This is a genomic window from Kitasatospora sp. NPDC001660 (assembly GCF_053596725.1).
This window is the reverse complement of record NZ_JBSFGU010000025.1, coordinates 1-108118: the sequence shown is the minus strand read 5'-3', so window position 1 is coordinate 108118 and position 108118 is coordinate 1. Positions and strand designations below refer to the sequence as shown.

89 protein-coding genes, 4 pseudogenes and 1 riboswitch are annotated in these 108118 nt (G+C 73.1%); of the genes and pseudogenes, 51 read left to right on the top strand and 42 right to left on the bottom strand.

Annotated features, from left to right (window positions below):
• Nucleotides 1-83: 83 nt before the first annotated feature.
• The 4 genes from ACWCXH_RS25120 to ACWCXH_RS25105 all read right to left on the bottom strand — a co-directional run bounded on the left by ACWCXH_RS25120 (nucleotide 84) and on the right by ACWCXH_RS25105 (nucleotide 8604).
• On the bottom strand, nucleotides 84-932 hold the full coding sequence (locus ACWCXH_RS25120; protein ID WP_449803730.1) for a helix-turn-helix domain-containing protein: 849 nt from the start codon (nucleotides 930-932) through the stop codon (nucleotides 84-86).
• Between the two features lie 65 nt (nucleotides 933-997).
• Nucleotides 998-2428: an MFS transporter gene (locus ACWCXH_RS25115; RefSeq protein WP_449803729.1), complete on the bottom strand. Its 1431-nt coding sequence runs from the start codon at nucleotides 2426-2428 to the stop codon at nucleotides 998-1000.
• 193 nt (nucleotides 2429-2621) lie between these two features.
• A complete protein-coding gene (locus ACWCXH_RS25110; protein ID WP_449803728.1) occupies nucleotides 2622-4412 on the bottom strand; it encodes a Mur ligase domain-containing protein in 1791 nt (596 codons plus the stop codon).
• 163 nt (nucleotides 4413-4575) lie between these two features.
• Complete coding sequence (locus tag ACWCXH_RS25105) at nucleotides 4576-8604, bottom strand: Pls/PosA family non-ribosomal peptide synthetase (RefSeq protein ID WP_449803727.1); 4029 nt, start codon at nucleotides 8602-8604, stop codon at nucleotides 4576-4578.
• Nucleotides 8605-9749: 1145 nt separating this feature from the next.
• Here ACWCXH_RS25105 and ACWCXH_RS25100 point away from each other — a divergent pair.
• From ACWCXH_RS25100 to ACWCXH_RS25090, 3 genes are all read left to right on the top strand, one after another.
• Entirely contained in the window at nucleotides 9750-10748 is a 999-nt protein-coding gene (locus ACWCXH_RS25100) for a ricin-type beta-trefoil lectin domain protein (protein ID WP_449803726.1), read from the top strand.
• Nucleotides 10749-11085: 337 nt separating this feature from the next.
• On the top strand, nucleotides 11086-11448 hold the full coding sequence (locus ACWCXH_RS25095; RefSeq protein ID WP_449803725.1) for a hypothetical protein: 363 nt from the start codon (nucleotides 11086-11088) through the stop codon (nucleotides 11446-11448).
• Between the two features lie 243 nt (nucleotides 11449-11691).
• Entirely contained in the window at nucleotides 11692-13068 is a 1377-nt protein-coding gene (locus tag ACWCXH_RS25090; protein ID WP_449803724.1) for a hypothetical protein, read from the top strand.
• A gap of 238 nt (nucleotides 13069-13306) precedes the next feature.
• Here ACWCXH_RS25090 and ACWCXH_RS25085 read toward each other — a convergent pair whose 3' ends face one another.
• The 5 genes from ACWCXH_RS25085 to lepB all read right to left on the bottom strand — a co-directional run bounded on the left by ACWCXH_RS25085 (nucleotide 13307) and on the right by lepB (nucleotide 20934).
• On the bottom strand, nucleotides 13307-15022 hold the full coding sequence (locus ACWCXH_RS25085) for an RICIN domain-containing protein (RefSeq protein ID WP_449803723.1): 1716 nt from the start codon (nucleotides 15020-15022) through the stop codon (nucleotides 13307-13309).
• A 369-nt stretch (nucleotides 15023-15391) separates the two neighbouring features.
• The gene (locus ACWCXH_RS25080) at nucleotides 15392-16774 is read right to left on the bottom strand and encodes a sensor histidine kinase (RefSeq protein WP_449803722.1); all 1383 of its coding nucleotides are present in this window, start codon (nucleotides 16772-16774) and stop codon (nucleotides 15392-15394) included.
• Between the two features lie 29 nt (nucleotides 16775-16803).
• The gene (locus ACWCXH_RS25075; protein ID WP_449803721.1) at nucleotides 16804-17517 is read right to left on the bottom strand and encodes a response regulator transcription factor; all 714 of its coding nucleotides are present in this window, start codon (nucleotides 17515-17517) and stop codon (nucleotides 16804-16806) included.
• A 431-nt stretch (nucleotides 17518-17948) separates the two neighbouring features.
• The gene (locus tag ACWCXH_RS25070) at nucleotides 17949-19748 is read right to left on the bottom strand and encodes a hypothetical protein (protein WP_449803720.1); all 1800 of its coding nucleotides are present in this window, start codon (nucleotides 19746-19748) and stop codon (nucleotides 17949-17951) included.
• Nucleotides 19749-20016: 268 nt separating this feature from the next.
• The gene (lepB, locus tag ACWCXH_RS25065) at nucleotides 20017-20934 is read right to left on the bottom strand and encodes a signal peptidase I (protein WP_449803719.1); all 918 of its coding nucleotides are present in this window, start codon (nucleotides 20932-20934) and stop codon (nucleotides 20017-20019) included.
• Nucleotides 20935-21145: 211 nt separating this feature from the next.
• On the opposite strand from lepB, the gene ACWCXH_RS25060 reads away from it, so the two are divergent.
• The 5 genes from ACWCXH_RS25060 (at nucleotide 21146) to ACWCXH_RS25040 (ending at nucleotide 27416) form a co-directional block, all read left to right on the top strand.
• On the top strand, nucleotides 21146-22837 hold the full coding sequence (locus tag ACWCXH_RS25060) for a S53 family peptidase (protein WP_449803718.1): 1692 nt from the start codon (nucleotides 21146-21148) through the stop codon (nucleotides 22835-22837).
• A gap of 425 nt (nucleotides 22838-23262) precedes the next feature.
• A complete protein-coding gene (locus tag ACWCXH_RS25055) occupies nucleotides 23263-23718 on the top strand; it encodes a hypothetical protein (RefSeq protein ID WP_449803717.1) in 456 nt (151 codons plus the stop codon).
• 179 nt (nucleotides 23719-23897) lie between these two features.
• Complete coding sequence (locus ACWCXH_RS25050; RefSeq protein ID WP_449803716.1) at nucleotides 23898-24365, top strand: hypothetical protein; 468 nt, start codon at nucleotides 23898-23900, stop codon at nucleotides 24363-24365.
• 169 nt (nucleotides 24366-24534) lie between these two features.
• Nucleotides 24535-25908 carry a hypothetical protein gene (locus ACWCXH_RS25045; RefSeq protein WP_449803715.1) on the top strand — a complete coding sequence of 458 codons (1374 nt, stop codon included), beginning with the start codon at nucleotides 24535-24537 and terminating at the stop codon, nucleotides 25906-25908.
• Nucleotides 25905-27416 (top strand): NADH-ubiquinone oxidoreductase-F iron-sulfur binding region domain-containing protein, encoded by a 1512-nt coding sequence (locus tag ACWCXH_RS25040; RefSeq protein WP_449803714.1) that lies wholly within the window; start codon nucleotides 25905-25907, stop codon nucleotides 27414-27416. The genes ACWCXH_RS25045 and ACWCXH_RS25040 overlap by 4 nt, the downstream gene beginning before the upstream one ends.
• 57 nt (nucleotides 27417-27473) lie before the next feature.
• On the opposite strand, the gene xdhC is transcribed toward ACWCXH_RS25040, so the two are convergent.
• The 5 genes from xdhC to ACWCXH_RS25015 all read right to left on the bottom strand — a co-directional run bounded on the left by xdhC (nucleotide 27474) and on the right by ACWCXH_RS25015 (nucleotide 33505).
• Nucleotides 27474-28283: a xanthine dehydrogenase accessory protein XdhC gene (xdhC, locus tag ACWCXH_RS25035; RefSeq protein ID WP_449803713.1), complete on the bottom strand. Its 810-nt coding sequence runs from the start codon at nucleotides 28281-28283 to the stop codon at nucleotides 27474-27476.
• 1 nt (nucleotide 28284) lies between these two features.
• Nucleotides 28285-30726, bottom strand: a complete 2442-nt coding sequence (gene xdhB, locus ACWCXH_RS25030) for a xanthine dehydrogenase molybdopterin binding subunit (RefSeq protein ID WP_449803712.1) — start codon at nucleotides 30724-30726, stop codon at nucleotides 28285-28287.
• Nucleotides 30723-32186: a xanthine dehydrogenase small subunit gene (locus ACWCXH_RS25025; RefSeq protein WP_449803711.1), complete on the bottom strand. Its 1464-nt coding sequence runs from the start codon at nucleotides 32184-32186 to the stop codon at nucleotides 30723-30725. Before ACWCXH_RS25025 ends, xdhB begins: the two co-directional genes overlap by 4 nt.
• A gap of 535 nt (nucleotides 32187-32721) precedes the next feature.
• A complete protein-coding gene (locus ACWCXH_RS25020; protein WP_449803710.1) occupies nucleotides 32722-32922 on the bottom strand; it encodes a hypothetical protein in 201 nt (66 codons plus the stop codon).
• Between the two features lie 133 nt (nucleotides 32923-33055).
• Complete coding sequence (locus tag ACWCXH_RS25015) at nucleotides 33056-33505, bottom strand: hypothetical protein (protein WP_449803709.1); 450 nt, start codon at nucleotides 33503-33505, stop codon at nucleotides 33056-33058.
• A 285-nt stretch (nucleotides 33506-33790) separates the two neighbouring features.
• Here ACWCXH_RS25015 and ACWCXH_RS25010 point away from each other — a divergent pair, with 285 nt between their 5' ends.
• Nucleotides 33791-34432: a hypothetical protein gene (locus ACWCXH_RS25010; RefSeq protein ID WP_449803708.1), complete on the top strand. Its 642-nt coding sequence runs from the start codon at nucleotides 33791-33793 to the stop codon at nucleotides 34430-34432.
• A 19-nt stretch (nucleotides 34433-34451) separates the two neighbouring features.
• Here ACWCXH_RS25010 and ACWCXH_RS25005 read toward each other — a convergent pair whose 3' ends face one another.
• Entirely contained in the window at nucleotides 34452-34733 is a 282-nt protein-coding gene (locus tag ACWCXH_RS25005) for a metal-sensitive transcriptional regulator (RefSeq protein ID WP_449803707.1), read from the bottom strand.
• A gap of 346 nt (nucleotides 34734-35079) precedes the next feature.
• Here ACWCXH_RS25005 and ACWCXH_RS25000 point away from each other — a divergent pair, with 346 nt between their 5' ends.
• The 4 genes from ACWCXH_RS25000 to ACWCXH_RS24985 all read left to right on the top strand — a co-directional run bounded on the left by ACWCXH_RS25000 (nucleotide 35080) and on the right by ACWCXH_RS24985 (nucleotide 41485).
• Nucleotides 35080-37437: a heavy metal translocating P-type ATPase gene (locus ACWCXH_RS25000; protein WP_449803706.1), complete on the top strand. Its 2358-nt coding sequence runs from the start codon at nucleotides 35080-35082 to the stop codon at nucleotides 37435-37437.
• Nucleotides 37438-37824: 387 nt separating this feature from the next.
• Nucleotides 37825-38889: an iron ABC transporter substrate-binding protein gene (locus ACWCXH_RS24995; protein ID WP_449803705.1), complete on the top strand. Its 1065-nt coding sequence runs from the start codon at nucleotides 37825-37827 to the stop codon at nucleotides 38887-38889.
• Nucleotides 38886-40451, top strand: a complete 1566-nt coding sequence (locus ACWCXH_RS24990; RefSeq protein ID WP_449803704.1) for an ABC transporter permease — start codon at nucleotides 38886-38888, stop codon at nucleotides 40449-40451. Before ACWCXH_RS24995 ends, ACWCXH_RS24990 begins: the two co-directional genes overlap by 4 nt.
• A complete protein-coding gene (locus tag ACWCXH_RS24985) occupies nucleotides 40448-41485 on the top strand; it encodes an ABC transporter ATP-binding protein (protein WP_449803703.1) in 1038 nt (345 codons plus the stop codon). Before ACWCXH_RS24990 ends, ACWCXH_RS24985 begins: the two co-directional genes overlap by 4 nt.
• A gap of 124 nt (nucleotides 41486-41609) precedes the next feature.
• Here ACWCXH_RS24985 and cyaB read toward each other — a convergent pair whose 3' ends face one another.
• Both cyaB and ACWCXH_RS24975 read right to left on the bottom strand, forming a co-directional pair.
• Complete coding sequence (cyaB, locus tag ACWCXH_RS24980) at nucleotides 41610-42176, bottom strand: class IV adenylate cyclase (protein ID WP_449803702.1); 567 nt, start codon at nucleotides 42174-42176, stop codon at nucleotides 41610-41612.
• Nucleotides 42177-42281: 105 nt separating this feature from the next.
• Entirely contained in the window at nucleotides 42282-42833 is a 552-nt protein-coding gene (locus tag ACWCXH_RS24975; protein ID WP_449803701.1) for an NUDIX hydrolase, read from the bottom strand.
• A gap of 174 nt (nucleotides 42834-43007) precedes the next feature.
• Here ACWCXH_RS24975 and ACWCXH_RS24970 point away from each other — a divergent pair, with 174 nt between their 5' ends.
• Complete coding sequence (locus ACWCXH_RS24970; RefSeq protein WP_449803700.1) at nucleotides 43008-43400, top strand: HAD family hydrolase; 393 nt, start codon at nucleotides 43008-43010, stop codon at nucleotides 43398-43400.
• Nucleotides 43401-43475: 75 nt separating this feature from the next.
• Nucleotides 43476-44006, top strand: a complete 531-nt coding sequence (locus ACWCXH_RS24965; RefSeq protein ID WP_449803699.1) for an HAD family hydrolase — start codon at nucleotides 43476-43478, stop codon at nucleotides 44004-44006.
• A gap of 85 nt (nucleotides 44007-44091) precedes the next feature.
• On the opposite strand, the gene ACWCXH_RS24960 is transcribed toward ACWCXH_RS24965, so the two are convergent.
• Entirely contained in the window at nucleotides 44092-45861 is a 1770-nt protein-coding gene (locus ACWCXH_RS24960; protein ID WP_449803698.1) for a protein kinase domain-containing protein, read from the bottom strand.
• Nucleotides 45862-46069: 208 nt separating this feature from the next.
• Here ACWCXH_RS24960 and ACWCXH_RS24955 point away from each other — a divergent pair, with 208 nt between their 5' ends.
• The 8 genes from ACWCXH_RS24955 to ACWCXH_RS24920 all read left to right on the top strand — a co-directional run bounded on the left by ACWCXH_RS24955 (nucleotide 46070) and on the right by ACWCXH_RS24920 (nucleotide 57545).
• Nucleotides 46070-50608, top strand: a complete 4539-nt coding sequence (locus tag ACWCXH_RS24955; protein ID WP_449803697.1) for a hypothetical protein — start codon at nucleotides 46070-46072, stop codon at nucleotides 50606-50608.
• 69 nt (nucleotides 50609-50677) lie between these two features.
• Entirely contained in the window at nucleotides 50678-51103 is a 426-nt protein-coding gene (locus ACWCXH_RS24950; RefSeq protein ID WP_449803696.1) for a hypothetical protein, read from the top strand.
• Nucleotides 51100-51855, top strand: coding sequence for a nucleotide exchange factor GrpE (locus tag ACWCXH_RS24945; protein ID WP_449803695.1), 756 nt, complete (start codon nucleotides 51100-51102; stop codon nucleotides 51853-51855). Before ACWCXH_RS24950 ends, ACWCXH_RS24945 begins: the two co-directional genes overlap by 4 nt.
• Before the next feature lie 27 nt (nucleotides 51856-51882).
• Nucleotides 51883-54441, top strand: a complete 2559-nt coding sequence (locus ACWCXH_RS24940) for an Hsp70 family protein (protein WP_449803694.1) — start codon at nucleotides 51883-51885, stop codon at nucleotides 54439-54441.
• Complete coding sequence (locus tag ACWCXH_RS24935) at nucleotides 54438-54785, top strand: hypothetical protein (protein ID WP_449803693.1); 348 nt, start codon at nucleotides 54438-54440, stop codon at nucleotides 54783-54785. The genes ACWCXH_RS24940 and ACWCXH_RS24935 overlap by 4 nt, the downstream gene beginning before the upstream one ends.
• A 9-nt stretch (nucleotides 54786-54794) precedes the next feature.
• A complete protein-coding gene (locus ACWCXH_RS24930) occupies nucleotides 54795-55430 on the top strand; it encodes a 2'-5' RNA ligase family protein (RefSeq protein WP_449803692.1) in 636 nt (211 codons plus the stop codon).
• A 94-nt stretch (nucleotides 55431-55524) separates the two neighbouring features.
• Nucleotides 55525-55758, top strand: a complete 234-nt coding sequence (locus tag ACWCXH_RS24925) for a chaplin family protein (protein ID WP_449803691.1) — start codon at nucleotides 55525-55527, stop codon at nucleotides 55756-55758.
• A gap of 155 nt (nucleotides 55759-55913) precedes the next feature.
• Nucleotides 55914-57545: an AMP-binding protein gene (locus ACWCXH_RS24920; protein WP_449803690.1), complete on the top strand. Its 1632-nt coding sequence runs from the start codon at nucleotides 55914-55916 to the stop codon at nucleotides 57543-57545.
• Nucleotides 57546-57612: 67 nt separating this feature from the next.
• Here ACWCXH_RS24920 and ACWCXH_RS24915 read toward each other — a convergent pair whose 3' ends face one another.
• The gene (locus tag ACWCXH_RS24915) at nucleotides 57613-58014 is read right to left on the bottom strand and encodes a YccF domain-containing protein (RefSeq protein ID WP_449803689.1); all 402 of its coding nucleotides are present in this window, start codon (nucleotides 58012-58014) and stop codon (nucleotides 57613-57615) included.
• Between the two features lie 207 nt (nucleotides 58015-58221).
• On the bottom strand, nucleotides 58222-58656 hold the full coding sequence (locus ACWCXH_RS24910) for a DUF7144 family membrane protein (protein WP_449803688.1): 435 nt from the start codon (nucleotides 58654-58656) through the stop codon (nucleotides 58222-58224).
• A 176-nt stretch (nucleotides 58657-58832) separates the two neighbouring features.
• Here ACWCXH_RS24910 and ACWCXH_RS24905 point away from each other — a divergent pair, with 176 nt between their 5' ends.
• The 4 genes from ACWCXH_RS24905 to ACWCXH_RS24890 all read left to right on the top strand — a co-directional run bounded on the left by ACWCXH_RS24905 (nucleotide 58833) and on the right by ACWCXH_RS24890 (nucleotide 63965).
• Nucleotides 58833-59219 (top strand): DUF6153 family protein, encoded by a 387-nt coding sequence (locus ACWCXH_RS24905; protein WP_449803687.1) that lies wholly within the window; start codon nucleotides 58833-58835, stop codon nucleotides 59217-59219.
• A gap of 62 nt (nucleotides 59220-59281) precedes the next feature.
• A complete protein-coding gene (locus tag ACWCXH_RS24900; protein ID WP_449803686.1) occupies nucleotides 59282-60871 on the top strand; it encodes a multicopper oxidase family protein in 1590 nt (529 codons plus the stop codon).
• Between the two features lie 301 nt (nucleotides 60872-61172).
• Entirely contained in the window at nucleotides 61173-63065 is a 1893-nt protein-coding gene (locus ACWCXH_RS24895) for an amino acid transporter (protein WP_449803685.1), read from the top strand.
• A gap of 138 nt (nucleotides 63066-63203) precedes the next feature.
• Nucleotides 63204-63965, top strand: coding sequence for a class I SAM-dependent methyltransferase (locus ACWCXH_RS24890; protein WP_449803684.1), 762 nt, complete (start codon nucleotides 63204-63206; stop codon nucleotides 63963-63965).
• A gap of 59 nt (nucleotides 63966-64024) precedes the next feature.
• Here the strand turns inward: ACWCXH_RS24890 and ACWCXH_RS24885 are convergent, their stop codons facing one another.
• Entirely contained in the window at nucleotides 64025-64657 is a 633-nt protein-coding gene (locus tag ACWCXH_RS24885; RefSeq protein ID WP_449803683.1) for a transglycosylase family protein, read from the bottom strand.
• Nucleotides 64658-64911: 254 nt separating this feature from the next.
• Between ACWCXH_RS24885 and ACWCXH_RS24880 the strand changes: the two genes are divergently transcribed.
• Nucleotides 64912-65769, top strand: coding sequence for an S-methyl-5'-thioadenosine phosphorylase (locus ACWCXH_RS24880; protein WP_449803682.1), 858 nt, complete (start codon nucleotides 64912-64914; stop codon nucleotides 65767-65769).
• On the opposite strand, the gene ACWCXH_RS24875 is transcribed toward ACWCXH_RS24880, so the two are convergent.
• Both ACWCXH_RS24875 and ACWCXH_RS24870 read right to left on the bottom strand, forming a co-directional pair.
• Nucleotides 65732-66163 (bottom strand): hypothetical protein, encoded by a 432-nt coding sequence (locus ACWCXH_RS24875; protein WP_449803681.1) that lies wholly within the window; start codon nucleotides 66161-66163, stop codon nucleotides 65732-65734. The two genes, ACWCXH_RS24880 and ACWCXH_RS24875, sit on opposite strands and share 38 nt — an antisense overlap.
• Nucleotides 66163-67353 carry a molybdopterin-dependent oxidoreductase gene (locus tag ACWCXH_RS24870; RefSeq protein ID WP_449803680.1) on the bottom strand — a complete coding sequence of 397 codons (1191 nt, stop codon included), beginning with the start codon at nucleotides 67351-67353 and terminating at the stop codon, nucleotides 66163-66165. The genes ACWCXH_RS24875 and ACWCXH_RS24870 overlap by 1 nt, the downstream gene beginning before the upstream one ends.
• A gap of 118 nt (nucleotides 67354-67471) precedes the next feature.
• Between ACWCXH_RS24870 and ACWCXH_RS24865 the strand changes: the two genes are divergently transcribed.
• Nucleotides 67472-68797 carry a glycosyltransferase 87 family protein gene (locus ACWCXH_RS24865; protein ID WP_449803679.1) on the top strand — a complete coding sequence of 442 codons (1326 nt, stop codon included), beginning with the start codon at nucleotides 67472-67474 and terminating at the stop codon, nucleotides 68795-68797.
• A gap of 322 nt (nucleotides 68798-69119) precedes the next feature.
• Here the strand turns inward: ACWCXH_RS24865 and ACWCXH_RS24860 are convergent, their stop codons facing one another.
• The 3 genes and pseudogenes from ACWCXH_RS24860 to ACWCXH_RS24850 form a co-directional block, all read right to left on the bottom strand.
• The gene (locus ACWCXH_RS24860) at nucleotides 69120-69779 is read right to left on the bottom strand and encodes an SAM-dependent methyltransferase (protein WP_449803678.1); all 660 of its coding nucleotides are present in this window, start codon (nucleotides 69777-69779) and stop codon (nucleotides 69120-69122) included.
• Entirely contained in the window at nucleotides 69776-70396 is a 621-nt protein-coding gene (locus ACWCXH_RS24855; RefSeq protein ID WP_449803732.1) for a TIGR04282 family arsenosugar biosynthesis glycosyltransferase, read from the bottom strand. Before ACWCXH_RS24855 ends, ACWCXH_RS24860 begins: the two co-directional genes overlap by 4 nt.
• A 9-nt stretch (nucleotides 70397-70405) precedes the next feature.
• A pseudogene (locus ACWCXH_RS24850) lies at nucleotides 70406-71086 on the bottom strand (glycosyltransferase family 2 protein); the annotation flags it as partial.
• A 240-nt stretch (nucleotides 71087-71326) separates the two neighbouring features.
• Between ACWCXH_RS24850 and ACWCXH_RS24845 the strand changes: the two are divergent.
• Nucleotides 71327-72046, top strand: a complete 720-nt coding sequence (locus ACWCXH_RS24845; protein WP_449803677.1) for a response regulator transcription factor — start codon at nucleotides 71327-71329, stop codon at nucleotides 72044-72046.
• Nucleotides 72043-73200, top strand: a complete 1158-nt coding sequence (locus tag ACWCXH_RS24840; protein ID WP_449803676.1) for a sensor histidine kinase — start codon at nucleotides 72043-72045, stop codon at nucleotides 73198-73200. Before ACWCXH_RS24845 ends, ACWCXH_RS24840 begins: the two co-directional genes overlap by 4 nt.
• 61 nt (nucleotides 73201-73261) lie before the next feature.
• Here the strand turns inward: ACWCXH_RS24840 and ACWCXH_RS24835 are convergent, their stop codons facing one another.
• Complete coding sequence (locus ACWCXH_RS24835) at nucleotides 73262-74317, bottom strand: NAD-dependent epimerase/dehydratase family protein (protein ID WP_449803675.1); 1056 nt, start codon at nucleotides 74315-74317, stop codon at nucleotides 73262-73264.
• Nucleotides 74318-74683: 366 nt separating this feature from the next.
• On the opposite strand from ACWCXH_RS24835, the gene ACWCXH_RS24830 reads away from it, so the two are divergent.
• The 6 genes and pseudogenes from ACWCXH_RS24830 to ACWCXH_RS24805 all read left to right on the top strand — a co-directional run bounded on the left by ACWCXH_RS24830 (nucleotide 74684) and on the right by ACWCXH_RS24805 (nucleotide 78758).
• Nucleotides 74684-76282, top strand: coding sequence for a purple acid phosphatase family protein (locus tag ACWCXH_RS24830; RefSeq protein ID WP_449803674.1), 1599 nt, complete (start codon nucleotides 74684-74686; stop codon nucleotides 76280-76282).
• A 30-nt stretch (nucleotides 76283-76312) separates the two neighbouring features.
• Nucleotides 76313-76534, top strand: coding sequence for a DUF397 domain-containing protein (locus ACWCXH_RS24825; protein WP_449803731.1), 222 nt, complete (start codon nucleotides 76313-76315; stop codon nucleotides 76532-76534).
• A gap of 186 nt (nucleotides 76535-76720) precedes the next feature.
• A pseudogene (locus ACWCXH_RS24820) lies at nucleotides 76721-76855 on the top strand (MFS transporter); the annotation flags it as partial.
• Nucleotides 76856-77031: 176 nt separating this feature from the next.
• Complete coding sequence (locus tag ACWCXH_RS24815) at nucleotides 77032-77475, top strand: hypothetical protein (RefSeq protein ID WP_449803673.1); 444 nt, start codon at nucleotides 77032-77034, stop codon at nucleotides 77473-77475.
• A complete protein-coding gene (locus ACWCXH_RS24810; protein WP_449803672.1) occupies nucleotides 77475-77891 on the top strand; it encodes a cupredoxin domain-containing protein in 417 nt (138 codons plus the stop codon). Before ACWCXH_RS24815 ends, ACWCXH_RS24810 begins: the two co-directional genes overlap by 1 nt.
• 222 nt (nucleotides 77892-78113) lie before the next feature.
• On the top strand, nucleotides 78114-78758 hold the full coding sequence (locus ACWCXH_RS24805; RefSeq protein WP_449803671.1) for a hypothetical protein: 645 nt from the start codon (nucleotides 78114-78116) through the stop codon (nucleotides 78756-78758).
• Between the two features lie 4 nt (nucleotides 78759-78762).
• Here the strand turns inward: ACWCXH_RS24805 and ACWCXH_RS24800 are convergent, their stop codons facing one another.
• The 3 genes from ACWCXH_RS24800 to ACWCXH_RS24790 all read right to left on the bottom strand — a co-directional run bounded on the left by ACWCXH_RS24800 (nucleotide 78763) and on the right by ACWCXH_RS24790 (nucleotide 80241).
• Nucleotides 78763-79182 (bottom strand): glyoxalase, encoded by a 420-nt coding sequence (locus tag ACWCXH_RS24800; RefSeq protein WP_449803670.1) that lies wholly within the window; start codon nucleotides 79180-79182, stop codon nucleotides 78763-78765.
• Between the two features lie 64 nt (nucleotides 79183-79246).
• Nucleotides 79247-79723, bottom strand: coding sequence for a hypothetical protein (locus tag ACWCXH_RS24795; RefSeq protein WP_449803669.1), 477 nt, complete (start codon nucleotides 79721-79723; stop codon nucleotides 79247-79249).
• A gap of 59 nt (nucleotides 79724-79782) precedes the next feature.
• Nucleotides 79783-80241, bottom strand: a complete 459-nt coding sequence (locus ACWCXH_RS24790) for a winged helix-turn-helix domain-containing protein (protein ID WP_449803668.1) — start codon at nucleotides 80239-80241, stop codon at nucleotides 79783-79785.
• 549 nt (nucleotides 80242-80790) lie between these two features.
• Nucleotides 80791-80966, bottom strand: a riboswitch (M-box (ykoK) riboswitch).
• 254 nt (nucleotides 80967-81220) lie between these two features.
• Between ACWCXH_RS24790 and ACWCXH_RS24785 the strand changes: the two genes are divergently transcribed.
• Nucleotides 81221-81550, top strand: coding sequence for a hypothetical protein (locus ACWCXH_RS24785; protein ID WP_449803667.1), 330 nt, complete (start codon nucleotides 81221-81223; stop codon nucleotides 81548-81550).
• An 85-nt stretch (nucleotides 81551-81635) separates the two neighbouring features.
• A complete protein-coding gene (locus ACWCXH_RS24780; protein WP_449803666.1) occupies nucleotides 81636-82817 on the top strand; it encodes an alpha/beta hydrolase in 1182 nt (393 codons plus the stop codon).
• Between the two features lie 109 nt (nucleotides 82818-82926).
• On the opposite strand, the gene ACWCXH_RS24775 is transcribed toward ACWCXH_RS24780, so the two are convergent.
• Nucleotides 82927-83412: a universal stress protein gene (locus tag ACWCXH_RS24775; RefSeq protein ID WP_449803665.1), complete on the bottom strand. Its 486-nt coding sequence runs from the start codon at nucleotides 83410-83412 to the stop codon at nucleotides 82927-82929.
• A 138-nt stretch (nucleotides 83413-83550) separates the two neighbouring features.
• A complete protein-coding gene (gene kdpB, locus ACWCXH_RS24770) occupies nucleotides 83551-85734 on the bottom strand; it encodes a potassium-transporting ATPase subunit KdpB (protein ID WP_449803664.1) in 2184 nt (727 codons plus the stop codon).
• Nucleotides 85735-86089: 355 nt separating this feature from the next.
• Between kdpB and ACWCXH_RS24765 the strand changes: the two genes are divergently transcribed.
• Nucleotides 86090-86275, top strand: a complete 186-nt coding sequence (locus ACWCXH_RS24765) for a hypothetical protein (protein ID WP_449803663.1) — start codon at nucleotides 86090-86092, stop codon at nucleotides 86273-86275.
• Between the two features lie 36 nt (nucleotides 86276-86311).
• A complete protein-coding gene (lysA, locus tag ACWCXH_RS24760; protein ID WP_449803662.1) occupies nucleotides 86312-87673 on the top strand; it encodes a diaminopimelate decarboxylase in 1362 nt (453 codons plus the stop codon).
• A gap of 49 nt (nucleotides 87674-87722) precedes the next feature.
• On the opposite strand, the pseudogene ACWCXH_RS24755 reads toward lysA, so the two are convergent.
• Together ACWCXH_RS24755 and ACWCXH_RS24750 are read right to left on the bottom strand one after the other, a co-directional pair.
• A pseudogene (locus tag ACWCXH_RS24755) lies at nucleotides 87723-87887 on the bottom strand (DUF397 domain-containing protein); the annotation flags it as partial.
• An 89-nt stretch (nucleotides 87888-87976) separates the two neighbouring features.
• The gene (locus ACWCXH_RS24750) at nucleotides 87977-88087 is read right to left on the bottom strand and encodes a DUF397 domain-containing protein (protein WP_449803661.1); all 111 of its coding nucleotides are present in this window, start codon (nucleotides 88085-88087) and stop codon (nucleotides 87977-87979) included.
• Nucleotides 88088-88572: 485 nt separating this feature from the next.
• Between ACWCXH_RS24750 and ACWCXH_RS24745 the strand changes: the two genes are divergently transcribed.
• The 5 genes from ACWCXH_RS24745 to ACWCXH_RS24725 all read left to right on the top strand — a co-directional run bounded on the left by ACWCXH_RS24745 (nucleotide 88573) and on the right by ACWCXH_RS24725 (nucleotide 94518).
• Entirely contained in the window at nucleotides 88573-89916 is a 1344-nt protein-coding gene (locus ACWCXH_RS24745) for an extracellular solute-binding protein (RefSeq protein ID WP_449803660.1), read from the top strand.
• Nucleotides 89913-90842 (top strand): carbohydrate ABC transporter permease, encoded by a 930-nt coding sequence (locus tag ACWCXH_RS24740; protein WP_449803659.1) that lies wholly within the window; start codon nucleotides 89913-89915, stop codon nucleotides 90840-90842. The genes ACWCXH_RS24745 and ACWCXH_RS24740 overlap by 4 nt, the downstream gene beginning before the upstream one ends.
• Before the next feature lie 2 nt (nucleotides 90843-90844).
• Nucleotides 90845-91666 carry a carbohydrate ABC transporter permease gene (locus tag ACWCXH_RS24735; protein ID WP_449803658.1) on the top strand — a complete coding sequence of 274 codons (822 nt, stop codon included), beginning with the start codon at nucleotides 90845-90847 and terminating at the stop codon, nucleotides 91664-91666.
• A 3-nt stretch (nucleotides 91667-91669) separates the two neighbouring features.
• On the top strand, nucleotides 91670-93403 hold the full coding sequence (locus ACWCXH_RS24730; protein WP_449803657.1) for a glycoside hydrolase family 36 protein: 1734 nt from the start codon (nucleotides 91670-91672) through the stop codon (nucleotides 93401-93403).
• Between the two features lie 95 nt (nucleotides 93404-93498).
• Nucleotides 93499-94518, top strand: coding sequence for a LacI family DNA-binding transcriptional regulator (locus tag ACWCXH_RS24725; RefSeq protein WP_449803656.1), 1020 nt, complete (start codon nucleotides 93499-93501; stop codon nucleotides 94516-94518).
• A gap of 39 nt (nucleotides 94519-94557) precedes the next feature.
• Here ACWCXH_RS24725 and ACWCXH_RS24720 read toward each other — a convergent pair whose 3' ends face one another.
• Nucleotides 94558-95361, bottom strand: a complete 804-nt coding sequence (locus ACWCXH_RS24720; RefSeq protein WP_449803655.1) for a DeoR/GlpR family DNA-binding transcription regulator — start codon at nucleotides 95359-95361, stop codon at nucleotides 94558-94560.
• A 106-nt stretch (nucleotides 95362-95467) separates the two neighbouring features.
• On the opposite strand from ACWCXH_RS24720, the pseudogene ACWCXH_RS24715 reads away from it, so the two are divergent.
• Nucleotides 95468-95952, top strand: a pseudogene (locus ACWCXH_RS24715) (hypothetical protein); the annotation flags it as partial.
• 80 nt (nucleotides 95953-96032) lie between these two features.
• On the opposite strand, the gene ACWCXH_RS24710 reads toward ACWCXH_RS24715, so the two are convergent.
• The 3 genes from ACWCXH_RS24710 to ACWCXH_RS24700 all read right to left on the bottom strand — a co-directional run bounded on the left by ACWCXH_RS24710 (nucleotide 96033) and on the right by ACWCXH_RS24700 (nucleotide 99882).
• A complete protein-coding gene (locus tag ACWCXH_RS24710) occupies nucleotides 96033-96692 on the bottom strand; it encodes an NADPH-dependent F420 reductase (RefSeq protein WP_449803654.1) in 660 nt (219 codons plus the stop codon).
• A 330-nt stretch (nucleotides 96693-97022) separates the two neighbouring features.
• On the bottom strand, nucleotides 97023-99128 hold the full coding sequence (locus ACWCXH_RS24705) for a SpoIIE family protein phosphatase (protein WP_449803653.1): 2106 nt from the start codon (nucleotides 99126-99128) through the stop codon (nucleotides 97023-97025).
• Between the two features lie 544 nt (nucleotides 99129-99672).
• Complete coding sequence (locus tag ACWCXH_RS24700; RefSeq protein ID WP_449803652.1) at nucleotides 99673-99882, bottom strand: hypothetical protein; 210 nt, start codon at nucleotides 99880-99882, stop codon at nucleotides 99673-99675.
• Nucleotides 99883-100632: 750 nt separating this feature from the next.
• On the opposite strand from ACWCXH_RS24700, the gene ACWCXH_RS24695 reads away from it, so the two are divergent.
• Nucleotides 100633-100827, top strand: coding sequence for a hypothetical protein (locus ACWCXH_RS24695; RefSeq protein WP_449803651.1), 195 nt, complete (start codon nucleotides 100633-100635; stop codon nucleotides 100825-100827).
• A gap of 692 nt (nucleotides 100828-101519) precedes the next feature.
• Here the strand turns inward: ACWCXH_RS24695 and ACWCXH_RS24690 are convergent.
• Both ACWCXH_RS24690 and ACWCXH_RS24685 read right to left on the bottom strand, forming a co-directional pair.
• Nucleotides 101520-101930, bottom strand: a complete 411-nt coding sequence (locus ACWCXH_RS24690; protein ID WP_449803650.1) for an HIT family protein — start codon at nucleotides 101928-101930, stop codon at nucleotides 101520-101522.
• 100 nt (nucleotides 101931-102030) lie between these two features.
• A complete protein-coding gene (locus ACWCXH_RS24685; protein WP_449803649.1) occupies nucleotides 102031-102444 on the bottom strand; it encodes a Fur family transcriptional regulator in 414 nt (137 codons plus the stop codon).
• A gap of 218 nt (nucleotides 102445-102662) precedes the next feature.
• On the opposite strand from ACWCXH_RS24685, the gene katG reads away from it, so the two are divergent.
• Both katG and ACWCXH_RS24675 read left to right on the top strand, forming a co-directional pair.
• A complete protein-coding gene (gene katG, locus ACWCXH_RS24680) occupies nucleotides 102663-104894 on the top strand; it encodes a catalase/peroxidase HPI (protein ID WP_449803648.1) in 2232 nt (743 codons plus the stop codon).
• Nucleotides 104846-105238, top strand: a complete 393-nt coding sequence (locus tag ACWCXH_RS24675) for a penicillin acylase family protein (protein WP_449803647.1) — start codon at nucleotides 104846-104848, stop codon at nucleotides 105236-105238. The genes katG and ACWCXH_RS24675 overlap by 49 nt, the downstream gene beginning before the upstream one ends.
• Nucleotides 105239-105257: 19 nt before the next feature.
• Here the strand turns inward: ACWCXH_RS24675 and ACWCXH_RS24670 are convergent, their stop codons facing one another.
• Together ACWCXH_RS24670 and ACWCXH_RS24665 are read right to left on the bottom strand one after the other, a co-directional pair.
• Entirely contained in the window at nucleotides 105258-105941 is a 684-nt protein-coding gene (locus ACWCXH_RS24670) for a response regulator (RefSeq protein ID WP_449803646.1), read from the bottom strand.
• Nucleotides 105938-107170, bottom strand: a complete 1233-nt coding sequence (locus tag ACWCXH_RS24665) for a sensor histidine kinase (protein WP_449803645.1) — start codon at nucleotides 107168-107170, stop codon at nucleotides 105938-105940. Before ACWCXH_RS24665 ends, ACWCXH_RS24670 begins: the two co-directional genes overlap by 4 nt.
• A 676-nt stretch (nucleotides 107171-107846) precedes the next feature.
• Between ACWCXH_RS24665 and ACWCXH_RS24660 the strand changes: the two genes are divergently transcribed.
• Nucleotides 107847-108026 (top strand): hypothetical protein, encoded by a 180-nt coding sequence (locus ACWCXH_RS24660; RefSeq protein WP_449803644.1) that lies wholly within the window; start codon nucleotides 107847-107849, stop codon nucleotides 108024-108026.
• Nucleotides 108027-108118: the final 92 nt, after the last annotated feature.

Genomic DNA, 108118 nt, shown 5'->3' with positions numbered 1-108118 from the left:
GCCGTTCCGGCCGCCTCCGGGAGGCGTCGTGCGGCGAGACTGCAGCGGGGAGTTCGCTGCCGAGCGGCTTCTTCGTCGGCCTGTCAGAACCTGCGGGCCGGATTGAGGTCCACCGCGAGCAGGCGCAGCGCGGCGTCGTGCGGGCTGTCCGGCTCGGCGTGGTAGAACTTCAGGATGTTCCCGTCGCCCAGGTCGGCCGACTGGTACATCAACTCGAACTCCCCGACGCTCGGGTGGTCGAAGGTCTTCGTTCCGACCGTGCAGTTCGCGACCCGGTGGCTGACCCAGAGCTTGGAGAACTCCTCGCTGCCGATGCTCAGTTCACCGATCAGCTCAGCCAACTGCGGGTCGTGCCGGTGGTTCCCGGCGATGAACCGGAGGTACGAGACGTTCGACCTGGCCTCCAGGGGCCAGTCCACGTACAGCCCGCGGACGTTGTCGTCCAGGAAGTTCAGCCGGATGACGTTCGGCCGCACCGTCGCGTTCTTCGGCGCGTCGTAATCCAGGTGCGGCGCGAACAGCCGATGGTAGAGCGAGTTCCAGCCGAGGATGTCACAGCGGTAGTTGAGCACCGCCACGGCCGCGTTCCCGAGGGAGTTGACCAGCATCCGGGTGTACGGGCTGATCTGGTCGATCTGGCGGGCCGGCAGCTCCCGCTCGGTCACCGGAGTGCCCACCTTCAGCAGGTACTCCTCCTCGTCCGGGCTGAGGTCCAGGGCGCGCGCGATCGCGACCAGGATGGCCGGTGAGGCGTGCGCGGTCTGCGACTGCTCCAGCCGCGTGTAGTACGTGGGGCTCACCCCAGCGAGCGCCGCCACCTCCTCGCGCCGCAGGCCGGGCACCCGGCGCGCACCGCGCACCGCCAGCCCGATCTCCTCCGGCCGGACCCGCTCACGCATCCGCTTGAGGTAGCTACCCAGGTCGGTGTTCACCGGTTTTTCCACGCTCCTAGTGTCACACGGGGGCCGAACGCGGGTCGGACGGTCGTCGGGCCACATCAGCCGGCGGTCGACGCGGCGCGACGGCGCAGCGCCGCCCACAGGAGCAGACCGGCCACGATGAGCAGCCCGGCGTCGACGGTCAGCGCGAGGTGGATGCCCGACAGCTCGTCGGCCGGGCCGCCCCCGTCGCCGATGCTTGCGGCGAACACGGCGCTCAGCAGCGGGATGCCGATGGCGATGCCGACCTGCTGCGCCTGGGTGGCCATGCCGGTGGCCATGCCCTGCATCGAGGAGTCGACGGCCGAGGTGGCGATCACCATGAAGGAGAGCATCGCCAGCATCGAGAAGATGCCGTTGACGAACTGCGCGACGACGACGGGGACGAGCCAGATCGGCTCGTTCGTCATCCACACCATGGGCAGCATGAACAGGCCCTGGCCCGCGAGCGCGGTGCCCAGCAGGATGCGCGGGGAGACCTTGCCGACGATCTTCGGGCCGATGGTGCCGCCGAGGATCTGGCCGGCGCCGACCCCGAGCAGGACCAATCCGGCGGCCAGCGAGGAGAAGTCCAGCACGTTCTGCACGTACAGGCCGGTGAAGAAGATCATCGCGGTCTCGCCGCCGAAGATGAACAGCGCGCCGAGGTTGCTCAGAGCGATGTCCGGCAGGCGCAGGATGCGCACCGGCACCAGGGCACCCTCGGTGCGGCCCTCGACCACCCAGAACACGGCGAGCAGCACGGCGGCGGCCACCAGGGTACCGATAGCCGGAGCGTCCAGGCCGGATTCGGCGGCCCGGGTGATGCCGTAGATGCCGGAGAACAGTCCGGCGGTGATCAGTAGGGCGCCCGGCAGGTCAAGCCGGTCACGGGTCTCGGCGCGGCTCTCCTCGACCACGATCGGCACCACGATCACGGCGGCCACGGCGACCGGGATGTTGATGAAGAACGCCCAACGCCATGAGAGCAACGCGGTGAGGACACCGCCGAGGATCGAGCCGACGGTGAAGCCCGAGCTCATCATGACGCCGTTGAGCCCGAGCGCCTTGGTGCGCATCGCGGGCTCGGTGAAGGAGGTGGTCAGCAGCGCCATCGCGGCCGGGGTGATCGCCGCGGTGGCCAGACCCTGCAGCGTCCGGGCCACCAACAGCAGCGTCGGGGACGTGGCGATGCCGCCGATCAGGGAGGCGACCGCGAGCACCACCATGCCGGCGACGAAGATCCGCCGACGGCCCAGGTAGTCGCCGACCCGGCCGAAGACCAGGGTGCAGCCGGCCGCGCAGAGCGCGAACATCGTGGTGATCCACTGCAGGTTGCCGGCCGTGAACCCGAGGTCCACACCGACCCGGGGCAGCGTCACGTTCAGGATTGAGAAGTCCGCCGCCATCATGAACTGGGAGGCGAGAAGGACCACCAGGACGGTGAGCTGGCGGCCGGTCATGCGGACGGAGGCGGACGGGGCCGGGGCAACGGCCGTATCGGTTGTCATGGTCCCAGCCTGGTGCGACCGGTGTTGATCAGCCAGAACCCGGCTGTGCCTATCCCCGGTCTGCCTACCACTGGCAATGACAGGCTCCGCACCGTGGCCCCGGGCACACTGGTCTTGTCACGATCTCGTAGCGCAGCCACCAGGACGATCGGCCTGCGCTCGGTGCCGGTGAGGTCGGGCGGAGTGCCGAAGGTCACGGTGTCTTCTCCGGCGGGGTGGTCGGGGCGGGTCGCGGCTGCTGCGGGATCGGTGCGCCCGGGGCGGCGAGGTGCAACAGCAGCCTCGGTCCGAGCCGTGCCGCCTGGTCGGTCCCGACGACCAGCACGAGGTCGCCCTCGGCGGTCGTCTCGAAGATCCGCTGCTCCGGGCCGGGTTCGCACGGTCCGGAGCGGACGCGGTGGACGGCTCCTGCTCCGAGTGCCCGGAGGGCGGCCTGCTCGACGGCGTCCAGCGGATCAGGTGCGAGGTGGGCGGCGAGCGGGGTGCTGACCGGCAGCAGCACCGCGTGGTCGGCATCGCCCAGAGCGGCGCCGAGTTCGGCGGCGTGCGCGCTGGTGCGGGCGATGCCGTCCGGCTCCAGGACCACGACCAGCGAGCCCTCGGTGAGCAACCGGGCGGCCGTGACGTCCTGGGCGATCTCGCGCGGGTGGCGGGCACGGGAGTCCACCACGGTGATGCCGGACTGCGTGCCGACCGTGGCCAGCGAACGCTCGACGCCGCGGAAGGCGCCGGCTCGCTCGGCGAGGGCCTGCGGGTCCTCGCCGAGGATCAGGGCGGTGGCGATGGCGGCGCACACGGCCAGGGCGTGGTGGCGGCCGGTGACCGGGAGGACGAAGGCGTGGTCCGTCCCCTCGTGTCGCAGGGTGACGCGGAAGTCCTCGCCGGTCCAGCGGGGCCTCATGATCCACACGGTGTCGGCCGGGTCGGTGCCGACGGTGACCACATGCGGTCCGGGCCGGTCGCCCAGGCGCTCGCGCAGGATCTTCGCGCCGTTGTCCCAGGTGGGCAGGACGACGGTGCCGGCGCGGCGGGCGAGGTGCTCGGCGGCGTCGAGGCCGGCGATGTTGTCCTCGTAGTGCGGGGCGTTCGCGCCGGTGGACAGGATGAGCGCGGCGGCGAAGCGGGGCTCGTGGTGGAGGAAGTGCGGTGCGGGGCGGTGCTGCCAGGCGCCGGGCGGAGCGGCTTCGTGGGTGGCGGTGTCCGGGCAGAAGTCCGCGACGATGCGGCCGTCCCCGGCGTGGCCGGCGCTGCCGCCGCCGGCCGGGGCGTTCAGGACCCAGCCCGTCCGGCCGTCATCCAGCACGGCGGCCAGGGCGGCTGCCGCGCTCGCGGTGCTGTGACTGCCCGCCACCGCCACCGCCTCGGACCCCGTCCGGGCACAGATGGCCATGAGCGCGACGGCCCGGCCGAGAATCGGCAGCCGCAGCACCTGGGCGTGGTCGAGCTCGGGATGCGCCCCGGCGAAGACACCCGACCACACCACGGCCGTCCGGTCGGTGCGCACGTGCTCAGGCTTGAAGCCCACCCGCACCTGGACGCCGACAGCTCCCAGCGCGGCCACCGCCGGGCTGTCCCGGTCGGCCTCGGGGACGCTGCCGGTGACGTCGGCGCCACTGCCGGCCAGCCACAGGGCGAGGCCCTCCATGCCGGGGGCGGCGACATCGACCAGGTGTACGGCCCTCAGCAGATCGGGCACGGCGGACGTGGCCGGGCCCGCGACGGGGCGGTGGCTGTCGGGGTGGGTGGTGGTGTCCATCGTGGTCTCCAACGGGAAGTCAGTGGAAGGAAGTTGGGCGGGCGGGGAGGGGGTCGACCCGCCGCCGACCCGGGGCTCATGCCTGGGGGAGACCGCGCTCCGGCTCGGCTCGCTGACGTGGGCGGCGTGGTGCTCCAGGTCCAGGTGGGCGACACCGGCCAGGTGCGCGACGACCTGCTCGCCGAGCAGATCGGAGGCGAGCCGGCCGGTCTCGAACGCGGTGAGCACCTCGGCCGGCGAGCGCGGCAGCCGGCGGTGGGCGTCGGCGCCTTTCGTCTCCGGGGCTCCGCCCGCGCCAGGGACGCATGGTCGGCGGCGGGCCCGTGCCGGACCGGAGCGCGTCCGATCGGTGGACCGTGCTGTGTCGCCCTGGTCTTCTGCCGACCGCCGTTCAGCGTTGCGCGGTACTCGGCCCCGAGCTCATGGCCTCCGAACGGTGAGGCATCGTCGGGGCTGTCCGTCCGGCCTTGGGCGCGCGGTGTCTTCCGCGGCTGCGGTGCCCGGGGGTTTCGGGGAGCGCCTGCGACCAGGCGGCTACCGGGTTGCCGAGCCAGCGAGTGGCCGGCGGCACCTCCTCGCCGCGCATCACCAGCGAGGCCGCGCCGACCGACGAGCCCGGCCCGAGGGTGGCCCCCGGCAGGATGATCGAGTGCGGTCCGATCGACGAGCCCTCGGCCAGGTGCACCTCGTCCAGCCGCATCACCCGGTCGTGGAACAGGTGCGTCTGCAGCACCACCCCGCGGTTGACGCTGGCGCCGTCGTCCACCCGCACCAGGTCGGTCTCCGGCAGCCAGTGCGTCTCGCACCACACACCCCGGCCGATCCTGGCGCCCAGGCTGCGCAGCCAGATGTTCAGGAACGGCGTGCCGATCAGGGCCGAGCCCAGCCACGGCATGGCGAGCTCCTCGACGAAGGTGTCGTACAGCTCGTTGCGCCAGACGAAGGTCGACCAGAGCGGGTGCTCGGCGGCCCGGAACCGGCCCAGCAGCAGCCACTTCACCAGGGTGGTGGTCACGCAGGCGAGGATGCCGGCGCCGAGCAGCACCGGACCGCCGCAGGCGATGGCGGCCGCCAGGCCGTCGGTGTCCAGCACGTCCTGCAGGGCGGCGAAGGCCAGGTCGCCCAGCAGCGCGGTGCACACCACCGGCAGGAACCGGCACAGCTCCACCGCGGCCCGCGCCGGCACCAGCCGCCGGGGCGGGTCGTAGGTGCGGCTCGGGTCGCCGGTGTCCGCGACCCGGGGCAGCGCGATGCCCGGCCGGCCGAGCCAGGACGAGCCCGGCGTGGCGTGCGGCGGCGCGTCGGCGAGCACGCCGACCAACGCGTCGTCCGGCAGCTCGCGGCCGGCCGCGACGATGCCGGAGTTGCCCACGAAGGCCCGTCGGCCCACCCGGGCCGCCCCGAGCCGCAGCCAGCCGCCGCGCACCTCGAACGGTGCGATCAGGGTGTCGTCGGCGAGGAACGCGCCGTCGTCCACCCGCATCAGCCCGGGCAGTGTGAGCACCGTCGAGGCCTCCACCCGGCTCCCGACCTTCGCGCCCAGCAGCCGTAGCCAGACCGGCGTGAACAGGCTGGCGTAGAACGGGAAGAGCGAGCTGCGCGCGGTGTCCATCAGCCGTGCGACCACCCAGACGCACCAGCCGACCCGGCCGTGCACCGGGTGGTACCCCGGCCTGATCGGCCGGCTGAACAGCCGGACCAGCAGCACCAGCAGCAGCGCGTAGCAGCTGACCCAGACCGCCACCAGCACCGGCGTCACCAGCATCAGCTGCAGCAGCGCGGAGCCCAGCGTCCGGTCGGTGTCCAGCAGCGGGCAGGCGAGCGCCAGGGTCGGCACCGCGGAGGCCAGCGGCAGCAGCCCGAAGCCGAACAGGCCGAGGCTGTAGGCGAGTTCCCAGCGACGGGACCGGTGATGCTCGGGGCGAGGCCAGCCGGAACCCGCAGGGGCGGCGTCCGGCACCGGGCGGGCCGGCGAGCCGTGCACGTGCGCGTCGGCCGGCACGGGGTCGAGTACGCAGCTGCCCGGGGCGATGTCGGCCCGGGCACCGACCCGGGCGCCCGGCATCAGGGTGGACCGGGTGCCGACCCGCGCGCCCTCGCCGACCTCGACCGCGCCCAGGTGCAGCAGGTCGCCGTCCAGCCACCAGCCGGCCAGGTCGACCTCGGGCTCGATCGAGCAGCCCGCGCCGAACCGGCCGAGGCCGCTCACCGGCGGCATCGCGTGCATATGGACGTCTTCACCGACCTCACAGCCAAGTGCTCGGGCGTAGTGGCGGGCCAATGGGGTACCGGCCACTGCTGCGACGTTGAACATCGCGACCGTCCGCTCGGCGGCCCACAGCCGCAGGTGCACCGAGCCGCCGCGCGGATAGCTGCCGGGCTTCACCCCGGTGGTCAGCAGCCGGGCCGTGCCGGCCCCGATCACCAGCCGCCCGGGGGCGCTGGACAGCACCGCCCAGCCGATGAGGATCAGCCACCACGGGGTGTACGGCGCCCGCAACAGGGTGCCGCCGGACAGGTTGTCCAGCGCGGCGAGGCCGAGCACCCAGCGCAGGCTGCTGACGGTGTACAGCACGGCGAGTACCAGGAACTGCACCAGACCGGCCCGGCGCGGGGTCGGCCGGACGGTCCGCCGCTCGCGCGGCGGGCCGCCCAACTCGTCCAGCCTGGCGGCCATGTCGAGCAGGCCGGGGCGGGCGTAGAGGTCCGCGACCGAGACGGCGGGGTACCGCTCGCGCAGCACCGAGACCAGCTTGGCGGCGGACAGGCTGGTCCCGCCGAGCGCGAAGAAGTCGCCGTCGGTGCCGACCGGGGCGCCCAGCAGCGCCTCCCACTGCCCGGCCAGCCAGCCGGCCGTACCGGCCGGGCGCGGGCCGTCGGGGGCGGCCGAGCCGGTGGTGGCCAGCGGCCAGGGCAGGGCGCTCCGGTCGACCTTGCCGGAGGTCTTGGTGGGCAGCTGGTCCACCACGCCGAGCACGGGCACCAGCGACTGCGGCAGTCGCTCCAGCAGCAGCGAACGGGCGGCGGCCGGGTCGAACGGGGCGCCGTCGTGCAGCACCAGGTAGCCGGCCAGCACCTCGCCGCCGGCCGGGGTCCTGCGCACGGCCGCCGCGGCGGCCCGTACCCCCGGCAGTGCCTGCAGCGCGGCGTCCACCTCGCCCAGCTCGATCCGCCGGCCGGCCAGCTTGACCTGCTCGTCGGCGCGGCCGACGAAGACCAGGCCCTCCGGCTCGGCCCGCACCAGGTCACCGGAGCGGTAGACCCGCGGGCTGCGCAGGTAGGGGCTGTGGCCGTACTTCTGGGCGTCCTTCTCCGGGTCCAGGTAGCGGGCGGTGCCGACGCCGCCGATCACCAGTTCACCGGTCTCGTACCAGGCGACCGGCTTGCCCTCGCCGTCCACCACGGCGATCTCCCAGCCGTCCAGCGGGGCGCCGATCCGCACCGGCTGCCCGGGAGACATCTGCGCGGCGGTGGCGACCACGGTGGTCTCGGTCGGGCCGTAGGTGTTCCAGAACTCCCGGCCGGGCACCGCGATCCGCTCGACCAGCTCGGGCGGGCAAGCCTCGCCGCCGACGATCACCAGGCGGACCTGGGCCAGGCACTCCGCCGGCCAGAGCGCGAGCAGCGTCGGCACGGTGGAGACCACGGTGATGCCGCGCTCGACCAGCCAGGGCCCGAGGTCGGTGCCCGCCTTGACCAGCGAGCGTGGCGCGGGCACCAGACAGGCGCCGTGCCGCCAGGCCAGCCACATCTCCTCGCAGGAGGCGTCGAAGGCGACGGACAGGCCGGCCAGCACCCGGTCGCCCGGGCCGAGCGGCCGGCGCTGCAGGAACAGCCGGGCCTCGGCGTCCACGAAGGCCGCCGCCGAGCGGTGGGTGACGGCGACGCCCTTGGGGCGGCCGGTGGTGCCGGAGGTGAAGATGATCCAGGCGTCGTCGGCCGGCGACGGCCAGGCCGGCTGCCCGCCGGGGCGGACGTGCGGGCTGGGCGCGATGGTGCGGCCGGCCCCGAGCACCGCGCAGACCTGGGCGTCCTGCCAGATCATCTCGGCTCGCTCGTCCGGGTCGTCGGCGTCCACCGGGACGTACGCGGCGCCGACCCGCAGCACGGCGAGGATGGCGAGGTAGAGGTCGGCGGTGCCGGACGGCACCCGCACACCGACCCGGTCGCCCCGGCCGATCCCCGCGGCGGCGAGCCGGCCGGCGAACTCGGCGACCCGGTGCAGCAGCGTGCGGTAGTCGAGCACCTCGCCGCCGGCGTCCAGCGCGGGGGCGTGCGGGCAGGCCTCGGCGGCCGCCACGAGGGCGTCGAGCAGCGTGCGGGCCGGCGCGGCCGGGGCGAGCGGCCAGAGTGCCCCGGCAGTGACGTCCGGAGTGACCTCGCCGGGACTTTCCGCCCCGAAATACTCGCATGTCTCCATCGAATGTCTCCATCGGCAGGGCTTCTCGACTCTCTGCCGACGGGACTCCTCATCCGCCGGCAGTCGAACGGGCGTGCAGACACCACGGCAACCACTCCGAAGCACACGGATGAACAGAGCATCAAATGCCATTCCATGCCGGGTCTGATCCGGGGTTCGATCTCACGAGGGTCGGATGCCGAACTGAGCGTCGTACCGCGGGCTGAGGTAGGAGTCCGGCGGGTGAGAGGTGTTCTCGTACCCGTTGAAGGGCAGTGGCTGGGGCTGGGGAAGGCCTGTCCTCGTGATCTTCGTACCTCCTGACGGCATCGACTGCGGAGGGTCGGCGTCGTGATCGCGGGTGCCGGCCGTGGCCGTTGCACCGCGATGGGTTGAAACCGGGTCGGTGTCCGGCCCGGCGGATCCAGTGCCGGTCGTCACCTCGGGAACGGCGGTGGGAGACCGCGACCTGGATGGCAACTGCGGGACGGGAGGTTTCCGGCCTGCGGTACGCCAATGAGCGTATAGGCATAACGACGTCAAGATCCGATGGCGGTATATGCCTTAAGAGGTTGCTAAGGATTCGCTCAGTCTCGTCCGGCCCGCAACGGCGCTCGCCGGGTCAGGACACTGCAGGTCAGGGCCGATGTGGCGGCGGCTGCGACGCCCTTGTCGCCATGAAGTGGATCACCGGGAGTGTGTCGGAAATGTCGGCCTTGCCCGTCGGGTCGGGTGAGCGCTCTCCTGAATGAGCAAAACCTTAGGTGTCGTTTAGGAACGGCCGCTGAACGGAGCATCGATCGCGTGGAGCTCCTAGCATCCATGTCACCAGCGGCCGATCTGCCGGGCCGTCAGCCCGTAAGCGTCCTGGCCGGCCATCGCCGGAGCACGACCGCGATTGCGACCCCCTGTCCCGCCAAACACGAGCGCCACACCCACCGCCATTACCCATCAGCCAGTTCCCGTCCTGCTGCAACGCAGGGCCGTAGGACCGGTGCCGCCGGGCTCCTTCCCCCCGCCCGGCGGCACCCCTGCTCGTCACCCCGGACGAGCTACCGGGGTGACGAGCAGCCCGGGCGATCGCGTCGGCGCCCGGCGTGGCCGGCGCGCGACCGGCCGCCAGCACCGCACCTGCCGACGGCATAACAGCAAAGAGAGTCGTGCCAATGCACTCCAGACCACGGTGCCAGCGCTGCCCTTTCGACGGGCCCGGCACCAGCCACATCTGCAATCCACGATCCGACGCCCCGTTCCCGCCGGACTCCCGCTTCGACCTACGCATCCCGCCGTACGTCCAGGACCTCGATGTGCAGGAGGCGGGAGCCGAGGCGGAGACGGTCGTGCTCCCGGTCATCGCCGAACCGGATCCGTTCGCCGAGCACCTCGCCGGTGCCGGTGATCCCGGTCCCGGAGGCCGCCGAGATCCACAGTCGTCCGGGGCTGCCGCCCGCCGGCTCACCCGAGGGACGGTGCTGGTCGTCGCGCTGGCCTTGGCGGTGGGGGTGGTCCTCTATGCGCAGATATCGGGACTGACCGCGCCGGCCGGCTCCGGGGACGGGACGGCGGTGACCATCCCCGGCGGCCCGGTCGGACAGGGCGATTTCTCGCTCTCGCCGTTCGCGTCGCCTTCCCCGAGCGGGGCGCCGTCCCCGCGGCCGGTCGATAGCACACCGGGCTCCATCGCGTCGGCGCCGGCGGACACCTCGCCGAGCCCCGCCGCACCGGCGCCGGCGGGCACCGCACCGGGCTCCGTCGCGTCGGCGCCGGCCGACACCATGCGCTCGGCCCCGGCCGAAGCCCCTGCCGCCCAGGTGCTGGTGGACGCCGCGTCCGGCAACTGCCTGACGGCCGGCCCGGACGGCAGCCTGCAGATCTGGACCTGCGACGGGCGCGCGACGCAGCAGTGGACCCGTACCGCCGCCGACGAACTGCGCACGGCCAACAGCACGCTCTGCCTTGCTCCCGCACAGGACTTCGGGCAGGACGGCACCCGGGTGGTGGCCACCCGCTGCACCGGATCGGACAGCCAGAAGTGGACCGTGCGCCCGGACGGCAATCTGGCCAACGCCAGATCCGGGCTGTGCCTGGACGTACTTGATGGATACCGGGCCAACGGGACCCCGCTCCAACTGTGGACCTGCCTCGGCCCGGCCGGCCGCGCCTGACAACGCCGTTGCGGCACAACGCCGTTGGCAATCGGTTCCGGCGCGTCCCGAGGCACGGCGAAGCCAGGGGTGAGCGATCCCTTAGCGGAACCGAAAGTTCCACGGAGGCGGTGTTCCGGAGAGTGGACGGGCCTTAGTGTCGGTCTCAGTCGGCCCGGCTCCGAGGGCTTTCCGTACCGGGCTCGCGGTTTCCCCGACCGCTCCGCCCGCACGGTGCGTCCGGCAGCCGGACTCCGGGCTTCACGCCCCTGGCACTCGCCGCGCCGCCGGCCCCCGACTTCCTGCCCGTTCCACTGCGGCTCCTCGCGTCCCCGACCTGCACAGTGAGGATCACTCCATGAACGACATGACCGACCCCACCGGGGCAGCCGCCCCGGAACGAGCCGCCGAGCCGCGTTGCAGGGTCCGCCCGCTCTGGGAACACGTCGCCGAGGCCGGTGCCCCCACGGCGGTGGCGGCCGCCGAAGCGCCGCGGCGAGTCGCCACCGACGAAGCGGTGAGCCGCCGGCCGGGGTCCCGCTGCCCGGTGGCTCCGGCCCACGACACTCCTGGCGCGGTGGCCGGCGCCCATGACGGCACACCGGCGTCGCCGGCCTCTGCGGAGAGCGGAATCCCGGCCCGGTCCGCGGCCGTTGTGGCGCTCCCGCACCCGGTCGGGCAGGCAGCCGTGCCGACGTCGACCGGCGGCGAGAACGCGTAGCAGTACCCGGCCGAACGGACGGCGCTCCCAGCAGCAGGACCAGGCCCCGGCCCTGCGCTCCACCGCGACCGACAACTCGTCTCGCTCCGCACGGTCGGGTCGACCAAGCGGCGTGTTCCGGCTGTCGGGCCGACGCCCGCTCCTTCGCGATCGGCGGGCCCCGCCCAGGATTCGGGTCGATGCGCTGTCGATCGTGTCCGTACCGCCACCTCCTTCGATGTCCGACGACAAAAGGATCAACGTATGCCCAGAACACTGAACAGGCACCAGTCCCGGGCCGACAGAAGCCGGGTGGCCACGCTCAGCCTGACTCTCGGTGGGCTGCTCGCCGTCGGCGCGTCCTTGCTGAGCGTCTCCTTCGCCGACACCGTCCCCGTCGCCGTCCCGCCCGCCCCCTCCGACCCGGACTGCACGCTCACCGTGCCCGACGCACCACTCACCGCCCGCGGGCTGGCCACCCCCTATGTCCTGACAGCCACCGACCCCGCCAAGGGCCCTTGCCACGAGAGCAACTCGCACCAGGCGGTCTTCGTGCAGGCCACCGTGCTCGACCCGGACACCGGGACGGTCTTCGTCTACAACCCGCTGGTGACCGACAAGGGCAGTGCGCCCGCCGTCGCCCCGGTGCTGCCCAAGCTGCCCGAACACGCTGTCGTCGGCGTCTGGTTCAGCTTCGACGGCAACACCCTCACCCTGGCCGGCCACGCCGCCGCCGGCAAGTGCGCAGGCCGATCGCCGATGCAGCCGTTCGGCCAGTTCGCCTCCTGCAATGCCGCCGAGTTCTTCAGTTCCGCCTGGTCCGCGCAGAGCGCCGGGCGGCTCGTCGTGCCGCCGCTGGGCATGGCCCGTGACGGCCGCCCCTGCCCGACCACCCGGGACCTGGGCATCGTCGGGCAGGACCACGACGGCAACGTGACCACCGAGTACCTGATCACCGCACGCGGTGCGACAGCACAGCGGACCGCCGCCACCACCGGCCGGCTGTCCGGCTCGACCGTGGCACGCAGCGCCGTCGCACCGCCCACCGGCAGCGACAACCTGCTGCTCACGAACTTCGTCGACCCGGCGCTCGGCTGCACCCCGTGGACGGCTCCCGACCTGGCAGACCCGGGCAGTAGGGTCACCTCGCTCGCCCTGAACGAGCTCCAGGTAGCCAACTTCAAGGCATCCCCTGTGGGTCTGGCCCCGCTCACCGGAAGTCCCACCAACCCGCCGCCCGGGGGAGGCAAGGACCGGTCCCGGCAGTTCCCCGCTGACGGCAACCCGCCGCCGGCCGATCACGCCACAACCGCCGATCTTCGCACCTACTGCCAGGCCCTCGCCACCGTGGACGCCCAACGGTTCCTACGGGACAAGGAGTTCACTGCCAAGGCCGCCTCGCCGCAGCCCGGACGCACGCTGTTCGACTTCCTGAACCAGCGGCTGGCCGACTCCTTCACCGGCCTCGGCTGCCGCCAGGTCCTCGCGCCGGCACCCAGCCCGACGGCGGGCGGAACGCCGACCGGTATGCCCAGCCCGACGGCCGGCGAGACGCCGACCGGCATGCCCAGCCCGACGGCCGGCGGAACGCCGACCGTCACGCCCAGCCAGCTCCCGTCGGCCTTCGGTACCCACTTCTGAGCTTGCCGTTCCAACCTTGCCGGTCACTCGACCTGCTGAGATCCCCCGGAACCGGGGACACACCCGCGGCCGTTCTCCACGCTTTGAGACCCAGTAGCGAAGCGCGAGGGAACGGCCGCTGCTCATGAGCATCCCAGCCGCACATCTGACTGCCAGCCAACTATGCGGTGTCATTGCAGGGTTGATCGCGGTCGGGCGCCGGGACCCGAGGCTCCGGTGCCGGCGTCCGGGTCCCTGGTCAGCCCATGGTGAAGAGGAAGCTGTCGGAGTTGTAGTAGTTCGGCAGGTGCATCAGAAATGATCCCGGGTGCGGTGGATTCGCCTTCGTCCAGTTCTGGGGGCCCAGGAGGTGGGCGGGATAGTCGCTGGAGGGCACCGGTGGAACGAACAGGAGACGGAATGCGGCTGCCTGGGCGTCCGGAGCGAATCGCCAGAGCTGCTCGGTGCGCCCTGCATCGGATCGGCAGGCCTGGAGGGTGACGGTGACGCTGCTTCCGCCCGCCGTGGTGCCGTCGAGACATGTCCCGGTACCGGTGTTGCGTAGCTGGTAGGTGTCCTGTCCGGCCGGTAGCCGCTGCCAGCGCTGGGTGGCCTGGCCGTTGCACTGCTGGAGCTGCAGTGAGCCGGCGGTCTGTGCGGCGGCCTGTGCGGTGGTCGTGGGGCCGACGCAGAGCTCCGAGGCGTGGTTGACGAGCGGAAGCCCTGCGGCGGCCGGTTGCGTGGGTGACGGGGTGGTGTCGGTGGGCGTGGCGGTCGCCGGTTGCGTGGGTGACGGGGTGGTGTCGGTGGGCGCGGCGGTCGGGGTCGGCGCGGCGGTCGGGGCGGCGGGGGTGGGCGGAAGGGAGGACATCGCGGCCGAGCCGATCTCCGGGGACGCACTGTCGAAGCTGTTGGTCGGCAGCGGTGTGGGGGGAGCGGGCAGGGTCGGGGCGTCGGCCGGCAGCGGATGTTCTCCGGCCCTCTCCACGGCGGTGAGGAGCAGGCCCGCGACGGCGAGTGCGGCCAGGGCCCCGGCGCCTGCCGCGGCGAGGGGCACGAGCAGGCGCCGGCCGGTCCGACCGTCGGTGCGGGCCGGTCGGGGCAGGCGCCGACTCCTTTGGTGGGGAGCGGGGTTGGGATCGCCGGATCCCGAATCGACGGGCACGGGGGCTTGGGGCTCCTGCTCGGGTGCGAGGGCCGTGGCCGATGGTGACGGTCCCGCGTCCCACAGCACCAGTGCCCTGAGCAGAGCGGGCCGCCGCCAGGTGCGGATGGCCTCCAGGTCCGCCCGGACGCTTCGGCAGCTCACGCACCTGGCGAGGTGGCGTTCGAGGTCGTCGGGTTCGCCGCTGGTGGTATGTCGGACGTGCTCGCCGAGCCGTGCGGCCAGGTGCCGGCAGGAGCGCTGGGGCGCGCGGGAGGCGTACGCCTGGAGACAGGCGTCCTGAAGGCGACGCCCGGCAGGGCTGTCGGCCTGCTGCGTACGGGTGGGCGATCCGGCCGCGTCGTCGAGGCGCTGCCACAGATCCTCCTGCCGTGCCGCGGGCAGGCTCTCGAACGCGCTCAGGATGAGCGAGTCCGCTTCGGCTGCGGTGAGCGCCGCGTCTGCCGACGCAGCTCCGTCGCCGGGCCGGGGAAGGTCGGCGAGCCAGGCGGTGAAGGCCGGGTTCAGAACCGATCCACGTCCCGTGTCGGCCCACTCGGCCGCCGTCCTGGTCACTGCGGCCAGCAGGTGCAGACGGCTCGGGGCCGGGTCGCCGCCGGGGCCGTCGGCTTCCCCTGCCCGCTTCCGCGCCTCGTTCGCGAGCTCCTGTGCGACGCGGGTGTCGGGGCAGCACGCGTCGGCGTACGCCGACACGGCGTCCAGGTGACGGTGCGTCGACTGGGTGGCGGTGCGTTCGTCCGGCTGTCGGGCGCCCGGGAGCCGGTGGGCTGAATCGGCTTCCGGGATCGTCGCGGTTCCCGAATGTGGCATCTTCACTCCTGACCATGCCGGTGGGAAGGCACGTGGTCGAACAGTCACTGCCCGGCCCCGGGTGCGAGGGTGGGGCCGGGGGCCGCGGGCAGGTCGGAGGATGCCGTGGGTGAGGCACCTCGCCCGGCGCCGTGACCAGCGGAATCCATGGCGGGCTTTCCCTGGGGGATCCATGGACCGGCGCCGCCAAGGCCTACTGGTGACGGGACCTCGGCGGAGGCGGAATTTACCAGCTGGTAGCTGTCGGCGAAAGATGATGAATGGTCAGTGTGCGAATGCGTTCGTGAGACGTTCCGTCAGTAAAGGATTCTTTCGATTGCGTTCGGACCGCGTTCGGAAGGGAGTCGATGCTTGCCGCGCATCGGTCCGTCAGCCGTGCCGGCCGCGCGGCTTCTGCGCTCCCCGCCGGCGGTTGCGCCAAGGGCGGCCGAGGGGCCGTCGGTCCTGGGCCGCCAGTGCGAGGTCCACCTCCACCCGTGCTCCGCCCAGCGGGCCGGGCCCGATGCGAAGGCGGCCGCGGGTGGACTCGGCCGCGCTGCGCGCGATGTCCAGGCCGAGGCCGGTCGATCCGGCGCCGCTGGTTCCTCGCGAGAGCGCGACCGCCGGGTCCGCGATGCCGGGCCCGTCGTCCTCGACCACCAGGACGACGCTCTGGGCCGTCCGCCGTACGCTCACGGCGAAACGGGTGCCGTCCGGGGTGTGCCGGAACACGTTGCCCACCAGGGCGTCGACCACGGCCGCGACGTGATCGCCCGGCAGCTGAACGGGGGTTGGCTCGTCCGTCGCCTCGAAGGTGCAGACCCGACCCTGTTGCTCGGCGAGGACGGCCCAGAAGCCGACGCGGTGGGCGGCGACCTCGGACACCTGGCACGACTCGCCCGGGGCCGGGCCGGCCAGTCCGGTGCCCGCGGCGCGTGGCGCGACGCCGGACTCGGCCCTGGGGGACCTGGTGGACAGGGGCGTGCGGGCGGCGACGATGATCGCATCCAGTTCGTCCTCGAGTTGTTCGACCGCCTTCGCCAGCTGTGGCGCGGCCGGTGTGGGGCCGATCCGTTCGGCTGCGAGGCGCAGTGCGGTCATCGGGGTGCGCAGTCGGTGCGACAGGTCGGCCACCAGCTCGCGTTCGGTCGCCAGCAGTTGCCTGACCCGGTCGGCCATGGTGTTGAAGGCGTCGCCGACCGCCCTGAGGTCGGGCGGGCCGGTGGGTTCGACGCGGACGTCGAGGTCACCCGCGCCAAGGGCTGCTGCGGCCTGGGACAGCTTGCGGGAGGCGCGTACCACGCGGGCGCCGAGGCGGTCGGCGACCAGCACCGATCCGAGGACCAGGCTCGTGGCGAGCAGGGCCATGACGGTCCAGGCCCGGGCCAGTCCGCGGTTCAGCTCCGAATCGGGCACGAACTCCTCGACCACGGCGATCTGGTCGTGCCCGAGCAGGACGGGTTGGAGGTAGTCCCGGCCTCCGGGAACGTCGCCGATCAGAGCGGTCCTGCCCTGCACCGCCCGGTTCAGCAATGGGGTGCCGGAATGGGTGGTGCCCAGCCGGCTGCCGTCGGGCAGATGGATGCAGAGCCGGCCCGTCGTGTTCGCGCGGGCCACCGCCACGGCGAGATCGGCCTGGTCCGGGACCAGCGTCAGCAGCGGCATCGTGGCGGCCACGCGCTGCTCGGCGGCGAGCATCGCCTGGGTCTGGACGTGGGTGCGCAGGAGCAGGGCCAGCGGGACGAGGAAGGACACGGTGACCAAGACCGTCACGGCGAGTGCGACCGTGGCAAGGGCGGATCTCACCGGGGCGACACCAGTTTCACCCCGACGCCCCGGACGGTGTGCAGGAAGCGCGGCCGGGCGGCGCGCTCGCCCAACTTCCGGCGTAGGCAGGACAGGTGCACGTCCACGGTCTGCTCGTCCACGTACGTCTGCCGCCACACCTCGGCGAGCAACTGTCGTTTGGAGACCACCCGGTCGGCGTTCAGCGCCAGGAACGACAGCAGGTCGAACTCGCGTCGGGTCAGACCGATCTCCCGGCCGGCGAGGTGGACCGTCCGGGCGAGCGGGTCGATCCGCAGCTCGCCCAGCACCAGCGGCCCGGGGCTCGCCCCGGGGACGCCGCCCCCAGGGGCGAACGTGCGAGCGGGGCCGGCGCAGCGACGCAGGACGGCGGTCAGCCGGGCGAGCAACTGCCCGCCGGAGAAAGGCTTGACCAGGTAGTCGTCCGCACCCGCGTTGAGCAGTTTGATGATCTCGGCGTCGTCGTCCCGCGCGGTTGCCACCAGTACGGGGACCTGGGACAGTCCGCGGATCATCTTCAACGCGTCGGCGCCGTCGAGGTCCGGCAGGCCGAGGTCCAGCACCACCGCGTCCGGCTGCCACTGGGCGACCTCGCGCAGTGCGCCGAACCCGTCGGGGGAACTGCGCACCACCAGTTGATGGCCGGCCAGCAGCTCTATCAGCGAGGCACGGATGGCGGGGTCGTCTTCGACGACGAGGACGGACGTCATGGCGCACACCGTAGCCGACGGGCCGATCCGGCTGACAGTGTCTTCGAACCGGTGGGCGGACAGGGGCGGGTACACCGGGCCATGCGGTCGGCCACGGCCCCGGTCGTCATGGATTTCCGCTGGTCAGCGAGGTGATGCAGACGGGATTCGGGGAAGTTTAGCGGAGGCTTAGGGCTTCCTTAGCAGAGGTGCGGCGAGTGGTCTCGGTTGGGTGGCCGCGGTTGCCGGAGTACCATGGCCCGCCCTCGGGAACCGCCGGCACACCATCGGCGGCGGCATCGGGTGGCACCGTTCGTGGACGGTTCCGGCGGGCGCGGTGGGATGCCGCGCCCGCCGGGGCGGGTTTCGGACGGGGTTGCGGGCAGCACGGCGGCCGGCTGATGCGCCGGTGCGTCCGCGGGCCGGTCTTCCCTGATCGCCCGCCGCAGTGGTCAGGAGACGTTGAGGGCGGTGTCGTCGATCACGAAGCTGGTCTGCTCGGCGCCCGTGGCCTCGACTCCGGTGAAGGTGATCGTCACCTTCTGGCCCGCGAAGGCCGAGAGGTCGAGGGTCTTGTGCACGTAGCCGTCGGCGGCGTCCCGGTTGGTGTAGGTGGCCAGGGTGGTCGAGTTGGCCTTGACGGTCAGGGTGTCGGCGCCGGTGGACGGGTTGCAGCTGGCGACGTGCAGCCAGAAGTCGAGGTTGGCCTTGCAGCCGGTCGGAACGGTCACCTGCTGGGACAGGGTGTCGGTGGCGGCGTAGGGGTAACCGCCCAGCCAGGCATCCCAGTTGCCCGAGCGGGGCTGCATTCCCGTGGAGTCGTAGATCACGGCGTCGGTGGCCGTCCAGGGCGCGGCCGCACCGGTCTCGAAGCCGGGATTGCCGAGCAACTGGGCCGGGGAGCAGGTGGCGGAGGCCCGGGTGGGGGTCGGCTTGCGGGTCGGGGTGGCGGTGGGCTTGGCGGTCGGGGTGGCCCTGTTCGACGGGGAAGGGCCGGTGGTGGTCGGTGTCGCGGTCGCCGTGGCCCTGTTCGACGGCGAAGGACCGGTGGTGGCCGGTGTCGCGGTCGGCGTCGGCTGCTGGCAGCCGAGGCCGGTGAGGGAGGCGGCGAGGCGCTGGGTGAGGAAGTCGAAGAGGTTCTGGCCGTCCTGGGGTGAGGGGACGGCGGCGGTGAACTGCTTGTCGAGGTTGACGCGCTGGGTGCCGAGGGTGGCGAGGTTGGTGCAGTAGGCCTTCGGATCGCCGTTGGCCGTGGCGCCGAGTGCGGGCTGATTCACGCCCGCGCGGTAGAGATTGGTCTTGTTCCGGTTCTGCTGGTTGTTCTCGTTGACCATCGGGTCGCTGAGCGGGACGAGCGCGACGGGCGCCGCCTGGAACTTGGCGGCCTGGAGTTCGTTGAGTGCGAGCGAGGTGACCTTGCTGCCCGGGTCGGCGAGATCGGGGGCCGTCCACGGGGTGCACCCCAGTGCGGGGTCCAGGAAGTTGTCGAGCAGCAGGTTGTCGCTGCCGTTGAGCAATGCGGCGGGTCGCGTCGCTCCCCCGCCGCTCATGGCGGAGAGATTCCTCGCGGTCTTCTGGGCGGTCGCGCCCTGGGCGGTGGACAGGTACTCGGTGGTGACGTTGTCGCTCTGGTCCTGGTCGACCACGCTGAAGTCACGCGTGGTCGGGCAGGGCCTGCCGTCGCGGGCCGTGCCCAGCGGCGGGACAGCCAGCTTGCCCGCCGCCTCCGCAGTGTTGGCGGCGATGAAGAAGGCCGGCGCGTTGCAGTAGGCGAACTGGCCGAAGGGCTGCCCACCCGGCGTGCCGCCCGTGCACTTTCCGGCGGTGGTCTGGCCGGCCAGGGTGAGGACGCTGCCGTTGTAGCCGAACCAGATCCCCACCACGGCGTTCGCCGGCAAGGTCGGGACGACCGGCGCCACGGCGGGCGCGGATCCCTTGTCGATGACCAGGGGACTGTAGACGGATATCGCGCCGGTGGCCGGGTCGAGGACGGTGGCCTGGACGAACGCCGACTGGTTGGCGTTGGACTCGTGGCAGGCTCCCTGCGCCGGAGCGGTCGCCTCCAACGTGTAGGGCGTGGCCAGGCCTTGGGCGGTGAGCGGGTTGGCCGGAACCTTGATGGTGCAGTTCGGGTTGGGCTGGGCCGGCGCGTCGGCGTGCGGCGCGGCCGGCGTCGTGGCGGCGAAGGACACGCCCAGGACGGCGGCGCCCGCGCTGAGTACGGCGGCGAGGCCGAGGGCGGGCCTGGTCACCCGGCGGCTTCGGCCGGGGGAGCGGTGATGAGCTGATCGTGAGGTCATGTGGGTCCTTCGGCAAGGGTGCCGTCACGGCGCGATGAGGGGCTGGGGGAGCAGCCGCCCGCGGACCGGTACTCGGGTCCACGCGGAAGTCCGCTTCGGGGGCCGACAGCCGGGAAGCGGGTCTCAACCTGCTTCGAACAGCGGCGTGTTCGATCGTAGGAGGCGGATGGGCTCGATGGCGTCGGCAGCGAGATCCCCTAAAAGTCGCCTAAGGACCAGCTCATCTGACGGACCGCCGCCGATGCCTCCGCCGCCCCCGCCACCACCCGACCGGGAGCACGAGCGCGCCCAGCGCGGGCGGCGCGGACGGGGGTTGCGCCGGGAAGTGATCGGGATCGGGAGACGGTCGAGCGTGCCCCCGGCCTTCGGGCGCGGCCGGCAGCGAGGAGAGCGAGACGGGTTCGTCCAGGTGCCGGACCCGCGGGACCGGCCAGACGATCGCCACCGCCCGACCCACCACGCTCGTCAGCGGAATGGTTCCCTGGCCCGGACTCCCCATGTGGAAGCGGGAGTCGGCGGACACATCGCGGTGGTCACCCATCACCCAGATCCGTCCCATGGGTACGGTGACGTCGAAGGTCTGTTGAGAAGGCGCGTTGCCCGGCGCGAGATAGGGCTCGTCCACCGCGACGCCGTTGACGGTGATCCTGCCGTGGGCGTCGCAGCAGGCCACGGTGTCGCCGCCGACCCCGATCACCCGCTTGATCAGGTTCCGCTTGTCGTCCGCGGGGAACAGGCCGACGAAGGAGAAAGCGGTCTTCACCGTGCGCAACACCGGCCCGTCCGAGGCGTTCTGTCGATCTGCCTCCAACCAGCCGCCGGGGTCCTGGAACACCACCACGTCACCGCGGTGCGGCTGGCCGCCGAACCACGGGCTGAGCTTGTCGACCACGACCCGGTCGCCGATGCCGAGCGTGTTCTGCATCGAACCTGACGGAATCACGAACACCTGCGTCAGGAAGGTTTTCAGCAACAGGGCCAGCACCAGTGCCACCAGCGTGATCAGTGGCAGCTCGAACAGGCGGGAACGTCTCCTCCGGCGCACCGCGCGCCGGGCGACCCTGCGCCGCTCGGCCCGCCCCCGAGCGGCACGGCGGCGCATCCGCCGCCGCGAACCGCGAAAGACTCGAGTTCTCATCGGCCAGAGCTTAGCGACTGCTTTCGGGGTAAAGCCGGTGGCCGTTCCCTCATTCGAATTCGCTGACCAGCTCGCAGCCCATCCGTCTGCGGCGAAGTCGAATTCACATCACTTGCCGATAAAGCTGCGCTAAGTCTTCTCTAACGGGTTTTCGGCAATGCTCGTCCGCATGTTCCCGAACCCGGAACGTTCCCATTCTCCGGAGGAGTCCGTGCGATCTCGATCGTTCGCCCTGTCCGCCGCCCTCGCCGTGCTGTCGCTGGCCGCCGTCTCGTTGAGCGCCAATGCCTCGCTGACGCCGCAGACTGCGGCCGCCCGAACGGCACTGCCGGACACCATGTCCCCGGCCGTGTCCCATTCCCAGCGGCAGGACACTGTCGCCGCCGGCCGGCCGATGGCGGTCTCCGTCAACCTCAAGCTGCGCAACACCGCCGCCCTCGACCGGTTCCTCACCGCGGTCTCCACCCCGGGTGACCCGCTGTACGGGAAGTACCTGACGCCCGACCAGTTCGCAGCCGAATACGGCCCGACCCAGGGCGACGTGGACAGGGTCACCCGGTTCCTCACCTCCCAGGGCCTGACCGTGACCGGGGTGAGTGCCAACCGGCAGGTGGTCAACACCGGCGGCACGGCCGACCGGATCGCCGCGGCCTTCGGGACCCACGAGAGCATGTACGTCGACGGCGAGCAGCACCGAACCTTCCACGCCAACGACACCCCCGCGTCGGTGCCGTCCGACCTGGCCGACGTCGTCGCGGGGATCGTCGGCCTCGACGACCACACCAGCCGCACTACCCGCACCACCCGCATGGCCGAACCGGACGCCTCGACCCCGGCCGCCACCCCGGGCGGATACGGCCCGGCCCAGTACGACGGCGCCTACAACCTGGACAAACTCGGCACGAACGGAGCCGGCACCACGGTCGCTCTCTGGGAGTTCGACGGCTACCGCTCCTCCAACCTGTCCACCTACGACCGCAGGTTCGGACTGTCCGGCCCGGCCGTGCGAACCGTCCCGGTGGACGGCGCCGACTACGACGCCCACCCCGGCCAGGGCCAGGGCGAGGTCGAGCTGGACAGCGAGATCGTGCGCGGCGTCGCCCCCAACGCCCAGCAACTGGTCTACGAGGCACCCAACAGCGACCAGGGCGAGGTCGACATGGCCGCCAGGATCGTCGCGGACAACAAGGCCTCGGTCATCTCGATCTCCTGGGGCTCCTGCGAGCCGGACACCACCGTCTCGATCATGACCGCGGTCAACAACTCCTTCAAGCAGGCCGCCGCCCAGGGCATCTCGATCTTCTCGGCCTCCGGCGACGACGGCTCGCGCGACTGCAGCCGCTCCGCCAGCGGCCCCGGCGTGGCCGCGGTCGACTTCCCGGCCTCCAGCCCGCACAACACCGGCGTCGGTGGCACCAACCTGAGGCTGAGCGGCAACACCTACTCCGCCGAGAGCGCCTGGATTACCTCCGGCGGCGGCACCTCGAAGGTCTTCGCCAAACCGACCTACCAGAACGGCACCGGCGTCAACGCCGCCGGGCGCACCGTACCGGACGTCTCCTCCGACGCCGATCCCGCCACCGGCTTCGCGATCTTCACCCAGGGTCAGGCCGGCCCCGGCTGGCAGATCGTCGGCGGCACCTCGGCGGCCGCCCCACTGTGGGCCGGCTTCACCGCGCTGTACGACCAGAAGGCCAAGGCAGCGGGCCGGGCAGTGCTGGGCGAGGTGAACCCGAAGCTCTACGCGCTGGCCGGTTCCGGCGGCGGCCAGTCGGCGTTCCACGACGTGACCACCGGCGGCAACCAGGACTTCCGTGCCAGGACCGGCTACGACCAGGTCACCGGCCTGGGCACCCCGGTGTCCGACCAGCTGGCCGACCGACTGCTCGCCGCCCACCGCTGAACGGGACGGCCCGAACGGGACAGCCCCGCCCGACCCTCGAAACCGCGTACGGCGAAGGCCGCTGACGACCGCACGAGGTTCCGCTCGCCCGTGGCTCGGTGGTTCCCGACGGCCTCCCGCTCAGCATCGTCGAAGCGATGCTGAACGGGGCCGCGGCGGTACCGGTTGAGCCCGGAGTGAGCGCTCCCTTAGGGAAGTCGAAAGTTCCGCGCTGACGGTGTTTTCGACAGGCCGACAGGCCGTACGGTCTGTCTCACCGAGCCCGGTACGGGCAGCACGGCAGCGGGCCCACCTGACCCATCCGCGCCGCCACGCCGCTGTCGGGCGGCCGGCGTGCGGGCCCACGCCGACGCACGCCGGGCCGGTGGCCAAGGCCATCTGCCGAAGCGCATCCCCCGCCACAATCCGCACCGTAAGGACCGTCCGTGAACGACATGGCCATCCCGGCTGTCACAGCCGCCCCTGAAGGAGGCGCCGAGCTGCGTCTCGTGGTCCGTCTCGACTGGCAACGCGTCGCCGAACTCGGGCTTCTCGCCTCCGAGTTGGCCAGTGAGCTGAAGCGACCGGTCACTCTCGACGAAGCGGTGAGCCACCAGCTGGCCTTCCGCACCCGCCCGGTGGCTCCGGCTCACGGCGCCGTCGGCACCCTCGCCGGCACCACGCCGACGACGACGGTGATGCCACTGTCCGGCGCGGCGGCCGTCGAAGCCCCTGGCCAGGCGCCGGTCACGGCGGGCAAGCAGGCCGGACCCGCGTCGCTGGAGAGCGGCCCCTCGGGCAGGTCCGCAGCCGTTGCGTCCGGCCAGTCTCCGGCACAGCAAGCCACCGCGTCGGCACAGGTCAGCGACAAGAACGCCCATCCGCTGGTCGCCGCAGGGTGACCGCCGAGGCCGGACAGGTGCCGCCTTCCCGGTCCGGTCCGTCCGGCTCCGGCCAGTACCCCACTCACAGCACTCATCGGAATCGCTCATCCCGGAGGGACCGCAGCATGGAACTCTCGTCCCGGACCACCTCTCTCCGCCTCCGCGCCGGAGGTGGCAGAGTTCCCAGCGGCCGGCGGATGTCGTACCTCCTCCTCGCCGTCGGGACCTCGCTGCTGGCCGTGGCGTGCACTCCCGCCGCCCCGACCGCCGCCCCGACCGCCGCTCCTTCCGTCGCCGCGCCGCCGTCGGATGCCGGGACGAACGGCACGCCGACCGGCAGTGCGGACGGTGCACCGACCGCACTGCCGGTCGGTGCACCGTCCGGCAGGCCGACATCCGAACCCGTGGGCACGCCGACCGGAACGCCCGCCACCACACCGGTCGGAACGCCGACGCTGAAGACGGGCGGAAAGCCCACCACCAGGCCGCCCGGAATGCCCACCGGTATGCCGACCGGGCCGAGCGGTATGCCGACCGCCATACCGACGTCCGGCCAGACCGATCCGTCCACCGGCACGCCGGCGTTCGGCGCAACCTACCCGCCCACCGGCACGCCGACCGCGGCCGGCAGTGCCCCCACGCCGGTCTACGGCAGCCACTGGTAGAGCGCCACCCGCCGGGAGCGGCGGCGCGCCGTCACCCAGGCGGTGGGTCTCCCGCCGCTTTCCCCGGCGCCACACGGCTGACGTCGTCTGTCACCGGGGAACCCACGCTCATGTGCACCGGGTCCGCGCCGACCGCCGGGCCGCCATCACTATCGGACAAGGACAGAGCTTGAGGAATTCGACAAGGCCACGTCGCAAGTCCCCGCGGGACACCGTGGTGCGGCTTCGCGCGGCCGCCGCCGGCACGGCACAGGAGCTGCCGAGGCCCCCGATCCCTGTCCTGGTCGCCGCCGCCGTGGTGGTGCTCGCCGTGGTCGCCACGGTGTTGCAGGCTCTCCAGCTCCCCGCGACGGCGCACAACCGCAGCGGCACGGAGGCGGTGCACCGGTTCGTCGACTTCTTCTTCGGCGTGCTGACGCTGATGGCCCTCAGCGGCAGTGTCACGCTCGGACTCCTGGCGGCCGAGCGACGGATGCTGACGCCGCGCCACAGGGTCGTGGTGCAGGCCCTGCACCGCGCCGTCTCCGTGGCCGCGGTGGTGACGCTGGTGATCCACATCGCCAACAAGGTCGCCGAGGGGCATGCCGCTCCCGCGGCGGCGGTCGTGCCGTTCGCTTCCGGTACCCGCTTCGTGGTCGGCGTCGGCACCATCGCCGCGGAGCTCCTGGTCCTGGCCGCGGTCACCGGCGCGCTCCGCGGCCGCTTCGCCGACAACCCCCGTCTCACCCGGCTGTGGCGACCGATGCACTGGGTCGCCTACGCCTCGTGGCCGCTCGCCCTGGCGCACGGGCTGGAGGCCGGGCGACCGGCCAGGGGCTGGGTCGTGTGGTCGTACGGCGTCAACATGGCCGCGGTGGCGCTCGTCCTCCTCATCAAGTTCCTGCACGGAGCCGGACGCAATACCACCGGCGTCAACGCCAACCGCCGCCTGATCGCCGTGGACCTGATCGGCCCCGGCGAGGAGGCGGACTACCCGCCACTCGGCGACCAGTTGCCCGTCTTCGGGGAGTCCTCGGCGATGCTGGCCCTGGACGTGGAGCTTCCGGACACCCGGCCGGCAGCGACCCCGGAACCCGCCTCGGCTGCGGCCGTGCCCGCCCCGGTGCCGATGGACACAGCCGCCATGCAGTGGGACACCGGTGAGCTGAACGCCCTGCTCGACGTCGGCCGTCAGCAGTACCTGGCCGAGCAGGCGGCGTTCCAGCAGCAACAGCAACAGATGCAACAGCAGGCCCAGTTCACGATGGATGCCTGGGACACCGGCGAACTCAACGCGATGTTCTACGGAGGGGGTCAGCAGTACCTCGTGGAGCAGGCGGCGTTCCAGCAGCAGCAACAACAGCAGGTCGAGTACCCCCAGCAGCCGTATGCCCAGGAGTACCCGCCCCAGGCGTACGCCGGCCAGCCCGGGTACCCACAGGCCCCCGACACCGGCCCGCAGTTCCCACCTGCGGAGGGGTCCTGGGCCGGTCCCGGCTACGGGTACCAGCCCACGTGGACACAGCCCTTCGGCTACGGCGTCGACTCCTGGCCGAACCGATGACGGCCGGCACCGCGGACGTCCCGGAGGTCATCCGGATGGGACCGCCCCGGCTCACCGCCGGGCTCGACCAGTACATCCGGATGGGCTACGAGGCCCATCTCGCCGTGCACGGGCCACTGCCCAGGTACGGCGCGCCGGAGCTGGTCGACCTCGCCCAGCGGATCGGGCTGGCCGGAAAGGGCGGCGCCGCCTTCCCCTTCGCCCGCAAGCTCAAAGCGGTGATCGACTCCGCGCGGCGCCGACGTCTGCCCGCAGCCGTCGTGGTCAACGCCACCGAGGGTGAGCCGGGCAGCGCCAAGGACCGGATGCTGCTCGCCCGCGCCCCGCACCTCGTCCTGGACGGGGCGCTGCTGGTGGGCGAGGCGCTGCGCGCCGACAGCGTTGCCGTCGGCGTGGACGAGGGCAGCCCGGGCGTCACCTCGATGCCCGCGGCGGTCGCGGAACGCCGCTCCCGGTTGCCGATCCGGGTCGTCCAGCAGCCGGCCCGCTTCGTCTCCGGCGAGTCCGGTTCGCTGATCCGCGGCATCAACGGCCTGGTCGCCCTGCCGCCGAGCCGCAAGGTCCGCTCCTCCGACGGCGGACCCGGCGGCGTGGACGGGCTGCCGACGCTGCTCTCCAACGCCGAGACGTACGCCCAACTGGCCGTCGCCGCCCGGCTGGGAGCGGAGGCGTACTGCACCGTCGGCCCCGACGCCGAGCCCGGAACGGTGCTGCTCACGGTCAACCGGCCGGGCGCCCGGCGGCCCGTGGTGGTGGAGGCCCCCGCCGGGACCCCGCTCGGTGCGGTGCTGGACGCCTGCGGGACCGGGCCGGGCCAAGGAGTGCTGGTCGGCGGCTACCACGGAATGTTCCTGGACGCGGCGTCGGCGGTGTCCGCCCCCTGCTCCCGGGCCGGCATGCGGCAGTCCGGTGGCACGTTCGGCGCCGGGATCGTCATCCCGCTGCCCGAGGACACCTGTCCGCTGGGCGAGGCGTACCGGATCGTCCAGTGGCTGGCCGCGGAGTCGGCGGGCCAGTGCGGTCCCTGCCGGCGCGGACTGCCGGAGCTGGCGCGGGCCTTCGGCGCGATGGTCGCCGGCGGCGGTGCCCGCGCGGTGGAGGAGGTCCGCCGGCTCGCTGCCGCGGTGGTGGGACAGGGAGCCTGTTCCCACCCCGACGGTTCCGCCGGGTTCGTCCGGTCCGCGCTCAGCGCCTTCACCGAGGACGTCCGCGCGCACGCCGAGGGCGCCGGCTGCGGACGGCGGGTGCGCGCAGTGCTGCCAACCGTGCCCTGGAGCCCGGACCGGGACGCTGCCGAGGCCGGCCGGGTGAACCTGAAGGTGGACTGGGCCCTGTGCGACGGGCACGGACTGTGCGCGGACATCGCCCCGGAGCTGTTCACGCTCGACCAGCACGGCTTCCCGGTGGTCAGCGAGGGCCCCGTGCCGGTCTGGCTGACGCTGTCCGCCAAACGGGCGGTCAACCAGTGCCCGGCGCTGGCCCTGCGCTTCGCCGCGTCCGGCCGCTGAACCGGGTGGCCAGGTGATCGACGTGGCTGTCGGCCCGTGACTACTCTGGTCGGGGAGTCAGTTCCCCTCGGTTTCGAAGGTGCGCAGCAGATCGGCGGCGACGCTCACGGCAATTGTCGCGGGTGCCTTGCCGGTGATGTCGGCCAGCCCGATCGGGGTCTTGATCCGACCAATGGTGGCCTCGTCGTGACCGCCCTCGGTGGCGAGGCGTTTGCGGAACCGCACCCACTTGGCCGCCGACCCGATCAGCCCGATGGAGCCGAGGTGGGGTGTGCGCAAGGCGGCGTCGCACAGGGCGGCGTCCTCGGCGTGATCATGGGTCATGATCAGGATGTGGGTGCCGCGCGGCAACCCCTCCAGCACCTCCTCGGGCAGCAGCGGCGTGTGATGCACGTGCACCTGTGCCACCGCGTCCGCCAGCACGTCGAGCCGCTCCTCGGTGAGGATGCCGGCGCGGGTGTCGATCAGATGGAGGTCGAGGTCCTGACGTGCCAGGATGCGCGCCAGTTCCAGCCCGACGTGCCCGACGCCGAAGATCGCCACCGCTCGTACCACCGGCAGCGGTTCGAGCAGCACCGAGACCGTGCCGCCGCAGCACTGCACGCCATGCCGGTTGGTCACCTTGTCGTTGAGGGCGAAATCGATCAGTTCCGGCTCCGGCGTGGACGCGGCGATCATCTCCCGGGCCCGATCGATCGCGACGGCCTCGACATTGCCGCCACCGATCGAGCCCCATGTGTTGATCTGCCCCACAACGAGTTTCGCGCCGGCCTCGCGCGGGGCATGGCCGCGCACGGTCGCGACGGTCACGAGCACGCCGGGCTCCCGGCGTGCTCGCAACCGTGCGACCGCGGCGACCCACGTCATGTCAGGCACCGCTCAACGACCTTGTGTCGGTTCGGATCTCGCCGTTTCCGGCGTGCCCGTTTCCGGCGTGGCCGTTGGTGGCAGACCCGTTGCGGACGCAACCGCTCCGGGAGACACCGCCCTGGCGGGCCGCCTGGATCGCCCAGTACACCGCCTCCGGTGTCGCGGGCGAGGCCAACTCGACGCTGACCCCGCTCGGCCCGAACGCGGCCGCGGCCTGCCGCAACGCTTCTCGCACCGAGAACGCCAGCATCAGCGGAGGCTCACCCACCGCCTTGGAGCCGTACACCGCGCCCTCTTCGCCGGCGTTCTCCAGAAGCGTGACGTTGAACTCCTCCGGCATCTCCGAAAAGCTCGGCAGCTTGTAGGTGCTCGCGGCCTGGGTCAGCAGCCGGCCGCGGTTCGGACCGTCACCGGCGTCCCAGCGCAGGTCCTCGAGTGTCAGCCAACCCGCGCCCTGCACGAAACCACCCTCGACCTGACCGATGTCGATCATCGGGGACAGGCTGTCGCCGACATCGTGCACGATGTCCACCCGCCGGATGCGGTACGTGCCGGTGAAGCCGTCCACCTCCACCTCGGCCGCGGCGGCGCCATGGGCGAAGTACTTGAACGGTGAGCCCTTGAACGTCTTCGCATCCCAGTGCAGCCCCTCGGTCCGGTAGAAACCGGCCGCCGACAGCTGAACTCGCTGGAAGTACGCGGTGCGCACCAGGTCGTCCCAGGCCAGCTCCTTGTCGCTGCCCAGGCCACGCGCGACGCCCTCGACGATGCGCACATCCGCGGCGTTCGTACCCAGCTGGGTGGCAGCCACCCGCAGCAGCCGCTCGCGCAACTGCTCGCAGGCGTTCTTCACCGCCGCTCCGTTGAGGTCCGCCCCGGCGCTGGCGGCGGTGGCGGAGGTGTTGGGCACCTTGTCGGTCCGGGTCGGGGCCAGCCGCACCTTGTGCAGCGGGATACCCAGCGTGGTCGCGGCCACTTGCAGCATCTTGGTGTGCAGGCCCTGGCCCATCTCGGTGCCGCCGTGGTTGATCAGGACCGAGCCGTCCTTGTAGATCAGCACCAGCGCACCGCCCTGGTTGAAGGCGGTGAGGTTGAACGAGATTCCGAACTTGAGGCCGGTCATCGCAAGTGCCCGCTTGGTGTTCGGGTGCGCGGCGTTGAAGGCGGCGATCTCGCGCTTGCGATCGGCGATGCCGGCGTCGTCCTGAACCCGGTGCCAGACGGCGGAGATCCGTTCGGGCTGGACGACCTGCTGTCCGTACGGCGTCGACTGACCCCGCCGGTAGAAGTTGCGCTCCCGCAACTCCATCGGATCCAGGCCGAGCAGCGGCGCGCAGCGGCCCATGATGTCCTCGATCACCAGCATGCCCTGCGGTCCGCCGAAGCCGCGGAAGGCGGTGTTGGAGACCTTGTTGGTCTTGGCGATCCGACCGGCGATGCGTGCGTTGGGAATCCAGTAGGTGTTGTCGATGTGGCACAGCGCGCGGGCCACCACCGGCTCGGACAGGTCCAGGCTCCAGCCACCGTCTGCGGTCAGGGTGGCGTCCAGGGCCTGGATGCGGCCATCGGCGTCGAAGCCGATCTTCCACTCGGCGTGGAACCCGTGCCGCTTGCCGGACATGGTCAGGTCCTGGGTCCGGTTGAGCCGCACCCGAACCGGCCGACCGGTCAGCTTGGCGCCGAGCGCGGCGATGGCCGCGAACCCGTGCGGCTGCATCTCCTTGCCGCCGAAGCCGCCACCCATCCGCAGGCACTGCACGGTCACCTCGTGGCTGTGCAGACCGAGCACGTGCGCGACGATCTCCTGGGTCTCCGAAGGATGCTGGGTGCTGCTCTGGACGAACACCTGCTCGGCCTCGTCGACATAGGCCAGTGCCGCGTGCGTCTCGAGGTAGAAGTGCTCCTGATCGGAGAACTGGAGCTCGCCGGTGAACACGTGCGCGGAGCCGGCGAAGCCGGCGTCGACGTCGCCGGTCAGCATCACGGGCCGAGCGCCGTGAAGACTGTCGGCCGCGATCGCTTCCTGAAGCGTGATCAGGGAGGGCTGTTCGTCGAGGTCCACCTCGACGGCCGCCGCGCCGAGCCGGGCTGCCTCCAGGGTCTCGGCGAGCACCCAGGCGACCGCGTGGCCGTGGAACATGACCTCGTCGGGGAACAGCGGTTCGTCGTGCTTCATCCCGGCATCGTTGACGCCGGGCACGTCGGCGCCGGTCAGCACGCGGACCACACCGGGCACGGCGAGCGCGGGCTCGGTGCGCAGCGCGGTGATCCTGGCGTGGGCCTTCATGACCTGCACCGGGTAGGCGTGCAGCACGTCCTTGGTACGATGGACCAGGTCGTCGGTGTAGAGCGCGGTGCCGGTGACGTGCAGGACGGCACTCTCGTGCGGCATCGGGAGGCCGACGACGGCCTTTTCGGGGCGCTCGGACAGATGGCTCATGACGACACCGCCTCGGTGGTCTGCGCGTACAGCTTCAGCAGGCTCTGGCCGAGCATCGCGGAGCGGTAGCCGGCGCTGGCGCGATGATCGTTCATCGGCGTGCCCTCGGCCTGCAGCACCCGGGCCGCGGCCTCGGCCGTCTTTGCCGCCCACGGCTCGCCCTCCAGGGCCGCCTCGGTGGCGAGGGCGCGGATCGGGGTGGCGGCCACGCCGCCCAGGCCGATGCGGGCCTTGCGGACGGTCCCGTCCGCGATGTCGAGCGCGAAAGCGACTGCCACGCTGGAGATGTCGTCGAAGCGCCGCTTGGCGATCTTGTGGAAGGCCGTGACCGGCGAGAGCGGCAGCGGGATGCGCACCGTGCGGATCAGCTCGCCGGGACGGCGCACGCTCTGGCGGTAGCCGGTGAAGTAGTCCGCCAGCGGGACCTCGCGCTCACCGTCGGCGTCGGCGAGCACCACCGATGCCTCCAGCGCGAGCAGCGCCGGCGGGCTGTCACTGATGGGGGAGCCGGTACCCAGGTTGCCGCCGAGGGTCGCACCGTTGCGGATGAGCCGGGATGCGAACTGCGGGAACAGCTGTGCCAGCAGCGGGACAGCGCCGTCGAGGCGGCGTTCGATCTCGGTGAGCGTCAGCGCCGCCCCGATCTCGACGTGGTCGGATTCGACTCGCAGCTCCCGCAGTTCGGAAAGCCGGTCGACGGAGACCACGCAATCCGCCCGGCGGGAACGGATGTTCACCTCCACGCCCCAGTCGGTGGAGCCGGCGACCACCACCGCGTCGGGCCGCTCCCGCAGCAACCGCAGCGTTTCGGCCAGGGTGCTCCTCCGTAGGAACGCGCTGTCGTCCTGGGTGTATTCGGTGGCAACCGGCGCGGGCGGAGACTGCTCGCGACGCTGCGCCAGCGGGTCCTCATCGGCGGGCGTGCCGACGGCGAACGCGGCATCGCGAATCGGGCGGTAACCGGTGCAGCGGCACAGGTTGCCGCTCAGCGCGTGCAGATCGAAACCGTTCGGACCGTGCTCGGCGTCGGTGCTGTCGGCGGAGTCCGCGTGCGCGCAGCGGTCGGGTCGGTAGTACTCGGCGGCCATGCTGCAGATGAACCCCGGCGTGCAGTAACCGCATTGGGAGCCGCCGCGGACCGCCATCTCCTCCTGCACCGGGTGCAGGGCGGGCGGCGTGCCGGGTTCGCCGGGGGTGGCGAGACCTTCGGAGGTGATGATCTCCTGACCGTCGAGCGCCGCGACCGGGACCAGGCAGGCATTGACCGCTACCCAGTCGGTGGGCTTGTGTACCCCGGGACGGGCCACCAGGATCGAACAGGCGCCGCATTCACCCTCGGCGCAGCCCTCCTTGGTGCCGGTGAGGCCACGCTCGCGCAGAAAATCCAGCATTGTGGTGTGGGGCGCAGCCGGTGAAATCGGTGTTTCTTTCCCGTTGACCGTGATCCGCGCCGCTACCATGACAGGCCTTCGTTCCGGTGCGCGATCGGTTGATTCATCATGTTCGCCAATTTCAGGCAGCTTTCTGTGTTCAGGCGCGCCAGGTGAGAGGAGCGGGCGCAAGACGACAGGCGACAGTGACTGCCGGGAGCTGGTGACGGGAAACGACAGGCAACGGTGACTGTCGGGAGGTCGTGACGGGAAACCCGGAATGTGCCACGGACGGGCACATCAGAACGGCGTGCTCAGCAGCCGTGCGCGATCCGGCCCGGAACCCAGACCGTGCGGCGGGCGAGGCGACCCAGATCGGAGTTGGTGTTCATCCGCTGGTCGCCTCCTTCCGGTACTCATGGGTCGGTGTCCACCGCAAGGTAGTGGCTGGGGCCACAGCGGTCAAGACGTTGCCCCCGGTACGACGCGGGTTGGGCACGCCTGCGCTGGCCAGCTGCTGCCGGTCGAACTGCCCGCTGCGGTTGAGGCCGGCGGTGATTGGGTCGGCCGGCGAAGCGTGCGGGGCCCGGCGCGGTCCGCGTCCGCGCCGGGCAGGCAGCACGCGTCAGTTGTCGTTGTCGACCTCGGTGTGGGCGGCGCTGTGGCCGGTGGGGCAGTACAGGGCGAACTGGCCTAGGTGGGTGCGGAGTTGCGCCGTTTCGATCGTGCCCGCGGTCAGCGCGACGTATCCGTCCGGGCGGACCAGGACGACGGGGTCGCCGGTGAGGCCGTAGGCGCGGCGCGCGTGCCCGTCGGGGCCGCGCACGGTCTCGCTCCCGCTCGACCTCCTGCGGGACGCGTTCCTGGTCGGCGGCGTCGTGCCGTCGGACCAGGTTGTGGGTGAGATCCTCGACGACGTCGTGCTCCCCCTACTCAAGGCGCCGTAGCGCGGGGGCGGCTCAACTCGCCCGCAGGGCGGCGAGTTCGACGGCGTGGTCCTGCCACGCGTACAGCCGGTCGCCGATCAGGGCCGCGTCGTAGTTGCCGCACCGGGCCGTCGCCTTGGCGCGCGTGTCGCCGGGGAACCAGGCCGCCGTCAGGTTGACGTTGCCGCGCGGTTCGCCCGGCGTGCAGCCCGCGGGCAGCCGGCCGTCGGGAACGGTGGCGGCCAGCAGGCGGTCGTAACCCGTGGTGGACATGCGGTAGTCGACGGTCGTCGCGCCGTCCGGCAGCCAGGACGGCATCGACTGGCGGTCGGCCTTCGCCTTCGCGCCGGTGGCGTAGGCGGACTCCTCGACGTGCCGGTCCTCCCGCAGGCCGTTCAGGGTCGGGACGGCGAAGGCGGCGAGCGCGCCGAGTCCGATCAGGGCCGCCGCGCCGCCGATCACCGGGTTTCGTCGGATGGCCATGGTTCACGCTCCTGGGGTGTGGGGGCCGGTGTTCGCCCCTCCATCCTGGGCGGTGCGCGGGGCGGCGTCCGTGCACCTCAGGTGCCGGATCCGCTCCGACCATGGTCGTACGCAGCGGAACGGCACCCCTGGGGGTGCCGGTGGGGGATGTCGGGGTTTTCGGCCCCGGGGCGCCCATTGTTTGGCATCATCCCGACGGGGCTCCGCAGGGGGAGCGGGTGTCGGCAGCACTGGGCGGGGGCGGTGGAGGGCGTGAGGGATGCACGGCCGCGGCGCGGATGGCGGATGGTCCTCGTGGTGCTGCTGCGCGGGGTGCTCCTCGTGATCGGCCTGTGCGCGGTCGGGGTCGGCATCGCGCGGTCCGTCGCCTTGAACCAGGAGGTGGACGCGTTCGCCGACGCGCCCGTCTGCAGCACCGGCAACCCGCGTCCGGGGGAGGGCTGCGTGCGGCTGGAGAGCGGCCGGGTGACGAACCGGTCCGTGGACCGCAACGGCGACTCGACCACCTACAACCTCACGGTGGCACGGGAGTCGGACCCCGAGGGCGACGACTACGGCGTCGGCGAGGCGTTCTACGACGACGCGGACGTCGGCACGTACGTGCTGCTGAAGGTCTGGAAGGGTGACGTGGCCGAAGTCGGCTTCCAGGGGCACGAGTCCGTGATCCCCCATTTCCAACGGGGTCGCGTGGCGTTGCTGTCGCTGCTGATCGCCGTGGGCACCAGCGTGCTGATGCTCGGCCTGCCGGGGCAGGACGAGGACGTCCGGTGGCTCGCCCTCGTGGGCTTGGTGCCGTTCTTCGTCGTGGCGTGGATGGGCGGCTTCCTCTTCGGCGCCGTCCACCTGCCGCTCGCCGTGGCGATCGCGCTGATCGTCGGCGGCTGGCTGGCCATGACGGCGGGCGCGGTGAAGCTGGCGCGGGGTTAGCCGGGCTCCGCCGGTGCGGTCAGGAGCGGACCAGGCGCGCGATGGCCTGGTTGGCCTCCCTGATCTTGGTGTCGGCGCCCTGGCCGCCCCCGGCGACGGCGTCGCGCACGCAGCATTCGATGTGCTCGTCGAGGAGTTGGAGCGCGAAGGACTGCAGGGCGCGGCTGGCGGCGGAGACCTGGGTGAGGACGTCGATGCAGTAGGTGTCCTGCTCGACCATGCGCTGCAGGCCGCGGATCTGGCCTTCGACGCGGCGCAGCCGCTTGAGGAAGTCGTCCTTGTGGGGGTGGTAGCCGGTCATGGCGGCCTCCGGTTCCTGTGCGGGGGGAGACCCGGAGCTCCCCACTGTACCGAGGGGTACCGGGGGGTGGTATCGCTCGCGCGGGTGTCGGCCCGGACGGACGGGTGACGGGTTGCCGTCCGTCCGGGCCGTAGGGCTCGTGACGCGGATCTGCCGTCAGCCGTCGAGGCGTCGTTGATACCCCCGTGGGGTATTGATCAAGACGTTCCGCTCGATCCAAAGATACCTGTGGGGGGTATCGTCGAGCCCTTGCCCCAGGTACCCCCCATGGGTATAAAGGAACCCGGCGCCAGTAGATACCCCACCCGGGTACCAAGCGGCAGCGCCGCAGTCGCGAGGAGCAATGATGACCACGCAGGCACCCGCCTCCACGGAGGTGGAACTCTCGATCGGCGGCATGACGTGCGCATCGTGCGCCGCGCGGATCGAGAAGAAGCTCAACCGGATGGACGGGGTCTCGGCGAGCGTCAACTACGCCACCGAGAAGGCGAAGGTCACCTTCGGGGGCATGGTCGAGGTCGCCGACCTGATCGCCACCGTCGAGGCGACCGGCTACACCGCCGCCCTCCCGAAGCCCCCGGCCGCCGCCGGCCCCGCCGCCGGCCCCGCCGCCGGCCCCGCCGCCGGTCCCGCCGGCGAGCAGGCCGAGCCGGCCGGCGAGCCGGCGCCGCTGCGGCAGCGGCTGATCGCGGCCGTGGCGCTGGCCGTCCCGGTGATCGCGATGGCGATGGTGCCGGCCCTGCAGTTCGACAACTGGCAGTGGCTGTCGCTGACCCTCGCCGCCCCGGTGGTGACGTACGCCGCCTGGCCGTTCCACCGCGCCGCGTTCACCAACGCCCGGCACGGCGCCGCGACGATGGACACCCTGGTCTCGCTCGGCACCGGCGCCGCGTTCCTGTGGTCGCTGTGGGCGCTGTTCTTCGGCACGGCCGGCATGCCGGGCATGCGGCACGGCTTCGAGCTGACCATCGGCCGCAGCGACGGCGCGGGCAACATCTACCTGGAGGCGGCGGCCGGCGTCACCGCCTTCATCCTGGCCGGCCGCTACTTCGAGGCCCGCTCGAAGCGGACGGCCGGGGCTGCGCTGAAGGCGCTGCTGGAGCTCGGGGCGAAGGACGTCACGGTGCTGCGCGACAAGGGGGCGGACGCGCAGCGCCCTCGGACAAGGGCGGTGGTGGGCCGGGGGTACCCCCGGCCGAAGGCCGGGGGAGGGTGGGAGGAGGTGCGGGTCCCGATCGCCGAACTCGCCGTCGGCGAGCGGTTCGTGGTCCGTCCAGGGGAGAAGATCGCCACCGACGGCGTGGTGGTCGAGGGCGCGTCGGCCGTGGACGCGTCGATGCTCACCGGCGAGTCCGTCCCGGTCGAGGTCTCCGTCGGCGACGCCGTCACCGGTGCCACCGTCAACGCGGGCGGCCGGCTCGTGGTCGAGGCGACCCGGGTCGGCGCGGACACCCAGCTCTCCCGGATGGCCAAGCTGGTGGAGGAGGCGCAGAACGGCAAGGCCGCCGCGCAGCGCCTCGCCGACCGGATCTCCGCCGTCTTCGTGCCGGTCGTGATCACCCTCGCGATCGCGACCCTCGGCTACTGGCTGGGCACCGGCGAGGGCTGGACCGCCGCCTTCACCGCCGCCGTCGCCGTGCTGATCATCGCCTGCCCGTGCGCCCTCGGCCTGGCCACCCCGACCGCGCTGCTGGTCGGTACGGGCCGCGGCGCCCAGCTCGGCGTGCTGATCAAGGGCCCGGAGGTGCTGGAGTCCACCCGCAAGGTCGACACCATCGTCCTGGACAAGACCGGCACCGTCACCACCGGTCGGATGACCCTGCTCGCGGTGCACACCGCCGACGGCGTCACCGAGGCCGAGGCGCTGCGCCTCGCGGGCGCCCTGGAGCACGCCTCCGAGCACCCGATCGCCCGGGCGATCGCCACCGCCGCCGCGCAGGCGGGCGAACTGCCGCCGGTCGAGGGCTTCGAGAACGTCCCGGGCCTCGGCGTCCAGGGCGTCGTGGCCGGCCGCACCGTGGTCGCCGGCCGCGAGGCGCTCCTCGCGGACCGCTCCCAGCCCCTGCCCGAGCGCCTCGCCGAGGCCAAGCGGACCGCCGAGGCCGCCGGCCGGACCGCGATCGCGGTCGGCTGGGACGGCGAGGCGCGGGCCGTCCTGGAGGTCGCCGACGCGGTCAAGCCGACCAGTGCGGACGCCATCGCCGAGCTGCGCCGCCTGGGCCTGACCCCGGTCCTGCTGACCGGTGACAACCGGCCGGTGGCCGAGGCCGTCGCGGCCGAGGTCGGGATCGCGCCCGAGCACGTGATCGCCGAGGTCCTGCCGCAGGACAAGGTGGACACCGTCAAGCGGCTCCAGGCCGGGGGCAAGGTCGTCGCGATGGTCGGCGACGGCGTCAACGACGCGGCCGCGCTGGCCCAGGCCGACCTGGGCCTGGCGATGGGCACCGGCACCGACGCCGCCATCGAGGCCGGTGACCTGACCCTGGTCCGCGGGGACCTGATGGCCGCCGCCGACGCCATCCGGCTCTCCCGCCGGACCCTCGCGACCATCAGGAGCAACCTGTTCTGGGCCTTCGGCTACAACGTCGCCGCCCTGCCGCTCGCGGCCGCCGGGATGCTCAACCCGATGATCGCGGGCGCCGCGATGGCCTTCTCGTCGGTCTTCGTGGTCGGCAACAGCCTCCGGCTCCGCCGTTTCCGCTGATCCCCGCGGCGGCAAGGAGCACCACGGCCCCGGAACCCAAGCGCCGGTTCCGGGGCCGTGGTGTTGCCCGGTCGTCCCGGTACGACCGGCCGGTGGTTACGCAGTGTGTCCGAGCCCGGAAGCCGCCCTGCTGCCGATCAGTCGTACACCCCCGCTCTGACCTGCGCTTGAAGGCTGGTTTGCCCGGCCTTGGCGGTTTGTCCATCGAAGCGCGACCCGTGCGAGACCGGGCCGAGATGTGACGCTCCGAAACTTGTTAGGCAAGCCTTCCCTGCCCTAGGTTTTCGTACCGTCAGGCCGCCGACACCCGCGTCCCGACGGCCCGAACCGGGGCCGTGGAGGTTGTGCGTCCGGCCGAACCCCTCGCCACCTCGGAGGATCCTCACCATGCCCGGAACCGTCCGGCCCCTCGCGGCCCTGTCCCTCGTCGCCGCCTGCGCCCTCGCCCTCACCGCGTGCGGCAGCTCCGGCTCCAGTGGCACCGACGGCTCTCCCGCACCCTCCGGTACCGCCCTCGCCGGCCAGACCATCACCCTCTACAGCGGCCAGCACGAGCAGACCGTCAAGGCGCTCACCGAGGACTTCACCAAGCGCACCGGCATCAAGGTCGAACTGCGCTCCGGCGACGAGGCCGAGCTCGCCAACCAGATCCTCCAGGAGGGCGCCGCCTCCCCGGCCGACGTCTTCTACGCCGAGAACCCGCCCGCCCTCACCGTCCTCGACGACAAGGGGCTGCTCGCCCCGGTCGCCGGCGACACCCTCAAGTCCGTTCCCGCCGCGGACAGTTCGCCGAAGGGCGACTGGGTCGGCGTCTCCGCCCGGACGTCCGCCTTCCTCGCCGCCACCGGCAAGGGCGCCGACACCGCGCCGCCCGCCTCCGTCCTGGACCTCGCCAAGCCCGAGTGGAAGGGCCGGCTCGGCATCGCCCCCAGCGAGACCGACTTCGCCCCGGTCGTCACCCAGGTCCTCAAGGCCAAGGGCGAGGACGCGGCCAAGCAGTGGCTCAAGGGCCTCAAGGACAACGCCAAGGTCTACGACAGCAACGAGACCCTCTCCGCCGCGATCAACAGCGGCGAGGTCGAGGGTGGCGTCATCGACCACTACTACTTCTACCGGATGCGCGACGAGAAGGGCGCCGGCAGCACCCACAGCACCCTCCACTACTTCGCCAAGGGCGACCCGGGCTCCCTCGTCGACGTCTCCGGCGCCGCCGTCCTCAAGAGCGGCAAGCACCAGGCCGCCGCCCAGGCCTTCCTCGCGTACCTCGCGAGCGCCCCGGCACAGACCGTCATCGCGGGCTCCGAGAGCTACGAGTACCCGCTCGTCACCGGCGTGCAGGGCAAGCCCGAACTGCCCGCCCTGGACGGCATCGGCACCGTCGCCGATCCCGCCCAGCTGGGCGACGGCAAGCAGGCGCTGTCGCTGCTCCAGGACGCCGGTCTGCTCCAGTGACCGCCGCCACCCCTCCCGCAGGCCCGTCCCCGCTCCGGCGGTGGCGGGCCGCCGGCCTGCTCGCACCCGTCGCGATGGCCGTCGTCGCCGTCGTCGCCTCGCCGCTCGGCTTCGTCATCGCCCAGGCGGTGCAGGCGGGGTGGGACCAGGCGCAGCGCCTCCTCGGCCGCCCGCTGATCACCACCCTGCTCTGGCACACCGTCACCCTGGCCGCCGCCGTCACCCTGCTCACCGCCGTCCTCGGCTTCGGCGCCGCCTACCTGGTCGAACGCACCACCCTGCCCGGGCGCCGCGCCTGGACCGTCGCGCTCGCCCTGCCACTCGCCGTACCGGAGTTCGTCCGCGGCTACTCCTGGGTCTCGCTGTTCCGCTCCGTCCACGGCTACTGGGGCGCGGTGCTGGTCATGACCTGCTCGCTCTACCCGCTCGTGTTCCTGCCCGTCGCGGCCGCCCTGCGGCACGGCGACGCCGCCGCCGAGGAGGTCTCCCGCTCGCTCGGCCGGGGCCGCCTCGCCACCCTGTGGCGCGTCACCCTCCCGCTCACCAGGCCCGCGCTCGCCGGCGGCGTCCTGCTCGTGTCGCTCTACCTGCTCGGCGAGTACGGCGCGTTCGCGATGCTGCGCTACACCACCTTCGCCACCGCCGTGTTCACCCAGTACAAGCTCGGCTTCGACGCCGCCTCCGCCTCCCTGCTCACCCTCGTGCTGGTGGCGCTCGCGCTGCTGCTCGTCGGCCTGGAGGCCTGGGCCGGACGCCACGCCCGCGTCACCCGCCACGGCGCCGTCGCCCGCACCGCGCGGCCCGTCCGCCTCGGCCGGTGGACGGCACCGGCACTCGCCGGCCTCGCGGCGCTCGTCGGGGTCTCGCTCGGCGTTCCGCTGTACGCGCTCGGGTACTGGCTGGTCAAGGGCAGCTCGACGACCCTGCCCTCCGCCTCCGTCCTCGGCGCCACCCTCGCCACCTTCGGGTACGCGCTCGGCGCCGCCCTCGCCGCCACCGCGGCAGCCGTGCCGGTCGCCCTGTACGCGTGGCGGCGCGGCAGCCGGGCCGCGCTGCTCGTGGAGCGCCTCGCCTACCTCACCCGGGCGCTGCCCGGCATCGCGGTCGCGCTGTCGGTCGTGTACTTCGCCGTCCGCTACGCCCAACCCCTGTACCAGCAGCCGCCGATGCTCATCGCCGGGTACGTCGTGCTGTTCTTCCCGCTCGCCCTCACCGCCGTCCGCGCCGCCCTCGCCCAGGTGCCGCCCGGCGTCGAGGAGGCCGCCCGCTCGCTCGGCACCCGGCCGCTCGCCGTACTCGGCCGCGTCACCCTGCCGCTCGTCCTGCCCGGGCTCGGCGCGGCCGTCGCGATGGTCGGCCTCACCGCCTCCACCGAGCTGACGGCGACGCTGCTGCTGCGCCCCACCGGCACGCAGACGCTGGCCACCCAGTTCTGGGTGTACACCAGCGGCCTCGCGTACGGGGCCGCGGCGCCGTACGCGGCCCTCATGGTCGCGCTGTCCGTCCCGTCCGTCCTCCTGCTGACCCACCGCACCCTCGGCCGCCCAGGGAAGAACTCATGACCGGACTCTCCGTCGTCGATCTGCACGCCACCCACGGACGCAGCCCGGTCCTCTCCGGCATCGACCTGAGCGTGGAGGAAGGCGCCCTGGCCTGCATCCTCGGGCCGTCCGGCTGCGGCAAGTCCACGCTGCTGCGGGTCGTGGCCGGCTTCCACCCGGCCGCCGCGGGCAGCGTCGTGCTGCACGGGCGGACGCTGGACGACGGGCGGAGCCGGCTCGCCGCCGAGCGCCGCAACATCGGCCTCGTGCCGCAGGACGGCGCGCTGTTCCCGCACCTCACGGTGGCGGGCAACATCGGCTTCGGGCTTCCGCGCGCCGAACGGCGTTCGCGGGTGGACGAGTTGCTCGAACTCGTAGGCCTGGCCGGGCTCGGCGACCGCCGCCCGCACCAGCTGTCGGGCGGGCAGCAGCAGCGCGTCGCGCTGGCCAGGGCGTTGGCCCCTCGTCCTCAACTCCTGCTTCTGGACGAGCCGTTCGCCGCCCTGGACGCCGCGCTGCGGGCCGAACTGCGACGCGAGGTCGCGGCGACCCTGCGGAAGGCCGGGACGACGGCGATCCTGGTCACCCACGACCAGGACGAGGCACTCGCGTTCGCCGACACCATCGCGGTGCTGCGCGACGGCCGCATCGCCCAGGCCGGCCCGCCGGATGACCTCTACCACCGCCCGGCGGACGCCGCCGTGGCCCGCGTCCTCGGCGAGGCCAACCTCGTGCCCGCCACGCTCACCGACGGCCGCGCCCACACGCCGTTCGGCGCACTCCCGCTGGCCGGCGAGGCCCCTTCCGGCAGCCGCGCCCTCGCCCTCGTGCGCCCCCACCAGCTGCGCCTGAGTGCCACGTCGACCCCCGACGCCGTCCGCGCTCACGTGGTGGCCACCGATTTCCGAGGCCACGACCACCGCGTGGAGCTCCGCCCCGAATCCGAGACCCTCCCACCCACCCTGATCGCCTACACCCCCCGCCCCTGGCCCCAGGGCGAGGCCTACGTGACCACGTCGGGCCCGGTCCACGTGGTTCCGGACGGGCCGAGGTAGCAAGGGCCAAGCCGTCCGTGCGGTGGCCACAGCGCCCACGGCACGGACGGCCCACTGAGAGCTGAGCTCGTCGGGCGTTGCCGAGCGCGCTGTACGTGCCGCGTTCGCCGTGCCGGGGATGCAGTCAGACCGGCCGGACTGCCGCGACGGCGTCGGTGTACGACTCGGTCGTCAGGTCGTCCTCACCGATCCCGAGGTCCGTCAGCACCGCACGGACGACGGCGAGCGCTGGCCCGAGGTCGCTCTCCGTGGCTGCTGCAGTCTCGACCTCGATGAACGTGGCGTCCAGTTCGGGCACCCGGACGAGCGTGGCGAGCAGCCGCCGGCCGTTCCGCCCGAACCCGTAGTTTCTGCAACGCTTCTCGAACGCGATCCGGGGGACGTATCCGAGGCCCCGGAGGATCTCGTGCGCCGCGTCGGCATCCTCGACGCGAGTCTCGGCCTCCGGCTTTGATCCGGACGCCTCGTCGATCCGGGCGCCCTTGTAGGTGAGTACGGTACGGGTGTCGTCCGGACTGTGGACGGTGCGGATCCGCACCTCGCGGTCGCCGCCCATCAGGCTGCCGTCCGGCGCGTCGTAGTAGGTGTCGAGGTAGACCTCGGCGCGCCCGGCACCGTGCTGGTCCTCCAACTGCTTGAGCACGCCCTCGGGGTCGCGTACGACCGCTTTGAGTTCCGCTTCGATCGCCATCCTGCTCCCTGCGTCGGATCACGCGCTCAGCGCTGTCCACTGCTGTACCCGCGTGCCCCGATGTCCTCCGGGGGGCGGGGCGTCGTCAGACCTCACCCGACACTGTCAGGAGGAGCCTTTGGCGAGCCGGTAGGGGCCGAGGTAGTAGGAAAGCGAGGCCAACGACGGACCATCCGCAACCTGGCCCGAGACGAGGAGCCGCACGACCTCGGCTTCCGGCAGCCACTCAACCCGGGTGGCCTCGCTGGCGTCCTCCGGCGCGCCAACGCGGGTGCATCCAGTGACGTGGTACGACCTGAAATGCATGTCCGAGATACCCGCGAGAGCGTCGTACTCAGTCATCGACTCAACACGGCCTGGCCGCCAACCAGTCTCCTCCTCGACCTCACGAGCGATCGCGGCGCCCGGATCCTCGCCCGGATCCGCCCAACCGGCCGGGACCTCCCAGCCCCAGCGGCCGGTGATGAACCGGTGCCGGTAGATCAGGAGGAACTCGCCCCGATCGTTGGTGACGACGGCGGTGGTGGAGGCCCGGGGCATGCGGAGGACGTGGTGGTCGATCCGGCCGACCCCGGGCACCTCGACGTCGTCGAGCCATACCTCAACCCACGGGCTCCCGTAGACCTGGCGCCGCCCGTAGGTCTGCCACTCCACCATGAGCCTCCTGCGCGTGCGTGAGCTGGTGCTCCGACTCTCTCACGCGCGCAAGCAGTTCCCGTACGGGCTTCGCCGCTTTCCAAGGGCCAAGCTGTCCGGTGGTGGCCTCAACGGCCACCGGGTCAGCGAACCGTCGGAATGGCCCCGGACCGCCAGTCGGCCAGTCGCTTGCGGATGCTGGGCAACGCGAGCAAGCCGGTCCCCCAGTTCTTCGAGCGGGTCGCCGAGGTGGTCCCGGCCGCCGTGGACGAGATCCTGTACGTCGGCGACCGCCTGGACAACGATGTGCTTCCCGCTCGTGCAGCGGGGATGCAGACGGCGCTGATCCGGCGTGGCCCGTGGGGCTGGATCCGGCAGCACGACCCGGCTGCCGAGACAGCGACGTTCCGAATCGACTCCCTCGCGGAGTTGCCCGAGCTGATTGCCAAGTCCAACACTGCAGGGAACCGAGAGTCGCCGGCCAGGAGTAGCGGCGTGACGATCAGTCGCGTCGGCCATGCAGTCATCGCCCGAGAGAACGATCAGCGCACTCCCGTAGGCTCGGTCCATGCGCGCTGTGGTGTTTGACATCGGGGAGACCCTGACCAGCGACACCCGTTACTGGGCGACTGGGCTCGGTGGCTCGGTGTGCCCGCGCATACCATGTCGGCGCTGGTCGGCGCAGTGCTGGCCGAGGGCCGGGACAACGCGGACGCGATCCGCATCGCTCGCCCCGGAGTGGATGTGGCCGCCGAGTGGCGGGCCCGACAGGCGGCAGGCAAGGGCGACTATCTCGATGAGACGGACCTGTACCCGGACGTCCGCCCAGCTCTGACGCGGCTCCGGGAGGCAGGGTTGTGGGTGGGGATCGCAGGCAACCAGAACGCCGGGGTGGGCGACCTGCTGCGAGAGCTCGACCTGCCGGCCGACGCCATCGCCACGTCCGGTGAGTGGCAAGTCTCCAAACCGGCGCCCGACTTCTTCAAGCGGCTGATCCAGTGGGCGCCGGGCGAGCCTCACGAGATCGTGTACGTGGGCGACCACCCCGCCAACGACATCACACCGGCGCGCGCTGCCGGCTTGCGGACCGCCCACCTCCGCCGCGGACCGATCGGGTTGACAAATCCAGCGCCCGACGCGGACTGGATCGTGAACTCGCTGACCGAGCTGGCCGGGCTGCTGGTCGGTCGATAACAGTCGGGCTCACCCTCACTCCGGACGTGCAGCGTGCGTGGTGGAACAGCGAGGACGGACCCGGTTGGGATCTTCCGTCGGCATCTCACGTCGCGTCCGGCAGGGCCACCGGCTGCCAGCGGTAGGCCGTGTCCTCCTGCCAGCACTGCAGCTCGCCCTCCACCACCGCCGCCAGGCACAGCCGCCAGTCGTCGCCGACGGCCAGCGCGACCCGGGTCGCCGGGCGGAGGGTGGGGCGCCACCAGCGGGGGTGGCGGGCCGGGGTGGCCGTGCGGAGGCGGACGCCGCCCTCGCCGGCCAGGGCGAGCGTGGGGCCGCCGCGGTGGCCGGCCAGGGCGAGGCCGTGGGCGGGTTCGCCGTCGCCGACCTCGGGTGCGGGGCCGGCCGTGCCGAGGGTGTGCAGCTGGACGGAGCCGTCGGCGCGCAGCGTGGCGGCCTGTGGGCCCGCCGAGGTGCGGGCGAGGGCGGCGGCCCGCAGCGGCCCGGGCGGGCCGAGCGGGGTGGGGGCGGTGCCGGCCCGCCACCACAGGACGCGGTCCCGGTGCTGGACGAGGACGAGCCAGGCGCCGGGCCGCTCCTCGATGGCGGCGAGGACCCGGTCGGCGGGGCAGCCGGGCAGTTCGCGGCCGGTGAGGGTGCGGCCGGGGGCCCAGCGGAAGGAGTGCAGGGCGCCTCCGGTGGCTGTCCAGACCGTCAGTTCGCCAGTGGCGTCGACGCCTCCCGCGAGCCCGGTGACGCCGCGCGCGGCTTCCCACCAGCCGGTCGTGGTGCCGACCCACAGGGTGCCGGTGCCGTCCTCGGCGCACAGCACGAGTTCACCGCGGAGGCCGGCCCTCCCGCACACCAACTCCCGTACGGTGCCCGGCCCCTGGCCGGGTGGAAGCCCCTGTGCACCCGCCAGCAGGACACCCCCGTCCGCCCGCGCCGTGGCGACGAGCGGTCTGCCGTCGGTGTCCGGCAGGACGGCGAGGCCGGTGGTGCGGGGCAACGGGCGGTGCGCACGCAGGAGTTCGCGTCCACGGGCGGCCCAGGGGCCGAGCGGGGCGGGCCGCCGGTCGGGGTCGCGGGAGAGCGGTTCGCAGGCCCACTGGGCGAGTTCATCGCCGTACCCGGCGGAGAGGAGTTCGGCGCGGGCCTGTTCGACGGCCAGCCGGTGGTCGAGGCGGCCGTGTTCGGGCAGCAGCAGGGCGCGGGCCAGGGTGCCGACGGCGAACAGGTCCTTGGCGGCGGTCGGGAAGCCGCCGATCTGCTCGGCCTCGGGCGGCACGTGCCCGGGGGTGAACACGGCGACGGTGAGGGTGTGGTCGAGCGGGGCGAGGAAGGTGAGGTCGATGAGCTTGACCTGGCCGCCCGCGTCGACGAGGACGTTGGCGGGGGAGATGTCCCGGTGCACCCAGCGCTTGCGGTGCAGTTCGTCGACGATGCGGCACAGCCGCGCGAGCACCTCGGCCGCCGCCGCGAGCCCGCCGCGGTTGGTGCGGGCCCAGGTGTGCAGCGGGACGCCGTCGACCCAGGGGGATATCTGGTAGCCGAGGAGCCCGCCGGTGGGCGCGGTACCGGGCCGGTGCGGGGAAGGGCCGAGGAGGAAGCTCGGGACGACGAGGTCGGTGACGCCGAGGCGGTGGGCGTTGTGCGAGACGTCGTCCCAGCGGCCGAGCCAGCGCCGGACCTCGGACGGGTCCCGTTCGAGCATGATCTTCGCGGCGACGAGCTCCTTGCGCCCGTTGTGGCCGGTGCGAACGGCCCGCCACACCTCGGCCTCGCCGCCCCGGTGGTGGAATTCGAGGAGCTCGTACTGCTCGGGGTCGAACTCCGGCCCGAACCGGAGCCCGGGCACCCAACGCGACTCGGACATGCCACCCCCGTCTGCTGCCTGACGCCGGGCCGTCGACGGCGGTTCGGCTGTTCGCGGTGCCCAGGATAGTGCTCGTTCCTGTTCCGCCGCCCCGCGGAGGGCCTATCCTGATGCTCGCTGAGCAACATCATGAAACAGCGTCAACTCATGGTCGAACGAGCTTACTTGATCATGATCGGGGCGGTTCGGGAGCACAGGGGGACGGTGCATGGCGCAGCTCGCGGTGCTGCTGATCGTGGTGGCACTGGCCGGTGTGGCCGGCGTCCTGGTGGTCCGCCGCAGGCGGACGCTCGACCCCGAGGCGGTGGCGAAGGCCCTGGCCGGGGCGGCCGAGCGGCTCGCGGCGGGCAAGCCGCAACAAGCCCGCCGCCGGTACGCGAAGTTGGCCGGACGGCTCGCGGCGGCCCCTGGCCCGGTGGGCGGGCCGCTCACCGGGCAGCTGGCCGGGCAGCGTGGCCTCGCCCTGCTCGGCCAGGCCGAGGCCACGGCGGCCGCCGGCGACCCGCAGGCCGCTCTCGCGCTGCACCGCGAGGCCTTCCCGCTGCTCGTCGACCCGGCCCGGCAACTGCCCCGGTGGAGCCTGCAACGGCTCGCCGAGGAACGGATGCAGGCGCCGGCCGGCCCCCTCGCGCCGCTGCTCGCCTTCCTGCAGGCGACGGCCTTCCCGCAGGCGACGACCTCCGCGCAGGCGACGACCTCCGCGCAGGCGACGACCGGCGGCGCCGGCCCGGGCGCCGAGGCCGACGCGGCGGCCCGCGCCCTGGACTGGCTCCAGCGCCTGTGCCACGACGGCCCGCCCGAGCAGCGCGACGCCGCGACCCAGGAGGCTCTCGCCGCCCTGCCGGGCCGGGACTGGCCGGTGCTCGCCCGGGCGGCCGTGCTGCGCGGCACCGAGCGCGCGGCGCAGGCCGAGGCCCTGCTCGCGGCGGCCGCTCCGGGAGGCGGCGGCGAAATCTGGTTCCGGTGGGGTGCACAGCTCTTCGCGCTGCACCGGGACACCCCCGCGGTGGCCGCCTTCGACGAGGCGCTGCGGCGCGCGCCGGGCGAGGCGTACCGGTGGTCCCGCGGGCCGGTGCTGCGCGCCGAGAGCCTGCTGTTCCGCGGCCTGGCCCGGCAGCGGCTCGGCGAGACCGAGGCGGCCTGGGCCGACCTCCGGGCGGCCGCCGGCGAGGCCTCCTGGGACCCGCGCCCTCACTACGCCCTCGGCCGGCTCGCGCTGCTGCTCGGCGCCGACGACCAGGCCGAGGAGCAGTTCATCGCCGCGCTCGCCGCCCAACCCGCCTTCGCCCCGGCCCGGTTCGGCCTGGCCCTGGTGCACGAACGGGCCGCCCGCCCCGCCGAGGCCGCCGCCGACTACCGCACCGGCCTCGAGCTGGACCCCGACTGGCACCCGGCGCGCGTCCGCCTCGGCGCGGCCCTGCTCGCCGACGGACGGACGGGCGAGGCCGAGCCGCTGCTGCGCACCGAGGCGGGGGACGACTCCCGGTGGGGGCGCATCGCCGCCTTCCACCACGGGTTGGCCTGCTTCCGGTCGGGCGACCTGGTGGGCGCCCTCACCCGCTTCGAGGGGCTGCGCGACGACGACCTCCGGACATGGCTCGCCGTGGTCCGCGACCGGCTGGCCCGGCGCGGGCTGGCGGCCGAACCGGCGATGGCCCGGCAGCTGTGGGAACAGGCGGTCGCCGACGATCCGGCCGTCCCCGCCTACCGCCTGGCGCTGCGCGAGGCCGCTTTGCGCGAGGCCGCGCACCGGCTCGTCACCGACCGGGACAGCCCGGAGGCCCGGACGCACGCCAGGCAGGCCCTGGCCCTCGCGGACGGCCTGCCGGGCGCGGTCGGCGCCCGGCAGGGACGGCTGCGGGCCGCGCTCGCCCTGGCCGAGGGCGGAACGGAGGCCCTGCCCGGCCTGCTCGACGCCCACGCGGGCCCGCGCGACCGCTACCACCTGGCCGCCGCCGCGCTCCTGGCCGGCCGCCCGGTGCAGACGGTCGCCCTGCTCGCGCCGCTGGAACCCGACCCGGCGGGCGACCCGGCCCTCGCCCGCCTGCGCGCCGCCCTCGCGGAGCGCGCCGGGAACTGGGCGACGGCACTGGAGTGGCACCGGCACTTCCTGTCCGCCCCGGCACCGCGGCCGGCGACGGGCAGGGGCCCCGGCGCGATACCCGTCCCCGGTCGGGGCCCGGCGCCGGCCCCCGGCCCCCGCGTGATGCCAGGGCCGGCCGGTCTCGGCCCGGTGGCGCACGCCGCGCCGGGCGCCGTTCCGGCGGTCCCGGCCGTGGGGTGCGAGGTCTGCGGACGGCCGGCGTCGGGTGTGTGCGGCAGCTGCGGCCGGGAGACGTGCGACGCGCACTTCGACCGCTCCGGGGAGGCCGGGGCGGCGGGCGCGCAGCGCTGCGTCGGCTGCGCCGCCCCGGACGTGGCCCCGTCGGCGCATGCCACCGGGCCGGCGCAGCCCGTTGTCGCCGCGCCCGACCCCGTCACCGACCTGCCCGCCGAAGCCGGATGCGCCCTCTGCGCCGCCCCCGCCGCCGGTGCGTGCGGCGGCTGCGGCCGGGAGGCGTGCGACGCGCACCTGTACCGGCCCGCCGGCGCCGCCTCCCCGCGTTGCGTCCGCTGCGCCGGCCCTGCCCTGCGGGCCGTCCTGGACTGCGCGCGCCGCGCCGGCGTGCCCGAGCAGGCCGAATCGGTGCTCGCCGCCTGGGTCGAGGCGTTCGGCGAGAGTGCCGCGGCCGCGCCCGTCCGGCTCGACCTCGCCCTGCTCCGTGCCGAACTCGGCCGTCTGGACGAGGCGTTGGCCGAGCTGCCGGAGTCGGCGGCCCGGGAACGTGCCGCCGTCCTGGTCCGCCGGGCGGCGGGCCGCCTCGACGCGGGCGAGCCGGGCCGGGCCGCCGGCGACCTGCGCGAGGTCCTGCGGCTGACGCCGGACCACCCGCAGGCCGCCGCCACCCTCGGCATGCTGGCCGAGCACGAGGCCCACCGGCACGCCGTGGAGGGCCGTCGCTGGGAGGCCTGGCACGCCTACCACGCGCTGCTGCTCACCGATCCGACCGACCCGCGCCTGTTGCACGCCCTCGGCCTCGCCGGGTACCGCCTGGCGACCGCGCCCGGCTCGGTCGGCGAGACCGCCGACCCGCAGGTCTGGCGGTGGACGATCGGTTGCCTGGCCGCTGCCCTGCACCTGCCCGCACTGTGGGTCGAGGCCGCCCGGGCCAGCGGCCGCCCGGCCGAGCCGCCGCGCATCGCCGCCGCCCGCGCCGCACTCCTCGACCGGTTGCGCGAGGACCTCCGGGAGCTCGACCGCGCCGAGGGACGCACCGGTGAGGAGGTGACGGCCTGGACGCTGCGCCTCGCCATGGAGGCGCACTGTGCCGACGCCTTCGCCCAGGCCGATATGACGATACGTCAGCCCAGGCGGGCCACCGCGGGCCACCTCGCTCACGGCCCGACGCTGACCGGACTTCTCCGTGCCGAGCCCGAACTTCCCTGGTGGGGTGAGCAGTTCGACCGTGCCGTGCAGGGCTGGCGGCGCGCGTCCCGCCCCGAGCCGCACCCGCTCGACCAGGCCCTCGACCTGTTCGGGCCTCTCGGCCCGCAGCGCTACCTCCTCATCCAGGGCCGCCAGTCCGTTGCCGTCGACGCGCTGGACGCCGTGCCCGAGGCGCAGCGCGACGACGCCTGGCGCGGCCTGCTGGCGGCGACCCTGGTCAGCCAGGCCCGCGAGCACCACCGCAACCAGGACTGGCGCGAGGCCCTCGACTCCCTCACCCGCGCCCGCGCCGTCCCCGGGGCCGAACTCCCCGTCGACGCGGCCGAGATCGCCGCCGAGTCCGGCCTGCGCGCCGCCCGCGCCCTGCTCAAGAGCAGCGACGACGACCAGCAGGGCGCGGCCGAACTCCTCGAACGCGCCCTGGCGTTCGCCCCCGACCACCCCGAGGTGCGCAGCGACCTCGGCGCCACCTACGCCCAGTGGGCCCGGAAGATCAACAACGAGACCAAGGACTACCCCCGCGCCCTCACCCTGCTGCGCAAGAGCCTCGCCCTCACCCCCGGCGACGCGACCGCCCGGCACTTCCTCGCCGCCGCCCTCGGCAACCGGGCCAGCCAGCTCACCCAGCCCGACGCCCCGACAAGCGACCTCGAAGAAGCCGTGGAGCTGTGGCGCGAGCTGATCGACCTCAACCCCGACCCGGACCACCGCCTCGGCCTCGCCTTCGCGCTGCGCCGCCTCGCCCTCGTCGCCGCACTGGCCGGCACCCGGACGGTGGCGCTGTCCCGGATGGCCGAAGCCCTGCGCGCCGACCCGGAGTTCACCGGCAGGCCCGATCAGGAGGCCCCGCGCCGGGTCGGCGTCATGCTGGCCAACCACATGCTGGACACCCTCCAGGACCGCCCGTTCGCCGAGCGCGCCGCGCTGCTGCGCAGGGCGATGGAGTACGACGACCAGGCCGCCGACATCCGCAAGCTGGCCGTCAGCGTGTGGCGCAGCGAGGCCGTCGACCAGTACGAGGCCAGGCGCTACCCCGAGGCCGTCCGGCTGCTGGAGGAGGCGCTCGGGCTGTCCGGCTCGGCGGAGGACACCGCGAAACTGCACGGCGAGCTCGGGATCGTCCTCGGTGCCCACGCCGTGGCCCGGGCCAACGCCCGCGCGTACCGGGACGCCCGCCGGCTGATCAGGCAGGCCGTCGAGCACAACCCGCAGGACGCGGAGCTGCGCGCCCTCCAGCGCAAGATCAACTCACTGTACTGAAACGGACGTTGTCCAAGCTGCGGCCGGGCCGGCGGCCGAATTCGCAGTCGAAGGAGAGTGACGCGCGCCATGCCACTGCTCGAACCGTCGCCGTACGAGGTCCTGGGCGTCCCGCCCACCGCCAGTGCCCGCGAGATACTCCTCGCCGTCGGCCCGGCGATGCGGGCGGCTCGTTACACCCGCCAGCAGATCCAGGAGGCCGCCGCCCTGCTGCGCAACCCGGACCAGCGGCTGGAGCTCGACCTCGAGCAGCCCCTCCCGCCCGAGCCGGTCGACCGGGCGGCCGGGCTGCTGGCGCCGGCCCTCGCCGATCCGCTGCTCGTCGTCGAGCGGCCCCAGCTGCCGCCTCCCGCGTCCTTCCTGGTACTCCACCGGGCCGAGCTGGCGGCCGACTTCGCCGAGCCCGCCCCGGCCGGCACCGGCCCCGAACCACCCGTTCCCGCCCGCTTCGCCGCCGACCTGTCCGTGCTGCCGCAGATCGAGGTGCCGCAATGACCACCCACCACGCCCCGAGCCCCGAGCCGTCCGCGCAGGCTCCGGCCTCGCTGCCGGCGCCGCTGCCGGTCCCGGAGCGCGCCCGGGCGCTCGACCTCGGCCAGAGCTTCACCCAACTGCTCTTCCGCGCCTCGATGTTGACGCGCAAGCGCGAGGAGGAGGCGCAGGCCGCCCGGGCCGCGCAGCAGGAGTTGCTCGGTGCCCTCGTCGAGGTGGACGACGCGCTCGCCTCGCTCGGGCTCGACCCGGAGCTCGTCCACCTCGGCCGGGGCGCCGGGATCGAGGCCACCCGTCGCCGTCTGCTGGGGCGGCTGGCCAAGGCGGGAGTGCGGCCGATGCGGCTCGAAGGGCTGACGGCGGACCCGGCGCTGACCGAGATCGTGGGTACCGAGCCGCGGCCGGGGGTGGCGCCGGAGACGGTCGTGCAGACGGTCGTCACCGGCTTCTTCTGGGGCGACGAGGTGCTGCGCAGGGCCCAGGTCGTGGTCGCGGCACCGGAGGTCGGTGCCGCGTACGTGGAGGCGGTGCTCACCTCGGACCCCGACCCGGAGCCGAAGGCCGAGGAGCCGGACGCCGTACCCGAGCCGGACGCCGTACCCGAGCCGGACGCCGAGCCCGAGGCTGAGGCTGAGCCTGAGCCTGAGCCCGTTCCCGCCGCGTCGGCGAGCCCCGGCGGGCCGAAGGCGCCGCCCGTCCGGGCCCGGCGGGCACGCGCGGGCTCCGGCTCCCGCCGCAAGCGGAAGAAGAACTAGGACCACGAGGGGCAAGAGGGGAACGACATGTACCGCACACTCGGCATCGACCTGGGCACCACCAACTCCGTGGTGGCCCACCTGCGCCGGGGCGAGCCGGAGATCATCTTCAACCGGCAGAACCAGGAGGCCACGCCGTCGGTCGTCGGCACCGGCCGCAAGGGCGAGCTGCTGGTCGGCTCCACCGCGCGCAGCCGCACCGCGATCGACGGCGTGAACGTGATCCGCTCGGTCAAGCGCTTCATGGGCCGCAAGTTCAAGGACCCGCAGGTCCAGGCGGCCCTCAAGGAGGTCGACTACAAGGTCACCGCAGGCACCGACGGCGACGTCAACGTCTGGTTCAACGGCCGTTCCTACACCCCGATCGAGATATCCGCGATCATCCTGCACCGTCTCAAGGAGGACGCCGAGCAGCGCTTCGGCGAGCCGTTCCACCGGGCCGTCATCACCGTCCCCGCCTACTTCGGCGAGCGGCAGGTCGCGGCGACGCAGGAGGCGGGCCGGATGGCCGGCCTGCACGTGCTGCGGATCATCAACGAGCCGACCGCCGCCGCCCTCGCCTACGGGATCACCTCGGAGGCGGGCGACGAGGGCCGCACCGTCCTGGTCTACGACCTCGGCGGCGGCACCTTCGACATCTCGATCCTGCTGCTGGTGCCCGGCTCGGTCTCGGTGCTCGGCATCGAGGGCGACAACCTGCTCGGCGGCGACGACTTCGACCGCGCGATCACGACCGCGCTGCTCGACGACATCCGCGAGGAGTACGGCTCGGACTACCAGCCCGACCTGCGCGACCGCCCGAAGATCGCCGCCACCGCCGAAACCGTCAAGATCGAGCTCTCCCACCAGGAGTCCTCCGAGGTCATCCTGCCCGGCCTCGGCGCCGGACAGCTGGTGCTGGAGACGGAGTTCGAGCGCACCCGCTTCGAGGAGCTCATCGAGGGCCACATCGAACGCACCATCGAGCTGACCCACAAGGCCATCATGCAGGCCAACCTCACGGTCGGGGACATCGACGAGGTGGTGCTGGTCGGTGGCTCCACCGCGATCCCGCTGGTGGCCCGGCGCCTCGGCGAGGTCTTCGGGCCGCGCCGGATCCGCCGCGGCGTCAACCCGATGCAGTGCGTCGCACTCGGCGCGGCCGTGCAGTCCGCGCTGGTCGGCGAGGTGGAGTGCCCCGAGTGCCGGGCCCCCGGCGACCTCTCCGCCTCGGCCTGCGCCAACTGCGCCACCTCGCTGCTCGGCGGCGCCCGGGTGTCCTGCCCCACCTGCCACATCCCGGTCGGCGCCGACGCCTCCGCCTGCCCCAAGTGCAGCCAGGCGCTCGACGGTTCGGGAGCTCCGACGCCTCCGTCCCGGGCCGCCACCGTCGCCCACACCGACAACTGCCCGCGCTGCGGCACCCCGGCCGCCCCCGGTGTCACCGCCTGCGAACTGTGCGGCGAGCCCCTCAACTCGGCCGCCCCCGGCCGGACCAGGGTGGCCACCAGCGCGGCCGAGGACGTCGGCCTGCGCTGCGCCGCCTGCGGCGTGGTCAACCCACCGGGCAGCGAAGTCTGCCAGGGCTGCGGCGAGTTGATGCAGGTCACCAACCCCTTCGACATCACCCCGAAAAACCTCGGCATCGAGCTCAACGACGGCCGGCTCGCGGTCATCATCCCCAAGAACACCAGCTACCCGACGAGTTCGCCGGTCAGCCGGGAGTTCGTCGTCTCCGGCAGCGGCCGCCAGCGCCTCGAAGTCGCCGTCTACGAGGGCGAACACGAGATCGCCCAGCAGAACGAACTGATCGGCCACCTCACCCTCCGGCTGCCCGCCGGCCTCGGCGGACGCACCCCGGTGGGAGTCTCCTTCGGCCTCGACCGGGACCGCACCATCACCCTGTCGGTGCGCATCCAGGGCGGCGGCGAGAAGACCGTCAAGCTCGAACGGGTCACCCTGGACCCCGAGTTGAAGGTCCAGGTGGAGGAGCAGCAGCGGCAGATCGAGACCTTCACCGACCGCTGGGGCGCCGAGCTCACCGAGGCCGAACTGCGCGAGGCCCAGCGCCTCATGGACACCCTCGACGACCTCGCCGCCGGCCAGACCAGGGGCGGCTCGGTCGACGAGGCCCTGGAGCGGGCCCAGCGCCAGCTCAAGGCCCAGCGCTGGGTGCGCGGCTCGGAGGCGTACCTGAGCCTGTTCATCCACTACTGCGAGAAGCACCTGGACCCGAGCGACCTCGACCGCCTGCGCTCGGTCGCCGCCGAGCTGCGGCTGCGCCGCGAGGCGGCGGACTGGGAGGGCGCGATGCGCGCCGCCCAGCGTGCGGACGAGCTGTGCGACTCGCTCGGGCACACCTTCCGCATGCTCACCATGTGCAACGTCTACGTGAGCCAGAACCTGGTCTCGCCGGCCCTCGCCCAGCAGATCATCGCCGAGCTGCGCGGCCTGGACGCGGCCGTCGAGTCCGCCAACATGGAGGCCGCCAACCGGCACAACTCCGCGCTCCTGGTGCTCTACGCGCAGGCGCAGCGGGAGCTGGGCAACGACCCGACGCCGGAGTCGCTCGGCCCGGTGCGCCCCGAGGAGGCCGGTCCGCGATGAACGCGACGAACGCGACGAACGCGACGAACGCGGCGGAAGCGATGAACGCGGCGAAAGAGACGAGCCCCGACGCCGCCGTCCCGCCGATCGAGGTGCCCTGCCCGCAGTGCGCCGTCCCGGCGGACCCGGAGAGCCTGCGCTGCCCGTCCTGCCGGGAGGACCTGGTCGCCCTGGTCCGGCTGCGCTACGCGGGCCGGATCGACTACAACGACGCGCTGGACGCCGTCCGGGAGGGGGACGACCCGGCGGCGCGGGTGCTGCTGCGCCGCTCCCTGAAGGCCGAGCCGGGCCTGCGCCCGGCCCTGGACCTGCTGGAGGCGGTGGAGACGCGCCTGGGTGCGTAGCCTGGCCCCATGGACGAGAGTCCCGACCGTCCGATGGACGACAGGACGGCAGCCGGCCCGGGGGAGCCCTGGCCGGCCGCCGTCCTGGACCTCCCGCCGACGCCGCGCACGGCCGTCGCCTGGCTCCCGCCGGCGGAGCTGTGGCCGCCCGTCCAGGCGATCCGGCTGGTCCACGACCCGCAGGTGCGGCGCTGGCCGCCGCACGTCAATGTGCTGTTCGGGTTCGTCCCGGAGAGTGAATTCGCCCGGGCAGTCCCGCTGCTCTCCGCCACCGCGGCCCGCATCCGGCCGTTCCCGGCCCGCCTGAGCGGGGTGCGTAGCTTCCGGCACCGCGCGTTCGCGACCGTCTGGCTCGACCCGGCCGCGGGCGGCACCGCGCCCTGGGCCCGGCTGTACGCGGACCTCCTGGAGCGCTTCCCGCGCTGCCGCGGCCACTTTGCCGGCTTCACCCCGCACCTGTCGCTCGGCCGGACGCAGCACCCGAGGGAGCTCGCTGCCGAGTGCGCGGCGCGGCTCGGCGGCCTGTCCGCGCAGGTCGGCGAGCTGACGCTGCTGTCGCGGCGGGGAGCGGGGCCGATGCTTCCGCGCGCCTCCGTGGCCCTCGGCACCGGTGACGTGACGTGGCTGGGCGACACGTCCCCATAGGGAGCAATCCGGGCATTTCTGGCACGTCATCGAGTGAGATCTGGGCGAGTGTGATCGTCACACGGTCTTCGCCACCCTCACAAGGAGTGACGCAATGCGTATTCGCACCACCCTCGCGGCCACCGCTCTCGCCGCGGTGTGCGTCCTGGCCGGCGCCGGCACCGCTGCTGCCGGCGACGCCACCGCCAACGGCATCGCCACCAACTCGCCCGGTTTCCTGTCCGGCAACCAGCTCCTGATCCCGATCAACTTCGAGGCCAACTTCTGCGGGAACACGTTCGGCTCGATCCTGAGCCCGGCGATCGGCGTCAACTGCATCAACGCCTGATCACGGCCTGGGGCCGTCCGCCGACTCCGGCGGGCGGCCCCTTCGCCGTGTCCGGGGCCGGTCCGTGGCCGTACCCCCGTTCGGGGGTGGCGCCGGGGGCGCCGGATCGGGACCATGGTCCCCGACCCTCGCTTTCCCCGGCCAGGAGGCAGAACGTGCGGACCACGTCGACCAGTCGCAGCTACTCATCCGGCACCGCGGACGTCCCGCTGCTCGGCGACACGATCGGCGAGAACCTCGATCGCGCGGTCCGCGCCTTCCCCGGCCGCGACGCCCTGGTGGACCGCGCCACCGCCCGCCGCTGGACGTACGCCGAACTCGCCGCCGACGTCGACGCGCTGGCGCTCGGCCTCCTGGACCTCGGCATCGCCAAGGGCGACCGGGTCGGCATCTGGGCCCCCAACTGCGCCGAGTGGACGCTCACCCAGTACGCCACCGCCAGGCTCGGCGCGATCCTGGTGACCGTCAACCCGGCCTACCGCTCGCACGAGTTGGAGTACGTGCTCAACCAGGCCGGCATCCGCCTACTGGTCGCCGCGCCGTCCTTCAAGGCCTCGGACTACGCCGCGATGATCGACGAAGTCCGGCCGAGGTGTGCGGAGTTGGAACGCGTCGTCCTGCTCGGCAGCCCCGCCTGGGAGGCCCTCCTCGCCGTCGGCCGCCAGGCCGATCCGGCCCAACTGATCTCCCGCCAGGCCGAGTTGGCTCCGGATGACCCGATCAACATCCAGTACACCTCCGGCACGACCGGATTCCCCAAGGGTGCGACCCTGTCGCACCACAACATCCTCAACAACGGCTACTTCGTCGGCGAGCTGCTCGACTACACCGAGCAGGACCGGATCTGCATCCCGGTGCCCTTCTACCACTGCTTCGGCATGGTCATGGGCAACCTCGCCGCCACCTCCCACGGCGCCTGCATGGTCATCCCGGCCCCCTCCTTCGAGCCCGGCACCACCCTCGCCGCCGTCGCCGCCGAGCGCTGCACCTCGCTGTACGGGGTGCCCACGATGTTCATCGCCGAGCTCGCCGACCCCGACTTCGGCCGCTACGACCTCTCCAGCCTGCGCACCGGCATCATGGCCGGCGCCCCCTGCCCGACCGAGGTGATGAAGGACGTCATCGACCGGATGGGCATGGCCGAGGTCTCCATCTGCTACGGCATGACCGAGACCTCGCCCGTCTCCACCCAGACCCGCGTGGACGACTCCGTCGAGCGCCGGGTCTCCACCGTCGGCCGGGTCGGTCCGCACCTGGAGGTCAAGGTCGTCGACCCGGCCACCGGCCGCACCGTCCCGCGCGGCGAGCCCGGCGAGCTCTGCACCCGCGGCTACTCCGTCATGCTCGGCTACTGGGCCGAGCCCGAGCGCACCGCCGAAGCCGTCGACGCCGCCCGCTGGATGCACACCGGCGACCTCGCCGTCATGGACGGGGACGGCTACCTCGCCATCACCGGCCGCATCAAGGACATGGTCATCCGCGGCGGCGAGAACCTCTACCCGCGCGAGATCGAGGAGTTCCTCTACACCCACCCCGACATCCTCGACGTCCAGGTGATCGGCGTCCCCGACCCCAAGTACGGCGAGGAGCTGATGGCCTGGATCCGCATGCGCGAGGACGCCACCCCCCTCACCGCCGAAGCCGTCCGCACCTACTGCACCGGCCGCCTCGCCCACTTCAAGATCCCGCGCTACGTCCACGTCGTCGACGAGTTCCCGATGACCGTCACCGGCAAGATCCGCAAGGTCGAGATGCGCGAGATGGCCGTCGGCATCCTCGGCCGGTAGCCGCAGCCCGCAAACCCCGACGGCCGACGAGGACTTGACCCTCGTCGGCCGTTGTGCGTCGGCTCCGTCACCAGCCGGCGAAGCGCTGGTCGGTCGACACGATCTCGCGGCCCAGCGGGGTGAGGGAGATCGGGATCATCTTGAGGTTGGCCCACCCGAAGGGGATCCCGATGATCGACAGGAACAGCGGAATGCTGGTGACCAGGTGCGCGAGCGCCAGCCACCACCCCGCGAAGACCAGCCAGATCACATTGCCGACGCACGACGCCGCCCCGGCGTCCCGCCGCTCCACCGTCGTCCGCCCGAAGGGCCACAGGACGTAGCCGGCGATGCGGAACGAGGCGATGCCGAATGGAATGGTGATGATGAGGACGCAGCAGATGATTCCGGCGAGGACGTAGCCCAGGGCCATCCAGATTCCGCAGAAGATCAGCCAGAGGACGTTGAGGACGAAATCGATCAACTTCATGGGGGGCACCTTCTCATGGCGTACTGGTCGGCTCTTCGACCTGCCATGCCCGGCCGTCGGCGTGTCTACGCCCTTAGGGGACGCTCCTCAGGGGACGATCCGGGTCACCTGACGGGTCGCCGACGGCACTTGGGTGGAGGTGGACACCGCACTCGCGAAGGTGGAACGAGTGTCGTAGGAGAATGTGCGACCGGCCCGGTCCGGCCCTTACTCGCTCACTGCTTTCTCTTTGTGGATGCCGCCCGTCAGCGCCCAGATGACGAAGATGTCGATGGCGATGAGGACCAGGGCCCAGAACGGGTAGTACGGCAGCCAGAGGAAATTGACGATCATGTTGAGGCCGACGATGACCACGCCGACCACCCGGGCCCACATCGCACCCGTGAAGAGCGTGGCGCCCGCGAGCATGATCAGGACACCCAGGAACAGGTGCAGCCAACCCCAGCCGGCGACGTTGAACCTGTACACGTAGTCGCCGGTGATCACGTATCGGGTGTTGTTGACGATCGAACCGATGCCCTCGAACATCGCCATCAGTCCGCCGAAGATCATGAGGCACCCGGCGAAGAGGGTCCAGCCGGTCGCGTAGGGCTTCCGGTATCTCTCGGCGCCGGGCGGCGCCGGACTGGCGTTGCTGGCCATTTTCGGTCTCCTTGAAGCAGGTTGTCACTGATTCCGTGACCGGGTCGGAGGCCTCCTCCCTTCCACGTTGCCACCGCGTGGTCCCCGTCGCTACTCCGGAAAGCCGCGACGGCTCGTGGGCGGGGTCCCGCCGGGCGGTATACCCTGTGGGGGTAATGCGCGAGAGGAGCTGGGCGATGCGGAGGACGCGGGGTGGTGTGCCGTGGGTCCTGCGGGGGCTCCTGCTCGCGGCCGTCCTCCTCGGGGTCCTGACGATGCACACGCTCGGGCATCCGGCGGGTGGTCACGGAGGTCACGGTGGGGAGCACGTCGCCGTACAGGTGCACCAGGCGCACGGCGTGGCGGCCGACTCCCCGATGCCCGGCGGTACGGATCCGATGGCGATCTGCGTTGCCGTGCTGGCGAATTGGGCACTCGCGCTGCTCGCCGGCGGGTACGTGCCGCGGCGGGCCGGTGATCCGGCGGCCGCCGTGCGGGCGTTGCTGCTGCGCGCCGTCCGGGCGCTTCCGCCGCCCCGAAGCGGGCGGATGCTCCTCGCCGAGTTGTCGGTGCTGCGTCAGTAGGCGTGCGGCAGTCGCCCCGCACGTCCACCGACTCACACTCACCGCACGAGGTGCAATTCGTCATGCGCACACCCACTCGACGCGCCGTGCTCGGCGCGGTGCTCGCCGCTGCCGGGACCGGGCTGCCGGCCGCCTGCTCGGACTCCATGAAGGGGATGGATCACTCGTCCACGGACCACGGCGGGCAGGCGACCCCGCCGGGCGGCTTCGTCGCCCCGAACGGTCCCGAGGTCGCCGCCGCCGAGACGCGGCGCAACCCCGGGGCGGAGCGCAAGGTCGCGCTCACCGCCACCGAGACCACCCTCGACCTCGGCGGCCGCACCGTCCGCACCTGGACCTACGGCGACGCGCTGCCCGGCCGCGAGGTCCGCGCCACCGCCGGCGAGACGCTCGCGCTCACCCTCGCCAACCACCTCCCGCAGCCGACCTCGCTGCACTGGCACGGCCTCGCGCTGCGCAACGACATGGACGGCGTCCCGGGCCTCACCCAGGACCCGGTCCGGGCCGGGGCCGCGTTCGACTACCGCTTCGCGCTCACCCACCCGGGCACGTACTGGTTCCACCCGCACTCCGGCGTCCAGCAGGACCGCGGGCTGTACGCGCCGCTGATCGTCGAGGACCCGAAGGAGCCGCTGACGTACGACAAGGAGTGGGTCGTCGTCCTGGACGACTGGGTGGACGGGATCGACGGCAGCACCCCGGACGCCGTCCTCGCGGAGCTGGCCAAGGGGATGGGTGGGCACGCCATGTCGGGCACGGGCGGCCACGACACGTCCGGGACGACGGGAACACCCGCCGGCCCATCCCGGATGCTGATGGGCGGCCGCAGCGCGCTGCTCGGCGGCGACGCCGGCGACGTCGCGTACCCGTTCCACCTGGTCAACGGCCGCCTCGCGACCGCGCCCGAGACCTTCACCGCCAAACCCGGCGACCGGGTCCGGATCCGGCTGATCAACGCCGGCGGCGACACCGCCTACCGGGTCGCCCTCGGCGGCCACGAGCTGACCGTCACCCACACCGACGGCTTCCCGGTCGAGCCGGCCACCACCCGGGCGCTGCTGCTCGGCATGGGCGAGCGCTACGACGTCCTGGTGACCGTCCAGGACGGCGTCTTCCCGCTCACCGCCCTCGCCGAGGGCAAGAACGCCTCGGCGCTCGCCCTCCTGCGCACCGGCGGCGGTGGCGCCCCCGACGCCTCGGTGCGCCCGGCCGAGCTGGACGCCGAGCTGCTGACCGCCGCGCAGCTCAGGGCCGACGCGAACGTCCGGCTGCCCGCCAGGGCGCCCGACCGGACGGTGCGACTGGATCTGACCGGCGGCATGGCCAAGGCCGACTGGGCCTTCAACGGCCGCACGTACGACCCGGCGCAGCGCCACCCGGTGGTGGCGGGGGAGCGGGTGCGGCTGGTGTTCCGGAACTCGACGGACATGTGGCACCCGGTCCACCTGCACGGCCACACCTTCGCCCTGGCCGGGACCGCCGGTGACGGGACCGGCAGCGACGGCCCCCGCAAGGACACCGCGGTCGTGCTGCCCGGCGCGACCCTCGCCGTGGACTTCGACGCCGACAACCCGGGCCTGTGGATGGTGCACTGCCACAACGCGTACCACGCCGAGTCGGGCATGATGACCGTCCTCGGTTACCGGGCGTAACGCCCGCGCGCGCCGGGTCGGGGAGCGCTTCCCGGCCCGGTGCGCGCGCCGCCTCCGTCAAGACCGCCACCACCATGACGTTTTCTTAACGCGGCCCGATGACGTCTCCTTAACGCTGGTCGCATAGCCTGGCGCACTGCCGTCGCCCGACGGCGCTTTTACGGGGTCTTTAAACAAGAGGTGCAAGGTGGTTTCGTCGGGTTCGACGGAGACGGGGACGGCGGAGGCGGTGACCCCTCCGGTGGCGGAGGCCGCCGCGCCGTCCGCGCAAATACGCTTCCGCAACTGGATGCTCGCGGACATGTCCGCGGACAAGGACTCGCAGCACGGTGACGGCGCCGAGGCGTCCGGCGCCCGCAAGGGCCAGAGCTGGTGGCGGGTGATGTGCCTGACCGGCCTGGACTACTTCTCCACGCTCGGTTACCAGCCGGGCATCGCCGCCCTCGCGGCCGGCCTGCTGTCGCCGGTCGCGACGATCGTCCTCGTGCTCGTCACCCTGTTCGGCGCGCTGCCGGTCTACCGGCGGGTCGCGAAGGAGAGCCCGCGCGGCGAGGGCTCGATCGCGATGCTGGAGCGGCTGCTGCCGTTCTGGAAGGGCAAGCTCTTCGTCCTCGCCCTGCTCGGCTTCGCGGCGACGGACTTCATCATCACGATCACGCTCTCGGCCGCCGACGCCAGTGCGCACCTGGTCGAGAACCCGCACCTGACCAGCGTGCTCGGCGGCAAGCAGATGCTGATCACGCTGATCCTGGTCGCGCTGCTCGGCGCGGTCTTCCTGAAGGGCTTCAGCGAGGCGATCGGCCTGGCCGTCGCTCTGGTCGGGATCTACCTGGCGCTCAACGTGGTCGTCGTCGTGGTCGGCATCTGGAAGATCATCCAGGCCCCGCACGTCGTCACCGACTGGTCCGGCGCGCTGACCGCCGAGCACGGCAACGTGTTCGTCATGATCGGCGTCTCGCTCGTCGTCTTCCCGAAGCTCGCGCTCGGCATGTCCGGCTTCGAGACCGGCGTCGCCGTGATGCCGCACATCCAGGGCGACGCCGACGACACCGAGGAGAACCCGGTCGGCCGGATCCGCGGCACCCGCAAGCTCCTCACCACCGCCGCCGTGATCATGAGCGCCTTCCTGATCGCCACCAGCTTCATCTGCACGCTGCTCATCCCGGCCAAGGAGTTCGAGGACGGCGGCCAGGCCAACGGCCGCGCCCTCGCCTACCTGGCGCACGAGTACCTGGGCGGCGCCTTCGGCAGCGCCTACGACCTGTCCACCATCGCCATCCTGTGGTTCGCCGGCGCCTCCGCCATGGCGGGCATGCTCAACCTCCTGCCCCGCTACCTGCCGCGCTACGGCATGGCCCCGCACTGGGCCCGCGCCGTCCGCCCGATGGTGATCGTCCTGACGGTCGTCGGCTTCCTGATCACCTGGCTGTTCGACGCGAACGTCGACGCCCAGGGCGGTGCCTACGCGACCGGTGTGCTGGTCCTGATCAGCTCGGCGGCCATCGCCGTGACCATCGCCGCGTACAAGAAGCGCGAGCGCGGCTGGACCATCGCGTTCGCCATCATCTCGGTGGTGTTCCTGTACACCACCGTGCTGAACACCATGGAGCGCCCGGACGGCGTCAAGATCGGTGCCTGCTTCATCGCCGGCATCATCCTGGTGTCGCTGCTCTCCCGGCTCAAGCGGGCCTTCGAGCTGCGCGTCACCGACGTGGTCCTGGACGACACGGCCGAGCGCTTCATCCGCGACTACGCGCACCGCCCGCTGCGTCTGATCGCCAACGAGCCGACCCACCGGGCCGCCGACAAGTACCGGGACAAGATCCGGCAGATCCGCGCCGACAACGACATCCCGGGCGAGGACGACCTGGTCTTCGTCGAGGTGACGGTCCGCGACGCGTCGGACTTCGAGTCCGAGCTGACCGTCCGCGGCGAGGTCCTGCACGGGCGCTACCGGGTGCTGACGCTGGAGAGCTCCAGCGTCCCGAACGCGATCGCCGCCCTGGCGCTCACCGTCCGGGACCGCACCGGCCAGCGGCCGCACCTGTACTTCGAGTGGACCGAGGGCAATCCGTTCGCCCAGTTCCTGCGGTTCTTCCTGTTCGGCCAGGGCGAGGTGGCGCCGGTCACCCGCGAGGTGCTGCGCGAGGCGGAGCCGGACCGGACGCGCCGTCCGCGCGTCCACGTCGGGTAGTCGCTCGATCGCTCCGTCGGCCCGTCCGGTCCTGGTGACCGGGCGGGCCGGCGGCGTTTCCGGGGGCGCCGGACCGGCCGGGACGCGCAGTTCCTAACATGCCGCCAGAGATTGGTAGGCCGGACGGAAGGACCTCGCATGAACACCGCACTCGAGCACTACGACCGACTTCTCGCCGCCCACTACACCTGGATGCTCGGCGGCGACGTCCCCGCCCTCGCCGAGGTCCAGGCGGCCCTGCTCGCCGGGCTCGGGGTGCGGGCGGACGGCCCCGGCCGGCTCGCCGTGGACCTCGGGGCCGGGCCGGGCCCGCAGAGCCTCGCCCTCGCCGCGCTGGGCTTCGAGCCCGTCCTCGCCGTCGACACGAGCGCGCGGCTGCTCGACGAACTGGCCGAGCTGGCCGCGAAGGCCGGGCGCGAGGACGCGGTCCGGCCGGTCCTGGCGGACCTGCGGGGCGCGCTGCCGACGCACACCGGGCCGGGCACGGTGGCCGCGGTGGTGTGCATGGGCGACACGCTCACGCACCTCCCGGCGCGGCAGGACGTCGCTGCGCTGCTGCGGGACGCGGCGGTCGCGCTCGCGCCGGGCGGGCGGCTCGTGCTGTCCTTCCGGGACCTGACCCGGCCGCTCACCGGCACCGACCGCTTCCTCCCGGTGCGGGCCACCGAAGACCGGATCATGACCTGCGTGCTCGAGTACCCGGACGAGGACACGGCCCTGGTGCACGACCTGGTCCACACCCGGGCCGATGGCACCTGGACGCAGGAGGTCAGCAGCTACCCGAAGCTGCGGCTCGCCCCGGCGTGGGTCGAGGAGCGGTGCGCGGCGGCGGGCCTGGCCGTCCGGCACAGCGAGGCGGGCGCGCGGGGGATGCACGTGGTGGTGGCGGAGCGCGCATGAGAACAGGCGCGCCGCCCACGTCCCCCTCCCCGGGGGCGTGGGCGGCGCGCCCGGCGGGTTCAGGACGGCAGGCGCAGGAGCATGCCCGGCTGGATGAGGTCGGGGTCGTCGCCGACGACGCTGCGGTTGAGGTCGTAGAGGGCGGGCCAGCCGCCGGGGAGGCCGAGGGCGTCGGCGATGCCGGCCAGGGTGTCGTCCTCGCGGACCCGCCACTCGTCCGCGGCGGGCGCGGTGGCCGGGGCGGCCGGTGGCGGGAGGGTGGCGTCGCGGTCGCGGTGCCGGTCGCGGTGCTGGTCCCGGTCAGGGTGCTGGTCGTGGTCGTGGTCGCGGGTCGCTCGGGCGCCGCAGACCGGCCAGGGGCGGAGGCCGCGGCGTCCGGCGAGCGTGGTGGCAACGGCGATCTGCTGCTCGCGGGTGGCGAGGTCGGCGCGCGGGGCGTAGCGGAGGCCGCCGTTGGCGCGCCAGGTGGAGCTGTCGAACTGGAGGCCGCCGAAGAAGCCGTTGCCGGTGTTGCTGCGCCAGTTGCCGTTGCTCTCGCAGGCCGCCACGTTCTCCCAGTCGTACCTCCCGCCGGGGTCGGCCCCGCGGTCGCGACCCGGGGGTGCGGCCTGCGCCGCGGGGGCGGCGAGGGCGACGGCCAGGGCGCACAGGGCGGTGGGGACGAGGCGACGGAGACAAGCGGTGGGAGGCATGGGCGGCTCTCAGGTCCGGGGACAGGAAGTACGCCGTCCGGAGACGGCGCACTCCCAAACCACGCACGCCAGGTGGGCCGGAGCGGCGCCGACACGTCCGCCGTGTCACCCGCCCGGCCGCCGGGTACCACTCCGTCGGCCCGCGGCCGTTCGGTCCAGCGGCCCGTTCCGGAATCGTAAGCAGGACCCCCGCCCGGTGCCCGTGTGCCGCCTCCTACAGTGGCCGGGATGTCTCCCGAGGAAGGGCACGAACGATGACGATCGATCAGGACGCGCCGCGCGCCGAGCTGGGCGTGATCGGCGGATCGGGGCTGTACGCGCTGCTGGACGACGTGACCGAGGTGCGCGTCGACACGCCGTACGGGCCGCCGAGCGACGCGCTGTTCCTCGGCGAGGTCGCCGGCCGCAGGGTGGCGTTCGTGCCCCGGCACGGGCGCGGCCACGGGCTGCCGCCGCACCGGATCAACTACCGGGCCAACCTGTGGGCGCTGCACGCGCTCGGCGTGCGCCAGGTGCTCGGGCCGTGCGCGGTGGGCGGGCTGCGGCCGGAGTACGGGCCGGGCACGTTGCTGGTGCCGGACCAGTTCGTCGACCGCACCTCCGGCCGGGTGCAGACGTACTATGACGGGTTGCCGTTGCCGGACGGCTCGCTCCCCGAGGTGGCGCACGTGTCGATGGCCGACCCGTACTGCCCGGCCGGGCGGCGGGCGGCGCTGGACGCGGCGCGCGACGTGGCGTGGGAGCCGGTGGACGGCGGGACGCTCGTGGTGATCGAGGGCCCGCGCTTCTCCACCCGCGCCGAGTCGCGCTGGTTCACCGCGAACGGCTGGTCGGTGGTCGGCATGACCGGCCACCCCGAGGCCGCGCTGGCGCGCGAACTCGGGCTCTGCTACACGTCGTTGACGCTGGTGACCGACCTCGACGCCGGGGTGGAGGCCGGTGGGGGCGTCACCCACGCCGAGGTCTTGAGGGCCTTCGCGGGGAACGTCGACCGGCTGCGCACCGTGCTGTTCAAGGCGCTGGAGAGTCTGCCGGCCGACCGCGACTGCGTCTGTTCGCACGCGTTGGACGGGCTCACGACGGGTCTGCCGGGGGTCGCCGCCGGGGCCTGAGGCCCCGGGTGTGCCATCGCCGGGCGAGCGCGATCAGGAGCGCGATCCCGGCGGTGGCGGCCAGCACCAGCAGCAGGTTGCGGAGGTAGGGCAGCGGCAGCAGCGAGGGGTTTCCGTGGTCGGTGCCGCCCCGCAGGACGGCCGGCAGGCCGACGGCCGTCACCGCCGCCGCGACGACCAGCCAGGCGCGCAGCACGGGCCCTCGGGCGTGGCGGGTGCCGATCAGGCAGAGTAGCGGCACCCACAGGCCGTCGTGCAGGACGGCCGCGCCGACCGCCCAGACCAGGACGTCGAGCGGGGCGGTGATGTAGGAGTCGGCGAGCAGGCCGGAGAGGCCGTAGCCGAGCAGGGCGAGGCCGCCGAGCAGCAGGGCGGCGCGCAGCCGACGGGGCATCAGAGGACCTCGATCCGCTCGACCCACTTGGTCTGCAGGACGCCGGGCCGGTTGGGCACGATGACCCTGGCCGGGTAGCCGTGGTCGGCGTGGAGCACCTCGCCGTTGATCCGCAGGGCGAGCAGCGAGAGCGGGTCGGCGGCGTACTCGGCGGGCATGTCCATCACCCGGTACGGCCCGTTCGCCTCCAGCGAGGTGAAGCGCAGCGCGGCCCCGGCCGGGGCGCCGGCGCGCTCCATCAGGTCGGCGATCCGGACCCCGGTCCAGCGCGCCGTCGCGCTCCAGCCCTCGACGCAGGCGATCGGCAACTCCACTTCGTGCTGCGGTAGTTGTGTCAGCTCGGCGAGGGTGAGGAAGTAGGGGCGGGGCCCGTCCACGCGCAGCCGCCAGTCGGCCGGGACGGTGACGGTACCGGCCTGGGCGGCGGTCCGGTTGACCGGCAGGCCCTGCGGGCCGACGTCCGGGCGGCGCGGGGCGAGCAGGTCGAGGCCGCGGAGGAACGGCACCGTCTGCCCGGCGGTGGTGAGGGTGACGACGCCCGCGGCGGCCGTCACGGCGGTGAGGAAGGCGCGGCGCTGCGGCAGTCCGACGGCCGGGCGGCGCCAGTGCCGCGCGATGAGCGTGCCCTTGGCGGCGATGTGGACGAGGAGCCCGCCGGTGGCCGACCAGGCCAGCCAGAAGTGGGTTTGGCGGAACGGGAACGGCCACGGGTACCACTGGAGGGTGTTGAGCAGGCCGGTGAAGACCTCCAGTAGCATCGCCGCGACGAGGACGAAGACGCCGAGCCGCTCCAGCGCGTGCAGCACGCTGCGGGCGGGCGGCCACTCGAAGAGCCTCGGATAGACCGTCCACAACTTCGCTCCGAGCAGCGGGATCGCGGCCAGGCCGCTGATCACGTGCAGCCCCTGGGTGATCCGGTAGCCGCTCACCGGCCGGCTCCGGAGGTGCGGGACGAGCCAGGACGGTGGGTCCTGGAGGGCGTGGCTGACCAGGCCGGTCAGGAAGCAGACCAGCAGCGCGGCGCCGAGCCAGCGGCCGAGCACGACGGCGGTGCGCGGCTCGTGCAGCGGCGAGCGGAACGTCCCGTCGCGGAACGGTCCTCGGCGCAGGGAGTCGGGTGGCGGGGGGAGCGGGAGGTCGTGGCGGTGGAGTGTGTCGGGGGTGCTGGGGGACTTCGGGGGCTTCGGCATCACGTGTTTCATGGAACCGTTCGGCGGTGCCGTTGTGGTGCTCCGGCGTGCTTACGGAATGCGAACGGCGCCACGTTGCCGCGGCCGGGCCCGGCCGGGCGGTGGGAGGGTGGGCACCGTGCTCACTCGTGTCCTCCTCGTGCTCGCCGCCCTGGTCGGAGCCCTCGCCGTGACCGTCACCGGCGGCGGCACGCTCGGCCATCGCGCCCCGCTGTTCGCCTGGTACGCCGTCGACGCCGGTCTTTTCGCGCTCGCGCTGGTGCTGCTGCGAAAAGTGACGGATCGTCAGGTTGTGCCGCTGGTGCTCGGGGGCGCCGTCGCCGTCGCCGCCGTCGGGCTGCTCGCACCGCCGCGCACCAGCGACGACGCGTACCGGTACGTCTGGGACGGCCGGGTGCAGGCCGCCGGGATCTCCCCGTACGCGCACACCCCGGACGACCCGGCGCTCGCCCGGCTGCGCGATCCGGGGCTCTGGCCGCGCGGCGGGGCGTGCGACGGGTGGGACGAGCGGCGGACGGCGGCCGAGGACTGCACCCACATCAACCGGCCCGCCGTGCACACGATTTACCCGCCGGTCGCGGAGGCGTGGTTCCTCGCCGTGCACCCGTTCGGCGGCGGGGTGCGCGGGGTGCAGGCGGCCGGGGCGCTCCTGGCGCTGGCGACGACGGGGGCGCTGCTCGTGGTCGGGAGGGGGAGCCGGCGCGCGGCGCTGTGGGGGTGGTGCCCGGGTGTGACGGTGTGGTCGGTGAACGACGCGCACGTGGACACGCTGGGCGCGCTGCTGCTGGTCGCGGGGCTGGGGTGCGTGGCGCGGCGGCGCCCGGCGGCCGGGGGCGCGCTGCTGGGGGCGGCCGTCGCGGTCAAGCTGCTGCCCGGGCTGGCCCTGCCGGGGGCACTCGCCCGTCGGTCCGTCCGGGAGGGCGCCGTGCTGCTGGCCTGGACGGTCGGCGCGTTCGCGCTCTCGTACCTGCCGTACGTCGCCGCCTCGGGGGCCGGGGTGCTCGGGTACCTGCCCGGCTACCTGCGGGAGGAGGGCTACGAGCAGGGGCACATCGACCGGTTCGGGCTGCTGGCGCTGGTGCTGCCGGACGCGCTGCTGCCGTGGGCCGCGGGGGCCGTGCTGGCGGGGGTGGCGCTGTGGGTGCTGCGGCGCGGGGACCCGGCGCGGCCGTGGTCCGGGGCGCTGCTGGTCACCGGGACGGCGCTGCTCGTGGTGGCGCCGGCCTACCCGTGGTACGGACTGCTGGTGGTGGCGCTGGTCGCCCTGGACGGGCGCTGGGAGTGGCTGGCCGTCCCGGCGGCGGGGCAGGTGCTGTACCTGACGGGCGGGATCGAGGCGCAGCAGGCCGCGTACGGGGTGGCACTGGCGTGCGTCGTGGCCGGGGGCGTGGTGCGGCAGTGGGGCGGCCGGTGGGCGGCTCGGTGGGCGGCGCGGGCGGTGTGAAACGCGGGCGCTGTGAAGGGTGGTGGCGGTCCTGTGGGCCGGGTGTCCGGGCTGTACGGGGGCTGCGAGCGGAGGGTGTCGAGAGACGCCCGGCCGGGCACCCGCCGTGGTTGGCGGGAAACGCCGGGTAGGGGTCGGTTCGGGGGGCTTGTCCCCGCCCGGGGCTTCTGGCAGGCTCGGCCGGGACGCCGCGAAGGGTGCCGCCGGGGCACCCCTGACCGAGGGGCCGAGAGGCGGTTGGGCGACAGCCGCACGCGTGACGCACGAACGGCGTCCTGCAAGACCCCCTGGACCCCGGCCCAAATTCACACGTTCCCCGAATTCACACCCTCCGCAGTGCCAGGAAGTGCCGGCCGTGAGAGGCCCAGCGCTCGGCCTCGGTGAGACCGGCGGTGCGGGCGCGGCGCAGGGCGGCGCGGGTGCCGAGGCGGGCCCAGGGGAAGGGCGGGCCGAGCCGGCCGTCCGGGCCCTCGACCCGGACGACGGCGCGCTCGTCCACCTCCTCCGGCTCCACCTCGACGAGCAACAGGCCGTCCGGCGCGATGAGTTCGGCGCCCCGGCGGAGGAGGGCGACCGGGTCGCCGCCGATCCCGAGGTTGCCGTCGGCGAGCAGCGCGGCGCCCCAGCGGCCCTCGGCGGGCAGGCGGTCGAAGACCGACCGGCACAGCGCCGGGCCGCCGAGGCCGAGCGTGCGGGCGACGGCCGCGCCGGTCACGTCCACGCCGAGCGCCGGGACCCCGAGCGCGAGCAGCGCGGCGACCAGGCGGCCGGGCCCGCAGCCGAGGTCGAGGACGGGTGCGGACAGGCGGGCGCAGCGCAGCAGCAGGCTGTGGTCGGCGCCGGCGGCGGGCGCGCACCAGCGTTCGACGTCGAGTTGGAGGCGGTGGCCGTCGGCGCGGCGGAGCCAGAGCGGTCCGCGGCCGGAGCGGACGGCTTCGGCGAAGGGGTCGTCGACCCACGGGGTGGTGGCGGTGATCGTCAACTCGCCACCTCAGGGGCGAGATCGGCGCCGCGGAGGAGGGCGGCGAAGCGGCTGTGGGGGGCCTCGGCGGCGACGCGGCGGGCGTCCTGGGCGGTGTCCACGTCGGCGAGTACGAGAAGATGATGGATCGTCAGATTCGCTGTGGTGAGCCGGTCGAGGAGGTGCGATCCGGTGTGCGGCGTGGACATCGGTACGCCGCACAGGAGTTGGGCGGCGAGTCGAGCCGTCGGGCGGGCCAGGCCCAGGGCCCAGAAGCCGCCGTCGGCGGCCGGGCCGTACCACGCGTCGACGCCCCCGCGCCGGGCGGCGGACAGCGGCTCGGCCAGTGCGGCCGCGCTCAGCTGCGGGGTGTCCATGCCGACGAGCAGCGCGGGCGCGTCCGGGGCGAGACGGGCGGCGTGCGCGAAGGCCGCCGCGAGCCGCTCGTCCAGGCCGCCGCCGGACTGCGGCACGACGACCCAGCCCGGCGGCAGCCAGTCGCCCGGTTCTCCGTCCAGGACCAGCAGGCGCAGCCCGGCCGGGACGGTGGACAGGGTGTGCAGGGTGTCGGCGAGGGCGGCCCCGGCCAGGGCGGCGGCCTGCTCGGGCGTGAACGGCGGGGTGAGGCGGGTCTTCACCCGGCCCGGGACCGGCGCCTTGGCGATCACCAGCAGCGTGGGCGGCGGCGCGGCCAGCACCGCCCGCATGTCGTGGACCGCCTGGCGGGTGCCGCGCAGGGTGCCGGTGACCTTGGAGCGGCCCGAGCGCGGCAGGTAGTCGACCGGTGTCTCGGCGATCCGCATCCCGGCCGCCGAGGCCGCGAGCACCATCTCCAGCGGGTACCCGGAGCGCCGGTCGCCCAGGCCCAGGGCCAGCAGGCGCTCGCGGCGGGCGGCCCGCATCGGGCCGAGGTCGTGCAGCCGCGCCCCGGTGCGGGCGCGCAGCCGGCGGGCGAGGACGGCGTTGGCGAGCCGCGCGTGCACCGGCCAGGCCCCGGCCGTCGCCGGGCGGCGCCGGCCCAGGACCAGGTCCGCCGTGCCCGCCAGCACCGGACCGGTGACGCGTGGCAGCTGGGCCGGGTCGAGCGAGCCGTCGCAGTCCAGGAAGCACACCAGCTCGGCGGTGGCCGCGAGCAGCCCGGCGTGGCAGGCGGCGCCGAACCCGCGCCGCGGCTCGGCCACCACCGTCGCGCCGAGCGAGCGGGCCAGCTCGGCCGAGCCGTCCGTGGAGCCGTTGTCCACGACGATCGCCCGCCAGCCGGCCGGGATCCGCCCGAGCACCCAGGGCAGCGCGGCGGCCTCGTCGAGGCAGGGCAGGACGACGTCCACGGAAGGGGAAACGGAGGGGGAAGAAGGGGAGGTCGGTGAGGTCACGCGGGCCACGCTAAGCGCGGACGGGCCGCGCACGGGGGCGCCGGCGCCTTACGGAACGCGGACGTCGCGTCGGCTGCGCCGCCCGGGGGAACCGGCCGGCCCGTACCGGGGGATTTCGGTACCGGGATCTTACGGAAGGCGAACGTGTGGCCGTCCCGGCCGCGTCCGGCGCCGCGACCTCCTATCCTCGGCGAGGTGAACGACGTCTCCCGCATCCTGGTGATCGACGACGACCCGACCGTGGCCGAGGTCGTCGCCGGCTACCTCACCCGCGCCGGCCACCGGGTGGACCGCGCCGCCGACGGCGCCGAAGGGCTCGCCCTCGCCCGCAGCGCGCCCCCGGACCTCCTGGTGCTCGACCTCATGCTGCCCGGTCTCGACGGCCTGGAGGTGCTGCGCCGCCTGCGCGGCTCCGCCGAGGGCGCCGGGCTGCCGGTGGTGCTGCTCACCGCCAAGGGGGACGAGGCCGACCGGATCCTCGGCCTGGAACTCGGCGCGGACGACTACGTCACCAAGCCGTTCAGCCCGCGCGAGCTGGTGCTGCGGGTGCAGTCGGTGCTGCGCCGCGCCCGGGCGGGTGCGGCGCCGGCCGCGGAGGAAGCGCTGCTGAGCTCGGGGGACATCGCGCTCGACCCGAAGGCTCGTCGCGCCCACCGGGACGGGCGCGAACTCGCGCTCACCCTGCGGGAGTTCGACCTGCTGGCGTTCCTGCTCCGGCACCCGGGCGCGGTCTTCTCCCGGCAGGACCTGATGCAGCGCGTCTGGGGCTGGGACTTCGGCGACCTCTCCACCGTCACCGTCCACGTCCGGCGGCTGCGCGAGAAGATCGAGGACGACCCCGCCGCGCCCGCGCTCATCAGCACCGTCTGGGGCGTCGGCTACCGGTACGACCCGGCCGGCGGTGGTGATCGGTGAAGGACCTGCTGCTGATCGCCCTGTTCGCCGCCCTCGGCGCGGGCGGGGCCGGACTGCTCGGCTGGGTGGCGATCCGGCTGCTGCGCCGGCGCTCCTTCGCGCTCTCGCTGTTCTGCGTCGCCGTGGTCACCGTCCTCGCCGTGACCTCGGGCACCTTCGCGGTGGCGCAGGCGATGTTCCTCTCGACGCACGACCTCGGCGTCGTCATCACCGTGCTCGGCATGGCCGCCGTCGTGTCACTGCTCACCGCCGCCCTGCTCGGCCGCCAGGTGGTGGCCGGCAGCCGGGCACTGGCGGTGGCGGCCCGGACGGTCGGCAGCGACGCCGGGTTCGCCGCGCCGGACCGTCCGCTCGGCGCCGAACTGGCGGCTCTGAGCGAGGAGCTGGCGGCCACCAGCGCCCGGCTGGCGGAGTCCAGGGCGCGTGAGCAGGCGCTGGAGCGCTCGCGCCGGGAGCTGATCGCCTGGATCTCGCACGACCTGCGCACCCCGCTCGCCGGTCTGCGGGCCATGGCCGAGGCACTGGAGGACGGCGTCGCCGACGAGCCGGACCGCTACCTCGTACGGATCCGCACCGAGGTCGAGCGGCTCACCGGGATGGTGGACGACCTGTTCGAGCTGTCCCGGATCCAGGCCGGCGCCCTCTCGCTCTCCGTCGCCCGGGTGTCCGTCTACGACCTGGTCGACGACGCGCTCGCCGGGGCGTACCCGCTGGCCCGGCGCCGCGGGGTGCGGCTGGAAGGACGGGAGGTGGCGGCCGAGCCGGTGGAGGTGGACAGCCGGGAGATCACCAGGGTGCTCGGAAACCTCCTGGTCAACGCGATCCGTGCGACCCCCGAGGACGGCGTGGTCGCGGTCGCGGCCCGGCGGCAGGCGGACGAGGTGGTGCTGTCCGTGACGGACGGCTGCGGCGGCATCCCGGAGCAGGACCTGCCGCGCGTCTTCGAGACCGGCTGGCGCGGCGGCGCCGCCCGCACGCCCCGGCGCGATCCCGGGACGGGCGGCGACAGCGGCGACAGCGGGGGCGGGCTCGGGCTGGCGATCGTGCGCGGCATCGTCGAGGCGCACGCCGGGCGGGCGGAGGTGCGCAACGTCGACGGGGGCTGCTGCTTCGAGATCGCGCTCCCGGCCCCGAGGGCGGCCTCGCACGCGTAGCCGCTGTTCGGGTGGCGGCGCGGTGGCGTGGTCGGCTGTGCCCCGGCCGCCCGTGCGGCGGTCACGCCCGCAGAGGGGCGGTGGCGAACTCCTTCATCCCGGCGTGGAACGGCACCCGTGGGCGCCAGCCGAGTTCGGTGCGCAGGCGGGCGGAGTCCGCGGTGATGTGCCGGACGTCGCCGAGCCGGTACTCGCCCGTCACCACCGGCGCCGGGCCGCCGTGCGCCTGCGCGAGCGCCGCCGCCATCTCGCCGACCGTCCGGGGCTCGCCGCTGCCCACGTTGTAGGCGCGGGTGCTGCCGGCCGGGCGGGCGCCGATCGCGGCCAGGGCCGCCAGGTTGGCGGCCGCCACGTCCTCGACGTGGACGAAGTCGCGCCGCTGGCCGCCGTCCTCGAACACCCGGGGCGCCTCGCCCCGCGCGAGGGCGGAGCGGAAGAGCGAGGCGACCCCCGCGTACGGGGTGTCGCGCGGCATGCCCGGGCCGTAGACGTTGTGGTAGCGCAGCGCCAGGGCGGTGCCGCCGCAGGCGCGGGCCCACGCGGAGGCGAGGTGTTCCTGGGCGAGCTTGGTGGCGGCGTACACGTTGCGCGGGTCGGCGGGGGCGTCCTCGGTGACGAGCCCGGGGGCGAGGGCGGTGCCGCACTGCGGGCAGGGCGGTTCGAAGCGGCCCGCGTCGAGGTCGGCCGGGCGGCGCGGGCCGGGGGCGACGTCGCCGTGCGCGGGGCAGCGGTAGCGGCCCTCGCCGTAGACGACCATCGAGCCCGCCAGGACGAGCCTGCGGACGCCGGTGCGGGCCATCGCGGCGAGCAGGACGGCGGTGCCGAGGTCGTTGCAGCCCGCGTAGGCGGGGGCGTCGTCGAGGTCCAGGCCGAGGCCGACCATCGCGGCCTGGTGGCAGACGGCGTCCACCCCTTCGAGTGCCTGCTCCACGGCGGCGGAGTCGCGGACGTCCCCGTGCAGGAACGGCGCGCCGGGCGGCAGTTGGGGCGCCAGGCCGGACGGGTGGACGGCGGGCAGCAGCGCGTCCAGCACCCGCACGCCGTGCCCCTCCGCCGCCAGGGCGCGGACGACGGCGGACCCGATGAAGCCGGCGCCGCCGGTGACGAGAATCTCCATGGCGTTGAACTTAGCGGCGCGGGGCGGCTGTTCGGGGCGCCTGGCGTCGGCCGTCAGGCTTCGGTAATCCGTCCGGGCGAGGGGAGTGGTCGCGTGCGCGCCGGAAGTCGGCGGGTCCGACTTCCTGTTGGGGCTCCGACCAGTGCGCGCGCCGGTCGAATCTCTGTGTCCGTCTGTTCGAGTGCCAGCCTGCCCCGGGCGTCCGTTCGCCCGTCGTTACGGCGTGTAGGAATCCGCCGGCTCACGGCCGGTCGCAGTGACCGGTTCGTTCACCCGGCGTTCGCCGGACGCACTGTCCGAAGTGGCCCGCCGGTCCCGTCCGCCGTGGGACTCTCCTGGGCGTTTCTCGGATCCCAGGAGGCGACAGTGTCACATCCCTCTCGTAGGACGGTACTTCGGACGGGTACGGCGGTCGGCGCGCTCGCCGCGATCCCCGCGTCCACGCTGCTCTGGACGCAGCCGGCGCTCGCCGGCACTCCCGGGCCGGAGCAGATCCACCTCCAGTGGGGCGACGAACCGTCCACCGAGATGACGGTCTCCTGGGCGACGGCCGCCAGCGTGAGCCGTCCGCGCGTCCGCCTCGGGACACCGCGCGGCGGGGCCGGGCACAGCGTCGACGCCGAGACCCGGACGTACGTCGACGGGCTCAACAAGGTCGAGACCTTCACGCACCACGTCCGGCTGCGCGGCCTGAAGCCCGGCACCACGTACGTCTACGACGTCCTGCACGACGGCGCCGAGCCGGTGCGCGGCACCTTCCGCACCGCGCCCGGGCGTGGCCGGGCCGCGTTCCGGTTCACCAGCTTCGGCGACCTCGGCACGGGCGACAACGTGTTCGCGAAGTCCTCGATCCACGGCGCCGCGGCGGTCCGCCAGGTCGAGCGGTTCTCGCCGCTGTTCCACCTGCTCAACGGCGACCTCGCGTACGCCAACAACAACCCGCAGCTCCAGCCGCAGTGCTGGAACGCGTTCATGAACAACCTGTCGAAGTCGGCGGCCAGCCGCCCGTGGATGCCCTCGCCCGGGAACCACGAGGTGGAGGCGGGCGGTGGGGACCTCGGATACGCCTCCTACCTGACCCGCTTCGAGCTGCCCGACAACGGCACCCGCGACTACTGCGGCAACTGGTACGCGTTCCAGGTGGGTTCGGTGCTCTTCCTGAGTCTCGACGGCAACGAGATCGCGGTCGAGGACGACGCCAGCATCGACCCGGCGACCGGGCAGTCCATCTACATCAGCGACTACAGCGAGGGTGCCCAACTGCGCTGGCTGGAACGTGTTCTGTCGCGTGCCCGGCGCGGCAACGCGGTGGACTGGATCGTCGTCAGCATGCACCAGTTCGCGATGTCGTCGTCCGCCGCCAGCCACGGCGGCGACATGGGCATCCGGGAAAAGCTGCTGCCGCTGTTCGACCGGTACTCCGTCGACCTCGTGCTCGCCGGCCACGACCACGACTACGAGCGCACCCACCCGGTGCGCGGCACCGAGTCCGGCGGGCTGCTCACGCCGGCCGTCGCCGGCGACGACCTCCGGCAGATCGACACGTCGGAGGGCACCGTCCACCTGATCCTGGGCGGGGGTGGTACCGCCGGGCACGACGACAAGTACCTGCCCGCCGACGGGGACGGCGTCCGCGAGGCCTTCGTCCGCACGCAGCGGCTCACCTTCAAGGCCGACCCGGATGCCAAGGAGAAGGCCCACTGGTCGGCGGTGACGGACCCGGACACCAACTACCCTTACGGCGTCGCGGTGTTCGACGTCGATCCGGGCCTGCTGCCGGGCGGCCGGACGAGCATCACGGTGAGCTACTACCACTCGGCCCCGGCCACGGCGGCCAACCCGGTGCCGGCTCCGGTGCTCTTCGACCGGTTCACGCTGTACCGCGACCGCAGCGACGGCTGGGGCGACGAAGACCAGGGCGAGGACGAGCAGTCGGATCGCCGCGTGGGGGCCGGTCGGTGGTAGGGCCCGGCTCCTGAGGGCCCGTCGCGCTTTCTGTGCGGTGGGCCCTCACGTCCTTCAGCCAGGCACTGGCAGAAGTCCTCGTTCAGTGGTGACGCCGCCAACTGCATCTATCCCGCGGCAGCCCTCGACGGCAGCATCAGGTTCCGGGAGAGTGATGACCCCGACGTCGTCATCACCACATCGCCCGACAGGCTTCGCGCCCTCCTGCACGGCATCAAGGCAGGGGAGTTCGACCACCTGACCTCGTCGTAGCGGTTCAGAACCAGGTGGGCGATGGCCTCATGGGGGCCGAGTGGGGGCTCGTCCAGGTGGCCGCCGTCGTTGCGGCGCGGCGGGCGAAGAAGCCTGGGGCCAGGAGGTACGTGGCCACCGCCACTTGGGGGTGGCCAGCCGTCCGCAGCGCCTCTACGGCCTGGTGGGGGGTGGGGGCAGCCGCCGCGCGACCCGTACGGCTGGGCCGTGTCGACGCTGTACATCGGCGCGTTCGGCTCGTTCATCGGGTTCGGCTTCGCCTTCGGGCAGGTGCTCCAGGTGCAGTTCCACGAGCGCTTCGACACCCCGGTCAAGGCCGCCGTCTGGCTGCCGCCGGGCGGGCCGTTCGCGTCCGTGAGCCGCTAGTGGGCTGCGCGTGGGCTGCGCGTGAGCCGTTCGTGAGCCGTTCGTACGAAGACCGGGCTGCTCGGCGCGCGGGGCGTGGGGCCGGCGATTAGCGTCGGCCCCAGTTCGTCCCCGTACCCAGGAGGTTGGCAGTGCGAAGGTGGATCACCCTGACGGCTCTCACGGCGTCCCTCACCGGCCTGGCGGCCCCCGCGGTGGCCGCCGACCCCGAGCCGTCACCCGGCACGACGTCGGTCACCATCGGCGAAGCGCGGATCGACCCGAAGGTCCCGGGCCGGGTCCGGGTCGACCTGGCGTACGTGTGCGGGATGGCCGGGGAGGCCAAGTCGCTGACCGTCACGGTCGAGCAGACGGACCCGGACGACAAGTCCTCGAAGGCCTTCGGTTCCAGCCGCACGGCCGAGGCGGACATCCTGTGCGACGGGACGCAGCAGCAGCGCCAGCTCGTCGTGCAGTCCAAGACGGTCAACTGGATCCCCGGCGCGGACGCCATCCTGACCGCCACGGTCTCCAACCTCGGCGCCAACCCGCCCGCCTCCGCGGACGCCCGCCGGGTCCGGCTCGCCGCCGGCTGATGCGCCCGCCGACCCGGCTCGCCCGGGCCGGCGGCGCCCTGGTGCTCGCCACCACCCTGAGCGGGTGCCTCAGCGCCTACCTCGGCCCGGCGCCCGAGGAGAGCAGCCCCACCGCCTCGCCGTCCGCGCCGCGCGGCCCCGCGACCCCACCCGCCACCGGTGCGGCGGCGGTGACGGTGACGATCGGGAACCTCCTGTTCCAGCCCGCCGACTTCACGGTCCGCCCCGGCGGCACGGTGACCGTCGTGAACGCCGACACCGTCGAGCACACCCTCACCGCGCAGGACCACTCCTTCACCACCGCCCCCATCCCCCCGGGCACCTCGGCCACCTTCAAGGCGCCGCTGCGGCGGGGGGCCTACTCGTACCTGTGCACGTTCCACCACTTCATGCGCGGGATCCTGACGGTCGGGTAGGCGTCGGAGCGCGCCGGATGTGGGCGTCGGAGCGCGCCGGATGCGCGGCACGTCGCCGTCCGCGCGGTCCGTCGGGCCGCTCACCTCGGGAAAGAGTGCTGCTCCTCTTGCACCCCATGCTCTACAGTGCTGTAGAACTAAGGGCTGGTGAAGCCGGTGCCAAGAAGGGGGCGGACGCGCTCGGGGTGGGGCCGGCCGGTGGACGGCGAACGGGGTAGGACCATGGACAGACCGCTTCGGCTTCCGCAGCAGGACCGGGCCGACTTCGAGACGGTGCTCAGCAGGGCGCTGGCCGGGGTGGCGGTGCGGGCCGCGCTGCGGGCGATCGGGGACGAGGCGCGCGGGGCCGAGCGGTTGCGGCGGTGCGCGCGGGACAACGCGGAGTACGTGCTGGCCGCCGCCGCGCCCGAGTACGAGCGGTACGCGGCCCTGCGGGCGGACGCCGACGCGGTGGCGCGGCTGCCCGTGGACGCCCCCGCGCGGGAGCGGGCGTCGGGGTGGCTGGGGGTGCTGGCGGTGATCGTGCCGATCGTCGCCGGGGCCGCGGCCGGGATATTCCTGCTGCTCGGCTACGCGCTCGGGCTGGCCGACGACCTGGAGACGCTGGGAGGGGCGCTGGTCGGCGCCGGGTGGATCGCGGCCGCGCTGGCGCTGGTGAGCGGGCTGGCCGGCGGGCTCGGCCTGCTCGGCGCGGCGTCGCGCTCGCGGGCGGAGGAGGCCGGGGACACCGGGGGCGCCGGGGAGTTGGCGCTCGCGCGGGAGGCCTGGCGGACGGCGCTGGCGGAACGCGGGATGGTGCCCTACCTGGTGGCGCAGGCGAACGCCGGGCGCGGCGGGGCCACCGCCGCGCCAGGGGCGCGCGCCTGAGGCGTCAACGGTATGAATGTTCCCTGACGGGGTTCGTGAGTTCGGCGGCAGCCGGAGCGGGCCGCTGCTCGACGAACTCCAGCAGGTTGCCCACCGGGTCCTGGGTGTAGAAGCGGCGGTCCGGCGGCAGGGAGGCGTCCCACACCACCAGTGCGCCCGAGGTCTCCAGGCGGCCGGCGAACTCGTCGATCTCGTCGACGACCAGACCGGGGTGGGCCTTGGTGGTGGGCCGGAAGGCGTCCTCGATGCCGAGGAAGAGCCGGACCCGACCGCCGTCGGCGGCGAACCAGCACCCGCCGCGCTCGGCGAGCGAGGCCGGGCGGGGGAGCTCGGCCATCTGCAGTATGTCGCCGTAGAAGGCCCGCAGCAGGGCCTCGCTGCCGGGCGGCGCGGCGAGCTGGACGTGGTCCAGGGCGGTGATCATCGAACGGGTTCCTCTCTTGGGCCGACGCAAGGGCGGAAGTCGGCGGATTTTCGAATCAACCGCGTTACCGCGCAAAGGGGTTCGGCCGGCTCCGGCGCCGCTCGCGGACGGCGTCCACGAGCAGGCGGGCGGTCGGGACGGGGAGGTCCAGGCGGCGGGCGATCCACGGGGCGGTGTGGCCGCCGAGGGCCAGCACCCAGGCGGCGTACAGCTGGTTGAGCTGCGGCCCGTCCTCGGCGAGCAGCAGCGGGCGGACGGCCTCCATCGGGAAGCCCTCCAGGGCGCGGGTGCTGTAGTCGCGGCCGTTCGGGCCCGGCGGGGGGAGCGGCAGCCCCCGCCGGGCCGCGAGGCGGCGGCCGACGAGCAGCGCGGCGACGAGCAGCAGGCCGGATCCGGCGGCCCCGATCAGGGCGGCGCCGATCACCGGCCGGTCCGGCTCCGTGGCCGTGCCCAGCGCGATCCCTTCGAGGACGAGGAGCGTCAGGACGACGAGCAGCCCCGCCGCCTCGCCGCGCCGCGGGAGCAGCTTGCCGGGAGTCATCGGAAACCTCATCGTGGGCGTGGGGACGGTGAGTCGGGAACGGTGAGTTGGGCGTACGGTCAGGCGACGTTCGCCAGCCGCGGGTCGTACTTGTAGCCGATCTGGCGGACGGTGGCGAGGGTCGGCCGGTGCTCGGGGCCGAGCTTGCGGCGTATCCGCGCGATGTGGGTGGAGATGGTGCGGGTGTCGCCGTTGTCGGGGCGGCCCCACACGCTCTCCATTAGCTGGCGGCGGCTGTGCACCCGCAGTGGGTTGGCGACCAGGTGCGCGAGCAGCTCGAACTCCATGAAGGTGAGGTCGACTTCGCGTCCGTCGACGGTCGCCACCCGCTGTTCGTGGTCGAGCGCGAGCCCGTTCGGCAGGGCGGTGCCGATCCGCGCGCGGGTGGCCGGCACGGGTGCGGTCCGTGCGGGGGCGGCCTGTGCCGGGACGGTCGCGACCGCGGTGGGCGCGGCCGGGCGGAGGGCGGCCCGGTGGTCGGAGAAGATGACGTCGAGCCGGGGGTAGCGGACGGCCATGACGGAATTTCCTTCGGCGTGAATCTGCTGGTGGCAGTGGCAGTGGCAGCGGCGGTCGGACGGGCGGTCAGTTCTCGGCGATCCGACCGAGGACGCCGGACGGGGCGGTGCGCAGGCGGTGCTGCGGAGCGGTTCGGGTGGGGCGGAAGAAAGCGGCGTCGGACACGGCGGTTCACCTTCGGTTCAACGGCCGACGGGCGTGCGAGGGCATGCCCCGGCCGGGCGTGCGGTGCGGGTGACGGGTTGACGTGCGGGCCCGGCCCCTCGGCGCGACGGATGCCCTGCCCGTACGCGATCCGGCGTCCCCCGGTGCGGCGTTCGGGCCACGCGGGCACGGCGAAGCGGCAATCCGGCGAAGCGTCAGAAATGCCTGAATGGGCGGGAGTTCAGCGTCTGCCGGAGGCGTGCTCGGGCACACGGGAAAGGGGTCGACTGTGGCCCGGACTACTACTGCTGCTGTCCATGTGTCTCGCCTCCTTCCGGTCGGACGCACCACCGCGGTGCGTTCATCGACTCGGCAGGAGCTCACCGGCTTGCCTCCGGGCTACCGGTTCACCCCAACTCGTCAGAGCTTTGGCACTTCACGGCGTAATCCCCCTGAGCCGGGGAAGCCACTTGGGATCAACCCTTAGGTCGGGAAGATCTGTCCTGAACCTGGGCGTCTCTCGACGTCGTCGGGTCAGTGGCCTGTGTCCGTGAAGACGCCTCACCGAACGAGGTGCCTTTTCAAACCTCCGAAAGCATAGCCCGTAACCCGCCGATCCTCGACACCCTTGTCGAACTCCTGACACGAACTCCCGCCCCATCAGCGCCCCGCCGGGCCGGTCCGGTCCCGGACGATCGACCAGTCCGGGCCGGTCACGGGTGGTGTGCGAACCCACTCGCCGCCACCTGCACGATCGCCCAGCTCTCCCGCCACCCCAAGCCCGCCGCCTGGACGGCCGCCCCGCTGTTCGAGCAGTGCTGCCGGGCCTTCTTCGTGTCCTGGAAGATCTGGAACACGGCTACCGTCGGCGGCAACCTCCGCAACGGCCCGCCGGCCGGCCCGATGATCTCGCTCACCGCCGCCCTGGACGGCGTCTGCCTGCTGCGAGCCCCCTCCGGCGTGCTGCGCACCGGGGTGCACCTCAGCGAGACCTCGGACGCGATCGGCCCGCTGGGCGCCAAGTCGATGAGCGAGAGCCCGTTCAACCCCGTTGCCCCGGCCTTCGCCAGCGCGCTCCGGGACGCCACCGGCATTCCGCTTCACCGACCCGCCGTTCCTGCGCGAGACCAGGTGCGGCAGGCGCCCGCCGAGCAGCGGGAATGACGCTCTGTAGTCGGACGGCTGCGCCGGTCGGGGTGCGCGGCGAGCCCCGGCCGGTGGTTCACTGTGGTACGGGAGGCCGGGAGACATGGGACTCACCAGTCACAAGCTGCTCGCGCTGATGGCACTGTTCGCGGTGGCCACGGTGCTCGGCACGCTGTGGGTGTGGCCCAAGCTCGCCGTCCGCAGCTGGCCGGCGACGTTCCTGCGGCTCGGCACGATCCTGCTCACCCAACTGGCGCTGCTCGCCACGTTCGGGCTCGCCGTGAACGACTACTTCGTCTTCTACAGCAGCTGGTCCGACCTGTTCGGGCACGACCGGGGGACGGCCGCCGTCCAGGGCGCCGGGCCGCCCGCGGCCGTACCCGGCGGGGCCTCCCCGAGTGCGGCCTCCCCGGCACCCGTCCGGGCGCCCGCCGGGATCCAGGTGCTCGGCACGGCGGACATCGCCGGCGCCCCGTCCGGGAGCCGGGACCCGGCCCAGGTCGGGCGGCTCGACAAGGTCCGCATCCCCGGCGGGACGACCGGGCTGAGCACCGACGGGTACGTCTACCTGCCGCCGCAGTACTTCCAGGCGGGCGGCGAGAACCGGCACTTCCCCGCCCTGCTGGTGCTGACCGGCTTCCCCGGCGACGCCACCAACCTCGTCACCAAGCTGCGCTACCCCGCGGACGAAATCGACCTGCTGCGCCGGGGCACGATGAAGCCGACCCTCCTCGTGCTGATGCGGCCCTCGCCGTCCATGCCCCGCGACAGCGAGTGCGAGGACGTCCCGAACGGCCCGCAGGCGCAGTCGTACTTCACGGCGGACGTCCCGGCCGACCTGCGCGCCTCCTACCGGGTGCTGGACGGCCCGGGCAGCCTCGGGATGATCGGCGACTCGACGGGCGGCTACTGCGCGCTCAAGCTCGGCATGGAGCACCCGCAGACCTTCTCGGCGGTGGTCTCGCTGTCCGGCTACCTCAAGGCGGCCGAGGACATCACGACCGGCGACCTGTTCGGCGGCAGCCAGCGGCGCCGCGAGGAGGCCGACCTGAGGTGGCGCCTCGCACACCTGCCGATGCCCGCCGTGTCGGCGCTGCTGGCGGACAGCAAGGAGGACGGGCACACGTACGCGGACTCGTCGGCGTTCACGGCGGCGGCCCGCCCGCCGCTGGCGGTGGCGCAGGCGACGGTGGACACCGGGGGCCACAACTTCACGACCTGGACGCGCCTGCTGCCGCCGTGCCTGGCGTGGCTCAGTACCCACCTGGACGCGCCGTCACCGTAGACCCGTTGACGTGCCGCTGCCCCGCCCGACGGGGGAGGGGGCGGGGCAGCGGCGGGGGCTCACCGGGTGGCGGGCCCGGTGGCCCGTGGGGTCCGTCTTCCGACGGGCCCTATCGGGCGAGGAGCGGGAGCGGGGCGCCGGTGCGGGCGGTGAGTTCGAGCCGGGTCAGGAGCTCGGACGGGGACACCTCGACCACGCGGCAGCCGGCGCGGTGCCGGCACTGGCGGGCGACCGACGCGTGGCGCAGCCGGTCGAGCCGGCGGCGGGTGGGGGCGCCGATCACGAGGAGGTCGTCCGGGCCGGTCACGGCGCCGACCAGGGCGGGCCCCGGTTCGGAGTTGACCACCACGGGGTGGACGACCAGGCCGGACGGGTAGCCGCCGTAGGCCTGTTCGAAGGCGATGTCGAGGCGTCGGCGGGCGGCGTGCTCCAGTTCGGACAGCGGTCGCGGCCCGTCCTTGTCGTTCGCACTCCAGGCGGCGACCGGGACGAGGGTGGCTCCGTGCCGGGCCGCCTCGCCGACGGCGTGGTAGAGGGCGGCGAGACTGCTCAGTGATCCGCTCAGGCCGACGATCACTCGGGTGGTCCCGGTCATTGCCGTTCGCCTCCGTGTGGTTCCGGTGTTCGGTTCCGTCATGTCCAGTGAACCCCGGAACCACCTCGTCCGCGCCGCCGCTGACGCCACCATGACGTCGGTCGCGTACTTCTTGACACTCCCCTGACAGCGGCCGGGTCAGCCCAGTCCCGGCACGAACTCGATCAGCAGGTCGATGGCCTTGATGCCGAGGAACGGCAGCACCAGCCCGCCCAGCCCGTAGACCCGCAGGTTGCGCCGGAGCAGGTCGGTGGCGGAGGCCGGCTGGTACCGGACGCCGCGCAGCGCGAGCGGGATCAGGGCGACGATGATCAGCGCGTTGAAGATGATCGCGGAGGCGATCGCCGAGGTCGGGCTGTGCAGGCCCATGATGTTGAGGTGGTGCAGCCCGGGGTAGGAGCCGGCGAACATCGCGGGGATGATCGCGAAGAACTTGGCGACGTCGTTGGTGATCGAGAAGGTGGTCAACGCGCCCCGGGTGATGAGGAGTTGCTTGCCGACCCGGATGATGTCGATGAGCTTGGCCGGGTTGGAGTCGAGGTCGACCATGTTCCCGGCCTCCTTCGCCGCCGGGGTGCCGGAGTTCATGGCGACGCCGACGTCGGCCTGGGCGAGGGCGGGGGCGTCGTTGGTGCCGTCGCCGGTCATCGCGACCATGTTCCCGGCGGCCTGCTCCTGGCGCAGGTAGGCGAGCTTGTCCTCGGGGGTGGCCTCGGCGAGGAAGCCGTCGACCCCGGCCTCCTCGGCGATGGCCTTGGCGGTGAGCGGGTTGTCGCCGGTGACCATGACGGTGCGGATGCCCATCCGCCGCAGCTCGGCGAAGCGTTCGGCGATGCCCTCCTTGACGACGTCCTTGAGCTCGACGACGCCGAGCGCACGGGCGCCGTGCCGGTCGTGCACGGCGACGAGCAGCGGGGTGCCGCCGGCCTCGGCGATCCGGTCGACGAGCGGCTTGGCCTCCATGGGCAGGCGGCCGCCGGACCGCACGACCCACTGCGCGACGGCGTTCGCGGCACCCTTGCGGATGAGGCAGGCGGCGCCGTCGGGCCAGCTCAGATCGACGCCGCTCATCCGGCTGTGCGCGGTGAACGGGACGGGCCGCTGCTCGCCGAGTTCGCCGGGGGCCCTTGGCGGCACCCAGTACTGACGGTTCGTCAGGTCGATGAGTGATCGCCCCTCCGGGGTCTCGTCCGCGACCGAGGCCAACTGTGCGGCCTCGGCGAGCTGTTCGGTGGTGGCGCCGGTCAACGGGTGCAGGGCGACGGCTCGCCGGTTGCCGTGGGTGATGGTGCCGGTCTTGTCGAGCAGCAGCACGTCGACGTCGCCGGCCGCCTCGACGGCGCGGCCGGAGAGCGCGACGACGTTGCGCTGGACGAGCCGGTCCATCCCGGCGATGCCGATCGCGGAGAGCAGCGCGCCGATGGTGGTCGGGATGAGGGCGACCATCAGGGCGACCAGCACGACGGTGGCCTGCGGCGCGTGGGCGTAGATGGCCATCGGCTGGAGCGAGACCACCGAGAGGATGAAGACGATGGTGAGCGAGGCGAGCAGGATGTTGAGCGCGATCTCGTTCGGCGTCTTCTGCCGGTCGGCGCCCTCGACCAGGTCGATCATCCGGTCGATGAAGCTCTGCCCGGGCCGCGAGGTGACCCGGACGACCAGGTGGTCCGAGAGCACTTTGGTGCCGCCGGTGACGCCCGTGCGGTCGCCGCCGGACTCGCGGATCACCGGCGCGGACTCGCCGGTGATCGCCGACTCGTCGACGCTCGCGACGCCCTCGACCACCTCGCCGTCCTGCGGGATGACCTCGCCGGCCGACACGAGCACGATGTCGTGCAGCATCAACTCCTCGGCGGGGATGACCTCGTGGCGGTGGTCGCGGGTGCCGACCCGCCAGTGCAGCAGCCGCCGGGCGGTGGTGCCGGCCTGGGCGCGGCGCAGCGAGTCGGCCTGCGCCTTGCCGCGCGCCTCGGCGACGGCCTCGGCGAGGTTGGCGAACAGCACGGTGAGCCAGAGCCAGAAGCCGATCACCCAGGCGAAGACGCTGGGGCGGGCGACGGCGGTGAGCGTGGTGAGCGCCGAGCCGGTCTCGACGACCAGCATGACGGGGTTGCGGGCCATCGTGCGCGGGTGGAGCTTGCGGACGGCGGCGGGCAGGGCCTCGCGGAGCTGCCGGCGGGTGATGAGGCTGCGCCGGCCGTTTCTGGTGTCCTTCGGCCGGTGGCTCGGGTGTGGCGGCTCGGGGGCGGCGGGTTCCGGGCGGCGGAACCAGTCGGTTCGGGTGGCGGTGGTGTCCGGTGGGGTGAGGGCCGAACGGCGCATCGTCTCGGGGGACCTTCCGGGCTGCCCCAGGACGGCGGGGCGGCGGACTCGGGGGCGGCAGGAACGGCCGACAGCCCACCACCGGAGTTCCGTGCGCCATGCCGGTCTTGACGCGGGCTTGGCGGCGGAACGGCCTTCTTTGACAGTTCCCTGACACCATGATCGATCGGGGCTCCGACCTGCACGAACGTGCGTTCGGAGGGGTGGGACCGGCGGGATGTCAGGAGGCCGTCAAAGTCCGCGCCCGATGCGTAGGCCATGCGTCAAGGCCGGTGGCGATCGGTGTGCGAGGGGTTTGCACTGGAACCGAGGGTCGCGGACGTCGGCCCTCCCACGACTTTCCTTGGAGCCCGCGATGACCACCGCCACCGCCATCATCGACGTCGACGAGCCGCTCGAACGGGCGATCCACCTCGTGCCCGGCGCAGGCCGCCAGGCCCGTCCCGAGCCGCCCGAACCGGCCCCGGCCGCTGCCGGTGCCGTCACCGAGGCCCGCACCCGCCCGGCGCACTGCCGGCTCGCGATGCACTACGAGGACTGACCGCCGCCCGTACCGCGTTCCGTAGGAGTCGCCGCGATGACCCAGCTGACTGCCCCGACCGTCCCCGCCCCCTCGGGATCCCCCTCCAAAGCTTCCGACACGCTCGGCGGTCCCTGGCCGGCCTCGGCACGGCCCGGCCCCGCAGGGGAGCTGCTGGTCGGCGGGGTGGGACTCGCGGAGGCCGCCGAGCGGTTCGGCACCCCGCTGTACGTCCTGGACGAGGCCGAGGTGCGGGCCCGCGCCCGCGCGTACCGGCGGGCGCTGCCGCACGCCGACGTGCTGTACGCGGCCAAGGCCTTCCTGTGCAGCGCGATGGCCGACTGGGTGGCGGAGGAGGGACTGGGCCTGGATGTCTGCTCCTCGGGCGAGCTGTGGCTGGCCGCCTCGGCCGGCTTCCCGGCGCAGCGGATCCTGCTGCACGGCAACGCGAAGTCCCCGGAGGAGCTGCGGCTGGCGCGGCGGCTGCGGGTGGGCCGGATCGTCATCGACGGGCCGGCGGAGATCGCCCGGCTCGCGGCGCTGGTGGCGGCGGACACCCCGCAGAAGGTGCTGGTCCGGGTCGTCCCGGGGATCGCGGCCGGGCACCACACGGCCGTGCGGACGGGCGTCGGCGGGCAGAAGTTCGGCTTCCCGATCGAGGGCGGTGACGCGGCCGACGCGATCGCCCGGGTACTGGATCAGCCCGGGCTCGAACTGGTCGGCCTGCACAGCCACTTGGGTTCGCAGATCACCGATGTCGAGCCGTTCCTCCAGTCCGTGGACACGCTCGTACGGCTGCTCGCCGAGGTGCGCGACCGGCACGGCGTGGAACTGCGTGAGCTGGACCTCGGCGGTGGGCATGGCATCCAGTACCTGCCGGGGGACGGGGAGTTGGACCTCGCCGAGTTCGCGGTGCGGGTGACGGACCGCCTCGCGGTGCGCTGCGCCGAGGCGGACCTGGAGGTGCCGCGCCTGATCGTCGAACCGGGCCGCGCGATCGCCGGGCCGGCCGCGGTGGCGGTGTACCGGGTGCTGTCGGTGAAGCACACCGCGGACGGCAGGACGTTCGCGGCCGTGGACGGCGGCATGAGCGACAACCCGCGCCCGGCGCTGTACGGCTCGTCCTACACCGTACGGATGGTGGGCCGCCGCTCCGACGCGGGCGCGGCCCGGGTCGACGTGGTCGGCCGTCACTGCGAGGCCGGCGATGTGCTCGTTCGCGATGCCCTGCTCCCGGCCGACCTCCGCCCCGGCGACCTCCTCGCCCTCCCGGCCGCCGGCGCCTACCAGCTGTCGATGGCCTCCGGGTACAACATGGTCGGCCGCCCACCGGTCGCTGCGGTCAAGGATGGCCGCGCGCGGCTGCTGATCCGGCGGGAGACGGTCGAGGACTTCCGCCTGAGGGAAGTCGGCCGCTGACGGTAGTCGCGCGAGAAGTCGGCCGAGCCGACTTCTCGCGCAACCACGTTCAGACGGACGGGACTTCGCCAGCCTTGACGGCTCTGACGAACGCTGCCCAAGTGTCGGAGGGGAAGACGAGCGCCGGGCCGTTGGGGTCCTTGGAGTCCCGGACCGGGACGATGTCGGCGAAGCCGTCGGCGACCTCGACGCAATTGCCCTGGTCACCGCTGAACGTGCTCTTCCGTCACACGGCGCCGATCATTCGAGCTCCTTTGCAGTCTGTGCGAGAAGTCGACCAGGCCGACTTCTCGCGCAACCGGTTCAGGTGTTGGGAATCTCCTCGGTCTTGATGGCGGTGACGAATGCTGCCCAGGCATCGGCTGAGAAGGCAAGTGTCGGACCGCTCGGCTCCTTCGAGTCCCGGACGGCCATGCGATCGGATCGCCCACCAGCTGATCGACGTCGGTGCAGTCCGCGTGATCGCCTTCATCGGCATCGAGCCCCACCCCGTCCACCTCCGCCCGGCCGCCGAATGATCGGGCGCCGCACCTGGGCCCGCGCCCAAATGTGGTGGTGCCTGAGCGCCCAGTTCTCCCGTCCGATCCGCGCGGTCAGCCCTCGCCGCCGGGCCGCGCACGCCGAGGCGACGCAGTGGCTGGCCGTCCCCGGTAACGCCGAGGCGCTCCTGCGTGCAGTCCTCCGGGAGGTCGGTCGCTGACGGCAGCCGCGGGAGAAGTCGGCCCAGTCGACTTCTCCCGCAGTCCCGCCGGTAACGGAACGGTTGCGGAGCCCATTCGCCGAGCGCCGGGGGCTTGACGGGGTGTGGCGGGTGGGCGTTTGCTGTGTCCCGCTCGTTCGAGCATGTTTGGTTCTGGTTTGTTTTGTGGATTTGAACGTTCAAACCGGAGGTTAATGCAATGTCACACCTTTCTCGCCGCGACCTGCTCCGCGCCTCCGGTGCCGGCCTGCTGGCCCTCGCCGCCGGCGGCGCCCTCGCGGCCTGCGGCGACTCCGGCTCGGGGGCGGCCGCGGGCGGCGACGCCGACACCGGCACCGTCACCGTCTGGTCCTGGGCCACGGCCGCCGCCGCGCTGCGCGGGGTCGTCCCGGCCTTCGAGCGCGACAACCCAGGCATCAAAGTGGACGTTCAGGACATCGGGAACCCCGCCATCTGGGACAAGATCACCGTCGGCCTCGCCGCCGGCGGCCAGGGCCTCGGCGATGTCCTCCACATCGGCTGCGACTACCTGCCCGGCTACCTGGAGAAGTTCCCCGGGGGCCTCGCCAACCTCTCCGAGTTCGGCGCCGATGTCCACAAGGAGAAGTTCGCCAAGGGCCTGTGGCCGGTCGTCACCGGCAAGGACGGCCACGCCTACGCGCTGCCCTGGGAGGTCAACCCGCTCGGGTTCTTCTACCGCAAGGACTGCTTCGACAAGGCCGGCATCGATCCGGCCGCCCTCGCCACCTGGGACGACCTGATAGCCGTCGCCGACCGGTTCAAGGCGGCCAACCCCGGCATCTCGCTGATCGGCATCAACAAGGCCGCCAACCCCGACCCCGACCTGGACTTCGTGCAGTCCCTCATGCAGCTCCAGGGCGCGTTCTACTTCGACCTCCAGGGCCGGATCACCCTCGGCTCGGAGCCCGACGTCCGCGCCCTCACCACCGTCAAGCGCCTCGCGGACGCCGGGCTGGTCGCCGACGCCCCCGGCGACCAGGGCTGGGCCACCCTCATGAAGGCCGGCAAGCTCGCCGTCGCCCCGATGCCCGCCTGGGCGGCGCACTACCTGGAGACCAAGTTCACCGACCAGAGCGGCAACTGGCGCCTCGCCAAGCCCCCGGCCGTCACCCCCGGCGGCAAGCGCACCGCGCTGGTCAACTCCACCCACCTCGCGGTCGCCGCCTCCAGCCCGCGCCGCCGCGCCGCCTGGAAGTTCGTCGAGTACGCGCTCACCCGCCCCGCGTCCGTCAACAGCATGTTCACCGCCGGCGGCGTCTTCCCCGCGCTCACCGAGGCCTACGCCGACCCGCTGTACGCCGCGCCCAGCGCCTACTACGGCGGCCAGCCCGTCCTGCGGACCTTCGCCGACCTGGCCACCGACGGCGGCGACCCCACCAACTACTCCGGCGACTACGCCCGCGCCCTCAAGCTCGCCAGCGACGCCCAGACCAAGGTCTTCCTCAAGGGCGGCGACCCGGCCACCGTCCTCCAGGACGCGGCCAGGCAACTCGCCCAGCAGACCGGGCGCAGCATCGCATGACCGCCGCCACCACCATGACCGTCACCGCCGTGCGACCGCAGGCCGAGCGCACCCACCGCCGGGCCCGGTGGCGCCGCACCGCCCTGCCGTACCTCCTCCTCGCCCCCGCGCTGATCACCTTCGGCGTGTTCAAGGCCTACCCGGTCGTCGACTCGCTCCTCCTCTCCTTCACCACCGGTTCCGGCGCCGCCGCCCGTCCCGCAGGCCTCGCCAACTACCGCCGTCTGCTGGACGATCCGCCGTTCTGGACGGCCCTGCGCAACACCGCCGAGATCCTCGTCGTGCAGGTCCCGCTGATGCTCGGGCTGGCCCTGCTGATGGCCGTCGGCATCAACTCCGTTCTCGTGCGCTGGCGGGCGGTGTGGCGCCTCGGCGTCTTCATGCCGGCCGTCACCGGCCTGGTCGCGACCGGCGTGATCTTCGCCTTCCTGCTCAACACCGACCAGGGCGCCGTCAACTGGCTGCTGGACGCCGTCGGCCTGCCCACCGTCGACTGGCTCGGGGACCCGTTCTGGGCGCGGATGTCCGTCGTCCTGGTGCTCACCTGGCACTACACCGGCTACAACGCCGTCATCTACCTGGCCGGTCTGCAGGGCGTCCCGAGGGAGCTGTACGAGGCCGCGATGGTCGACGGCGCGGGCCCCGTGCGGCGGTTCACCGCCGTCACCGTGCCGGCGCTGCGCCCGGTGCTGCTGTTCACCGTCGTCCTGTCCACCATCGGCACGCTCCAACTCTTCGACGAGCCGTACGTGTTGACCGGCGGCGGCCCGGACAACGCGAGCCTCACCGTCTCCATGTACCTGTACCAGAACGGCTTCCGGTACTTCGACTTCGGCTACGCCTCCGCCATCGCCTACGCGCTGACCCTGCTGGTGTCGGTGCTCGGCGCGGTCCAGATGCGCCTGATGGGGGAGCGGGAGAAGTGAACGTGAAGAAACTCCGGGGCTGGCCGCTGACCTTCGTGCTGGCGGGCCTCACCGGGCTGTCCGTCGGCCCCTTCTACTGGCTGGTGATCGCCACCACCCGCAAGGACACCGAGATCTTCGACTGGCCGCCCAAGCTGCTGCCCGGCGGCCACCTCGGCGACAACATCGACCGCCTCCAGCGGAAGGTCGGACTGCTCCGGGTGCTCGCAAACTCCCTCCTGGTGGCGGGAGTCCAGACGATCGGCGCGCTGATCGTGGCGCTGCTGGCCGGCTACGCCTTCGCCAAGTTCCGGTTCCGTGGTCGGAGTCTGCTGTTCGGCCTGCTGCTCTCCACCCTCGTGGTGCCCGAACAGGTCATGCTGGTACCGCTGTTCAAGATGATGATGAGCTTCGGGCTGCTCGACTCCTACCAGGCCGTCATCCTGCCCGGTCTGTGCGTCCCGTTCGCGATCTTCCTGATGCGCCAGTCCCTCAGCGGCATGCCGGACGAACTCCTGGACGCCGCACGGGTCGACGGCGCGGGCGAGTTCCGGGTGCTGTGGAGCGTCGTCGTGCCGGTCATGCGGCCGGTGCTGGCGGCACTCGCGATCTTCCTCTTCCTGGGTTCCTGGAACCAGTTCGTGTGGCCGCTGATCGCCCTGCGCAGCCCCGACATGCACACCCTGCCGGTGGCCATCGCGACCCTGTACGGCAACAAGAGCACCACCGACTACGGCGCGATCCTCACCGGCACCGCGCTGTCCACCCTGCCGATGATGGTCCTCTTCCTGGTCCTCCAGCGGCAGTTCATCTCCGGCCTGCTGGCCGGCGCGACGAAGGGTTGACCGATGACCGACGTCTGGGAGCCGCACGCCCCCGCCGCAGGCGGCCTGCGCCCGCTCCACGCCGAGGGCCTGGACCTGCGGGTGAGCGGCGCGGGGACAGCCCGCGCGGTCGCCGACGGCCTCGTCGAGGTGACCGCCGAGGCGGTCTCCGGGGCCGACGGCGACGTGCGGATCGAGTGGCGGGTGCCGTGCGTGGACGCCACCGCCCTCTGGACGCCCGAGCCGCGCGGCACCGGCCGGCTCCCCGCCGCCTGGAGCGCCCCGCACCGCACCGGGATCGCCGCCGGCGCGCCGATCGCCGCCCTCGTCGGCACCGGTGACGTCGCGATCTGCGCGTTCGCCGCCGAGCGGCCGGACGTGCTGGCCGGCGCCGGAGTGGTCGAGGAGACCGGGGAGTTCCGCTTCTGGGCGCAGGCCCCCGGTCGCCTCACCGTCCGGATCGACACCTCGCGCCGCCACTTCGCCCGCTGCCTGGCCGGGCTCGCCGACTGGTGGGGGACCGGGCACCGGGCGAGCATCCCCGACGCCGCCCGCCGCCCCGCCTACTCCACCTGGTACGCGATGCACCAGGACGTCGAACCGAAGGCCGTCGAGACCCAGGCCGCGCTCGGCAAGGAGCTCGGCCTCGACGTGATCATCGTCGACGACGGCTGGATGACCGCCGACCGCACCCGCGGCTACGCCCACTGCGGCGACTGGGAACCGGTCTCGCTGCCGGACACCGCCGCCCACGTGCGGCGCGTCCACGAGCTCGGCGTGAAGTACATGCTCTGGTACGCGCTGCCGTTCATCGGCAAGGACAGCGCGGCCTTCGAGCGGATCGGCCGGTACGCGCTCGCCGACGCCGGCTTCATGGGCGCGGTCGTCGCCGACCCCCGCTACCCGGAGGTCCGCGAGTTCCTGACCGGCCGGCTGGCGCGGGCCGTCGAGGAGTGGGGCATGGACGGGCTCAAGGTCGACTTCGTCGACTGGTTCGCCCGTGCCGAGGCGCGGTCGCCGGCGCCCGAGCCCGGCCCGGAGGCGGACTGCGCGAGCGTCGACGAGGGCGTCGAGCGACTGCTCGCCGGGCTGCGCCGCCGGATCACCGCCGCCGACCCGGAGGCGATGATCGAGCACCGCCAGCCGTACGTCAGCCCCGCCCTGTGGCCGTACGTGACGATGATCCGGGCCACCGACTGCCCGCTCAGCCCGCAGGAGAACCGGCAGCGGACGATCGACGTGCGGCTCGCCGCCGGGCCCGTCCCGGTCCACGCCGACATGCTCATGTGGCACCCGGTGGAGCCGCCCGAGCAGATCGCCTGCCACCTGATCAACGTGCTCTTCGCGGTGCCGCAGGTCTCCGTCGACCTCGCCGCGCAGCGCCCGGAGCAGCGCGAGGCGCTCGCGTTCTGGCTCGGCGTCTTCCGCGACCACGCCGACACCCTGCAGCTCGGCGAGCTTCGCCCGGCCCGGCCCGACCTCGGCTACCCGATGGTCACCTCCGACGGGGGCGACACGGTCGCCGTCGCCCGGTACGCGGCGCTGCCGGTGGACGCCTCCGGCGGGCAGTGGCGCACCCTGCTGGTCGCCAACGCCGACGCCGACCCGGACGTGCGGCTGACCGGCGGCAGCGGTACGGCGGAGGCGACCGTGCGGGACGCGCGGGGGCGGGTCGTCCGGCAGGGTGGGGTGGAGCTCGGACGGGACGCTGTCGTCGCGGTGCCGCGCGGCGGGCTGTTGACCCTGCGCCGGCCGTGACCTGTGGGCTCCTCGCCCGGGGGCGTATTGTCCGGCGGGACGGGCCGCTGACCCTGCGCCGTCCGTCAGGTGAACGAGCACGCTGGGAGGGGCCCATGCCCGAGGGAGCACGCCGACCGCGCCGCGGCGCCACCACCATCGAGGAGGTCGCCCGCGCGGCCGGGGTGTCCCGGCAGACGGTGTCCAACGCGCTCAACGCCCCCCACCGGGTGCGCCCCGACACACTGGAGCGGGTGACCTCGGCGATCCGCGAACTCGGCTACCAGCCCGACCAGTCCGCCCGTTCGCTGCGCAGCGGCGCCCGGCGCACGCTCGGCTACCTCGCGCCGGTGGACGACCCGTTCGACCCCAACCCGCTGATGGCCGGCTTCCTGGAGGCGCTGGTCGACGCGGCCGGGGCGCAGGGCCAACGGGTGCTGCTGTTCCGGCCCGAGCCCGGTTCGGCGGACCCGCTCGCGGCCATCGACGAGTTGGTCGCGGCCCGCCAGGTGGACGGGCTGGTGCTCGCGGACGTCCTGCGCGACGACCCCCGGATCGGCCACGTCGCCCGGGCCGGTGTCCCGTTCACGACTTTCGGGCGGACGGGCTCGGGGGAGCCGCAGCACTGGGTGGACATCGGCAACGGCCCGGCCATGGCGGCCGTCGTCCGGCACCTCGCGGAGCGCGGGCACCGGCGCGTGGGGTACGTCGGCGGCGCGGAGGGACTGCCGTGGATGGCGGACCGGCGGGCGGGCTTCCTCGCCGAAGCGCGGCGGCTCGGGCTGTCCGCGGTGGTGTCGGACGGGCCCGACGTCGCCGCCGTGCGGGAGCTGCTGCGCGGTTCGGACCGGCCGACGGCCGTCGCCGCGGCCGGCGACCTGCTCGCGCTGGACGTCTACGAGGCCGTCCGCGCCGAGGGGTTGGCGGTCGGGCGGGAGGTGGCGGTGACCGGCTTCCACGACACCCCGCTCTGCCGCCACCTGCACCCCGCGCTGACCTCCGTCCGGCTGCCGCTCCGCGCGATCGCCGCCGCGCTGGTCGACCGGCTGCTCGCCCAGGTGCGGGGGGAGGGGATGCCGGGCGCGGGGCTGGAGCTGTCCACGGAGCTGGTGGTGCGGGCGAGTTCGGGCGGTTAGGGGCGGGTTTCGCCGCGCACACGGCCGGCCGGGGAGGCCTCAGTCGGACGCGATGATCAGCTCGCCGACGAGCCGGGCGGCGGCCGTCCGGTCCTCGGCGGGCAGGGCGTCGTCGGTCACCAGCACGTCGAGCTGGTCCAGGGCCGCGAACGAGGCCAGGCCGACGGCGTTCCACTTCGTGTGGTCGGCGACGACGATCACCCGGCGGGCGGACTGCAGGAAGGCGCGGTTGGTCTCCGCCTCGGCCAGGTTGGGGGTGGTCAGACCGGTCTCGGCGGAGAGACCGTGGCAGCCCATGATCAGCACGTTGACGTGCAGCGAGCGGATCGCCTGGTCCGCCACCGGGCCGACGAGCGCGTCCGAGGGCGTGCGGACGCCGCCGGTGCGGATCACCGTCGCGGTCGCGGGCGTGCCGTCGTCGTCGGGCTGCTCCAGCAGCTCGGCGATCCGCAGCGAGTTGGTGACCACCGTCAGGCCCTCGACGGCGCGCAGGTGCCGGGCCACCGCGAAGGTCGTCGTGCCGGCCGCGAGGCCGACCGCCGAACCGGGCGGCACCAGCGCGGCGGCGGCCCGGGCGATCGCCTCCTTCGCGGGCAGCTCCCAGCCGGCCTTGGTCTCGAACCCGGGCTCGCCGCTGAGCGGCGCCTCGACCCGCACGGCCCCGCCGTGGACCTTCTCCACCAGCCCGCGCCGGGCCAGGGCGTCCAGGTCGCGCCGGACGGTCATGTCGGAGACCCCGAGGTCGCGGACGAGTTCGGTCACCCGAACCCCGCCCCTCGCGCGCACCTGTTCCAGGATCAGCGCGCGCCGCTGTCCGGCGAGCGGTTGGGCGCTGTCGGCCATCGGACGGCCTCCTCGGATCGGTGTGGCCCGGTCGGCCACGCACATCGCCATCATGGCAGGTGCCGGGCGCGGTGCCCCGGGTGAGCTCAGCAGCGGGCTGCGGAGGGCCGGGCCGGGTGCGGGGCGCTGCGAGGGGGTGGGCTTCACCGCCGACCACGACGCCTCCTTCGCCGACCTCTCCGAGGCCCGCGCCCGTCTCGTCCTCGACGCGCGGACCGACCGGACGGCCGCGCTCCGGCCTTCGTCCCCTTCGCCGCGCGCCGGCCCTGCGAGGTGCACCTCTACCCGCACCGCCGCGTCCCCGACCTCACCGCCCTCGACGAGGACCAGCGCGCCGAATTCCCCCGCCTCGACCTGGACTTGCCGCGCCGCTTCGACCGCCTCCTCGGCGGCGGCCGCACCCCGTACATCTCCGCCTGGCACCAGGCGCCACGTGGACGCAGAGCCGAACTCGCCCTGCACCTGGAGCTGTTCACGATCCGGCGGACCGCCGACAAGCTCACGTACCTGGCCGGCGTCGAATCCGGCATGGACGCCTTCGCCAACGACGTCAGCCCCGAACACGCGCCCCAGCGGCTGTGGGAGGCCGCCCCGCGCACCCTGACCGCCACCCGAGGGCGCCCGCCGCACCGCGTGACCGGCGGAGCGCCCCACTGCGGCGTACGGCGGTGTTACGCCTTGTGCGCCGCCGGGCGCTCCGGCGAGGCCGCGGCGAGTGCCTGCGTCACGGCCTCGACACCCGCGCGCAGGCCGTAGACCGGGGTGCCGGGCTGCTGGCGCCAGGACTCGTCGATGCCGCCGGCGTCCACCGTGTCGAAGCCGATCTCGTCGATGAGCGCCCGGACCTTGCGCTTCGCGGCCTCGTCGTCGGACGCGACCGGCACGGCGAGCCGCTCCGGGTCGCCCTGCGGACGGGGCTGCTCGACGATGTCCCGGGCGTAGGTGCCGTTGAAGGCCTTCACGACCGGGTGGCCGAGGTGCCGCTCCGTCCAGCGGCTCTCCGTCAGGCCGCCCTCGATCTCGGCGATCAGGCCGTCGCGCTCCTTCGGGTAGTAGTTGCCGGTGTCGATCACGGCGAAGCCCTCGGCGGCCCCGGCGAACAGGCCTCCGGGCAGGTCCGGCACGTTCTTCAGCGGCACGGTGACCACCACGACCTCCGCTCCGCGCGCGGCCTCGGCGGCCGGCACCGCCGTCGCCCCCGTCTCCGCGACCAGCTCGGCCAACGACTCCGGGCCGCGCGAGTTGGCGATGGAGACGTCGTGGCCGAGGGCGGTGAGCCGCCTCGTCAGGTTGCCGCCGATGTTGCCCGCGCCGATGATGCCGATCTTCATGGTGGTACCCCTTCACGCGAGTTCACGAGAGTTTCCGCATGTCCGATCATGACCCAACCACCGGCCGGCGCCGTCGATTCCCACTCCCGGGGTGGTTCTGCGGGAGCCGGGTTGACGCGGGCCCGGTGACGGAACGCAGGCCGCCCGGAGGCTGCGGGTGCCGCTCTCCCGGTCCGACCGGGCGCCGTGCCCGAACTCCGCTCCCGGCACGCCTTCTGTTGCGCCGTGCGAGCTACCAGGAGGCCCTGCTTTCATGCGCGGCTGTCGCCGCACGACTGCTCCGCTCGACGCGCGGACCCGTCCGGCAACCGCCGGAGTCGTCCCACCGGTTCACCGACGCGCAGGTCCGGCCACGTGCGGCAGAGGCCGGGCGCGGGCGACGAGGAGGGCGACGTCGTCGTACCCGCGCTGGTGGTACAGGGCGCCGAGGAGGAGGTCGCAGGTCTCCTCCGGAGAACGGCGGGGGCGGCCGAGGAGGTCGGTGAGGGCCGCGAGCCTGAAGTCGATGTCGTGGTCGCGTGTCTCCACGAGCCCGTCCGTGTAGAGGACGAGCTCGTCGCCGATCGCGAGGTCGATGGGGGTGTCGTCGAAGGCGACGCCACCGACTCCCAGGGGCGCACCGGTCGGCAGGTCGAGCAGGGCCGGCGGGCGGCCCGGGCAGGTGTGGACCGGTGGCAGGTGGCCGGCGATGGCGATGCGGCAGCGGTGGTCATGGGGGTCGTGGACGGCGTATACACAGGTGGCGGTGGACTCGCCGAGGTCGGCGGCGATGCGGTCCAGGTGGGTGAGGACGGCGGCGGGCTCCAGGTCGAGACCGGCCAGGGTCCGAGCAGCGGTGCGCAGTTGGCCCATGGTGGCGGCGGCGTTGATCCCGCTGCCCATGACGTCGCCGACGACCAGAGCGGTCCGGTCGGCGGTCAGCGGGATGACGTCGAACCAGTCGCCGCCGACCTCGCCGACGCTCGCCGCCGGCTGGTAGCGGTAGGCGACCTCCAGCCCGGGCGGCTGCGGGGGCGGACCGGGCAGCAGGTGTCGCTGGAGCGCGAGCGCGGCGTGGCGCTGGCGCTGGTACCAGCGGGCGTTGTCGATGGTGACGGCGGCGCGGGCGGCGAGTTCGCTCGCGAGAACCAGGTCGTCGTGGTCGAACGGCTGCGGGTTGCGGGCGCGCTTGAGGTCCAGCGCGCCGAGGACCTGGCCCCGGGCACGCAGCGGTACGGCCAGGTAGGAGTGGATCCGGGCCTCTCTGAGCAGGTCGACGGCCTGCTCGTCGCGGGCGATGCGCGGCAGGTCGTGGTCGGTGACGTGCGCCAGCAGTATCGGGCGGCCGGTACGGGCACAGCGGGTGATCAGGCGGGAGGCGTCGTAGCGGGCGATCTGCCCGACGGGATCGGCGGCCTCGGTGGCGGGTGTGCGGTAGGCGGCCTTGAAGGCGAGGGCCCGGAACAGGGCCGGGCTGCCCTGGGCGGCCAGGGGCGGGCTGTCCGTGAGGACGTCTTCCAGGACGTCGACGGCGGCGATGTCGGCGAATTCGGGGACGAGGACGTCGGCGAGCTCGCGGGCGGTGATGTCGAGGTCGAGGGTGGTGCCGATGCGTTCGGAGGCGTCGGCGATCACGGTGAGGCGCCGCCGGGCCGCCGCCGCGGCGCCGGCCGCCCGGTGCTGCTCGGTGACGTCGACGACCGAGGCGGCGACGCCGATGACCCGGTGGGCGGGGTCCTCCAGGCGAAAGAAGGAGGTGGACCAGGCGTGCTCGGTCCCGGGGTCGGCGGGGGTGCGTCCGGTCGTGAAATGGTTCAGCAGCGGCGTGCCGGTGGCCAGCACCTCCCGCATCGCCGCCTCGATCGCGTCGACGTCCAGGAACGGCAGGGACTCCCGGACGGTGCGGCCCAGGCACTCGGCGGCGGGAAGGCCGTTGATGCGCTCCAGCGCCGGGTTGACCAGCACGAAGCGCAGGTCGGTGTCCATCACCGACAGCCCGATCGGGGACTGCTCCACCAGGCGCAGCGACAGCGCGAGGTCCCGTTCCAGGCGTCGCAGCGTCGCCTGGTCCGTGGCCAGGCCGAGCGCGTAGTACCGGCCGCTCTCGTCCTCCAGGCGCATGTTGCGGAACTCGGCCAGCAACGTGGAACCGTCCTTGTGCCGTACCGGGAAGACCCCGGCCCACGCCCCGCCGCCGGCCATCACCTTCGCGAACAGGGACAGCACCATTTCCAGGTTCTGCTCGTCGACCAGCACCTGGGCAGCGGGTCTGCCGAGTGCCTCCTGCGCCCGGTAGCCGAACAGGTCCTCGGCCTGCGGACTCCACAGCACGATCCGCCCCTCCGCGTTCAGCACCACCGCGGCGACGCCCAGGACATCCAGCAGCCCGCCCGGCTCCATCGAGGGACGCCCGCCCTGCGGGGCGGCGCCCGACGGTAGAGCGTGCCCGGCCTCCATCCGGCACCTCCCTCCCGCCCGCCTACGACACGTCGGTTCCCTCCATCGTCTCGCCTCGCCTCGAAGCCGTCCTCCGAGCAGTCCCGGCCCCTGGCCGGGCAATCCATCACCCACGCCGAAATGGCTACGCAGAGCTACGGGATCGAGACGAGGCTCTTCGAGTGAAAAACCGGCGCAAGGCTGCCCGGTTGACGGTTCGCTGACCACCGAGGGCTCTTCACACCATACGTTTAACTTTGGTGCTCGCAGCGGTGGCGCTCGTGCACAGAGTTCATTCACGCCTGCCACGGACCACAAAGCCAAGAGGAACAGTCATGCGCCTCACCCGCTGCGCTCTCGCTGCTTCAATGGTGGCGGCTTCGGCCTCGGCCTTCGGCCTGCCCCTCTTCTTCACGGACTGGATGTCCCGGAGTTCCGACGCCACGCAGGTCCGCATGGTAAACGCCGCCGGCACCTCGCGGATCGAAGCCGAATCACCCGAGCTCCCCTTCGCGAATCCGGACCCGCAGAGGTCAGGGCCCCCCTGTTACAGCTACGGCGGCCCCTACTGCGGCTGGGTGGGAACGTACTGGGGCGGCTGCGACAGGGATTGGGGCCTGAGCTTCGGGTTCAAAAACCCCAACTGGATCTGCCCCCACGACCCCCGCCCGAGCCCCTCGGCCACACCCAGCTCCTCGGCCTCGCCCAGCCCTTCGGCCTCGCCCAGCCCTTCGGCCTCGCCCAGCCCTTCGGACGAGCCCAGCCCCTCGGCCACCCCCAGCAGCGCTCGGCCGCACCCAGCTCCTCGGCCTCGCCCAAGCCGCTCGGTCAAGCCCAGCCCTGCGGCCACACCGAGCCCTGGGGTCGCGCCCAGCCTCCCGGGCGAACTCAGCCCTGCAGCCACACCGAGCCCCTCCGCCGTACCAGGCCTATCGGGCGAGCTCAGCCCCTCGGTCGCACCCGGCCTTTCGGATGAGCTCAGCCCCTCGGTCGCACCCGGCCTTTCGGATGAGCTCAGCCCCTCGGCCGCACCCGGCCTTTCGGATGAGCTCAGCCCCTCGGCCACACCGGGCCTTTCGGATGAGCTCAGCCCCTCCACCACACCCAGCCCCTCGGCCGGCTCGGCATCCACCGGAAGCAGCAGTTCCTCCTGACCAGTCCTGCTGGTAGGGCTCCGGCGACCAGCAGCAGCGGCTCATCAGGCTCCTGCTGCGACGTGATGTCAGGGGCCAAAGGTGCCGTCGGTACCTCTTCCGGCCGCGGACCGCGTGGCAGAACGACGTCGGCGATGCCATGCCGTAGCCGACATTCCCAGAACCACCAGCAAACCGCCGGCCGCGATCCCGATGTGCTTCGCGCTCAAAAGACGGTCGCTCCTGCCGGAAGCCGCAGCATCGCGCGGTAGAGGGCGGACGGTGCCCTTGGGACCGAGCGTCTCCGGCCCACCCGGGCCGTTCTGATGGTGGTCCCCTCCCTGGGGCGACGGGGAGCCGGACGGGCCTCTCCCGTCGCCAGCTTCGCCGCCATGCGGATGAGCACGGTCACCGCGGTCACCGTCGTCTCGGCCGTTGATGCAGTGGGCAGCCGGAAAAGGGAAAACTCGTTCGTGGTTGTCGAATGCCTTCACCACGAAGACCGGGTGCTCCCGGAAAAAGCCATGGATCTTCCACTCGTACTGGTTGCTGGTCTGAGTGGGATAATTAACGTCCAGAAACGTTGAAGGGGACCATGTGTCCCATGGTGCCGCCGGCGACGAGGGCGAGGATGACGAGCTCCCCTGGAGGACGAGGGCCTCCGGGCCGCGCCGGCCGTTTTTCAGGATCACCCTGAAGTTCTGGTCGATGAGTACCACGCGACGGGGACTGTGGCAGTTGCGAAAGGGATTGCGGTAGCGGTGGTACTCGTCCCCCTCGCCGTCCTCGTCCCCGTCCTGGAGCCACAGGGAGTCGGACGCGTGTCGTGTGGACGCCTGCGCGGCGATGCCTGCCGACGGGGACGTAAGAGCGACCACCGCACCCGCCAGCGACGCTGCGACCCTGCGACGAAGATTCATCCAATGACCTCCATGGGTGGCGAACGCCGGCGACCGCCTGGTGGGCGACGTATCGGGATCTCAGAAGAAGTTAAGAGGAGTCGACTCGTCATATCGTGAACATCCTCGGGGAGCCGTACCCATGTCACTCAGCCGCAGCAGCTTCGGGCGAAAGAGGTAGGTCGTGGGCGGCTTCGACCCGGTGACCGCCACCGTGGGCGGCCGGCCTGCCCGCACCGGGGCATCGCGAACACCCCTTCCTGAGCCCCGCGGATCCGCACCCTCGACCTCCACGCCGCACTCGCCGACCCGGGCCTCGCCCCCGATCGACGCAACCGCTACGACCGGGCGTACCGCCACGATTCCTGCCACGCGGGATTTCACCTCAACGCGGACCTGATCCTGGCCGCGATCCCGACCGCCTCTCTTTCGTCCCGGTACCGGGTACGCGGCCAGAGGAAGCCGCGCAGCCCATCCCCGGGGTTGCGCGGGATCACATGGACGTGAAGATGCGGCACCGACTGGCTGATGCGGTTGTTGGCCAGCACCAGGCTGCCCGCCGCCGCCATGCCCCGCTCCACCGCCGCGGTCATCCGCTGCACGCTCAGGAAGAACGGGCCCACCTCGGCCGCGGCGAGGTCCGTCAGCGTCGCCACGTGCGGACGGGGCACCACCAGCACATGTCCGGGGAACAACGGGCGGTGATCCAGAAACGCAACCGCCCCTTCGTCCTCCATCACCAGGTACGTCGCGGCTTCTCCGGCCACCACCGCACAGAAGAGGCACTCCACCCGCGGATTATCACCCCCGCCCGCCGTCCAGGGCTCGTTATCCGGAGGCTCGTCGTGCACGCGTCGGCGCCGGGCCGAAGGGGCCGGTGAGGGAATGCCGCTACCGCGCGCAGTCCGGGCAGAGGCCGCGGTAGGTGACCTCGGCGCCCGAGAGGGTGAAGCCGAAGCGCTGCTCGGCCGGGAGGTCGGCGAGGGGGTCGCCGGCCGGGTGGACGTCGCGGATGGTGCCGCAGCCGGTGCAGACCAGGTGCTGGTGCGGGCGGTGGGCGTTGGGGTCGTAGCGCTTGGCGCGGCCGTCGGTGGCGACCTCGACCAGCTCGCCGAGCGTGACCAGCTCGCCGAGGGTGTTGTAGACGGTGGCCCGGGAGATCTCGGGGAGTCGCTCCGCGGCGCGGGCGTGCACCTCGTCGGCGGTGAGGTGGACGTGGTCGCCATCCAGGACCTCCGCCACGACACGCCGCTGGGAGGTGAGGCGCCAGCCGCGCCCGCGCAGCCGTTGCAGGAGGTCGCTCATGTCGGTCAAACCTCTTCAGGTCATCATTTCAACTGAATGGAGAAACCCGGAGTTTATCAGCGGATCAGAGGGACATCTGGTATTGGACTGGATGTTTCCTCGGTGTCCTTCTTGACTTGGATTGCGTCCATCGTAGGATCGGCTCCGGCTATAGCCTAGGCAGCAGCACACTAGGTAGCAGAAGACACCGTGATCCGCCTTGTCTGAGAAGGATTCCCATGTCTGAGAACCACGATGCAACCGGCGTAGCGGCACAGGCGGAGGGCACGGGTGGCTGCCCGGTCGTCCACGGGCGCGCGGCGCACCCCACCCAGGGCGGCGGCAACCGCCAGTGGTGGCCCGACCGGCTGAACCTCAAGATCCTCGCCAAGAACCCCGCCGTGGCCAACCCGTTCGGCGCGGAGTTCGACTACGCGGCGGCCTTCACCGCCCTCGACCTCCCGGCCGTCAAGCGCGACATCGCGACGGCGCTCACCACCTCGCACGACTGGTGGCCCGCCGACTACGGCACCTACGGCCCGTTCATCATCCGCATGGCCTGGCACAGCGCGGGCACCTACCGCATCCGCGACGGCCGCGGCGGCGCCGGTGGCGGCCAGCAGCGCTTCGCCCCGCTCAACAGCTGGCCCGACAACGCGAGCCTCGACAAGGCCCGCCGCCTGCTGTGGCCGGTCAAGAAGAAGTACGGCCGCAGCCTGTCCTGGGCCGACCTGATGATCCTCGCCGGCAATGTCGCCCTGGAGACCATGGGCTTCAAGACCTTCGGCTTCGGCGGCGGCCGCGTCGACGAGTGGGAGCCCGACGAGGACGTCTACTGGGGCCCGGAGACCACCTGGCTCGGCGACGCGCGCTACACCGGGGACCGCGAGCTGGAGAACCCGCTCGCCGCCGTCCAGATGGGCCTGATCTACGTCAACCCCGAAGGCCCCAACGGCAATCCGGACCCGATCGCCGCCGCGCGCGACATCCGCGAGACCTTCTACCGGATGGCGATGAACGACGAGGAGACCGTCGCCCTCATCGCCGGCGGCCACACCTTCGGCAAGACCCACGGCGCCGGCCCGGCGGACAACGTCGGCCCCGACCCCGAGGCCGCCCCGATGGAGCAGCAGGGCCTCGGCTGGAAGAGCGCCTTCCGCACCGGCGTGGGCGGCGACGCGATCACCAGCGGCCTGGAGGGCGCCTGGACGCACACCCCCACCACCTGGGACAACTCGTTCTTCGAGACCCTCTTCGGCTACGAGTGGGAGCTCACCAAGAGCCCGGCCGGCGCGTGGCAGTACATCCCGAAGGACGGCGCCGGCGCCGGCACCGTCCCCGACGCGCACGACCCGTCGAAGCGGCACGTCCCGGTCATGCTGACCACCGACCTGTCGCTGCGCATGGACCCGGTGTACGAGCCGATCTCCCGGCGCTTCAAGGACAACCCCGAGGAGTTCGCCGACGCGTTCGCCCGCGCCTGGTTCAAGCTCACCCACCGCGACATGGGCCCGGTCGTCCGCTACCTCGGCCCCGAGGTCCCGAGCGAGGAGCTGATCTGGCAGGACCCGCTGCCGGCCGCCACCGGCGAGCGGATCGACGCCGCCGACGTCGCCGCGCTCAAGGAGCGCGTCCTCGCCACCGGCCTGTCCGTCTCCCAGCTGGTCTCCGCCGCGTGGGCCGCCGCCTCGTCCTTCCGCGGCAGCGACAAGCGCGGTGGCGCCAACGGCGGCCGGATCCGCCTCCAGCCGCAGGCCGGCTGGGAGGTCAACGACCCGGACGAGCTCGCGATCGTGCTGCGCGCCCTCGAAGGCGTCCAGCGGGACTTCAACGCCCAGGCGGGCGCCAGGAAGGTCTCGCTGGCCGACCTGGTCGTGCTGGCCGGCGGTGCGGCCGTCGAGAAGGCGGCCGGGGACGCGGGCGTCACCGTCGAGGTGCCCCTCGCGGCCGGCCGCGTGGACGCCTCGCAGGAGCAGACCGACGTCGAGTCGTTCGCGGCGCTGGAGCCCGCGGCCGACGGCTTCCGCAACTACGTCGGCAAGGGCCAGCGGCTCGCGGCCGAGTACCTGCTGCTCGACCGGGCCAACCTGCTGACGCTGAGCGCCCCCGAGCTGACCGTCCTCGTCGGCGGCCTGCGCGTCCTCGGCGCGAACCACCGGCAGTCCTCGTACGGCGTGTTCACCGAGACCCCGGGCGTGCTGACGAACGACTTCTTCGTCAACCTGCTCGACCTCGACACCACGTGGAAGGCCACCTCCGAGGACGCGACCACGTTCGAGGGCCGCGACGCCTCCGGCGCGGTCAAGTGGACGGGCACCCGCGCGGACCTCGTGTTCGGCTCGAACTCCGAGCTGCGCGCGATCGCCGAGGTCTACGCGAGCGACGACGCCAAGGAGAAGTTCGTCAGGGACTTCGTCGCGGCGTGGGTCAAGGTCATGAACCTGGACCGGTTCGACCTCGCCAAGGCCTGACCCGAACGGCAGGACCGGTACTGACCGGAACCCGATCGGCCCGGGGATGTACGTCCCCGGGCCGATGCCGCGGGTGCGCCGTCCGGGCAGGGTGGCGACATGACCCGGCGTCATCAATGCACTACGTCAAGGCGGTTGGGCGGCGACGGCCGCCCCGGGCAGCAGCGCGGCCGGTGCTGATGTACGGGGAGTCCGTGAACCCGGAATCCCCGCACCGCACCGACCAGACGGAGCTGTTCTCCCGGAAGCAGTGGGTGACGGAACGCTTCACCGAGGCCGAGATCAAGACCTCCCCGGAGCTGGAGGTCACCCGCCTGCGCGGCCGACGCCCACGGGACCGCTGACGACCACGAGGGGCCGGGCCTACCGCGGGCCCGGCCCCGAGCCGACGCTGACCAGCCCCGTCTCGTACGCGGCCACCACCACCTGGGCCCGGTCCCGCAGGCCGAGCTTGCCGAGGATCCGGGCCACGTGCGTCTTGACCGTCGCTTCGGACAGCCGGAACTGCGCGGCGAGTTCGGCGTTGCTGAGCCCGCGCGCGAGCAGGGCCATGACCTCCAGTTCGCGCGGGGTGAGCGCGGCCAGCTCGCGGTGCGGGGCGGCGGGGGCGTCCGGGCGGGCGAAGCGCTCGACGAGGCGGCGGGTGATCGCCGGGGCGAGCAGGGCGTCGCCGGAGCGCACCAGCCGGACGGCGGCGGCCAGGTGCTCGGGGGTGACGTCCTTGAGCAGGAAGCCGCTGGCGCCGGCGGCCATCGCGGCGTAGACGTACTGGTCGAGGTCGAAGGTGGTCAGCATGATCACCCGCGGGGGCTCCTGGGCCGTGTCGGCCAGGACCCGCCGGGTGGCCTCCAGGCCGTCCAGGACTGGCATCCGGATGTCCATCAGCACGACGTCCGGTCTGGTCCGGCGGACGGCGGCCACCGCCTGTTCGCCGTCGTCGGCCTCGGCGACCACGTCGATCCCCTCGGACTCCAGGATCAGCCGGAAGCCGGTGCGCACCAGCGCCTGGTCGTCGGCGACCACCACGCGCAGCGGGTCGGTGTTCAAGAACTCTCCAAGGGGATCAGGGCCTTGACACGGTAGCCGCCGTGCGGCCGGGTGCCGGTGTGCAGGGTGCCGCCGTAGACGGCGAGGCGTTCGCGCAGGCCGATCAGGCCGCGGCCGTTGCCGGTGGTGGCGGCGCCGGTGGGGCGGCCGCCGGTGTCGGTGACCTCGACGCGCAGGTGGCCGCGGGCGTACTCGACGGTGACCTCGGCGGCGGCGCCGCCCGCGTGCTTGACGGTGTTGGTGAGCGCCTCCTGGACGACCCGGTAGGCGGCGAGTTCGACCCCGGGCGGCACGGCGCGGCGCTCGCCGGTGACGGTCAGCCCGACCGTGAGCCCGGCCTGCCGGACGCCCTCGACCAGTGCGTCCAGCCGGCCGAGGCCGGGCTGCGGGCTGAGGTCGGCGGTGGCGGCCGGGTCGTCGCCGGTCGCCGAGTCGATCGTCAGCAGGCCCATGACGTGCCGGAGTTCGGTCATCGCCGCGCGCCCGCCGGTCTCCACGGCGGCCATCGCTTCGCGGGCCCTGTCCGGGGCGGTGTCGAGGATCTTGCGGGCGGCCCCGGCCTGGATCGTCATCATGCTCACGTTGTGCGTCACGACGTCGTGCAACTCGCGGGCGATGCGGGCCCGTTCGTGCTCGACCGCGCGCTGGAGCGCGGCCAGCCGCTCCTGTTCCAGGGCGGAGAGCCGCTCGTGGCCCTCGGCCACCCGGCGGCGCCACATCCGCAGTTCGTAGGCGACCGCGAACACGGGCACGAGGAGCAGCACGGCGACCACGCCGTTGGGGAAGTGCGGCAGCTTCGCGTCGTCGAAGACCACCACCAGAGCTGTGGCGGCCACCGGGAGGCTCGCCAGGCCGGCCGCCCGTCGGCGCCCGTACGCGGCGACGCTGTAGGCGGCGATGATGACGACGACGCCTGCCGCGTAGGCGATGTCCTCGGACTGGTGCCGGACGAGCAGCGCGGGCGGCAGGACCGTCCACAGCACCGCCAGCGGGTACCGGCGGCGCAGCGCGAGCGGCAGCGGCACGAGCGGCACCAGTGGCATCAGCCCCGACCAGTCGGGCTCCTTCGGCCCGCCCGCGGTGGTCACGTAGCGGGCGGCGACGGAAGCCAGGAACAGGGCCAGCGCGACATCGAACGCCCACCCGCGCCGGGTCGGCAGGGGCGGCGGCGGTCCGGCGCTCGGGCGGACGGCCGCGCGCAGCCGGTCCGGGGTCAGGGCATCGATCACCGGCACATTGTGGCGGCCGGGCGCCCGGCTGGACAGCCCCGCGTCCGGCGGAGCGGCCGTACTCCCGTCGCCTACATCGGAAGGATGACGTCGCGCGCCGTACCTCCGGCGGTGTACGGAACGGCCCGGGCTTTGGGCCGTGGCCCGCGGCGGACTTCGGCACGCCGACGCTGGTGCTGCTCGCGCTCGGCGGGGTGCTCATCGCCGTCCTCGGGGCCCTGCTGCCCGCCGTCCGGGCCGCCCGGACGCGGACGGTGGCCACGCTGCGGGCGGAGTGAGCGGGAGGCGTCGCCGGATCGGGGCCGCTGCTGGTGGAGTACCGGACTCCATCGTGACCCTGGGTGCCCGGCCCTGCGACAGGAGCGACGGACCGCCGGGCTCCCCAGGGGCGGCGACTCCGAAACGTGGGGTCCGGTTTGTGTGGCCTTCACCGCCCCGATTTTGGTCAGGTGTAGGGCGGCCGTCGGGCCGGGCGGGGGAGCGGGCGGCGCGGCCGCCGGGGGAGCGGCCTTGCATGGCCTGGGGGAACGGGGGCATGGCGGGGGGCCGGACCATATTTCGATCGTGGCCGAAATTGCGTCGGGTGGGGTGCACGCCCCTGGTGTGACGCGTGAGGCGCTGTCAGGATCCGGACCCGGCACGCCCGTGCCAGATCCGATCACTTGGAGGAGGCAACATGCTGCCCACGGCCGAGCAGGTTCGCGCGCTCAAGGACGAGGACTTCCGGCTCACCCTCGGCCAGGGCCACCAGGTCCACCCGGCCGGCGAGCTCGCGAACGAGGTGTACGTGACCGCCGCGGTGCAGGCCAGCACCTGCGGCGGCTGGTCGAGCTGCAGCCACGTCTGCAGCTTCTGAGTCCTCCGGAGGCCGTGCAGGCCTCCGGAGCCGGCGGATCCCGGAGCCCGTGGCTTCCGGGGTCGTGGCCGGCGCGGATCGCGGCCGCCCCC

What these genes read in the sequence shown, in the direction of transcription:
- ACWCXH_RS25115 (WP_449803729.1), bottom strand. Translation starts at nt 2,428, where the DNA reads ATGACAACCGATACGGCCGTTGCCCCGGCCCCGTCCGCCTCCGTCCGC.
- ACWCXH_RS25105 (WP_449803727.1), bottom strand. Translation starts at nt 8,604, where the DNA reads ATGGAGACATGCGAGTATTTCGGGGCGGAAAGTCCCGGCGAGGTCACT.
- ACWCXH_RS25100 (WP_449803726.1), top strand. Translation starts at nt 9,750, where the DNA reads ATGCACTCCAGACCACGGTGCCAGCGCTGCCCTTTCGACGGGCCCGGC.
- ACWCXH_RS25095 (WP_449803725.1), top strand. Translation starts at nt 11,086, where the DNA reads ATGAACGACATGACCGACCCCACCGGGGCAGCCGCCCCGGAACGAGCC.
- ACWCXH_RS25090 (WP_449803724.1), top strand. Translation starts at nt 11,692, where the DNA reads ATGCCCAGAACACTGAACAGGCACCAGTCCCGGGCCGACAGAAGCCGG.
- ACWCXH_RS25085 (WP_449803723.1), bottom strand. Translation starts at nt 15,022, where the DNA reads ATGCCACATTCGGGAACCGCGACGATCCCGGAAGCCGATTCAGCCCAC.
- ACWCXH_RS25075 (WP_449803721.1), bottom strand. Translation starts at nt 17,517, where the DNA reads ATGACGTCCGTCCTCGTCGTCGAAGACGACCCCGCCATCCGTGCCTCG.
- lepB (WP_449803719.1), bottom strand. Translation starts at nt 20,934, where the DNA reads ATGAGAACTCGAGTCTTTCGCGGTTCGCGGCGGCGGATGCGCCGCCGT.
- ACWCXH_RS25050 (WP_449803716.1), top strand. Translation starts at nt 23,898, where the DNA reads ATGTCGTACCTCCTCCTCGCCGTCGGGACCTCGCTGCTGGCCGTGGCG.
- ACWCXH_RS25040 (WP_449803714.1), top strand. Translation starts at nt 25,905, where the DNA reads ATGACGGCCGGCACCGCGGACGTCCCGGAGGTCATCCGGATGGGACCG.
- xdhC (WP_449803713.1), bottom strand. Translation starts at nt 28,283, where the DNA reads ATGACGTGGGTCGCCGCGGTCGCACGGTTGCGAGCACGCCGGGAGCCC.
- xdhB (WP_449803712.1), bottom strand. Translation starts at nt 30,726, where the DNA reads ATGAGCCATCTGTCCGAGCGCCCCGAAAAGGCCGTCGTCGGCCTCCCG.
- ACWCXH_RS25025 (WP_449803711.1), bottom strand. Translation starts at nt 32,186, where the DNA reads ATGGTAGCGGCGCGGATCACGGTCAACGGGAAAGAAACACCGATTTCA.
- ACWCXH_RS25015 (WP_449803709.1), bottom strand. Translation starts at nt 33,505, where the DNA reads ATGGCCATCCGACGAAACCCGGTGATCGGCGGCGCGGCGGCCCTGATC.
- ACWCXH_RS25010 (WP_449803708.1), top strand. Translation starts at nt 33,791, where the DNA reads ATGGTCCTCGTGGTGCTGCTGCGCGGGGTGCTCCTCGTGATCGGCCTG.
- ACWCXH_RS25005 (WP_449803707.1), bottom strand. Translation starts at nt 34,733, where the DNA reads ATGACCGGCTACCACCCCCACAAGGACGACTTCCTCAAGCGGCTGCGC.
- ACWCXH_RS25000 (WP_449803706.1), top strand. Translation starts at nt 35,080, where the DNA reads ATGACCACGCAGGCACCCGCCTCCACGGAGGTGGAACTCTCGATCGGC.
- ACWCXH_RS24995 (WP_449803705.1), top strand. Translation starts at nt 37,825, where the DNA reads ATGCCCGGAACCGTCCGGCCCCTCGCGGCCCTGTCCCTCGTCGCCGCC.
- ACWCXH_RS24985 (WP_449803703.1), top strand. Translation starts at nt 40,448, where the DNA reads ATGACCGGACTCTCCGTCGTCGATCTGCACGCCACCCACGGACGCAGC.
- cyaB (WP_449803702.1), bottom strand. Translation starts at nt 42,176, where the DNA reads ATGGCGATCGAAGCGGAACTCAAAGCGGTCGTACGCGACCCCGAGGGC.
- ACWCXH_RS24975 (WP_449803701.1), bottom strand. Translation starts at nt 42,833, where the DNA reads ATGGTGGAGTGGCAGACCTACGGGCGGCGCCAGGTCTACGGGAGCCCG.
- ACWCXH_RS24970 (WP_449803700.1), top strand. Translation starts at nt 43,008, where the DNA reads ATGCTGGGCAACGCGAGCAAGCCGGTCCCCCAGTTCTTCGAGCGGGTC.
- ACWCXH_RS24965 (WP_449803699.1), top strand. Translation starts at nt 43,476, where the DNA reads ATGTCGGCGCTGGTCGGCGCAGTGCTGGCCGAGGGCCGGGACAACGCG.
- ACWCXH_RS24960 (WP_449803698.1), bottom strand. Translation starts at nt 45,861, where the DNA reads ATGTCCGAGTCGCGTTGGGTGCCCGGGCTCCGGTTCGGGCCGGAGTTC.
- ACWCXH_RS24955 (WP_449803697.1), top strand. Translation starts at nt 46,070, where the DNA reads ATGGCGCAGCTCGCGGTGCTGCTGATCGTGGTGGCACTGGCCGGTGTG.
- ACWCXH_RS24950 (WP_449803696.1), top strand. Translation starts at nt 50,678, where the DNA reads ATGCCACTGCTCGAACCGTCGCCGTACGAGGTCCTGGGCGTCCCGCCC.
- ACWCXH_RS24945 (WP_449803695.1), top strand. Translation starts at nt 51,100, where the DNA reads ATGACCACCCACCACGCCCCGAGCCCCGAGCCGTCCGCGCAGGCTCCG.
- ACWCXH_RS24940 (WP_449803694.1), top strand. Translation starts at nt 51,883, where the DNA reads ATGTACCGCACACTCGGCATCGACCTGGGCACCACCAACTCCGTGGTG.
- ACWCXH_RS24935 (WP_449803693.1), top strand. Translation starts at nt 54,438, where the DNA reads ATGAACGCGACGAACGCGACGAACGCGACGAACGCGGCGGAAGCGATG.
- ACWCXH_RS24930 (WP_449803692.1), top strand. Translation starts at nt 54,795, where the DNA reads ATGGACGAGAGTCCCGACCGTCCGATGGACGACAGGACGGCAGCCGGC.
- ACWCXH_RS24925 (WP_449803691.1), top strand. Translation starts at nt 55,525, where the DNA reads ATGCGTATTCGCACCACCCTCGCGGCCACCGCTCTCGCCGCGGTGTGC.
- ACWCXH_RS24915 (WP_449803689.1), bottom strand. Translation starts at nt 58,014, where the DNA reads ATGAAGTTGATCGATTTCGTCCTCAACGTCCTCTGGCTGATCTTCTGC.
- ACWCXH_RS24910 (WP_449803688.1), bottom strand. Translation starts at nt 58,656, where the DNA reads ATGGCCAGCAACGCCAGTCCGGCGCCGCCCGGCGCCGAGAGATACCGG.
- ACWCXH_RS24905 (WP_449803687.1), top strand. Translation starts at nt 58,833, where the DNA reads ATGCGGAGGACGCGGGGTGGTGTGCCGTGGGTCCTGCGGGGGCTCCTG.
- ACWCXH_RS24900 (WP_449803686.1), top strand. Translation starts at nt 59,282, where the DNA reads ATGCGCACACCCACTCGACGCGCCGTGCTCGGCGCGGTGCTCGCCGCT.
- ACWCXH_RS24895 (WP_449803685.1), top strand. Translation starts at nt 61,173, where the DNA reads ATGTCCGCGGACAAGGACTCGCAGCACGGTGACGGCGCCGAGGCGTCC.
- ACWCXH_RS24890 (WP_449803684.1), top strand. Translation starts at nt 63,204, where the DNA reads ATGAACACCGCACTCGAGCACTACGACCGACTTCTCGCCGCCCACTAC.
- ACWCXH_RS24885 (WP_449803683.1), bottom strand. Translation starts at nt 64,657, where the DNA reads ATGCCTCCCACCGCTTGTCTCCGTCGCCTCGTCCCCACCGCCCTGTGC.
- ACWCXH_RS24880 (WP_449803682.1), top strand. Translation starts at nt 64,912, where the DNA reads ATGACGATCGATCAGGACGCGCCGCGCGCCGAGCTGGGCGTGATCGGC.
- ACWCXH_RS24875 (WP_449803681.1), bottom strand. Translation starts at nt 66,163, where the DNA reads ATGCCCCGTCGGCTGCGCGCCGCCCTGCTGCTCGGCGGCCTCGCCCTG.
- ACWCXH_RS24870 (WP_449803680.1), bottom strand. Translation starts at nt 67,353, where the DNA reads ATGCCGAAGCCCCCGAAGTCCCCCAGCACCCCCGACACACTCCACCGC.
- ACWCXH_RS24835 (WP_449803675.1), bottom strand. Translation starts at nt 74,317, where the DNA reads ATGGAGATTCTCGTCACCGGCGGCGCCGGCTTCATCGGGTCCGCCGTC.
- ACWCXH_RS24810 (WP_449803672.1), top strand. Translation starts at nt 77,475, where the DNA reads ATGCGCCCGCCGACCCGGCTCGCCCGGGCCGGCGGCGCCCTGGTGCTC.
- ACWCXH_RS24805 (WP_449803671.1), top strand. Translation starts at nt 78,114, where the DNA reads ATGGACAGACCGCTTCGGCTTCCGCAGCAGGACCGGGCCGACTTCGAG.
- ACWCXH_RS24800 (WP_449803670.1), bottom strand. Translation starts at nt 79,182, where the DNA reads ATGATCACCGCCCTGGACCACGTCCAGCTCGCCGCGCCGCCCGGCAGC.
- ACWCXH_RS24795 (WP_449803669.1), bottom strand. Translation starts at nt 79,723, where the DNA reads ATGACTCCCGGCAAGCTGCTCCCGCGGCGCGGCGAGGCGGCGGGGCTG.
- ACWCXH_RS24790 (WP_449803668.1), bottom strand. Translation starts at nt 80,241, where the DNA reads ATGGCCGTCCGCTACCCCCGGCTCGACGTCATCTTCTCCGACCACCGG.
- ACWCXH_RS24780 (WP_449803666.1), top strand. Translation starts at nt 81,636, where the DNA reads ATGGGACTCACCAGTCACAAGCTGCTCGCGCTGATGGCACTGTTCGCG.
- ACWCXH_RS24775 (WP_449803665.1), bottom strand. Translation starts at nt 83,412, where the DNA reads ATGACCGGGACCACCCGAGTGATCGTCGGCCTGAGCGGATCACTGAGC.
- kdpB (WP_449803664.1), bottom strand. Translation starts at nt 85,734, where the DNA reads ATGCGCCGTTCGGCCCTCACCCCACCGGACACCACCGCCACCCGAACC.
- ACWCXH_RS24765 (WP_449803663.1), top strand. Translation starts at nt 86,090, where the DNA reads ATGACCACCGCCACCGCCATCATCGACGTCGACGAGCCGCTCGAACGG.
- lysA (WP_449803662.1), top strand. Translation starts at nt 86,312, where the DNA reads ATGACCCAGCTGACTGCCCCGACCGTCCCCGCCCCCTCGGGATCCCCC.
- ACWCXH_RS24750 (WP_449803661.1), bottom strand. Translation starts at nt 88,087, where the DNA reads ATGGCCGTCCGGGACTCGAAGGAGCCGAGCGGTCCGACACTTGCCTTC.
- ACWCXH_RS24745 (WP_449803660.1), top strand. Translation starts at nt 88,573, where the DNA reads ATGTCACACCTTTCTCGCCGCGACCTGCTCCGCGCCTCCGGTGCCGGC.
- ACWCXH_RS24740 (WP_449803659.1), top strand. Translation starts at nt 89,913, where the DNA reads ATGACCGCCGCCACCACCATGACCGTCACCGCCGTGCGACCGCAGGCC.
- ACWCXH_RS24730 (WP_449803657.1), top strand. Translation starts at nt 91,670, where the DNA reads ATGACCGACGTCTGGGAGCCGCACGCCCCCGCCGCAGGCGGCCTGCGC.
- ACWCXH_RS24725 (WP_449803656.1), top strand. Translation starts at nt 93,499, where the DNA reads ATGCCCGAGGGAGCACGCCGACCGCGCCGCGGCGCCACCACCATCGAG.
- ACWCXH_RS24720 (WP_449803655.1), bottom strand. Translation starts at nt 95,361, where the DNA reads ATGGCCGACAGCGCCCAACCGCTCGCCGGACAGCGGCGCGCGCTGATC.
- ACWCXH_RS24710 (WP_449803654.1), bottom strand. Translation starts at nt 96,692, where the DNA reads ATGAAGATCGGCATCATCGGCGCGGGCAACATCGGCGGCAACCTGACG.
- ACWCXH_RS24705 (WP_449803653.1), bottom strand. Translation starts at nt 99,128, where the DNA reads ATGGAGGCCGGGCACGCTCTACCGTCGGGCGCCGCCCCGCAGGGCGGG.
- ACWCXH_RS24695 (WP_449803651.1), top strand. Translation starts at nt 100,633, where the DNA reads ATGCGGATGAGCACGGTCACCGCGGTCACCGTCGTCTCGGCCGTTGAT.
- ACWCXH_RS24685 (WP_449803649.1), bottom strand. Translation starts at nt 102,444, where the DNA reads ATGAGCGACCTCCTGCAACGGCTGCGCGGGCGCGGCTGGCGCCTCACC.
- katG (WP_449803648.1), top strand. Translation starts at nt 102,663, where the DNA reads ATGTCTGAGAACCACGATGCAACCGGCGTAGCGGCACAGGCGGAGGGC.
- ACWCXH_RS24660 (WP_449803644.1), top strand. Translation starts at nt 107,847, where the DNA reads ATGCTGCCCACGGCCGAGCAGGTTCGCGCGCTCAAGGACGAGGACTTC.